At 72.2% G+C, this 111,138-nt stretch carries 105 protein-coding genes and 1 pseudogene (1 of these 106 cut by a window edge); 62 read left to right on the top strand and 44 right to left on the bottom strand.

Going from position 1 to position 111,138, the window contains the following annotated elements; all coding sequences use genetic code 11:
- Positions 1 to 1,003, bottom strand: the 5' portion of a protein-coding gene (locus ACFQQI_RS05275; protein ID WP_378558974.1) for an FAD-dependent oxidoreductase. The gene continues 653 nt to the left of window position 1, outside the view; only the first 1,003 of its 1,656 coding nucleotides appear in the window; the start codon lies at positions 1,001 to 1,003; its stop codon lies off the left edge, out of view.
- Between the two features lie 263 nt (positions 1,004 to 1,266).
- On the opposite strand from ACFQQI_RS05275, the gene ACFQQI_RS05270 reads away from it, so the two are divergent.
- The 4 genes from ACFQQI_RS05270 (at position 1,267) to ACFQQI_RS05255 (ending at position 5,342) form a co-directional block, all read left to right on the top strand.
- Entirely contained in the window at positions 1,267 to 1,677 is a 411-nt protein-coding gene (locus ACFQQI_RS05270; RefSeq protein WP_378558971.1) for a hypothetical protein, read from the top strand.
- A 368-nt stretch (positions 1,678 to 2,045) separates the two neighbouring features.
- Positions 2,046 to 2,750, top strand: coding sequence for a hypothetical protein (locus ACFQQI_RS05265; RefSeq protein WP_378558968.1), 705 nt, complete (start codon positions 2,046 to 2,048; stop codon positions 2,748 to 2,750).
- A gap of 4 nt (positions 2,751 to 2,754) precedes the next feature.
- Positions 2,755 to 4,737, top strand: coding sequence for a sensor histidine kinase (locus ACFQQI_RS05260; protein ID WP_378558966.1), 1,983 nt, complete (start codon positions 2,755 to 2,757; stop codon positions 4,735 to 4,737).
- Complete coding sequence (locus ACFQQI_RS05255; protein WP_378558963.1) at positions 4,734 to 5,342, top strand: response regulator; 609 nt, start codon at positions 4,734 to 4,736, stop codon at positions 5,340 to 5,342. Before ACFQQI_RS05260 ends, ACFQQI_RS05255 begins: the two co-directional genes overlap by 4 nt.
- Positions 5,343 to 5,516: 174 nt before the next feature.
- Here the strand turns inward: ACFQQI_RS05255 and ACFQQI_RS05250 are convergent, their stop codons facing one another.
- The 6 genes from ACFQQI_RS05250 to ACFQQI_RS05225 form a co-directional block, all read right to left on the bottom strand.
- The gene (locus ACFQQI_RS05250) at positions 5,517 to 5,879 is read right to left on the bottom strand and encodes a DUF4345 domain-containing protein (RefSeq protein WP_378558960.1); all 363 of its coding nucleotides are present in this window, start codon (positions 5,877 to 5,879) and stop codon (positions 5,517 to 5,519) included.
- 136 nt (positions 5,880 to 6,015) lie between these two features.
- The gene (locus ACFQQI_RS05245) at positions 6,016 to 6,399 is read right to left on the bottom strand and encodes a VOC family protein (RefSeq protein ID WP_378558957.1); all 384 of its coding nucleotides are present in this window, start codon (positions 6,397 to 6,399) and stop codon (positions 6,016 to 6,018) included.
- 145 nt (positions 6,400 to 6,544) lie between these two features.
- Positions 6,545 to 6,751: a helix-turn-helix domain-containing protein gene (locus ACFQQI_RS05240; protein WP_378558955.1), complete on the bottom strand. Its 207-nt coding sequence runs from the start codon at positions 6,749 to 6,751 to the stop codon at positions 6,545 to 6,547.
- An 81-nt stretch (positions 6,752 to 6,832) separates the two neighbouring features.
- On the bottom strand, positions 6,833 to 7,249 hold the full coding sequence (locus ACFQQI_RS05235) for a hypothetical protein (protein WP_378558952.1): 417 nt from the start codon (positions 7,247 to 7,249) through the stop codon (positions 6,833 to 6,835).
- Between the two features lie 101 nt (positions 7,250 to 7,350).
- Positions 7,351 to 7,833 (bottom strand): MaoC family dehydratase, encoded by a 483-nt coding sequence (locus ACFQQI_RS05230; RefSeq protein ID WP_378558949.1) that lies wholly within the window; start codon positions 7,831 to 7,833, stop codon positions 7,351 to 7,353.
- 184 nt (positions 7,834 to 8,017) lie between these two features.
- A complete protein-coding gene (locus ACFQQI_RS05225; protein ID WP_378558946.1) occupies positions 8,018 to 8,479 on the bottom strand; it encodes a MarR family winged helix-turn-helix transcriptional regulator in 462 nt (153 codons plus the stop codon).
- Positions 8,480 to 8,577: 98 nt separating this feature from the next.
- Between ACFQQI_RS05225 and ACFQQI_RS05220 the strand changes: the two genes are divergently transcribed.
- Positions 8,578 to 9,393 carry a maleylpyruvate isomerase N-terminal domain-containing protein gene (locus ACFQQI_RS05220; RefSeq protein ID WP_378558943.1) on the top strand — a complete coding sequence of 272 codons (816 nt, stop codon included), beginning with the start codon at positions 8,578 to 8,580 and terminating at the stop codon, positions 9,391 to 9,393.
- A 14-nt stretch (positions 9,394 to 9,407) separates the two neighbouring features.
- On the top strand, positions 9,408 to 9,902 hold the full coding sequence (locus tag ACFQQI_RS05215) for a VOC family protein (RefSeq protein WP_378558940.1): 495 nt from the start codon (positions 9,408 to 9,410) through the stop codon (positions 9,900 to 9,902).
- A gap of 8 nt (positions 9,903 to 9,910) precedes the next feature.
- Here ACFQQI_RS05215 and ACFQQI_RS05210 read toward each other — a convergent pair whose 3' ends face one another.
- Complete coding sequence (locus ACFQQI_RS05210; RefSeq protein ID WP_378558938.1) at positions 9,911 to 10,555, bottom strand: GntR family transcriptional regulator; 645 nt, start codon at positions 10,553 to 10,555, stop codon at positions 9,911 to 9,913.
- Positions 10,556 to 10,664: 109 nt separating this feature from the next.
- On the opposite strand from ACFQQI_RS05210, the gene ACFQQI_RS05205 reads away from it, so the two are divergent.
- The 7 genes from ACFQQI_RS05205 to ACFQQI_RS05175 all read left to right on the top strand — a co-directional run bounded on the left by ACFQQI_RS05205 (position 10,665) and on the right by ACFQQI_RS05175 (position 18,242).
- Positions 10,665 to 11,681 (top strand): ABC transporter substrate-binding protein, encoded by a 1,017-nt coding sequence (locus tag ACFQQI_RS05205; protein ID WP_378558935.1) that lies wholly within the window; start codon positions 10,665 to 10,667, stop codon positions 11,679 to 11,681.
- 3 nt (positions 11,682 to 11,684) lie between these two features.
- Positions 11,685 to 12,506: an ABC transporter permease gene (locus ACFQQI_RS05200; protein ID WP_378558932.1), complete on the top strand. Its 822-nt coding sequence runs from the start codon at positions 11,685 to 11,687 to the stop codon at positions 12,504 to 12,506.
- 26 nt (positions 12,507 to 12,532) lie between these two features.
- Positions 12,533 to 13,315: an ABC transporter ATP-binding protein gene (locus tag ACFQQI_RS05195; protein ID WP_378558930.1), complete on the top strand. Its 783-nt coding sequence runs from the start codon at positions 12,533 to 12,535 to the stop codon at positions 13,313 to 13,315.
- Position 13,316: 1 nt separating this feature from the next.
- Entirely contained in the window at positions 13,317 to 14,069 is a 753-nt protein-coding gene (locus ACFQQI_RS05190) for an ABC transporter permease (protein ID WP_378558927.1), read from the top strand.
- Complete coding sequence (locus ACFQQI_RS05185) at positions 14,053 to 14,775, top strand: fumarylacetoacetate hydrolase family protein (RefSeq protein ID WP_378558924.1); 723 nt, start codon at positions 14,053 to 14,055, stop codon at positions 14,773 to 14,775. The genes ACFQQI_RS05190 and ACFQQI_RS05185 overlap by 17 nt, the downstream gene beginning before the upstream one ends.
- 197 nt (positions 14,776 to 14,972) lie before the next feature.
- Positions 14,973 to 15,479: a hypothetical protein gene (locus ACFQQI_RS05180; protein WP_378558922.1), complete on the top strand. Its 507-nt coding sequence runs from the start codon at positions 14,973 to 14,975 to the stop codon at positions 15,477 to 15,479.
- Between the two features lie 174 nt (positions 15,480 to 15,653).
- The gene (locus ACFQQI_RS05175) at positions 15,654 to 18,242 is read left to right on the top strand and encodes a right-handed parallel beta-helix repeat-containing protein (protein ID WP_378558919.1); all 2,589 of its coding nucleotides are present in this window, start codon (positions 15,654 to 15,656) and stop codon (positions 18,240 to 18,242) included.
- Positions 18,243 to 18,270: 28 nt separating this feature from the next.
- Here ACFQQI_RS05175 and ACFQQI_RS05170 read toward each other — a convergent pair whose 3' ends face one another.
- The gene (locus ACFQQI_RS05170) at positions 18,271 to 19,032 is read right to left on the bottom strand and encodes a sugar phosphate isomerase/epimerase family protein (protein ID WP_378558916.1); all 762 of its coding nucleotides are present in this window, start codon (positions 19,030 to 19,032) and stop codon (positions 18,271 to 18,273) included.
- A gap of 74 nt (positions 19,033 to 19,106) precedes the next feature.
- On the opposite strand from ACFQQI_RS05170, the gene ACFQQI_RS05165 reads away from it, so the two are divergent.
- Genes ACFQQI_RS05165 through ACFQQI_RS05155 form a run of 3 tightly spaced genes read left to right on the top strand, consistent with a single transcriptional unit; the run spans position 19,107 to position 22,287 of the window.
- Positions 19,107 to 20,255, top strand: a complete 1,149-nt coding sequence (locus tag ACFQQI_RS05165; RefSeq protein ID WP_378558913.1) for a Gfo/Idh/MocA family protein — start codon at positions 19,107 to 19,109, stop codon at positions 20,253 to 20,255.
- Positions 20,252 to 21,448: a dihydrodipicolinate synthase family protein gene (locus tag ACFQQI_RS05160; RefSeq protein ID WP_378558910.1), complete on the top strand. Its 1,197-nt coding sequence runs from the start codon at positions 20,252 to 20,254 to the stop codon at positions 21,446 to 21,448. The genes ACFQQI_RS05165 and ACFQQI_RS05160 overlap by 4 nt, the downstream gene beginning before the upstream one ends.
- Positions 21,445 to 22,287 carry a sugar phosphate isomerase/epimerase family protein gene (locus tag ACFQQI_RS05155; protein ID WP_378558907.1) on the top strand — a complete coding sequence of 281 codons (843 nt, stop codon included), beginning with the start codon at positions 21,445 to 21,447 and terminating at the stop codon, positions 22,285 to 22,287. The genes ACFQQI_RS05160 and ACFQQI_RS05155 overlap by 4 nt, the downstream gene beginning before the upstream one ends.
- A 16-nt stretch (positions 22,288 to 22,303) precedes the next feature.
- On the opposite strand, the gene ACFQQI_RS05150 is transcribed toward ACFQQI_RS05155, so the two are convergent.
- Together ACFQQI_RS05150 and ACFQQI_RS05145 are read right to left on the bottom strand one after the other, a co-directional pair.
- Positions 22,304 to 23,743: a hypothetical protein gene (locus tag ACFQQI_RS05150; RefSeq protein WP_378558905.1), complete on the bottom strand. Its 1,440-nt coding sequence runs from the start codon at positions 23,741 to 23,743 to the stop codon at positions 22,304 to 22,306.
- A 36-nt stretch (positions 23,744 to 23,779) separates the two neighbouring features.
- Positions 23,780 to 24,766, bottom strand: a complete 987-nt coding sequence (locus tag ACFQQI_RS05145) for a hydroxyacid dehydrogenase (RefSeq protein WP_378558902.1) — start codon at positions 24,764 to 24,766, stop codon at positions 23,780 to 23,782.
- Positions 24,767 to 24,971: 205 nt separating this feature from the next.
- On the opposite strand from ACFQQI_RS05145, the gene ACFQQI_RS05140 reads away from it, so the two are divergent.
- Genes ACFQQI_RS05140 through ACFQQI_RS05120 form a run of 5 tightly spaced genes read left to right on the top strand, consistent with a single transcriptional unit; the run spans position 24,972 to position 30,285 of the window.
- Complete coding sequence (locus ACFQQI_RS05140; RefSeq protein WP_378558900.1) at positions 24,972 to 26,222, top strand: ABC transporter substrate-binding protein; 1,251 nt, start codon at positions 24,972 to 24,974, stop codon at positions 26,220 to 26,222.
- A 46-nt stretch (positions 26,223 to 26,268) separates the two neighbouring features.
- Positions 26,269 to 27,252, top strand: a complete 984-nt coding sequence (locus ACFQQI_RS05135; RefSeq protein WP_378558897.1) for a carbohydrate ABC transporter permease — start codon at positions 26,269 to 26,271, stop codon at positions 27,250 to 27,252.
- The gene (locus ACFQQI_RS05130; protein WP_378558894.1) at positions 27,249 to 28,127 is read left to right on the top strand and encodes a carbohydrate ABC transporter permease; all 879 of its coding nucleotides are present in this window, start codon (positions 27,249 to 27,251) and stop codon (positions 28,125 to 28,127) included. Before ACFQQI_RS05135 ends, ACFQQI_RS05130 begins: the two co-directional genes overlap by 4 nt.
- An 8-nt stretch (positions 28,128 to 28,135) precedes the next feature.
- On the top strand, positions 28,136 to 29,215 hold the full coding sequence (locus ACFQQI_RS05125) for a LacI family DNA-binding transcriptional regulator (RefSeq protein WP_378558891.1): 1,080 nt from the start codon (positions 28,136 to 28,138) through the stop codon (positions 29,213 to 29,215).
- The gene (locus ACFQQI_RS05120) at positions 29,212 to 30,285 is read left to right on the top strand and encodes a glycerate kinase (protein WP_378558888.1); all 1,074 of its coding nucleotides are present in this window, start codon (positions 29,212 to 29,214) and stop codon (positions 30,283 to 30,285) included. The genes ACFQQI_RS05125 and ACFQQI_RS05120 overlap by 4 nt, the downstream gene beginning before the upstream one ends.
- 6 nt (positions 30,286 to 30,291) lie before the next feature.
- Here the strand turns inward: ACFQQI_RS05120 and ACFQQI_RS05115 are convergent, their stop codons facing one another.
- A complete protein-coding gene (locus ACFQQI_RS05115; RefSeq protein WP_378558885.1) occupies positions 30,292 to 31,077 on the bottom strand; it encodes an enoyl-CoA hydratase/isomerase family protein in 786 nt (261 codons plus the stop codon).
- 88 nt (positions 31,078 to 31,165) lie between these two features.
- Between ACFQQI_RS05115 and ACFQQI_RS05110 the strand changes: the two genes are divergently transcribed.
- The 5 genes from ACFQQI_RS05110 to ACFQQI_RS05090 are packed head-to-tail and all read left to right on the top strand — an operon-like array spanning position 31,166 to position 36,435.
- Positions 31,166 to 32,050 (top strand): fumarylacetoacetate hydrolase family protein, encoded by an 885-nt coding sequence (locus tag ACFQQI_RS05110; protein ID WP_378558882.1) that lies wholly within the window; start codon positions 31,166 to 31,168, stop codon positions 32,048 to 32,050.
- Positions 32,047 to 33,456: an aldehyde dehydrogenase family protein gene (locus tag ACFQQI_RS05105; protein WP_378558879.1), complete on the top strand. Its 1,410-nt coding sequence runs from the start codon at positions 32,047 to 32,049 to the stop codon at positions 33,454 to 33,456. The genes ACFQQI_RS05110 and ACFQQI_RS05105 overlap by 4 nt, the downstream gene beginning before the upstream one ends.
- Before the next feature lie 5 nt (positions 33,457 to 33,461).
- Complete coding sequence (locus tag ACFQQI_RS05100) at positions 33,462 to 34,643, top strand: CaiB/BaiF CoA transferase family protein (protein ID WP_378558876.1); 1,182 nt, start codon at positions 33,462 to 33,464, stop codon at positions 34,641 to 34,643.
- Positions 34,640 to 35,389: an SDR family NAD(P)-dependent oxidoreductase gene (locus ACFQQI_RS05095; RefSeq protein ID WP_378558873.1), complete on the top strand. Its 750-nt coding sequence runs from the start codon at positions 34,640 to 34,642 to the stop codon at positions 35,387 to 35,389. The genes ACFQQI_RS05100 and ACFQQI_RS05095 overlap by 4 nt, the downstream gene beginning before the upstream one ends.
- A complete protein-coding gene (locus ACFQQI_RS05090; RefSeq protein WP_378558870.1) occupies positions 35,386 to 36,435 on the top strand; it encodes an aldose 1-epimerase family protein in 1,050 nt (349 codons plus the stop codon). Before ACFQQI_RS05095 ends, ACFQQI_RS05090 begins: the two co-directional genes overlap by 4 nt.
- A gap of 7 nt (positions 36,436 to 36,442) precedes the next feature.
- Here the strand turns inward: ACFQQI_RS05090 and ACFQQI_RS05085 are convergent, their stop codons facing one another.
- Complete coding sequence (locus ACFQQI_RS05085) at positions 36,443 to 37,204, bottom strand: FadR/GntR family transcriptional regulator (RefSeq protein WP_378558868.1); 762 nt, start codon at positions 37,202 to 37,204, stop codon at positions 36,443 to 36,445.
- A 117-nt stretch (positions 37,205 to 37,321) separates the two neighbouring features.
- Here ACFQQI_RS05085 and ACFQQI_RS05080 point away from each other — a divergent pair, with 117 nt between their 5' ends.
- The 5 genes from ACFQQI_RS05080 (at position 37,322) to ACFQQI_RS05060 (ending at position 45,018) form a co-directional block, all read left to right on the top strand.
- The gene (locus ACFQQI_RS05080; RefSeq protein WP_378558865.1) at positions 37,322 to 38,524 is read left to right on the top strand and encodes a mandelate racemase/muconate lactonizing enzyme family protein; all 1,203 of its coding nucleotides are present in this window, start codon (positions 37,322 to 37,324) and stop codon (positions 38,522 to 38,524) included.
- A gap of 12 nt (positions 38,525 to 38,536) precedes the next feature.
- On the top strand, positions 38,537 to 39,394 hold the full coding sequence (locus ACFQQI_RS05075) for an amidohydrolase family protein (protein WP_378558862.1): 858 nt from the start codon (positions 38,537 to 38,539) through the stop codon (positions 39,392 to 39,394).
- Positions 39,395 to 39,536: 142 nt separating this feature from the next.
- Positions 39,537 to 40,352: an aldo/keto reductase gene (locus tag ACFQQI_RS05070; RefSeq protein WP_378559875.1), complete on the top strand. Its 816-nt coding sequence runs from the start codon at positions 39,537 to 39,539 to the stop codon at positions 40,350 to 40,352.
- Between the two features lie 160 nt (positions 40,353 to 40,512).
- The gene (locus tag ACFQQI_RS05065) at positions 40,513 to 42,915 is read left to right on the top strand and encodes a glycoside hydrolase N-terminal domain-containing protein (RefSeq protein ID WP_378558859.1); all 2,403 of its coding nucleotides are present in this window, start codon (positions 40,513 to 40,515) and stop codon (positions 42,913 to 42,915) included.
- A gap of 210 nt (positions 42,916 to 43,125) precedes the next feature.
- Complete coding sequence (locus ACFQQI_RS05060; protein WP_378558857.1) at positions 43,126 to 45,018, top strand: right-handed parallel beta-helix repeat-containing protein; 1,893 nt, start codon at positions 43,126 to 43,128, stop codon at positions 45,016 to 45,018.
- Here ACFQQI_RS05060 and ACFQQI_RS05055 read toward each other — a convergent pair.
- From ACFQQI_RS05055 to ACFQQI_RS05045, 3 genes are all read right to left on the bottom strand, one after another.
- Positions 44,901 to 47,678, bottom strand: coding sequence for a cation-translocating P-type ATPase (locus tag ACFQQI_RS05055; protein WP_378558854.1), 2,778 nt, complete (start codon positions 47,676 to 47,678; stop codon positions 44,901 to 44,903). The genes ACFQQI_RS05060 and ACFQQI_RS05055 overlap by 118 nt on opposite strands.
- Complete coding sequence (locus tag ACFQQI_RS05050; protein ID WP_378558852.1) at positions 47,678 to 48,085, bottom strand: pyridoxamine 5'-phosphate oxidase family protein; 408 nt, start codon at positions 48,083 to 48,085, stop codon at positions 47,678 to 47,680. Before ACFQQI_RS05050 ends, ACFQQI_RS05055 begins: the two co-directional genes overlap by 1 nt.
- A gap of 91 nt (positions 48,086 to 48,176) precedes the next feature.
- The gene (locus tag ACFQQI_RS05045; RefSeq protein WP_378558849.1) at positions 48,177 to 48,650 is read right to left on the bottom strand and encodes a GyrI-like domain-containing protein; all 474 of its coding nucleotides are present in this window, start codon (positions 48,648 to 48,650) and stop codon (positions 48,177 to 48,179) included.
- Positions 48,651 to 48,778: 128 nt separating this feature from the next.
- Between ACFQQI_RS05045 and ACFQQI_RS05040 the strand changes: the two genes are divergently transcribed.
- The gene (locus ACFQQI_RS05040) at positions 48,779 to 50,443 is read left to right on the top strand and encodes a SulP family inorganic anion transporter (RefSeq protein ID WP_378558846.1); all 1,665 of its coding nucleotides are present in this window, start codon (positions 48,779 to 48,781) and stop codon (positions 50,441 to 50,443) included.
- Between the two features lie 90 nt (positions 50,444 to 50,533).
- The gene (locus tag ACFQQI_RS05035; protein ID WP_378558843.1) at positions 50,534 to 51,364 is read left to right on the top strand and encodes a universal stress protein; all 831 of its coding nucleotides are present in this window, start codon (positions 50,534 to 50,536) and stop codon (positions 51,362 to 51,364) included.
- Between the two features lie 9 nt (positions 51,365 to 51,373).
- Here the strand turns inward: ACFQQI_RS05035 and adhP are convergent, their stop codons facing one another.
- From adhP to ACFQQI_RS05020, 3 genes are all read right to left on the bottom strand, one after another.
- The gene (gene adhP / locus ACFQQI_RS05030; protein WP_378558841.1) at positions 51,374 to 52,390 is read right to left on the bottom strand and encodes an alcohol dehydrogenase AdhP; all 1,017 of its coding nucleotides are present in this window, start codon (positions 52,388 to 52,390) and stop codon (positions 51,374 to 51,376) included.
- Positions 52,391 to 52,392: 2 nt separating this feature from the next.
- Positions 52,393 to 53,139, bottom strand: a complete 747-nt coding sequence (locus ACFQQI_RS05025; RefSeq protein ID WP_378558838.1) for a hypothetical protein — start codon at positions 53,137 to 53,139, stop codon at positions 52,393 to 52,395.
- Between the two features lie 102 nt (positions 53,140 to 53,241).
- A complete protein-coding gene (locus ACFQQI_RS05020; RefSeq protein ID WP_378558835.1) occupies positions 53,242 to 54,240 on the bottom strand; it encodes an Acg family FMN-binding oxidoreductase in 999 nt (332 codons plus the stop codon).
- A 133-nt stretch (positions 54,241 to 54,373) separates the two neighbouring features.
- Between ACFQQI_RS05020 and ACFQQI_RS05015 the strand changes: the two genes are divergently transcribed.
- Genes ACFQQI_RS05015 through ACFQQI_RS05005 form a run of 3 tightly spaced genes read left to right on the top strand, consistent with a single transcriptional unit; the run spans position 54,374 to position 57,348 of the window.
- Positions 54,374 to 55,066, top strand: a complete 693-nt coding sequence (locus tag ACFQQI_RS05015; RefSeq protein WP_378558832.1) for a response regulator — start codon at positions 54,374 to 54,376, stop codon at positions 55,064 to 55,066.
- 15 nt (positions 55,067 to 55,081) lie between these two features.
- Complete coding sequence (locus tag ACFQQI_RS05010; RefSeq protein WP_378558829.1) at positions 55,082 to 55,957, top strand: universal stress protein; 876 nt, start codon at positions 55,082 to 55,084, stop codon at positions 55,955 to 55,957.
- Between the two features lie 2 nt (positions 55,958 to 55,959).
- On the top strand, positions 55,960 to 57,348 hold the full coding sequence (locus ACFQQI_RS05005; RefSeq protein WP_378558826.1) for an MBL fold metallo-hydrolase RNA specificity domain-containing protein: 1,389 nt from the start codon (positions 55,960 to 55,962) through the stop codon (positions 57,346 to 57,348).
- Positions 57,349 to 57,358: 10 nt separating this feature from the next.
- Here the strand turns inward: ACFQQI_RS05005 and ACFQQI_RS05000 are convergent, their stop codons facing one another.
- Together ACFQQI_RS05000 and ACFQQI_RS04995 are read right to left on the bottom strand one after the other, a co-directional pair.
- Positions 57,359 to 57,937 carry an HPP family protein gene (locus tag ACFQQI_RS05000; RefSeq protein ID WP_378558823.1) on the bottom strand — a complete coding sequence of 193 codons (579 nt, stop codon included), beginning with the start codon at positions 57,935 to 57,937 and terminating at the stop codon, positions 57,359 to 57,361.
- Between the two features lie 19 nt (positions 57,938 to 57,956).
- A complete protein-coding gene (locus ACFQQI_RS04995) occupies positions 57,957 to 58,400 on the bottom strand; it encodes a pyridoxamine 5'-phosphate oxidase family protein (protein ID WP_378558820.1) in 444 nt (147 codons plus the stop codon).
- A 206-nt stretch (positions 58,401 to 58,606) separates the two neighbouring features.
- Here ACFQQI_RS04995 and ACFQQI_RS04990 point away from each other — a divergent pair, with 206 nt between their 5' ends.
- Positions 58,607 to 59,527 (top strand): universal stress protein, encoded by a 921-nt coding sequence (locus ACFQQI_RS04990; protein ID WP_378558818.1) that lies wholly within the window; start codon positions 58,607 to 58,609, stop codon positions 59,525 to 59,527.
- A gap of 9 nt (positions 59,528 to 59,536) precedes the next feature.
- On the opposite strand, the gene ACFQQI_RS04985 is transcribed toward ACFQQI_RS04990, so the two are convergent.
- On the bottom strand, positions 59,537 to 60,409 hold the full coding sequence (locus ACFQQI_RS04985; RefSeq protein ID WP_378558815.1) for a universal stress protein: 873 nt from the start codon (positions 60,407 to 60,409) through the stop codon (positions 59,537 to 59,539).
- A gap of 211 nt (positions 60,410 to 60,620) precedes the next feature.
- Between ACFQQI_RS04985 and ACFQQI_RS04980 the strand changes: the two genes are divergently transcribed.
- Positions 60,621 to 61,331 (top strand): response regulator, encoded by a 711-nt coding sequence (locus ACFQQI_RS04980; RefSeq protein WP_378558813.1) that lies wholly within the window; start codon positions 60,621 to 60,623, stop codon positions 61,329 to 61,331.
- 74 nt (positions 61,332 to 61,405) lie between these two features.
- A complete protein-coding gene (locus tag ACFQQI_RS04975; RefSeq protein WP_378558810.1) occupies positions 61,406 to 63,031 on the top strand; it encodes a GAF domain-containing protein in 1,626 nt (541 codons plus the stop codon).
- Here the strand turns inward: ACFQQI_RS04975 and ACFQQI_RS04970 are convergent, their stop codons facing one another.
- Complete coding sequence (locus tag ACFQQI_RS04970; protein ID WP_378558808.1) at positions 63,032 to 64,063, bottom strand: zinc-dependent alcohol dehydrogenase family protein; 1,032 nt, start codon at positions 64,061 to 64,063, stop codon at positions 63,032 to 63,034.
- 107 nt (positions 64,064 to 64,170) lie between these two features.
- Between ACFQQI_RS04970 and ACFQQI_RS04965 the strand changes: the two genes are divergently transcribed.
- Genes ACFQQI_RS04965 through ACFQQI_RS04950 form a run of 4 tightly spaced genes read left to right on the top strand, consistent with a single transcriptional unit; the run spans position 64,171 to position 68,701 of the window.
- Positions 64,171 to 64,734 carry a hypothetical protein gene (locus ACFQQI_RS04965; protein ID WP_378558805.1) on the top strand — a complete coding sequence of 188 codons (564 nt, stop codon included), beginning with the start codon at positions 64,171 to 64,173 and terminating at the stop codon, positions 64,732 to 64,734.
- A 42-nt stretch (positions 64,735 to 64,776) separates the two neighbouring features.
- Positions 64,777 to 65,154, top strand: a complete 378-nt coding sequence (locus ACFQQI_RS04960; protein WP_378558802.1) for a DUF1918 domain-containing protein — start codon at positions 64,777 to 64,779, stop codon at positions 65,152 to 65,154.
- Positions 65,111 to 66,016, top strand: coding sequence for a universal stress protein (locus ACFQQI_RS04955; protein WP_378558799.1), 906 nt, complete (start codon positions 65,111 to 65,113; stop codon positions 66,014 to 66,016). The genes ACFQQI_RS04960 and ACFQQI_RS04955 overlap by 44 nt, the downstream gene beginning before the upstream one ends.
- Positions 66,017 to 66,025: 9 nt before the next feature.
- On the top strand, positions 66,026 to 68,701 hold the full coding sequence (locus ACFQQI_RS04950) for a GNAT family N-acetyltransferase (protein WP_378558796.1): 2,676 nt from the start codon (positions 66,026 to 66,028) through the stop codon (positions 68,699 to 68,701).
- On the opposite strand, the gene ACFQQI_RS04945 is transcribed toward ACFQQI_RS04950, so the two are convergent.
- From ACFQQI_RS04945 to ACFQQI_RS04910, 8 genes are all read right to left on the bottom strand, one after another.
- A complete protein-coding gene (locus ACFQQI_RS04945) occupies positions 68,702 to 70,339 on the bottom strand; it encodes an NAD(P)-binding protein (protein ID WP_378558794.1) in 1,638 nt (545 codons plus the stop codon).
- Positions 70,340 to 70,349: 10 nt separating this feature from the next.
- On the bottom strand, positions 70,350 to 71,339 hold the full coding sequence (locus ACFQQI_RS04940; protein WP_378558791.1) for a thiamine pyrophosphate-dependent enzyme: 990 nt from the start codon (positions 71,337 to 71,339) through the stop codon (positions 70,350 to 70,352).
- Between the two features lie 9 nt (positions 71,340 to 71,348).
- Positions 71,349 to 72,530: a pyruvate ferredoxin oxidoreductase gene (porA, locus tag ACFQQI_RS04935; protein ID WP_378558789.1), complete on the bottom strand. Its 1,182-nt coding sequence runs from the start codon at positions 72,528 to 72,530 to the stop codon at positions 71,349 to 71,351.
- A complete protein-coding gene (locus tag ACFQQI_RS04930; protein WP_378558786.1) occupies positions 72,523 to 73,113 on the bottom strand; it encodes a 2-oxoacid:acceptor oxidoreductase family protein in 591 nt (196 codons plus the stop codon). Before ACFQQI_RS04930 ends, porA begins: the two co-directional genes overlap by 8 nt.
- 15 nt (positions 73,114 to 73,128) lie before the next feature.
- Positions 73,129 to 74,133 carry a type I glyceraldehyde-3-phosphate dehydrogenase gene (gene gap, locus ACFQQI_RS04925; protein WP_378558783.1) on the bottom strand — a complete coding sequence of 335 codons (1,005 nt, stop codon included), beginning with the start codon at positions 74,131 to 74,133 and terminating at the stop codon, positions 73,129 to 73,131.
- 87 nt (positions 74,134 to 74,220) lie between these two features.
- Positions 74,221 to 75,285 (bottom strand): class I fructose-bisphosphate aldolase, encoded by a 1,065-nt coding sequence (locus ACFQQI_RS04920; protein ID WP_378558781.1) that lies wholly within the window; start codon positions 75,283 to 75,285, stop codon positions 74,221 to 74,223.
- On the bottom strand, positions 75,282 to 77,717 hold the full coding sequence (gene ppsA / locus ACFQQI_RS04915; protein WP_378558778.1) for a phosphoenolpyruvate synthase: 2,436 nt from the start codon (positions 77,715 to 77,717) through the stop codon (positions 75,282 to 75,284). The genes ACFQQI_RS04920 and ppsA overlap by 4 nt, the downstream gene beginning before the upstream one ends.
- A 7-nt stretch (positions 77,718 to 77,724) precedes the next feature.
- Positions 77,725 to 78,000: a DUF1876 domain-containing protein gene (locus tag ACFQQI_RS04910; RefSeq protein ID WP_378558777.1), complete on the bottom strand. Its 276-nt coding sequence runs from the start codon at positions 77,998 to 78,000 to the stop codon at positions 77,725 to 77,727.
- Positions 78,001 to 78,186: 186 nt separating this feature from the next.
- Here ACFQQI_RS04910 and ACFQQI_RS04905 point away from each other — a divergent pair, with 186 nt between their 5' ends.
- The 5 genes from ACFQQI_RS04905 (at position 78,187) to ACFQQI_RS04885 (ending at position 82,961) form a co-directional block, all read left to right on the top strand.
- Complete coding sequence (locus ACFQQI_RS04905; RefSeq protein WP_378558774.1) at positions 78,187 to 78,369, top strand: hypothetical protein; 183 nt, start codon at positions 78,187 to 78,189, stop codon at positions 78,367 to 78,369.
- 85 nt (positions 78,370 to 78,454) lie between these two features.
- On the top strand, positions 78,455 to 79,249 hold the full coding sequence (locus tag ACFQQI_RS04900; protein WP_378558771.1) for an ABC transporter ATP-binding protein: 795 nt from the start codon (positions 78,455 to 78,457) through the stop codon (positions 79,247 to 79,249).
- Between the two features lie 2 nt (positions 79,250 to 79,251).
- Positions 79,252 to 81,783 carry an ABC transporter permease gene (locus ACFQQI_RS04895; RefSeq protein ID WP_378558768.1) on the top strand — a complete coding sequence of 844 codons (2,532 nt, stop codon included), beginning with the start codon at positions 79,252 to 79,254 and terminating at the stop codon, positions 81,781 to 81,783.
- A 117-nt stretch (positions 81,784 to 81,900) separates the two neighbouring features.
- Entirely contained in the window at positions 81,901 to 82,134 is a 234-nt protein-coding gene (locus ACFQQI_RS04890) for a DUF1918 domain-containing protein (RefSeq protein ID WP_378558765.1), read from the top strand.
- Positions 82,131 to 82,961, top strand: coding sequence for an ATP-binding cassette domain-containing protein (locus ACFQQI_RS04885; RefSeq protein WP_378558763.1), 831 nt, complete (start codon positions 82,131 to 82,133; stop codon positions 82,959 to 82,961). The genes ACFQQI_RS04890 and ACFQQI_RS04885 overlap by 4 nt, the downstream gene beginning before the upstream one ends.
- 71 nt (positions 82,962 to 83,032) lie before the next feature.
- On the opposite strand, the gene ACFQQI_RS04880 is transcribed toward ACFQQI_RS04885, so the two are convergent.
- Positions 83,033 to 84,760 (bottom strand): sulfatase-like hydrolase/transferase, encoded by a 1,728-nt coding sequence (locus ACFQQI_RS04880; protein WP_378558760.1) that lies wholly within the window; start codon positions 84,758 to 84,760, stop codon positions 83,033 to 83,035.
- 141 nt (positions 84,761 to 84,901) lie between these two features.
- Between ACFQQI_RS04880 and ACFQQI_RS04875 the strand changes: the two genes are divergently transcribed.
- A complete protein-coding gene (locus ACFQQI_RS04875; protein ID WP_378558757.1) occupies positions 84,902 to 85,948 on the top strand; it encodes a formylglycine-generating enzyme family protein in 1,047 nt (348 codons plus the stop codon).
- Between the two features lie 9 nt (positions 85,949 to 85,957).
- Here ACFQQI_RS04875 and ACFQQI_RS04870 read toward each other — a convergent pair whose 3' ends face one another.
- A complete protein-coding gene (locus tag ACFQQI_RS04870) occupies positions 85,958 to 87,406 on the bottom strand; it encodes a sulfatase (RefSeq protein WP_378558755.1) in 1,449 nt (482 codons plus the stop codon).
- Positions 87,407 to 87,544: 138 nt separating this feature from the next.
- Here ACFQQI_RS04870 and ACFQQI_RS04865 point away from each other — a divergent pair, with 138 nt between their 5' ends.
- Both ACFQQI_RS04865 and ACFQQI_RS04860 read left to right on the top strand, forming a co-directional pair.
- Positions 87,545 to 88,417: an NAD(P)-dependent oxidoreductase gene (locus ACFQQI_RS04865; RefSeq protein WP_378559872.1), complete on the top strand. Its 873-nt coding sequence runs from the start codon at positions 87,545 to 87,547 to the stop codon at positions 88,415 to 88,417.
- Between the two features lie 84 nt (positions 88,418 to 88,501).
- Positions 88,502 to 89,542, top strand: a complete 1,041-nt coding sequence (locus tag ACFQQI_RS04860; protein ID WP_378558752.1) for an alpha/beta fold hydrolase — start codon at positions 88,502 to 88,504, stop codon at positions 89,540 to 89,542.
- A 9-nt stretch (positions 89,543 to 89,551) separates the two neighbouring features.
- Here ACFQQI_RS04860 and ACFQQI_RS04855 read toward each other — a convergent pair whose 3' ends face one another.
- Positions 89,552 to 89,911 (bottom strand): MerR family transcriptional regulator, encoded by a 360-nt coding sequence (locus tag ACFQQI_RS04855; protein WP_378558749.1) that lies wholly within the window; start codon positions 89,909 to 89,911, stop codon positions 89,552 to 89,554.
- 51 nt (positions 89,912 to 89,962) lie between these two features.
- Here ACFQQI_RS04855 and ACFQQI_RS04850 point away from each other — a divergent pair, with 51 nt between their 5' ends.
- Complete coding sequence (locus ACFQQI_RS04850; protein ID WP_378558747.1) at positions 89,963 to 91,174, top strand: MFS transporter; 1,212 nt, start codon at positions 89,963 to 89,965, stop codon at positions 91,172 to 91,174.
- 18 nt (positions 91,175 to 91,192) lie between these two features.
- Here the strand turns inward: ACFQQI_RS04850 and ACFQQI_RS04845 are convergent.
- A pseudogene (locus ACFQQI_RS04845) lies at positions 91,193 to 92,020 on the bottom strand (LysR family transcriptional regulator); the annotation flags it as partial.
- Positions 92,021 to 92,077: 57 nt separating this feature from the next.
- Between ACFQQI_RS04845 and ACFQQI_RS04840 the strand changes: the two are divergent.
- On the top strand, positions 92,078 to 93,199 hold the full coding sequence (locus tag ACFQQI_RS04840) for a nuclear transport factor 2 family protein (protein WP_378558744.1): 1,122 nt from the start codon (positions 92,078 to 92,080) through the stop codon (positions 93,197 to 93,199).
- Here ACFQQI_RS04840 and ACFQQI_RS04835 read toward each other — a convergent pair.
- Genes ACFQQI_RS04835 through ACFQQI_RS04825 form a run of 3 tightly spaced genes read right to left on the bottom strand, consistent with a single transcriptional unit; the run spans position 93,188 to position 94,734 of the window.
- Positions 93,188 to 93,955 carry a GNAT family N-acetyltransferase gene (locus ACFQQI_RS04835; protein ID WP_378558742.1) on the bottom strand — a complete coding sequence of 256 codons (768 nt, stop codon included), beginning with the start codon at positions 93,953 to 93,955 and terminating at the stop codon, positions 93,188 to 93,190. The two genes, ACFQQI_RS04840 and ACFQQI_RS04835, sit on opposite strands and share 12 nt — an antisense overlap.
- Positions 93,956 to 93,967: 12 nt before the next feature.
- Positions 93,968 to 94,228, bottom strand: a complete 261-nt coding sequence (locus tag ACFQQI_RS04830; protein WP_378558739.1) for a helix-turn-helix domain-containing protein — start codon at positions 94,226 to 94,228, stop codon at positions 93,968 to 93,970.
- A complete protein-coding gene (locus tag ACFQQI_RS04825) occupies positions 94,228 to 94,734 on the bottom strand; it encodes a DUF2975 domain-containing protein (protein ID WP_378558737.1) in 507 nt (168 codons plus the stop codon). The genes ACFQQI_RS04830 and ACFQQI_RS04825 overlap by 1 nt, the downstream gene beginning before the upstream one ends.
- Positions 94,735 to 94,858: 124 nt before the next feature.
- Here ACFQQI_RS04825 and ACFQQI_RS04820 point away from each other — a divergent pair, with 124 nt between their 5' ends.
- Both ACFQQI_RS04820 and ACFQQI_RS04815 read left to right on the top strand, forming a co-directional pair.
- On the top strand, positions 94,859 to 96,424 hold the full coding sequence (locus ACFQQI_RS04820) for a long-chain-fatty-acid--CoA ligase (RefSeq protein WP_378558734.1): 1,566 nt from the start codon (positions 94,859 to 94,861) through the stop codon (positions 96,422 to 96,424).
- Positions 96,425 to 96,433: 9 nt separating this feature from the next.
- The gene (locus ACFQQI_RS04815) at positions 96,434 to 98,578 is read left to right on the top strand and encodes a molybdopterin-dependent oxidoreductase (RefSeq protein WP_378558732.1); all 2,145 of its coding nucleotides are present in this window, start codon (positions 96,434 to 96,436) and stop codon (positions 98,576 to 98,578) included.
- Here ACFQQI_RS04815 and ACFQQI_RS04810 read toward each other — a convergent pair whose 3' ends face one another.
- Positions 98,579 to 99,166, bottom strand: a complete 588-nt coding sequence (locus tag ACFQQI_RS04810; protein ID WP_378558729.1) for a TetR/AcrR family transcriptional regulator — start codon at positions 99,164 to 99,166, stop codon at positions 98,579 to 98,581.
- Between the two features lie 79 nt (positions 99,167 to 99,245).
- Between ACFQQI_RS04810 and ACFQQI_RS04805 the strand changes: the two genes are divergently transcribed.
- Positions 99,246 to 99,890: a TetR/AcrR family transcriptional regulator gene (locus ACFQQI_RS04805; RefSeq protein ID WP_378558726.1), complete on the top strand. Its 645-nt coding sequence runs from the start codon at positions 99,246 to 99,248 to the stop codon at positions 99,888 to 99,890.
- Here ACFQQI_RS04805 and ACFQQI_RS04800 read toward each other — a convergent pair.
- Positions 99,841 to 100,491 carry an enoyl-CoA hydratase-related protein gene (locus ACFQQI_RS04800; protein ID WP_378558724.1) on the bottom strand — a complete coding sequence of 217 codons (651 nt, stop codon included), beginning with the start codon at positions 100,489 to 100,491 and terminating at the stop codon, positions 99,841 to 99,843. The genes ACFQQI_RS04805 and ACFQQI_RS04800 overlap by 50 nt on opposite strands.
- A 25-nt stretch (positions 100,492 to 100,516) precedes the next feature.
- The gene (locus ACFQQI_RS04795) at positions 100,517 to 101,137 is read right to left on the bottom strand and encodes a TetR/AcrR family transcriptional regulator (RefSeq protein WP_378558721.1); all 621 of its coding nucleotides are present in this window, start codon (positions 101,135 to 101,137) and stop codon (positions 100,517 to 100,519) included.
- A 128-nt stretch (positions 101,138 to 101,265) separates the two neighbouring features.
- On the opposite strand from ACFQQI_RS04795, the gene ACFQQI_RS04790 reads away from it, so the two are divergent.
- From ACFQQI_RS04790 to ACFQQI_RS04770, 5 genes are all read left to right on the top strand, one after another.
- The gene (locus ACFQQI_RS04790; RefSeq protein WP_378558719.1) at positions 101,266 to 101,685 is read left to right on the top strand and encodes a Fur family transcriptional regulator; all 420 of its coding nucleotides are present in this window, start codon (positions 101,266 to 101,268) and stop codon (positions 101,683 to 101,685) included.
- A 64-nt stretch (positions 101,686 to 101,749) separates the two neighbouring features.
- The gene (gene katG, locus ACFQQI_RS04785) at positions 101,750 to 104,011 is read left to right on the top strand and encodes a catalase/peroxidase HPI (RefSeq protein WP_378558716.1); all 2,262 of its coding nucleotides are present in this window, start codon (positions 101,750 to 101,752) and stop codon (positions 104,009 to 104,011) included.
- Between the two features lie 171 nt (positions 104,012 to 104,182).
- The gene (locus tag ACFQQI_RS04780; RefSeq protein ID WP_378559869.1) at positions 104,183 to 104,704 is read left to right on the top strand and encodes a Dps family protein; all 522 of its coding nucleotides are present in this window, start codon (positions 104,183 to 104,185) and stop codon (positions 104,702 to 104,704) included.
- An 87-nt stretch (positions 104,705 to 104,791) separates the two neighbouring features.
- Entirely contained in the window at positions 104,792 to 106,447 is a 1,656-nt protein-coding gene (locus tag ACFQQI_RS04775; RefSeq protein WP_378558713.1) for an acyl-CoA synthetase, read from the top strand.
- Between the two features lie 68 nt (positions 106,448 to 106,515).
- Complete coding sequence (locus tag ACFQQI_RS04770) at positions 106,516 to 106,941, top strand: VOC family protein (RefSeq protein WP_378558711.1); 426 nt, start codon at positions 106,516 to 106,518, stop codon at positions 106,939 to 106,941.
- On the opposite strand, the gene ACFQQI_RS04765 is transcribed toward ACFQQI_RS04770, so the two are convergent.
- Entirely contained in the window at positions 106,913 to 108,382 is a 1,470-nt protein-coding gene (locus tag ACFQQI_RS04765; protein ID WP_378558709.1) for a flavin-containing monooxygenase, read from the bottom strand. The genes ACFQQI_RS04770 and ACFQQI_RS04765 overlap by 29 nt on opposite strands.
- A 50-nt stretch (positions 108,383 to 108,432) precedes the next feature.
- On the opposite strand from ACFQQI_RS04765, the gene ACFQQI_RS04760 reads away from it, so the two are divergent.
- On the top strand, positions 108,433 to 109,392 hold the full coding sequence (locus ACFQQI_RS04760; RefSeq protein ID WP_378558706.1) for an AraC family transcriptional regulator ligand-binding domain-containing protein: 960 nt from the start codon (positions 108,433 to 108,435) through the stop codon (positions 109,390 to 109,392).
- Here ACFQQI_RS04760 and ACFQQI_RS04755 read toward each other — a convergent pair.
- Entirely contained in the window at positions 109,385 to 110,158 is a 774-nt protein-coding gene (locus ACFQQI_RS04755; protein WP_378558704.1) for an SDR family NAD(P)-dependent oxidoreductase, read from the bottom strand. The two genes, ACFQQI_RS04760 and ACFQQI_RS04755, sit on opposite strands and share 8 nt — an antisense overlap.
- Positions 110,155 to 111,138: AMP-binding protein (locus tag ACFQQI_RS04750; protein ID WP_378558701.1), on the bottom strand; the 984-nt coding region annotated here is incomplete at its 5' end. The genes ACFQQI_RS04755 and ACFQQI_RS04750, both read right to left, overlap by 4 nt.

Below are 111,138 nucleotides of genomic sequence, written 5' to 3'. Positions count from 1 at the left end.
TCGCGACGATCACCGACCGTGCCTCGATCTCGGCGCCGTCCATCAGGACCGCGTGGACCGGGCCGCGGGCCTCGAGCCCGGTCACGTCCCGGGCCAGCACCATCTCGGCCCCGAACCGGGACACCTGGGCGATCGCACGCTGGGTCAGGTCCGAGCCACTGAGTCCCCGGGGGAAGCCGAGGTAGTTCTCGATCGCGGCGCTCTGGCCGGCCTGCCCGCCGGGGGCCTCACGTTCGACCACGACCGTGCGCAGTCCTTCGGACGCGGCGTACACGGCCGCCGCGAGACCGGCAGGTCCGCCGCCGACGATGCACACGTCGTAGAGCGGCTGCTCGGCCTGGGTGCGCAACCCGAGCGCGCGGGCCAGGTCCAGGATCGCGGGGGAGCGCAGCGTGTCCCCGTCGGGGACCAGCACCAGCGGCAGGTCGGTCGCGCGAGCATCGGCGAGGTCTGCGAGCCGTCGACCCTCGTCGTCCTGCTCGACGTCGAACCAGTGGTAGGGCACGTGGTTGCGGGCAAGGAAGGTCTTGACCTCGTAGCTGCGGTCCGACCAGCGGTGCCCGACGACGCGCACGTCGTGGTCGTGGGAGGGGTTCTCGGCCACCCAGTCGGACAGGAGGTCGTCGACCACGGGATAGATCCGCTCCTCCGGCGGGTCCCACGGCTTGACGAGGTAGTGGTCCAGCCCTATCTCGTTGATCGCCGAGATCGCGACCGCGGTGTCGGCGTACGCCGTCAGCAGCAGGAACTTCGCAGTCGGAGCATGCATTCGGGCCAGACCGAGCAGCTCGATGCCGGTCATCTCCGGCATCCGCTGGTCGGTGACGATCATCGCGACCGGCTGGTCGCGCAGCGCCAGCTGGCTGAGCAGCTCCAGGGCCTCGTCGCCGGACGTGGCCCGCACGATCCGGTAGTCGGCGCCGTACCGGGCGCGCAGATCCCGGGCGACCGCTTGGGAGACCAGCGGGTCGTCGTCGACAGTGAGGATCGTCGGCCGGGACATGGTTCCTCGGAGAATAGACCGAACCGCGGCGTGATCCCGTCGGACAGGAATCCCAAAATTGGGGACGTCGAAGGTCACGATCGACGACGACATCCTGGGCATCTCCCCGCGTCCGCCAGGCGGCGACGAGACGCACGGCCTCAGCCCAGCGGGACGCCGCAGATTCGTGCGCTCCCGTCGTGGGGGCGAGACGTTTTGCGCCAGTGCCCGGTGGGCACCCCTCCAGGCGCGCGGTTTGCGCCGGTTGGAGGAAAGGACGCGCTGTGGCTCTGGTGACCGAGGTGCTCCTCGTGAGCGGGGTGGCGTTGGACCTGGTGGGTGCGGGTGTCCTCTCGCACGCCCACAACGCCGAGTCGATCGTCGAACTGCGCGAGGAGATCGGCGAGGAGGGCGCCGCGGTGGGGGAGCCCGACGCGATCTCCACCCACGCGAAGCTGTTGGCCGAGAAGCGGATCGGCTTCATGCTCCTGACCGTGGGGCTGATCGTCTACCTCAGCGGGGTCGTCATGAAGAGCCCTGAGGACTTGGCGGTGGTCGGCACCCTCGCAGGGGGTGTGGTGATGGCTGGCCTCGTGACCAGCGTGGTCTTCACCCGAGTGGTCGGCAACCGGATTCGCGAGCAGGCACGCGCGGCGCTGGAGCAGCAAGACCCTGACGCGCTGCCTGAACAGTAGCGACCCTGCACCTGGATTGACTCGCCGACGTTGGCCCCATTGCGGTTGTCGGCCCATCAACCACCGCTTCGCCGCGCCTTCCTCCTCGCATCAGACCTGCCAGGGTCACGACAGAGGCCGGCTGACCCCCTGGGTGACCAGCCGCCCGAGGAGATCGGCCCCTTGCCGGAAGACCGCGTCCATCAGGGCGCCGTGGCGGCGGACAGACGCAACATTCAAGATGCGGATCGCGCGCAGGCTGGGCGATCGCCAGGTGGCTGGTGCCCCCGGGAGATCTTCCCGGGTACGGCGGGAACCGACCTGAGGCGCGAGGCGGAACCGTTCCGCAGGATCTGGGGCATCCGATTCCCTCAGCCTTGGAGGCAACGATGAACCCCATTCCCCGACAGTTGTGGCGCGTGGCCGGCGTGCTCGCCATCGCCCATGTCGTGCTGATTCCGATCTCTCTCGCCTTGGAGATGCCGGCGCTGTTCAGCGACGGCGCCGACGGCATCGCCGACGCCTACGGCGACGGCAACATGGCACTCTCGTTCACCGGCGGGGTGATCGAGAGCGTCGCCTTTCTGATGCTGATCCCGGTGCTGGTGTTCCTCGGACGCGTGCTCGGGCGCGGCAGCGAGCTCGGAGGATGGGCTGCCCAGACCGGAGTCATCTGCGGCGCGGCGTACGTCGCCGTCACGTTCGCAGTCGGCTTCCCGGGAGGCGCCGCCGCGATGTACGGCGTGCAGCACGGTCTGGATCTCGAGGCCGCCCTGGCGATCAACAACCTGCGCAACTTCGCGTACTTCCTGAGCCTCCTCCTCCTCGGCGGCAGCACCCTCGGCTTCTCGGTCGCCGCCCTGGCTGAGGGCGTGCACCGACGGTGGTGGGGCCTGTTCGGATCGGTGACGTCGGTGGCGCTGTTGGCCTCGACGCCGCTGGCCGCACTGCAACTGCACGACTGGGGCGTCCTGGTCTGGATGGTCTGGTTCCTGGGGGCGGGCGTGCTCATGGTGAGGCATGTGGAAGACCGCGCCGACGCGGTCGTTCCGCAGCGCGAACGCGTGCGTTCGGGCACGCTTGAGCCGAGGTGATCGAATGCGCGTGCTCCGGGTGACCGTGGTGCTGCTGGTGGCCGGGCTGGCGGTTGCCGGTGCCGTCTCCGCGGTTGCCGTCACGGGATCACGCGCGGCGTTCGACGACCTGGTGATCGTGCTGGCGGTGGCGGCGTACGCCGCGGTCGGCACCGCTGTCGAGCTCGCCCGGCCGGGTCACCCGGTCGGGCGGCTCATGCTGTGTGGCGCAGCCGCGTGGGGCGTCGGCGAAGGTTTGCTCGCCTGGGGAGTCACCTGGCTGACCGACGCTCCTGACTCGACGGCGGCCGCCGTGCTCGTCGGCGTGCTGGGCACAGCTTGCCGTGGCTTCGGCTGGCTGGTCCTGGTGTTGGCACTGCCGCTCGTCTTCCCGGACGGTCGGTCGCCCAGCGTCCACGCCTCCCGAGTGGTGGCGGCGGCGGTCGTGTCGTTCAGCGTCGCCGCGCTGGTGGCACCTGTTCCTCTGGAGAACCGGATGTCGGACGTCGACAACCCGATCGGGCTGCCGGCGTCCTTGCAGACGATCGCCGACCTCCTGGCGGTCGGATCGCTGGCACTGGGCTTCGCAGCGCTCGTGATGGTGATCCGGGGGATGATCCGGCGATGGCGGACCGGGGACGCCATGGTCCGCCAGCAGGTCCTCACCTTCGGTATCGCGTTCGCCTTGCCGCTGCTGGTGCTGCCGCTGGCCGCGACGCCGGCATCGAGGCCGTGGATGTTCGCCCTGTCGGCCCTGCCAGTGCCGGTGGCCGTGGCCGTGGCGATGTTCCAGAAACGCCTCTACGACGTGCAGTCGGCCGCGAACCACACCCTGACCTACGTCGCGCTCTCCGCCGTACTGGCGGCGGTGTACGCCCTGGTCGTCGTCGGCGTGGGCGTGATGTTGCAGGACAGTGGCGCAGCCTGGCTCCCGCTGGCGGGAACGGCCGTGGTGGCCGTGGCGTTCGCCCCCATGCGGGACTGGCTCCAGGGTCTGGTCAATCAGCTGACCTACGGTCGGTGGGCTGCTCCAGCAACCGTGCTGGCCGACACCGGCCGGCGACTGGCAGACGCTGCCGACTCTCCAGCACTCCTCGACGAGCTCACCGACGAGATGGTCCAGGGCCTGGGCTTCTCGTCCGCTGAGATCCGGGACGCCGGCGGTCGGGTCCTCGCTGTCACCGGTAGCGCGACGCAGGTGACCGATCGCCTGCCCCTGACGGCGTACGGGCGGCAGGTGGGTGAGCTGCGCTGGTCGGGTCGGATCCTGCGTCCGGCCGACCGGTCGCTGCTCGCGGCGGTAGCGAACCAGATCGGCGCGGCAGTGCACGCCGCCGGCCTCGTCGACGAGCTCCGTGAGGCGCAGGGACGGCTCGTGGTCGCCCGGGAGCAGGAACGGCGTCGGCTGCGAGGAGACCTGCACGACGGGCTCGGCCCGGCACTCGCCGGGCTGGGGTTTCAGCTCGACGGCATCCAGAACCTCCTGGCGGACGGGCGGTCCGTCGAGGACCGTCTGGCTCGGTTGCGAGCGGGCATCACCGAGACAGTCGCGGAGGTGCGGCGCATCGTTGACGGTCTCCGCCCGCCGGCCGTCGACGACCTCGGGTTGTTCGGAGCGATCGCCGAGCTCGGGCGAGAGCTGGCGGACGGGTCGGGGCTGGCAGTCACTGTCGACCTGCCCGGCCCGGGGCCCGAGCTGCCCGCCGCCGTCGAGGTGGCGGCGTACCGCATCACGCAGGAGGCCCTGACCAACGTCGTCCGGCACGCGCGTGCGTCGCGGTGCCGGGTGACCGGGTCGTTGTCCGACGATGGGCTCGTCATCGTGGTCGTCGATGACGGGTGTGGGGGTGCTCAGGCCGGCACCGGGCTGGGGATTCCCGGCATGTGCGATCGCGCCGGCGAGATCGGAGGCTCCGTCGAGGTCGGAGGCTCCGGCGAGGTCGCGACCCCGGGTGCGGGCACGGCAGTGACGCTGCGTCTGCCGCTGAACGTGGAGGTCCGCACGTGATCCGGCTCCTCATCGTCGATGACCACCCGTTGTTCCGCGCCGGTCTGACCAGCCTGTTCGAGACCGTCCCCGACGTCGAAGTCGTCGGCGAGGCCGTCGACGGGGACGCCGCGGTCAGGACCACGCTCGAGCTACGCCCCGACGTGGTTCTCATGGACCTCAACCTGCCTCGTACGCCTGGCCTCGAGGCCACCCGCCGGATCGTCGCAGCAGCCCCTGACTGCTCCGTGCTGGTCTTGACCATGCAGGGCGACGACGCGTCGGTGGCCGCCGCCCTCAGGGTCGGCGCCCGGGGATACCTGCTCAAGGACTCCGGCCAGGAACAGGTGCTCGCAGCGATCCGCACCGTCGCGATGGGCGGGGCTGTGGTCGGACCCGGCGTGAACCGTCGTCGCTTGTCCGACGGACAGCCGACCGGTGCACCGCTCACCGGCCGCGAGTCCGAGGTGCTCGCACTGGTCGTGCGCGGAGCCAGCAATGTCGAGATCGCGCGCGAACTCGGCCTCACCCTCAAGACGGTGCAGAACCACGTGTCCAGCGTGCTGGCCAAGCTTCAGGTCCGTGACCGTACCCAAGCGGTGCTCAGGATGCGCGGGCTCGACTGACCGATGGAAGCCCGACCATCGGCATGAGCGGACGCCTCGATGACGCCGGCAAGCGGCGGAATGGGTCGCCCTGGGCGGTGCAGCAGGGTGGGACAGCAGACGGGCTGCGCCGGGTGGGGTCCATCGACTCGGAGGGGACGCGTCCCAGAGCTGACCCGGCGCCGGACGACGAGGCTACGAGCGCCGTGCGACGACCTCGACGATCACCGGCGCTGCGAGCTCGGTGGCCGTGAGCAGGTCGTGGAAGCGATGTGGGCGCCCGAGCGTCACGCGGGTGCCCAGTCGGGCAGCTCCACCGACCGCCAGGCAACCGGCAAGCAGTCGCATGCGGGTCAGGTCGGCCTCGTCGCCGGATGACGCCTGCAGCCACTGGTGGCCGTAGCCGGCAAAGATCGCGCCCATGAACCGCAGATGGGAGTCGACGGTCGCGTTGCCGTCGATCCCGGGTTCGAACCTGACCCCACTGACGATCTGCATGGCGCCGATGCCGATGCAGGTCCAACCCGTGATGCGTCCGAGGACGGTCAGTGTCGACATGGTCCATGGTCATCACGGGCTGTCAACGGAACGCAAGCGGTCAGACGGCGAGGCCTACCCAAAAGACCGCTGCGCCCGGCTCGCCGCGGAATGACCGACGTCGCGGCTCGCTGCCGGGTCGTGATGCGTAGCGGTCTCAGCCGCCGCTCCCATAGGGACGGGTGATGATCTCCAGCCAGTGCCCGTCGGGGCCTTCCCAGTAGAGCCCACGACCTCCGTCCTCGTGGTTCACCTCGTTCGGGTGTCTCTTGAACGGGTCGGCCCACCACGGCCGACCGTCGTCCTGCAAGCGACCGAGGATGAGGTCGAACTCTTCTTCCCCGACGAGGAAGGCGTAGTGCTGACCGTGGATCTCGCCGTCGGTGTCCATGAAGTCCAGGCTGACCGCGTTGTGGAGCTTGAGCTCGGCGAACGGTCCGTAGGCCGTTGCCTCCGGCAAGCCCAGTACCTGGCCGACGTCGCGGGCCGCGTCCCATCTGTTCCTCACGTGCACGATCGTGTGGTTCAGCTCGACACTCATCAGGTTCCTCCCGGGAGTGCTGGTCCTGGCTCGCGCGCCAGTCATGCCAGTCTGCACCCGAACTGCCCTCTCGACGCGTCAGTGGTGTGATTCAAGCGTCGGCAGAGAACAGGCGGGGCGATGACACACTCGCCGAACGCAGACGTCAGCCCACCTTGCGGTACTTGCGGTGCATGGTTTGCCGGGTGACACCGAGCAAGGTTCCGATCTCGGCCCAGCTCAGACCCTGGTGGCGGGCTCGTCGAACCGCGACCTCCTCACGCCGAGCCAGCTCCCGCTTGGTCTCCGCGACGGCCACCAACTCCGCCACGACCCCGCCGTCGCCGTCGTGCGCATCTGCCGATGTCTTCATGCCTGTCAGCATATGCTGACACGCAAATGTTGGATCGTCGCAGATCCATCGTCTCGCGTCTCGACCGTTCGACCTGACAACCTAGGGACTCAGTCGCAGACCGACTTCCTCCAGCTCGTGTTCCACGTGCAGCCGCTCGAGCTCGCGCGCTGGACCCGGGGCCATCCCGCTCAGGGTGTCCGGGACCTGCAGAGCCAGGCAAGCATCGACCAACAGGTCGTCATAGGCCATGGCCAGCCCGAGGCGGCGGGCCATCGGCGTCCCGGGGGGAAGCGCGGCCAACTCACCGTGGAGGCGGCGGGCGTTGCGAGCGATTCGCTCGATCGGTAGGCCCCTCGGCTGCTCAGGGGCGGCGACCAGGCCACGCCGCACCCGATTGATGAACTGTCCGATCTCTCGCTGGTAGAGCGCGCCGCCAACCAGCGCGCCCAACCACAAGGTGCACAGGGCGATGACGACCAATGCGTGCACCGGTACGGCGGCAAGCGCGTACCTCATCATTCGACGGTAGACCCGCCGTCGGGCCGCAACAAGGCGCAATCGCGCCGGCAAGAGCGTGCCCCGGCAGGCGACGGAAGGACGCGCCGCCAGGACGCGGGCTACTCGGGTGTGTCCACGTAGTAATGGCGCCAGACGGATTGGGCGACGCATCCCGGCCGCTCCTGGCCTTCGATCTCGATGCGTATGTCGAGGGTGAGCTGTTCGCCGAGCTCGATGGGCTCGACGGCCGCCACGACGACGTGCATCCGGATCCGGGCACCCACCGGCACCGGACTCGGAAATCGGACCCGGTTGTAGCCGTAGAACATGAGTTGGCCGTCGGTGACGCTCAGAAGCGACTCACGCAGGTGCGGGAGTGCTCCGAGAGTCATGTGGGCGTGCGCGATGGTGGTTCCGAACAGCCCACGCGCGGCACGCTCGGGATCGTTGTGCGCCCAGTGCCAGTCCTGGACGGACCTGCTGAACGAGTCGACGTTCTCCTGGGTGACTTCGACCCAGTCCGACGGCCCGAGCGCCCTGCCCACCAGGCGCAGCGCGTCCTCGGTCCCGTTGATCTGAACCCTGCCCTGCGGCTCGGCCACAGCTACCAACTCCCGGGAGAGGTCCCTCACGTCCTCAAAACTCTGGTGAATCGAGGGGCGATCGCTTCCGACGGAGAACCGAGATACCCGATTCTCGGCAGTGTGGTGCGTCCGGCAGGCGGCGCTTCGACCGTGTCCTTCTTGGCCCGCATCCCGCGCCGACGCCAGGCGCTGCCGGGGTCGGTCAGTCCTCGTCCAGGCGGCGCAGGACGGAGAGCGCCACCTTCGCGAGCGTGCGCACCTGGTTCGCCGACAGGCCGTCGAACACGAGCCGCCGGACCAGGTCGACGTGCGCGGGAGCCGCCTCCTCGATCGCTCGCCGGCCGGCCGGGGTGAGGACGACGTACGCCCCGCGGCCGTCCTCGGGGCTGGCCTCCTTGGCGACCAGTCCGCGGGCCGCCATCCGGGCGACCTGCCGGGAGACCCGGCTCTTCTCCCACTGCAGTCCCTCGCCCAGCTCGAAAGCGCGGAGCCGGGCCTTCGGGACGTCGGTGAGGTGCACGAGGACGTCGTAGTCGGAGAGCGAGAGGCCCGCGCTGGCCTGGAGCTCGCGGTTGAGCCGGGAGGAGAGGTGGGCGTGCGCATCGAGCCAGGCGCGCCAGGCTCGCTGCTCGTCGGCTCCCAGCCAGTGCTCGTCGCTGCTCACGTGCGCGAGTCTAGGAAGTCGGGCCGTCGCGACTGTTGACACCGGACTGGCCGAGGAATGTAGTTGTCACAACAACCAGTCGGGCTCCGGAGGACGACATGGGCGCCTGGAACTTCATGAGCTACGAGAGCAAGGCCAACCTGCTCGACGCGGTACGCCGGGAGTCGGCCGGGATGTTCGCGCTCGCCGAGGACCCGGAGACGTGGATGGCGCCGACCGGAGCGGGGCACTGGCAGGTGCGCGACGTGTTCGGCCACCTGATCGACACGACCGAGACCTACTTCGTCGGGTTCGACGCCGCTGCCGGCAAGGGCGACCCGCCGCCGTTGGTGCCATTGGTCGACATGGCCGTGCACGTGGACCGAGGTGCCCAGGAGCTCCGGTCGCTCGACCGCGAGGCCGCCCTGGAGCGGCTGCGGGCGGCGCTGGACAGGATGCTCGCGATCGAGGATGCGCTCACCGAGGAGGACTGGGGGAGCCTGGTCCCGCACAAGTACATGGGCCCGCTGCCGGCGTTCTTCTACCCGGTGTTCCAGCTGGTCGACTACGCGGTGCACAGCTGGGACATCCGCGAGGGGAGCGGACACCCGCACGCGCTGGAGGGTCGCTCGGCCGACCTGCTCGTGCCGCTCTGCTTCGTGCTCTGGACCGCGACCGCCAAGGTCGGGCCCGACACCGAGCCGATGGAGCTCGGCGTCCGGATCACCTCGGGGGAGAACGCCGGCGACACGCACGTCGCGGTCGGTCCCGACGGGCTCACCACGAGCGAGGACAGCATCGCCGACGTGCCGACGGTGATCGAGTTCGACCCGGCGAGCTTCGTGCTCACGGCGTACGGCCGGACGAACGCCGGCACCGTCCACGGGGACCGCGAGCTGGGGCACGCGTTCCTCAACGGCTTCTTCCGGATCTGAGCGAGGGATCGCCGATGTCCATGGACCTGGCCGCCCTCGCGGCGGAGCGCGACCAGATCAAGCGAGACCTCCTGGTCGACCGGGGCGTCCGACCGCCCAGCAGCGCGCGGGGGCTGCACCACTTCGCGCTGATCAGCTCCGACGTCCGACGGACGGTCGAGTTCTACCAGGGCCTCCTGGAGTTCCCGCTCACCGAGATGATCGAGAACCGGGACTACCCGGGCTCGACCCACTTCTTCTTCGACATCGGGAACGGGAACCTGCTGGCGTTCTTCGACCTGCCCGGCCTCGACCTCGGTCCGTACGCCGAGGTCCTCGGCGGGCTCCACCACCTGGCCATCTCGGTGACCCCCGAGAGGTGGGAGCACCTGCGCGGCAAGCTCGAGGCCGCCGGCGTCGAGCACCAGCTGGAGAGCGAGGTGTCGATCTACTTCCGCGACCCCGACGGCGCTCGGCTCGAGCTGCTCGCCGACCCGCTCGGCGAGATGTACGGCGCGACGGTGCTGTAGTCCGGTCGTCACTCCCCGGGTTCGACGAGGGTGCTCACGGCGTCGCGCACCGAGCGCTTGTGCAGGAGCGCGAGCCGGGCCGCCTCCTCGGTGTCGTGCCGACGCAGCGCGGCCATGATCCCGCGGTGCTCCTCCTGGGAGGTCGCCAGCCGCTCGGGCACCTTGCGGAACACCCGCTGGAAGCCGGAGTGGCGCTGCCAGATGTCCATGGTGAGGTCGCGGAGCATGTCGTTGCCGCAGCAGCCGATGATCGTGCGGTGGAAGGCCTGGTTGAGGTCGGAGAACCCCGGGCCGTCCTGCGCCGCCACCGCGTCATCCATCTTGGTCATCAGTGCCTCGAGCTCCTCGAGCTCGAGGTCGGTGATCCGCTCCGCGGCCAGGCCGGTGGCGATGCTCTCGAGGTGGGAGCGGATGAAGTAGGTCTCGTCGACCTCCTTGGCCGTCAACGACGTGACCCGGGCGCCCGCGTAGGGGATGGTCTCGACCAGCCCGTCGCGCTCGAGCATCCGCAGCGCCTCGCGCACGGGGATGTCGCTGGCCGAGTAGTGGTGGCCGATCTCGCGCAGGACCAGGCGGGCCCCGGGCTCGATGTCGTTGGCCAGGATGCGCTCGCGCAGCGCCTGGTAGATGGACCGCGACTTCAGGTCGGCCATGGGAGATCCCTTTCCAAAGGGTCTGGACAGGCAGATCATATCTGATATTGTTCTGTGACGCGCACCACACACAGCGGCGAGTCGTCGCGACCGGAGCGGAGGCCAGGACATGAGGACCAGGAGGCTTCGGGCGGCTGCGGCGGTCGCGGCCGGGATGACGGCGCTGGCCGTCAGCGGGTGTGGTGGCGACGGCGGTGGTGCCGCCGAGGGCGCCGGCGAGGGCACCCTCCGGGTCGCGCTCGGCGACATCGAGTCGGTCGAGACGCTCGCCCTGTTCGTGGCCCTCGAGCGGGTGAAGGAGGAGGGCATCGACGTCGAGCTCACCGAGCTCGCCGACGAGGACCTCGCCAACCAGGCGGTCGTCGGCGGCCAGGCGGACGTCGGGCTGGGTGCGCCGTACGCCCTGATCCAGGGGTCCGGGGCGCCGCTGCGGATCTTCTGCCAGCTCTCGGGCGCACGCTTCTTCCCGGTCGTCGACAAGGCGGCGTACCCCGACTGGCAGTCGCTCGACGGCGAGACCTTCACGGTCCACTCCCGCGGGTCGACCACCGAGGCGCTCGCGAAGATCGTCGAGGAGGAGGAGGGCATCGAGTTCGGCGAGATCAGCTTCGTGCCCGGCGCCGAGGTACGCGCCACCGCGCTGCTGCGCGGCAACGTCAAGGCCGCCGTCCTCGACATCCCCGCCACCAACTACGTGATGAGCGAGTCGCCCGACACCTTCCACGTGCTCGAGACTCCGGAGACCGATGCCAGCGACGAGGTGCTCTTCGCCAACACCGAGTGGCTCGAGGCCAACTCCGACACGGTGCAGGTGCTCCTGGAGCAGGTGCTCACGGTCTGGCAGTCGATGAGCGAGGACCCGCAGTTCATCGTCGACGAGCGCGAGCGGCTGGGCCTCCTGGAGGACCTGCCGGCCGAGCTCGAGGAGGAGCTGCTCCCGTACTACGAGCAGGGCGTCGAGGAGGGTCTCTTCACCCAGGACTGCGGCGGCGAGGCCGCGGCCCAGGACGACTTCGAGTTCTACGCCGCCGCGGGCCAGCTCACCGGCGACCCCGCGAGCCTGCAGGTCGAGGACTTCTGGACGCTCGAACCCATGCAGGCCGCGCTCGACGCGGTCGAGGAGTAGCCGGTGGCCGTCGACGCACCCGTGCGCCTGTCCAGCGCGCCCAGGGCGACGCCCACCCGCAGGGTCGCCAGCCGCGCGACCCAGCCGTGGGTGCTGCGGACCGCGTCGATCCTGTTCGTGCTCGGCCTGTGGGAGTGGGCCGGCCGCGTCCCGGTCAGCATCGCCTTCCCCACCTGCAGCGAGACCCTGAGCGCGTTCGTCTCGATGATCCGCGACGGTACCTTCGCGGAGGCGTACGCCGAGACGCTCGGACCCCTGCTCGTGGGTGTCGGGCTCGCCGCGGCCGGCGGCATCCTCGCCGGCCTGCTGATGGGGCTGTACCCACGTGCGGAGTGGTTCGGCCTGCCGCTGTTCATCGTGCTCCAGGCGTCGCCGTCCGCGGCGATCATCCCGCTGATCACCTTCGTCTACGGCATCGGGTTCACCGCCAAGGTCTTCGCCGTGGTCCTGCTCAGCGCCCCGGTGATCGTCCTCAACTCCTACCGGGGGATCGCCAACACCCCCGCCAACCTGATGGAGATGAGCAGCGCGTTCATGGCGAGCACGCACCAGCGGATCTGGAAGATCGTGATCCCGGCCGCGAGCGGCCTGATCTTCGCCGGGCTCCGCCTGGGCCTCGCCCAGGGCTTCACCGGCGCGATCCTCGCCGAGCTGATCATCACGCCGACCGGAGTCGGTGACCTGATCACCTACTACCGCTCGGTGGCCGACTACCCCCGGATGTTCGCGGCGATCCTCTCGATCATCATCTTCGCCAGCGTCAGCATCAGCCTGCTCCAACGCCTGGAGCTCCGCCTGTTCCGCCCCGAGATGAGGCCACAGTGACCAGACCACTGACGGAACGAGTGACCGTGACCGACCACCAGCCGACGTCGGCCGACCCCGCCGTCCGGGTCGTCGACCTGGTCAAGGACTTCGGGGAGAAGCGCGCCATCGGCGGGGTCTCCTTCGACATCCCGCGCGGCGAGCTGACCAGCATCATTGGCCCCAGCGGCTGCGGCAAGACCACGACCCTGAAGATCATCGCCGGGCTCGTCGAGCCCACGGCCGGCCACGTGGAGGTGGACGGGACACCGGTCACCGGGCCGGGTCCCGACCGGGCCGTGGTCTTCCAGGACTTCGCGCTGATGCCGTGGGCGACGGTGCTGCGCAACGCCGCCTTCGGCCTCGAGCTGCGCGGCGTACCCAAGGCCGAGCGCGAACGCACGGCCCGCGAGTACGTCGCCAAGGTCGGCCTGGCCGGCCAGGAGGACGCCTACCCCCACCAGCTCTCCGGTGGCATGCGGCAGCGGGTCGGGCTCGCCCGGGCGCTGGCCGTCGACGCCGACATCCTGCTGATGGACGAGCCGTTCGCATCCGTCGACGAGCAGATCCGCCGCAAGTTCCAGGAGGACCTGCTCGACCTCCTCGGCGAGGAGGACAAGACGGTCGTCTTCGTCACCCACTCGATCGAGGAGGCGGTCTACGTCTCCGACCAGATCGTGATCCTGACCCGCGGACCGTCCCGGCTCTCCAAGGTCATCCGCCCGGGTCTCGACCACTCGGCCGGGTCCGACTCGGTGCGCCGCAGCAGCGCCTACCTCGACGAGGTCGAGCGCATCTGGCGCGAGCTCGAGGGCTACCTGGAGGAGTGACATGACCTTCCGCGGACACCGCGTCCCCATGATCTTCTCGCTCCTGGTGTGGTGCGTCCTCTGGGAGATCGTCGGCCAGCTGGGGCTGATCTCCCTGCTCCCGCCCCTGAGTGAGGTCATCGGCGTGATGGGAGAGGTGATGGGCTCCGCCACCTTCGTGGAGGCCATCACGATCACGATGCAGGCCTTCCTCATCGGGATGGCCCTGTCGTTCGTCATCGGGATCTCGGTCGGCATCCTGATGGGCACGAGCAGGGTGGTCGGGTCGGTGATGGGCATGTGGGTCAACATCTTCGAGAGCTCCCCGCTCACGGCGGTCGTCCCGGCGCTGATGGCGCTGCTCGGCTTCGGGCTGCCGACCATGGTCGTGACCGTGTTCCTCTTCTCGGTGTGGGTGATCGCGCTCGACACCCAGGTCGGCGTCGAGCGGGTCAACCCGTCCCTGGTCGAGATGGGTCGCTCGTTCGGCGCGACCAAGCGCGTCATGTTCACCAAGATCGTCCTGCGCGCCGCCCTGCCCGAGCTGCTCGCCGGCATCCGCCTGGGCATCATCCGTGGGATCAAGGGTGTCGTCATCGGGCAGCTGCTGATCGCCGTGGTCGGCGTCGGCTACCTGTTCGAGCTGTACTCGCGGAACTTCCTGATGCCCGAGTTCTGGTCGTTGCTGATCGTGCTGTTCGGATTGGCGTTCGCCGCGTCCGAGGTCGTGGCCCACTTCGAGAGGAAGGTGTCCTTCTATGCCTCCAGTCGCTGACTCAGACCAGCAGGAGCGGTACGCCGTACGACCCGAGCCCCGCACGGTCCTCCGGGTGGACGGGAGCGACCAGGTGTTCCCGGTGGGGCGGGTCTTCTGCATCGGCCGCAACTACGCCGAGCACGCCGTCGAGATGGGCCACGACCCCGACCGCGAGCCGCCGTTCTTCTTCTCCAAGCCGCCCAACGCGGTCGTGCCCGACGGGAGCGAGCTCGACTTCCCGGTCGCCACGGAGGACCTCCACCACGAGATCGAGCTCGTCGTCGCGCTCGGCGCGGGTGGACGCGACGTGCCCGTCGACCGGGCCCTCGAGCTGGTGCACGGCTATGCGGTCGGCCTCGACATGACCCGCCGCGACATCCAGGCCGTCGCCAAGAAGGCCGGGCGCCCCTGGGACATGGCGAAGGGGTTCGACGAGTCCGCGCCCTGCAGCGCGCTGCGGCCGGCGGCCGAGATCGGCCACCCCGCCGCGGGTGCGATCTGGCTCGACGTCAACGGCGATCGACGGCAGCAGGGCGACCTCGCCCAGCAGATCTGGTCGGTGCCCGAGTCGCTCGCCTATCTCAGCACCCTGGTGGCGCTGCGGGCCGGTGACCTGCTGATGACCGGCACCCCGGCCGGCGTCGGCGCGGTGCAGCCCGGCGACCGGCTGCACGGCCACATCGACGGCATCGGCGACCTGACGGTGGACTACCGGCCGGCCTGAGCCCCCGTGCCGATGCTCGGGGCGATCCCGGGGACCTTCGCACCTACCGGCGTGCTCCGTCCCGGGCGTCACTGGTCCCGGGAGGTGGTGACCGTGCCGACCGACAGCAGGTCCCCGCGGCGTACGCCAGCGTCGAGCTCTACTGGCTGCCGCTCGGCGCCGGCGACAACACGCACTGCGTGCGCACGAACGGGCGCGTGTTCGAGTGGATCGCGGCGCGGGCCCAGCACCGGGAGCGTTGCGACCTCTACCACGCAGCGCTCGAGGTCGGCCTCGACGCGAAGCGGTACGCCATCGAGATGGCTCCCGTGTGGAGCACGAGTACGCCGGGCCGCGGAGTGGTGGGCGAGGGGCCGGTCGGTCTCCGGTGCCTCGGGCGCTCGAGGCTGTTCCGCTACGAGGTCCGGTGCTGGCCCGGCGGCGCCATCCCCGACATCGCCGAGGCCGTCGACAGTCCCCGGCGCATCGGCACCGATCCCGTCCAGGCAGCACGGATCCTGGGACTGGCCCCTGCCTTCCCGACAGCCACCTGGGGCCGCGACGAGCTCCGCACCGGGGACATGTGGAACTCCAACTCGCTGATCGCCTGGCTGCTCGCCCGGTCGGGCCACGACACCGATCCCATTCACCCACCCGCGCACGGCCGCGCACCCGGCTGGACGGCCGGCCTCGTCGCCGCGGGCAGGGAGCTCGGCGGCCGGTAGCCCGTCAGCCGGTTCTCCGGCCGAGGGTTGTGCCCCGGTGCGACGTACGCCACAATCGCGAACATCATACGTATCACTAATCGGGAGTTGCGGATGAACGTTCGACGTCCTCTGAGGGCGGTCGCCGCGGCAGTTGCCGCTGCGTCGCTGGTGACGATCGGTTCCGGCGGAGGTGTGGCGACCGCAGGGTCGCCCGCGGCGGCGGCGGCCGACGTCGTCGTCTTCGTCGCGCCCGACGGCGACGACGCCGCCGCCGGCACTCGAGCCGCGCCCCTGCGCACGATCGAGGCCGCGCGCGACGCGCTGGCCGGCCGTACGAGTGCGCAGCGGCCGGGCACGGTGTGGATCCGGGGCGGTGAGTACGTGCTCGACGACTCCATCGACCTGACCGGGTCAGAGCACTCCTGGGTCACCTACGCCGCCTACCGGGGCGAGGAGGTGCGCATCACCGGTGCGCACGAGCTCGCCGCCGAGGGCTGGAAGCGGCTCGGGGACCTGACTGCCGACGAGCTCGCCTCGCCCGCGTTCTCCTCCAGCACTCGACTGGACACGCCGGCTCTCAGGGAGGGCGTCTGGGTGTACGACCTCGGAGCCGCAGGCATCGACCCCGGGACGCTGTACAAGAACGGCTTCAACTGGCTGCCACAGCCCTTCGCCCCCGAGCTGGTCGTCGACGGATCCACCCAGACCCTGGCGGAGTTCCCCAACGGCACCGACTGCGCCGAGGAGACCCCGGGTTGCTACCTCTACGGCGACGGTGGCAAGTGGGACGTGCCGGCCCAGAACGACCTGATCATGCCCGACCTGCGGGACCGCTTCGGTCCGGAGCCCGCCTGGGCCGTCAGCGGCACCACGCCCCGCGCACAGTTCGAGGACAAGAAGCAGATGCTCCCGAGCCCCGAGGACCGCAACACCTGGTCCCAGGACGAGATGCGCAGGATGACTCCGCCGCGCTACGACGTCGGCGGCCGGCTGCTCGAGGGCAACCGCTACCAGAAGTGGGCGCCCGAGGCGGTGCCGACGATCAAGGACTGGGGCACCCGCGGATTCGGCGAGTACGGGAACATCGCCGTCCAGGCCGACCCGCAGTTCGTCGAGGACATCGACAACAGCCGCTACGAGACCGAGGCCTGGCTGTCCGGCTACCTCGGCAACAACTACGCCAACGACATGGTCCGCCTGCTGTCCTGGAGCGGTACGACGATGTGGGCGAAGTACCCGTCGATGTACTGGCCACGCAACGACTACACGAAGGTCAAGGCGATCAACATCCTCTCGGAGATGGACGCCGAGGGCGAGTACTACATCGATCGCTACGACGGGAACGACGTCGTCTACTTCAAGCCAGCGGGTGGCACCGTCGAGGGCAAGCAGGTCACGCTGCGGGCGTTCGACCAGAACCTCTTCGTGCTCGAGGGCACGAAGGGCGTGACGCTGCGCGGACTCTCGCTCTCGGACTCTCTCGTCAGCGGCGTCCAGCTGCGCGACGCCGAGGACACGCTGATCGACGGCCTGGAGATCTCCAACGTCAGCATGGACGCCGTCCGGATCGGTGAGACCACCGAGTCCATCACCGCGCTGCCCGACTACGAGACGGTCCGAGGCGGCCACGACAACGTCGTGCAGAACTCCTACCTCCACGACCTCGGTGGCGGTGGCGTGCTGCTCGGGGGAGGGGACCGCAAGACGCTGGAGCGCGGCAACAACGTGGCGCGGAACAACGAGATCACCCGGTTCTCGAAGCTCGCGACGTACACCCCGGCCGGCTACCTGTACGGCGTCGGCAACACCTTCGAGCGCAACTATGTCCACGATGCGCCGCACATGGCCGTGCAGATCATGGGCAACGACATGAAGGTCAACCAGAACCACTTCTACGACCTCGTGAAGAACGCCGGGGACCAGGGCGTCGTCTACACGGGACGTGACTACACCTACCTGGGCAACGAGGTGGCGTACAACCTGTTCGAGAAGATCGGCGGCAGCAACGACGCGTTCTACATGGACGACGGCGTCTCTGGGATGCGCTTCCACCACAACGTCGTGAAGGATGCGCACTCCGGGCTGTTCTTCCAGTCCGGTCACAGCAACAAGGCGACCGACAACGTCTTCATCGACGTGGACCAGACCGGGCACGACCAGCTCTACCACCGCAACGGCGAGGCCAAGCTCCCGGTCTCGAACGGCTGGGTGGTGCAGAGCCGGTACAACGAGTTCCTCGACGTCCGCGAGGGCGAGAAGTACAGCAGCACGCCCGAGAACGTCGCCCGGTGGCACCGCCACTACACCGACGGCAGGACCAGGTACTCCGACGGCACCAAGATGCTGTTCCCGGAGATCGACGACTGGTACGTCCCGCGGGTGACGAGCACGGGCGCGGACTGCCAGTCCGCGGACTACGCGACCGAAGCCACCAACGGGTGCAGCCGAGCGACGGTCTGGGAGGACCCCGACTCGCTCTACGTGCCTGCCCGCAACGTGCTCGATCGGTCGGTGATCATCGGTGGGGGCGAGTACCGCCCCAGCGAGAGCTCCTTCGCCAACCCCGCCGCGAGCTACCGCCTCGAGCGGTGGAGCGATCGGATCAACACGAACCTCAGCAAGCCGGCGTCTGTGGACGCCGCCGGGCTCGACCTGGCGACGCTGAAGTTCTCGTACCGGGGCGAGGTGGCCGAGGAGTTCGGCCAGGACTGGATCGCCACGTGGAACCGCCTGGTCACCCGCGACGGCATCGGCCTCCCGGGAGGCCCCGCCGCGGACTGATGCGCGAGACCACGCCCCGCGGACTCGGTCAGGGCGCCTGCGCGATCCACTCGCGCAGGCGCCCTGCCTCGTCCGCGAGCAGCTGCTCGTCGTCGTCGGGGAGGAACTCCAGCAGCAGGTCGACCGGTCGACCGGTCGACGCGAGCAGCTCGATGGCGCCGGTCCAGAGGTCCGCCCGCTCCGCGAGCCGCAGCCGCGTGATCCCGGGCCACCAGGAGAAGACGTGCACGGCCCGCACCTGGGGCAGCAGCTGGGCCAGGCCTGCCAGTGCGACGTCCGTCGCCTCCCCGACCCGTGGTTGCCAGTACGTGCCGACGTTGGGCCGGTCGACCGCGGCGAGCAGCTCGAGCGTGGCGGGGACGGTGTCCGCGAGGGTCCGGTCGTGGTGCTCGAACGCCAGCTCCAGACCGTGCGCGGCGGCGAGGTCGGCCAGGGCCTGCACCCGATGTACGACCGCGGCACGCTCCTCCGGGGCGGCTCCGGCAGACCCGGTGGTGCCGGCCCAGACGCGAAGCCGACGACACCCGAGCTCCCGGGCGGCCGGCAGCAGCGCCCGACCGTCCTGGTCCGCGGTCGCCCGCCAGTAGGTGCCGTAGGAGGCGACCGCCAGTCCCGCGCCTCGGGTGAGGGCGGCGACGTCCTCGAGGTCCGCTGCACCCCCTGGCGGGGCGTGCACGTCGGCGCCCCACTCGATGCAGGCGAGGTCGGCCTCGGCCGCGAGCGTCACGACCCGGCGGACGGATGCCGAGCGCAGCGTCACCGAGCAGAGGCCGGCGCGCAGGAGAGTCATCGCGGAAAGCCCTTTCCATTCTCGATCATGTCCCGATAGGGTCACGGTAAGCGCTTTCCCAGAGGAAGGGAACCATGACTTCTCGGCTCGGCATCATCATGAACGGCATCACGGGGCGGATGGGGTACCGACAGCACCTGGTCCGGTCGATCCTGGCGATCCGCGACCAAGGCGGCCTCGAGCTCGCCGACGGGCGGCGGGTCGAGATCGACCCCATCCTGGTCGGCCGCAACGCGGACCGCGTGTCCGCCATCGCGCGCCAGCACGACATCGACCGTTGGACGACCGACCTCGACGCGGCCCTCGCGAACGACGACGACGCGATCTACTTCGACGCCCAGCTCACCGCCGTCCGTGCCGCCGCCGTGCACAAGGCGATCGCGGCCGGGAAGCACGTCTACGTGGAGAAGCCGATCGCCGACGACGAGGCGCAGGCGCTCGGGCTCGCGGAGGCGGCCGATCGCGCCGGCGTCCGGCACGGCGTGGTCCACGACAAGCTGTACCTGCCCGGCCTGCGCAAGCTGAGCCGCCTGGTCGACGGGGGCTTCTTCGGCCGGATCCTCTCGGTGCGCGGAGAGTTCGGCTACTGGGTCTTCGAGGGCGACTGGCAGGTCGCCCAGCGGCCGAGCTGGAACTACCGCGCCGAGGACGGCGGCGGCATCGTCACCGACATGTTCCCCCACTGGAGCTATGTGCTGGACAACATCATCGCCCCGGTCGAGGCGGTGACTGCGCGGATGGTGACGCACATCGACGAGCGGTGGGACGAGCAAGGGAAGCCCTACCGGGCGACGGCGGACGACGCGGCGTACGCGATCTTCGAGCTGGCGGGCGGCGTCATCGCCCAGCTGAACTCCTCGTGGGTGACGCGGGTCCACCGCGACGAGCTGGTCGAGTTCCAGGTCGACGGGACCGAGGGCAGCGCGGTCGCGGGCCTCCACCAGTGCCGGGTGCAGCACCGCTCGCAGACACCGCGACCCGTGTGGAACCCCGACCTGGTGGAGGCGACGTCGTTCGCGGACCAGTGGTACCCGGTTCCCGACAACGACGACTTCGACAACGGCTTCAAGGTGCAGTGGGAGCTGTTCCTGCGCTCGGTCCTCGGTGACGCCGACCACCCGCACGACTTCTGGTCCGGTGTGCGCGGCGTCCGGATGGCCCGGGCCGGCGCGCAGTCGTCGGAGGAGGGCCGACGGGTCGCCCTCGCGGAGCTGGGCTCGTGACCACCACCCGCGAGACGACGGCCGAGGTGCTGCTCCCTGCCGAGGACGGCACGCTGTACCTGCACCGCCTCGGGGAGCCGCGGCACTGGCCGAGGCCGACCGCCCCGTTCGTCGCCCGCAAGGCGTACGCCGCTGCGCACGTGGTGCCCCGATCACTCGGCGACAACGTGCCGGGCGCACCGGCGGACCTCGACTGGGACGCGACACTGGCGGCACGGCACCGGATCTGGGCCTCGGGCCTCGGGGTCGCGGAGGTGATGGACACCGCGCAGCGTGGCATGGGCCTGGACTGGTCGACTGCCGCCGAGCTCGCCCGCCGTACGGCGGCAGAGGCGCGATCGGTCGGCGGAGCGGTCGCGAGCGGCGCCGGGACCGACCACCTCGACCTGGCTTCGGTGTCTCCGGGCGACCGCGGCCTGGCCACGGTGCTCGCGGCCTACCGCGCGCAGCTCGAGGTGGTCCTCGACACCGGTGCGACCCCGGTGCTGATGGCCTCCCGGGCCTTGGCGGCGGCAGCGCGCGGGCCCGAGGACTACGCCCAGGTCTACGGCAGCCTGCTCGCCGAGGTCGACCGACCCGTCATCCTGCACTGGCTGGGGGAGATGTTCGACTCTGCCCTGCGCGGCTACTGGGGTGCCGTCGACGTCGATGCCGCCACCGAGACGTTCGTCGGCGTCGTCAACGAGCACGCGGCGAAGATCGACGGCGTCAAGGTGTCGCTGCTGGACCAGGATCACGAGGTCCGGCTGCGCGGGCAGCTGCCCGAGGGCGTGCGCCTCTACACGGGCGACGACTTCCACTACCCCGACCTCGTCGTCGGTGACGAGCACGGCCACTCCGACGCCCTGCTCGGTGTGTTCGCCGCCATCCACCCTGCCGCGTCGGCCGCCCTCCAGGCGCTCGATCGGGGTGACCGAGCGGAGGCGCATGCCGTGCTGACCTCCACCGTCGAGCTCGGTCGACACATCTTCGCGGCGCCGACGAGCAGCTACAAGACGGGGATCGCCTTCCTGGCCTGGCTCGACGGTCACCAGGACGGCTTCGCCATGGTCGGCGGGCTGCAGTCCTACCGCTCGGTGCCGCACCTGGTCCGGTTGTTCCGGCTCGCCGACGAGGCCGGTCTGCTCGTCGACCCCGGGCTCGCTGCGCACCGCATGGGCCGTCTGCTCGAGGTCGCCGGGGTCAACGCGTGACGCCGCTGGAGCGGCTCTCACTCAACACCGCGACCACGAAGCGCTGGACCCTCGAACAGGCCGTGGAGGGGGCTATGCGCGCCGGCCTGCAGTCCGTCGGTGTGTGGCGCGACCGGGTCGCCGAGCACGGCCTCGAGGCCTCCGCCCGGCTGCTGCGCGACCACGGGCTGAGGGTGTCGTCGCTGTGCCGCGGCGGTTTCCTCACCGCGTCTGCCGACGACGAGATCGCGGCCGCGCTCGACGACAACCGTGCGGCCATCGAGGAGGCGGCGACCCTCGGCGCCGAGGCGCTCGTCATGGTCGTCGGCGGACTGCCGCCCGGTGACCGGGACCTCGCCGCCGCTCGACGGCGGATCGCCGACCGACTGGACGTGCTCGTCCCGGAGGCCGCTGCGAGCGGTGTGCGACTTGCGCTCGAACCGCTCCATCCCATGTACGTCGCCGACCGCGCCGTGCTCTCGACGCTCGGCCAGGCCCTCGACCTGGCGTCGCCGTACCCGGCGGCCTCGGTGGGCGTCGTGGTCGACACGTTCCACGTGTTCTGGGACCCCGACCTGCCCACGGCGCTCGAGCGTGCAGGGCGCGAGCAGCGGATCGCCAGCTACCAGGTCTGCGACTTCAACCTCCCGATCGCGGCGGACGCCCTGCTCTCGCGTGGGATCATGGGCGACGGCGTCGTCGACCTCCCCGCCATCACGCGGCTGGTCCATGCCACCGGCTACGCCGGTGACGTCGAGGTCGAGATCTTCAACCAGCAGGTCTGGGACACCGATCCCGACGCCGTCGTGGCGCGGGTGGCGGAGCGCTACGCCGAGCTGGTCGCGCCCGCCCTCTCGTGAGGGCGGGCGCGCCGCCTCACAGCTGACCGCGGTAGGTGGTGCCGAGCGTGGAGATGTCGGTCGAGCGCGACGAGCTGTCGACCCGGCGCATCCCGTCGTTGGCAGCGAGGAAGAGCGGCGCCTCCGGGTAGCGCAGATCGTCGGGCAGCGGCTCCTTGTCGGTCCAGGCGAAGAAGTCGCGGCCGAACACCGACCGGTCCTTGCGGCCGTGGATGTCCAGGTCGCCCGCCGTCAGCGGGCTCCGGATGCACCAGTGCACGCCGTACTCGGCCCAGACGGCGCGCTCGGTCATCAGCACGGACTGCCGGTCCTCCGCCGCGAAGACCGTCGTCCAGAAGTCCTCGCCAAGGTCCTCGACGTCGTCTGCCAGGAACACGAGGTCGTGGGCGTGCCACGCCGTGCTCGGCGCGACATCGGCCTCGTTGCCCCAGTGCGTCGCCGAGGCGAAGTAGCCGGCCGGCACCTGGTAGTGGGCGTAGGTCGCCCGGCACCGCGCCACGAAGTCCTCGAGCTCGGCGTCCGGTGCGACACGGCAGACCTCGCGCATGCCGTGCAGCGTCAGCCCCATGCCGGCGATGAGCATCGGGGTGTCGCTCTTGAGGGTCGAGCCCGGCGCGACGTACCAGTACCGATGGAAGCGCGTCTGGCCGTCGTTGTCGGTCCACGCCGACCGGGCGACGTGTCGGCACAGGCGCCGGGCCTCGTCGAGGTAGCGCTGATCGCCGAACCGTCGGTGGCCCAGCACGAGGGGCACGATCATCAGGCCGTAGTACTCCGCCGGCTCCAGGATGCCGCCGCGAGCCCGGTCCTCGGCCTGGCGCCAGGTCCCCGTCGAGTCGGCGTCGGGGACGCCCGCCTGGTGGTGCCGGTCGATGAGTACGTCGAGGTCCTCGCGAATCTCCTCCAGCCCGCTGTCGTCCCCGGTGACCTCCGCCAGGAGCAGCTTGACCCAGACCCTGGCGTACTCCTGGTTGCAGGTGCCGTCCTCGGCGGGGCGCCCGCCACCGAAGCCGTGCAGTGCGACCAGGTTGCGACGCACCACCTCGAGGACGTGGTCGGTCTCGGCCTGGTCCAGAAGGTGCCCGGCGTGCTTGAGGCCGAGGAGCAGCCCGAGGCTGCCGGTGGCGTTGTGGATCAGCCCGCTCGTCGCGGACTCGCCGACCTGGAAGCCGACGTGGCGGTACTGGTCATCCTCCTGGAGAGCGTGGCTCTGGTACCACATCATCCGACGCCAGATCTCGATCGCGCGCTCGTCGGGCCGAGCGGCGACAAGCTGCGCGATCGCGCCCGTGCCGGGCGCCGAGAACGCAGCGTGGCCGGAGGTCCAGTCGAGGAACGTCGCCGGGTTGGTGCCCCACACGCTGTGGTTGTGGAACCCGTTGATGGCGCCCTGGTCGGTGACCCAGCTCAGGAACCAGCGGGTCAGGTGGGCCAGGTCGGGACGGGGGTCGGTCACGGGCTTCCTCTCGGAGAGTCGATGGTGGCTTGGTGCTCAGGCGCTGGTCGCGAGCGCGCCCGGGTCGACGGGTCGCAGCGGCGGCCGGCCGTCGATCAGGGCCCGCACCTCGTCGACGACCGCTCGGCCGAGGCGGAGCAGCTCGCGTCCCTGCGAGCCCGCGATGTGCGGGGTGATGGTGACGTTGGGCAGCATCCACATCGGATCGTCGTGGGGGAGCGGCTCGGGCTCGGTGACGTCGAGCACCGCCTGCAGACGGCCGTCGAGGAGCTCGACCCGCAGGGCGTCGTGGTCGACGACGCCACCCCGGGCGGTGTTGATCAACGTCGCGCCGTCGGGCATCAGGGTGAGGAGTCGCGAGTCGACGAGGTGACGCGTCTCCGGCAGCAGCGGCGCATGCACGCTGAGCACCCGGGATCGCGCGAACAGCTGGTCGAGGGGGACCAGCTCCGCGCCGAGGGCGGACGCGTCGGCAGCGCTGAGCGTGGGGTCGGAGACCAGGACGTCGATGTCGAAGGGCGCCAGCAGCTCGATCAGTGAGCGTCCGGTCGCCGAGGCGCCGAGGATGCCTACGGTGGTGCGGTAGTTGCCGGCGATCGTGTCGTCCATGGTGAGGTCGGGGGCGGTGCGTTCCTGGCGGAACCGCTCGGTGAGGGGGAGGACGTTCTTCGTCGACCAGAGCACCGCGCCGAGCGCGAACTCCGCAACCGGTCGCGCGTTGATCGCGGCACCGCTCGTCACGCGCACGCCGCGCTCCCAGACCTCCGGGCACAGCAGGTGCTTGACGGACCCGGCGGCGTGCACGACTGCGCGCAGCCTCGGCATGGCTGCGAGTGCGGTGGTGTCGATGACGGGGGAGCCCCAGGACGTCACCAGGATCTCGACGTCGGCCGCCGGCGGAGAGCCGAGGTCCTGGAGCACGACGTCGCTGTCGAGACGGACGAGGTCCTGCAGCTCCGCCAGGAGAGCGACGTCGAAGAACCGGTGCTGCAGGCCCGGGGTCATGGCGAAGGCGGCCAGCATGGGCGTCCCGTCTGCGGTCGGAGGGGCGGAAATTCGGTCTTGCGGGACCAAACATAGGATGTGTTATCTTCATCACGCAGCGCTGGGATAGCGCTTTCCCACACCCTAGTCGGTGGCCGCGGAGAGCACCAGCGTCACCGAGGACCGACCCCGTCGACGAAGCCCGGCGGGCAACTGAACGGAGAACCCAGTGGTGGCACGAGTGATGAGGAAGGCGAGCGTCGCCGGGATGGCGGCGCTGTCCCTGCTGACGATCTCGGCGTGCGGCGGAGGCGCCGACGACGGCGGCAGCGAGAGCGGCGGGGAGGTCCGGATGCTGGTCAACCTGACCGACAACCTCACCACCGAGTACTGGAACGACCTGGTCAAGCCGTTCGAGAGCGAGACCGGCATCGACGTGAAGATCGAGGGCCCCACGGGCACGAACGTCAGCGAGACGTTCACCTCCCAGCTCGCCGCCGGCACCGCCCCGGACGTCATCCAGTCGATCTTCCCCGACGAGCAGATCGCCCCCGAGCTCCTCGACCTCACGGACGAGAGCTGGATCAGCGACACGCCGATGGTCGACACCTACGCGCTCGACGGCAAGAACTACGTGACCGGCGTCGGCTTGCAGGCGCAGTCGCTCGTCTTCTACAACAAGACGGCCTTCAAGAAGGCCGGCATCCAGGGGACGCCGCAGACGTGGGACGAGTTCACCGAGGCCCTGGGCAAGCTCGGCGACGCCGGCTACACGCCGCTGCAGACCGCGGGGCAGTGGCAGACCGGTCTCCAGCTCCAGCAGCTGTGGCACCCCACGCAGAACACCACGCAGCCTCAGTGGCAGACCTCCGTCAGTGACGGCGACCTGAGCCTCGGGGAGACGTTCGAGCCGATGTTCGAGCACTACTCCGACTGGCTCGACGACGGCTACATCGCGAAGAGCGATGTCGGCCTCGACCCGACCACGGCCGACGCCAACTTCATCGAGGGCAAGGTGGGCATGTACCCGCTCGGCAGCTGGCTGGTCGCCAGCATCGACAACGCAGGCAAGCTCCCGTTCGACGTCGGGGTGTTCTCGCCGCCGGTCGACGAAGGCATGGCCTACCCCGGTCCGCAGGGTGCGACCATGGCGGACCCCTACATGGTCTGGGCCGGCACGGAGCAGTCCGACGACGCGCTCTCGCTCGTCGAGTACCTGGTGACCGACGAGGCCGCGATCGACGCGCAGCTCAAGGCCGACGGGGTCTTCCGTGCCGGCTCGGACGCGCAGAGCTCGCCGGTCGGCAAGGAGATCCAGACCATCATCGACGAGGCTCCCGAGCTGGCAGCCGTCGGCGAGGGTGCAGGCGACATCCGGCTCCCCGTCGTGGGCCTCAACGACAAGTTCACCGAGATCGTCCAGAGCCTCTACACGGGCACGAGCCCGGAGGACGCCGCGAAGGCCCTCGACGCGTGGGCCGAGGAGAACAGCTGAGCCGGGTCCACGAGGCGCTTTGATGAGGAGGGAGACGATGGCTGTCATGACCACCACCGCCGCCGAACCGGAAGCCGGCGGGGCCGGCTCCGGGGCGGAGCCAGGGCGGAGTCCGCTGGACCCGCGCCGGCCGTTCCGCCGGGCACGACGCGCGCGGCCGCGAACGTCGCTGCTGGTCGAGCTGTCGATGGTGGTGCCGGCCATGGCCGTCTTCGTCGCCCTCCTCGTGGTGCCGGTGGGGTACGCCGTCTACTACTCCTTCACCGACTACAACGGCTTCCCGACGCAGACTCCGGAGATCGTCGGGTTCGACAACTACGTCCACCTGTTCCGCAGCTCCGACGTGACCGGCTCGATGGTGGTGACCGCCGTCGTCGCGGTCGGCGGGTCGCTGCTGGTCAACGCGCTCGCGCTCGGCCTGGCGCTCCTGTTGTGGCGGACGACGAGGTTCACGGCGTTCGCACGGGTCGTGATGTTCTACCCGCACGTGCTCAGCCTGATCGTGGTCGGGTTCCTCTGGGCGGCGATCCTCGGTCCCCAGGGCGCGGTCAACTCGGTCCTCGAGTCGCTCGGCCGCAGCCCGATGCCGTTCCTCAGCGACGAGACCTGGGCGCTCGGCACCCTCGTGTGCGTCATCGCGTGGGCACAGTTCGGCGTGCAGCTGCTGATCTACCTCGCGGGGCTCCAGGCGGTGCCGGACGAGCTGATGGAAGCGTCCCGCATCGACGGAGCCAACCGTTGGCACACGTTCCGGCACGTGACCTGGCCGGCGCTGGGGCCCTCCGTGACCGTCGCACTGGTGACCTCGATGATCTCGTTGCTCAAGACCTACGACGTCGTGGTCTCGCTGACGGGTGGCGGGCCGGCCGGGTCCACGAAGACCTTCGCCTACCAGATCCTGGCCGTGGAGTTCCCGAAGCGTCAGGTCGGGCTCGCCTCGGCCGAGGCGGTCGTGCTGATCCTCGTGGCGGCGATCCTCGCCTTCGGAGTGATCGCACTCCGCCGGCGCGCGGACGGGGCGGCGGCATGAGCGCCGTCACCGACGCTCCGCGCGGGTCGCGCACCCGCACCCGGGGCGAGCGGCGCTCACCCGGGTGGTACGCGGCCGTGACCGCGCTCTGCCTCCTGATGCTCGTGCCGATGTACCTGCTCGTGGTCAACGCCTTCAAGGACCAGCAGGACATCGTCAGCAGCCCCTTCTCCCTCGTTCCGGGTGACCTCACCGTCCAGCACCTCGCGGATGCGTGGAACAACCCCGACTTCAGCATCGCGTTCGGGTACGGCGTGACGTTCGCGCTGGTCGCCTGCGTCAACATCCTGGCCATCGGCGTCTGCGCTCCGGCGGCGTACGTCATCGCCCGGTCGCCTCGGCCGGTTTTCCGGGCGGCGCTGTTGTTCTTCGTCGCGGGTATGTTCATCCCGACGCAGGTGATCCTCGTGCCGGTGATCTTCGTGCTCCGGGCGCTCGGCCTGATGGCCACCTTCCCGGGCCTGGTGCTCTTCATGGCATCGACGACGGTGCCGTTCACGATCTTCGTCTTCACCGGTTTCATCCGGATGCTGCCGTCGTCGCTCGACGAGGCGGCCGCCATCGACGGGGCCGGTCCCTACCGGACGTTGTGGCGGGTGATCCTCCCGCTGATGAAGCCGATCGTCGCGACGGTGTTCATCCTCAACTCGCTCAGCGTGTGGAACGACTTCGCCAGTCCGCAGCTGATCCTCGGACCGGGTTCGGGGCTCTACACCGTGACCACGGGCGTCTACGCGTCCGTCGGCGAGTACTCCGCCGACTACACCCAGGTGTTCCCTACCCTGCTCCTCGCCGTCCTTCCGATCCTGGTGGTCTTCGTCCTGACCCAGCGCTGGGTCATGAGCGGCCTGGCCGCGGGATCCGTCAAGGGCTGACGGCCGGGATGGTCGATAGTCTGACGCCCGGGAACGCCCTCGAGCGGCGGGTCCCCGAGAGAGGGGAGTTCGTCATCGGCAACGCCACGCTCGCGGACGTCGCCAGGGAGGCCGGTGTCTCGACGGCGACCGCGTCGCGCGTCCTGAACGGCAGCGCCCGGAAGGTCGCCGAGGAGTACCGACAGCGCGTCATCGCGGCCGCTGAGCGTCTCTCCTACACCGCGAACCTCGCCGCCCAGGCGACGGCCCGGGGGATGTCCGCGACGGTGACGCTCCTCGTCCCCGACATCACGGACCCGTACTTCTCGATGCTGGCAGCCGGGGTAGGCCAGGGTGCGGAGGAGTCCGGGCTGATGACCACGATGGCACTGACCCGTCGCGATGCGGCGCGCGAGGTCGAGCTCGTGCGCACGCTGCGCGGTCAGCGGCCCCAGGCCATGGTGCTGGCCGGTTCGCGGGACGCCTCCGGCGCGCTGGCGGCCGACCTGGAGCGCGAGCTCGAGGCGTACGTCGGGCTGGGCGGACGGCCGGTGTTCCTCAGCCAGTCGACGTCGCCGTACCCCTCCATCGACTTCCGCAACGGGCAGGCCGCTGCGGAGCTGGCGCGCGAGCTGGTCGGCATCGGCTATCGCAGGTTCCTCGTGCTCGGCGGCCCGGTGGGGCTGATGACGACCCGGGAGCGCCTGGACGGGTTGCGCGAGGGAGCCGCTACGGCGGGCGTGCCGATCGCCGACGATCGCGTCGTCGAGTGCGACCTGTCGCGCGATGGCGGGCACGCTGCCGTGACCTCGCTCGCCGACGACGTGCTCGCGGACGCCGACGTCGTGGTGGCGATCAGCGATGTGATCGCTGTCGGCGCCATGACCGCGCTCCGCGGTCGGGGCGTGCGCATCCCGGAGGACGTCGGCATCGCGGGCTTCGACGACATCCCGGCGGCCCGTGACACCGTGCCTCCGCTGACGACGGTCCGACTTCCCCTGGTCGCAGCCGGCCGGGCGGCGGTCCGCGTGGCGCTCGGCCACGAGGAGCCGCCGGAGAGCCTCGCCGGAACCGTCGTGCTGCGGGACAGCACCCCGCCGCGACGATGACCGGCCCGCTGGTCGTCCTGGCGCCCGACAAGTTCAAAGGCTCTGCCACGGCCTGCGCGGTGGCCGATGCGCTCGCGCGCGGTCTCGCGCGCACGGCTCCCCGAGCCCAGGTCGTCCGGCGGCCCATCGCCGACGGCGGCGAGGGAACCGTCGACCTGCTGCTGGAGCACGGTTGGGAGGAGCGCCGCGCCACGGTCGAGGGCCCGTCCGGCGAGCCCGTGGTCGCACGTTGGGCGCGGAAGGGATCAACCGCCGCGGTCGAGGCTGCGGCGGCCTGCGGGCTCGCCCTGCTGTCCGCCCCGCCCTCACCGTGCACCGCGGTCGAGGCATCGACCCGCGGTGTCGGCCAGCTGCTCGATCGTGCCCTCGAGCCCGGAGTGACCCGTCTCGTCGTCGGGGTCGGGGGCACCGCCACCACCGACGGGGGCCGGGGAGCCGTCGAGCTCCTGCTCGGCGACCGTCTCGGTCGACCACCGGGCCGGTGGGAAGGAGTGCGGGTGGACGTCGCCTGTGACGTGCAGAACCCGCTTCTGGGTCCGTCGGGAGCGGCGGCCACGTACGCGCCCCAGAAGGGGGCGGACCCGGCCACGGTCCGCTCGTTGGAGGTGCGGCTGGCCGGGTGGGCCGCACGCGTGGCTGAGACGTGTGGTCGTGACGTCGCCGCGATGCCCGGCGCGGGCGCCGGGGGCGGTCTCGCCTTCGGTCTGGCAGCCGGGCTCGGCGCCGAGCTCGTCCCGGGGCTCCTGACGCTGATCGAGCTGACCGGCACCGCCGACGTGGTGCGCCGCGCCGACCTCCTCGTGGTCGGCGAGGGCTCGTTGGACCAGCAGAGCCTCTTCGGCAAGGGACCCGTCGCACTCGCTGGTGTCGCGGCCGCAGCCGGCGTACCGGTGGTGGCGGTCGTGGGGCGCAGCCTGGTCGACGCCGGCGCCGCTGCGGAGGCCGGGATCGGGCGGGTGCACACGCTGCTGGAGCTCGAACCTGATCCGACCGCCTGCATGGCGCGGGCAGTGGAGCTGCTGGAACAGGTGGGCGCCGAGCTGGGGCTCGGGTTGTCGACCCTCGTCTGAGCCCGCCTAGCGTCGACGGAACGTCGCCGCTCGTTTCTCCGTGAACGCTCGGCGGCCCTCGGCTGCGTCCTCGGTGGCGAAGCAGATCGTCTGGAGGTCGCGCTCGTAGCGCAGTGCGTCGTCCTCGGACATCGCCGCAGCCGCGCGAAGGTTCACCTTCGCGGTCTCGACGGCGATCGGCGCGCGGGACGCGATGGTGGTCGCGAGCTCACGCGCCCGGTCGAGCAGGAGGTCGGAAGGCAGTACCTCGGAGACGAGGTGCCAGTTCAGCGCCTGCTGCGCGTCGATCGCATCGCCGGTCATCAGCATCAGTGCCGCGTTGCCCGGCCCGGCCGCGCGGGAGAGGAAGGCCGCCATGCCGCCTCCGCCGATCCAGCCGAGCTTCACCTCGGGCGCGCCGAAGCGTGCGGTGTCGACGGCCAGCCGGATGTCGCAGCTCAGCGCGGTCTCCAGGCCGCCACCGAGGGCATACCCGTTGACCGCTGCGATGGACGGCTTCACGAGGCGGCGCAGCGCGTCGCAGTAGTCCACTCGATTCCGGAAGTCCCACGGAGTCGCGTAGCCGTCGAGGGCGGTGACGTCGGACCCGACGCTGAACGATCGGTCGCCGGCGCCCGTCAGCACGACCGCACGGATCCCGTCGTCGCGGTTGCACCGTTCCACGGTGGCGACCAGGTCGCGGGCCATGGCCGGGGTGACGGCGTTCAGCTTGGCCGGACGGTCGAGCGTCACGACGACGACGCCGGTGGTCGGGTCGTGGTCGACGCTCACGGTGCCATCGGTGGCGCTCATCGGAACCTCCTCGGTGGGAATGGGTTGACTGTACGGATATGACGTCATACGTTTCAACTGGTCCGGCCAACGTGATGAAGGAGCAGCCGTGCAGGTCGTGAGGGTCCGCCCCCGAGATGGCGAGGAGGCCCGGGCTGCGGTCCGGACCGAGCGAGGGGTGCACCCCCTCGGCATGGACGTGCACGAGCTGCTGCGCTTCGACTCCTCCGGGTTCCGGACGGCGGTCGAGGCGGCGGCTGCTGCTGACCCCGTGGGCGACGAGCTGGACCTGTGCGCACCGATCGCCGGCCGGACCGAGGTCTGGGCCGCGGGCGTCACGTACGAGCGATCCCGGGTCGCCCGGGTGCAGGAGAGCGAGCGCGACGCCGACGTCTACGACCGGGTGTACGACGCCGAGCGCCCCGAGCTGTTCTTCAAAGCGGCGGCGTGGCGGGTGTCGGGCGATGGTGCGCCGGTGAGCGTGCGCGAGGACTCCGAGGTGAATGTCCCGGAGCCGGAGCTCGCCGTGGTCGCCAACTGCCGCGGGGAGGTCGTCGGCTGGACGATCTGCAACGACGTCAGCTCCCGCAGCATCGAGGGGGAGAACCCGCTGTACCTGCCGCAGGCCAAGGCCTACCTCGGCGCGTGTTCGCTCGGCCCGGGCATCACACCGGTGTGGGAGGTGCCGGACCCGAGGGCGATCGGCATCCGCATGACGATCACGCGCGCCGGCGCGGTGGTCTGGGACGGCGAGTCCACCACCTCCGAGCTGCGGCGCGATCCGGAGGAGCTTCTCGCGTACCTGCACCGCGCCGACGAGTTCCCCGAGGGCGTCGTGCTGGCGACCGGGACGAGCCTGGTCCCGGAGCTGCCGTTCACGCTGCGCGCCGACGACGTCGTCTCGATCGAGCTCGCCGGGCTCGGCGTGCTCGCCAACCCGGTGGTCGTCGGCAAGGCCGCGGTCTCCACCCTTCAGCCGGCGGGCGCCCGGTGACGGCGACCCTGGGCGAGTCCACCGCCGGCGACGTCGCGGAGGCCTGCGCGCTCGCGGCGTCCGCCGCTGCCGGATGGGCGGCGCTGGGCCGCGCAGGGCGGGCCGGCGCACTGGGTGAAGCCGCCGAAGCGCTGGAGTCCCGGGCCGACGAGATCGTTGCGGTCGCTGACTCGGAGACGCACCTCGGACGCGGCCGGTTGACCGGCGAGCTCTCCCGGACGGCGTTCCAGCTGCGATTCTTCGGTGACGTCCTCCGCGAGGGCAGCTACCTCGAGGCGACCGTCGACCACGCGGACGAGTCCGCGATGGGGCCACGTCCCGACCTGCGCCGGATGCTGGTGCCGGTGGGTCCGGTGGCGGTCTTCGGCGCCAGCAACTTCCCGCTCGCGTTCTCCGTGCCCGGCGGCGACACGGCCTCCGCCCTGGCCGCCGGCTGCCCCGTGGTCGTCAAGGCGCACAGCGCTCACCCGGCGACGTCCGTGCTGTGCTTCGAGGCGCTCCGGTCGGTGCTGCCGGACGGCGTGGTCGAGCTGGTTGCGGGACGGCAGGCGGGCCGTGACCTCGTCACCGACGGACGGATCAAGGCCGTCGGCTTCACCGGGAGCGTCTCCGGCGGTCGCGCGCTGGCCGACCTCGCCGCGGGGCGCCCCGACCCGATCCCCTTCTACGGCGAGCTCGGCAGCGTGAACGCGGTGGTCGTCACGCCGGCCGCCGCCGCCGCACGCGGCACGGCGATCGGTGCGGGGCTGGCCGGCTCGTTCACCCTCGGGGCCGGACAGTTCTGCACGAAGCCCGGCCTCGCGCTGGTCCCCGCCGGTCCGGCCGGTGACGCACTCTGCGACGCGCTCGGCGAGGCGGCCGCCGGCCGGGAGCTCACCCTGCTCACCGAAGGCATCCGGACGTCGTACGCCGACGCGGTCGGTCGCGACGAGCCCCAGGGCTCGGTGACGCCGACCATCGTCGAACGCACTGCCGACGGCGTCTCCGCCGAGGACCTGGAGGAGGTGTTCGGTCCGTACCTCGTGGTCGTCCGCTACGCCGACGAGGCGCAGCTCCGGTCGGTCCTCGACCAGCTGCCGGGGGCGTTGACCGCCACCGTGCACGGAGAGGACTCCGACGACCTCGGGCTGAATCTCGCCCGGACGCTGGTCGACCGCGTCGGCAGGGTCGTCTGGAACGGCTACCCGACCGGCGTCTCCGTCGGCTGGGCGCAGCACCACGGCGGTCCGTGGCCGGGCACGAACACGCTGCACACCTCGGTCGGGGCGAGCGCCCTGCGCCGGTTCCTGCGGCCCGTCGCGTGGCAGTCCGCGCCCGCGTCGATCCTTCCGATCGAGCTCCGTGACGAGTGCCCGGGCATCCCGCGCCGCGTCGACGGCGTCCTGCACACCCCGACGAGAGGCTGAAGACCGTGCCCGTGCTCACCGGCTACCGGGTCCTGGACCTGTCCATCGCCATGGCCGGGCCGCTGGCCGCCATGAGGCTCGGCGACCTCGGCGCCGACGTGGTCAAGATCGAGCCCGTCACGGGCGAGTGGCAGCGCCACGCCTCGGCGGGCGGCGCGGTGGGACGCGAGGTGAACGCGTCGTTCCTCTCGCTCAACCGCAACAAGCGCAGCCTGGCCGTCGACCTGAAGACGGACGAGGGCAAGGCGCTCGTGCTGCGGCTCGCGTCCGAGGCGGACGTGGTGCTGCAGAACTACCGACCCGGCGTCGCGGCCCGTCTGGGCGTCGACTTCGAGTCCGTCCGGGCCGTGCGCCCCGACGTCGTCTACGTCTCCATCAGCGGGTACGGCGAGTCCGGTCCGTACGTCGACCGGCCCGGCCAGGATCTGCTGCTCCAGGCCCTGACGGGCGCGCTCTACAGCGCCGGCCGCGCGGAGGACCCGCCGCAGGCGGCGCCGTACTTCGTGGCCGACGCGGTCACCGCGTACTCGGCGTTCGAGGGAGTGCTCGCCGCGCTGCTCCACCGGGAGCGCACCGGCGAGGGGCAGAAGGTCGAGGTCAACATGCTCGACGCCGTGATCGCCATGCAGATCCAGGAGCTGTCCGTGCGCACCGTCGGCGGCATCCCTCAGGTCCGCGGGCAGGAGATCCATGCCCACTCCTACATCAGGGCGCCGTACGGCATCTATCCGACGGCGGACGGTCACGTCGCGCTCGCCTTCGCCGATCTCGCGGTGCTCGCCGACCTCTTCGGCGACTCGGACCTGGCGCGGTTCGACGCGGAGCGCGACGGCTTCCGGCATCGAGACGAGATCTCCGCCGCGGTCGCCGCCCATCTGCGCACCGGCACCACCGCCGGCTGGCTGGAACGGCTCGGCGGCGCCGGCGTGTGGGTCGGCCCGGTCAACTCCTACGACGAGGTGTTGTCCGACCCGCAGGTGCTCCACAACGGCAGCTTCGTCACCTACGAGCACTCGACCGAGGGCACCGTCACGACCCCGGGCTTCCCCTTCCGCCTGAGCGAGACGCCGGCCGCCGTCGTCCGCGGTGCCCCCACCGTCGGCGAGCACACTGCCGAGCTCCTCGCCGAGCTCGGGCTGTCCGAGGACGAGGTCGTTGCCCTCCTGCGCGACAAGGTCGTGGCTTGAGCCGGGGCACCGTCGCCGTCGTCACCGGCGCCGGCGGGTCTCTCGGCCGCGCGACGGCGCTCCGCCTCGCCCGGGACGGTCACGCGCTGGCAGTGAGCGACGTCGACCCGAGCTCGCTCGACGAGACGGCCGCCCTGCTGCGTGAGCTGACCGACCGGGTGCACGCCGAGATCGTCGACCTCCGCGACGAGGGCGCCGTCGCTGCCTGGTTCGACGAGGTACGACGGGCGCTCGGCCCGGTCACCATCCTGGTCAACAACGCGGCGGTCTACCCGACGGCCCCGTTCCTGGACATGGAGGTGTCGGACTACGAGGCCGTGCACGGGGTCAACCAGCGCGGCTACTGGCTGTGCGCCCAGCACGCCGCTCGGCAGATGCTCGACGCCGCCGCGCAGGGCTCGATCGTCAACGTCGCCTCGATCACCATGCACGGCGGGTGGGAGCACCTGGCCGCCTACGTGACCACCAAGGGTGGGGCGGTGGCGATGACCCGCGCGCTCGCGCGTGAGCTCGGTCCGCACGGGATCCGGGTCAATGCGGTGTCGCCGGGTGCCTTCAAGACGGCCGCCGAGGAGATCCACGACGACCCGGAGGCGTACTCCGCGATGGTCATCGAGCGCCAGGCACTCAAGCGCCGCGGCGCTCCCGCCGAGCTGGCGGCCGTCGTGTCCTTCCTGACCGGCCCGGACGCCGCCTTCGTCACCGGTCAGACCATCGAGGTCAACGGCGGCTGGGTGATGTCATGAGTGCTCCGTCCCGGTCCCACCTCGCGCGCCATGCCGGCGACCAGAAGGTCTACGGCGGCGTCCGCTCGGTCGTCCTCGACGACGGGGTCGAGCGCGGCATCCGCGTGCTCGAGTTCACCACCGGGGGCGGCCTCTACTTCGAGGTGCTGGTCGACCGCGCCATGGACATCGGCGTCGCCGAGCTCGACGGGCACTCCGTGGGTTGGCGCTCGCCGACCGGGTTCAGGCACCCTGGCCTGCACGAGCAGGCGGACGAGGACGGCCTCTCCTGGCTGCGCAGCATGTCGGGCCTCGTCGTCACGGCCGGGCTCGACCACACGTTGTTCGGCGGCGAGGTCGACGCGAGCCACTACGCCTACCCGCCCCGGCAGACGGTGCGACACGGGCTGCACGGCCGAGTCGCGAACATCCCTGCCCGGCTCACCGGGTACGGCGAGCGCTGGCTCGACGACGGACACTGCGTGCTGTGGGCCGAGGGCGAGGTCGTGCAGGCCACGAACTTCGGGGAGCACCTCGTGCTGCGCCGCCGGATCGAGGCGGACCTGGGCGGCACCGAGATCCGGCTGGTCGACACGGTGACCAATGCGGGCTTCGAGCGGACGCCACACATGTTCCTCTACCACGTGAACGTCGGCTGGCCGCTGCTCGACCGCGGGACCCGGTTCGTCGCCGATGTCGAGCGCACCCTGTGGCAGAGCGACAGCGTCGCCACCCAGGGGGCGGACCACCTGGTCTTCGACGAGCCGGTGCGCGGCTTCGTCGAGCAGGTCTACGAGCACCAGCTCGTCGCCGCTGACGGGAGGCACCGCGCCGCTCTCGTCAACGACGGGCTCGGCCTGTCCTTCGAGCTCGATGTCGACGCCACGGCGTTCCCGTGCTTCTTCCAGTGGCTCAACCTGCGCGAGGGCGGGTGGGCGGTGGGGCTGGAGCCTTCGACGCACCACGTCGCCGGTGACGCCGCCGCGCGCGAGGCCGGGTCGATGACCTGGCTCGAGCACGGCGAGCAGCGGCACTACGACACCGTGCTCCGCTTCGCCCGGGGCTGAGGCGGACTCAGGAGTCGGTGCTGCCCGCGTGGTCGGGCAGGCGCCGGCGCCGCCACGCCTCCAGGATGTGCACGTTCATCGCCTCCTGGGCGCGCACCGGATCCTGGTCGGTGATCGCGGCGTGGACCGCCTCGTGCTCGCGCAGCGTCAGCGCGAAGGCGTCCGAGAGGTCCACGCCGTGGTAGCGGGAGCTCTCCAGCGCCCGGTCCATCAGCGTGCGCGCGATGCTGCTCGCCAGGCGGTTGCCCGAGAGAGCCATGACGGTCTCGTGGAACTCCACGTCCGCCGCGCGGAAGGCCGCCTCGTCCTCCACCGTCTCCCGCATCCGTTCCAGCGCCCGGTCCAGCTCCGCCAGGTGCTCCGCATCGCGCCGCCGGGCGGCCTCCGCGGCCATCACCGACTCCAGCTGGGCCCGCACCGTGCTCAGCTCGTCCAGGATCCCGAGGGTCTGGTCGTGCTTGATGAGCGCCGTGAGCACGACCCGGTCGAGCGTGTTCCACGCCGTCACCGGGCGGACCTCGGTGCCGCGGCCGCGCTCGATGCTGACCAGGCCCTTCTCCTCCACCCGCTTCACCGACTCGCGGATCACGGTCCGGCTGACGCCGAACTGCTCGCTCAACGGTCCCTCCGGCGGGAGGGTCTCGCCGGGCGTCAACCGTCCGGAGACGATCGCGTCGACCAGCTCCTCGACCACGGCCACGCCGAGCATGGGGTTGGGTGGGCGCTTCTCGCCCAGGACCAGATGAGTGCTCTGCTGCTCACGGGACATGGCCGGAGTGTAGGACCTCATACGTCCGACCCGCTCACGACCTGACCGCACATACGACATCATATGTTTGCTAGGATTTGCCGAGTCCCGCCCCGACGTCCTGAGGAGGTGGCCGCCATGCGGATCACCGGCTATCGCACGCTGACGACCCTGCACCGCTGGGGCCGGCCGATCGGCGACGCCAACGGACACGTGGCGTCGGGCGTGACGAGCATCCCGATCGTGCTGCTCGACACCGACAGCGACCTGGTCGGCGTCGGCGTGGGCAGCAACGAGGACCTCGACCGTGTCTTCCCCGCGCTGCTCGGCGAGGATCCCCGCGCCGTGACCGCGCTCTACGACCGGATGCTGGCCTCGGTCTTCAAGACTGGTCACGCCGGTGCGACGTTCGGAGCCATCGGCGCGCTCGACATGGCGCTCTGGGACCTCAAGGCCAAGGCCGCCGGCGAGCCGCTGTGGCGCCTGCTCGGCGCCGCAGACCGGGTGGTGCCCGGGTACGCCTCCGCGCTCGACGGGCCCCTCGACGACGACGACCTCGTCCGGACCCACCGACGGTTCGCCGAGCGCGGCTTCACCGCGGTCAAGGTCAAGGGCGGGCTCGACGTCGCGACCGACGTACGCCGCCTCGGTCTCGTGCGCGACCTCTACGCCGACGCGCACCAGGTGGTGCCGCGGCTGATGCTGGACGCCAACGAGTCGTGGTCGCGCAAGGAGGCCATCGGGCACGTCCAGCGCATCGAGGAGCAGGTCGACCTCGCGTGGGTCGAGGAGCCGGTCCGCCGCTGGGACGTGGAGTCGCACGCGATGGTGACCCGTGCCGTCCGGGCGGCGGTCGCCACGGGGGAGAACCTCACCGGACTCGAGCAGTTCCGCCCACTCGTGCAGGCCGGCGCCGTCGACGTGGTGCAGACCGGCAGTGTCTGGGGCATCACCCACTTCCTGCGCGTGGCCGCGCTCGCCCACGCCTTCGACCTGCCGGTGAGCCCGGTCGGGTACAACGCCAACCCGCTCGCGCACGCCGCGGCCAGCGTGCCCAACCATCTCGCCCTGGAGGTCCAGGACCTCGACGCCCCGGTAGGTCTGCGCGTCGACCAGGAGATCGCCGACGGCTGCGTCGTGCTCGGCGACGCGCCCGGCCTGGGCCTCGAGGTCGACGAGCTCGAGATCGCGGAGCTGGCCGAGGCAGCCGACTGGGGTCGGGCGCGCGGCCCGCACGTGCGGCCCGAGCGCGCCGGCCGTCGACTGATCTCGCCGGAGCCGCACGTGTACGCCCCCAACCTGAGCGTCGTCGAGCCGATCGCCCGGGCGACCGGCGACTAGGGCGCGGCGTTCGTGTCCCGTCCGCCCCGCATCGACGCCCACCACCACGTCTGGGATCCCGTTCGGCGCCCCCAGCCCTGGACCGACGGGCTGCCGGTGCTGCAGCGGGAGTTCTCCATGGAGGAGCTCGTCCCGCAGCTGCATGCAGAAGGGGTGGACGGCACCGTTGTCGTCCACACCCTGGCCAGCCTCGCCGAGACCCACGAGCTGCTGGCGCTGGCTGCGCGCGAACCGCTGGTCGCCGGCGTCGTCGGCTGGTTCGACCTCACGGACCCGGCGCTCGACGACGTCCTCGCCACCGCGCGGGCCCACGCCGGTGGGCGTCGCCTCGTCGGGGCGCGCCACCAGCTGCAGGTGGAGCCGGATCCCCAGTGGTTGACCCGGCCCGAGGTCGCCCGCGGCCTGACCTGCCTCGCCCGGCACGGGCTCGCCTACGACGTCGTCGTCTCGCCGGGACAGCTGGCGATGGTCGCAACGGTCGCGTCCCGGCTCCCGGAGGTCCGGTTCGTGCTCGACCATGCCGGGAAGCCGCCGATTGCGGGCGGCGACCTCGCCGACTGGGTTCGCGACGTTCGGGCGCTCGCCGCGCACGACAACGTCGCCGTCAAGCTGTCCGGGCTCGTGACCGAGGCCTCCTGGTCCGGCTGGAACGCGGACGACCTCCGGCCGGTCGTCGAGACCGTTCTGGAGGCCTGGGGCCCCGACCGCACCATGCTGGGCTCCGACTGGCCGGTCTGTCTGCTCGCCGACGCCGACTACGCCCGCGTCACCGGGGCCCACGAGCTGCTCGTCGCCGGGCTCGGCCCGGACGAGCGGGACGCCGTCCGCGGAGGGACGGCCCAGCGCATCTACGGCCTGGAGGTCGCGTGAGGACTCGCGAGGTCGGGCGGACCGGGCTCGCCGTCAGCGAGCTCGGCTTCGGCGGCGCGTCGCTCGGCAACCTCTACCGGGCGACCGACGAGACGGGCGGCCGGGCAGCCGGGCAGCCGTCGAGGCGGCGTACGACGCGGGCATCCGCTACTTCGACACCGCTCCCCACTACGGACTCGGCCTCTCGGAGATCCGGCTCGGTCGCGCCCTTGCCGGCGTGCCGCGCGGCGAGCTCGTCCTCTCCACCAAGGTCGGGCGCGTCCTCGAGCGCAACCCGCACCCGACCGGGTCGGACCTCGAGACCGGCGGCTTCGACGTGCCCGACACCTTGCGGCGCCGCTGGGACTTCTCCGCCGACGGTGTGCGCGCGAGCCTCGAGCAGAGCCTCGAGCGGCTCCGTCTCGACCGGGTGGACATCGTCTACGTGCACGATCCCGACGACCACGTCGACCAGGCGATCGACGAGGCGATCCCGGCGCTGGTCGAGCTGCGGGAGCAGGGCGTCGTCGGCGCCGTGGGCGTCGGCATGAACCAGTGGGAGGCGCCGCTGCGCATGGTCGAAGAGACCGACCTCGACATCGTGATGCTCGCCGGGCGCTGGACGCTGCTCGACCGGAGCTCGCAGCCGCTCCTGGACGCGTGCACGGCCGGTGGCGTGGCGGTCGTCGCGGCGGCGCCGTACAACTCGGGACTGCTCGCCCACCACCGTCCGGCGCCGGGCGCACGGTTCGACTACCTGCCCGCCTCCGGGGACCTGCTCCGCCGCGTCCACGTGCTCGCCGACGTCTGCGAGCGCTGGGAGGTCAGCCTGCCGGACGCCGCTGTCCAGCACCCGCTTCGGCATCCCGCGGTCGCGTCGGTCGTCGCGGGCCTGCGCGATCCCGACCAGGCCCGTCAGCTGGTGGCGCGGTACGCCGCCACCGTGCCGGCGGAGGCGTGGGCCGAGCTCGACGGCTGAGCTCGTCGTGCGGCCGGGTGCTGCTGACTCTTGACACATCATACGTATGACGTAAGACTCACTGTGGCGCGCATCACGGCGGTCGCATGGCTCGCTCGGCGCCGGATCTGTTGGTTCGTACTCGGGAGCAACCATGGAGATCAGCCGTAGACAGATGTTGATGGGGACCATGGCTGCGGCCGTGGCCACCGGGCTCGCCGACTTCGCCAGACCGGCCTCGGCCGTGGTCGGCGAGGCGGCCGCCGGGCCGGCCCAGCTGTGGTACCTGGGACCGGCGGGCCGCTGGGCCGAGGCGCTGCCGATCGGCAACGGCCGACTCGGCGGCATGGTGTTCGGTGGGGTGGCCGAGGAGCGGATCCAGCTCAACGAGGACACCATCACCGCCGGAGGTCCGCACGATCCCGTCAACCCCGGCGCCCGCGAGGCCCTGCCGGAGGTGCGTCGACTGGTCTTCGAGGGCCGCTACGACGAGGCCCAGCAGCTGGCGCGCGCGCAGGTCGTCTCGCGCTACTACGAGATGTGCTACCAGCCGCTCGGAGACCTGCGCATCGCCTCCCCGGGCGCGGGCGAGGCGACGGACTACCGGCGCGAGCTGGACCTCGACCGGGCGGTCACGACGACGCGCTTCACCCGCGACGGTGCCACCTTCACCCGCGAGGCGTTCGTCTCGCCGGTCCACCAGGTGATGGTCGTCCGCTACTCCGCCGATCGGCCCGGCGCCCTCGATCTCGACATCAAGCTCGACGGTCCGCCACCGGTGGGCAAGCCGCCGTGGGCCGCGGCGCCGACCGAGTCCCCGGTGTGGTCGACGTCGGTCGACCCGGCGGGTGACCTGGTCCTCACCGGACGGCCGTCACCCCAGTTCGGCGTGGACGCGGCGATCCGGTTCGTCAGCCGCGCGCGCGTCGTCGCGGACGGCGGCAGGACCACCCGGGCCAGCGACTCGGTGTCGGTGCGCGGCGCCGACGAGGTGGTCGTGATCCTGGCGGCCGCCACCAACCATCCCGTCGACGCGCCCGCGGCGCCGCCCGAGGACGTCGTCGCGGCGCAGGTCCAGCGGGCGGCGCGGACCCCCTTCGGCCGTCTGCTCACCGACCATGTCCGGGCCCACCGCGAGCTGTACCGCCGGGTCTCGATCGACCTCGGCACGACGGCCGCGGCCGTCCTTCCCACGGACCAGCGGGTGCAGCAGTCCGCGGCGCTCGACGACCCGGCCTTCGCGGCGCTCTACTTCCAGTACGGCCGCTACCTGCTCATCTCCAGCTCGCGAGAGGGCACGCAGCCGGCGAACCTCCAGGGCATCTGGAACGAGCGCGTGGCCCCGCCGTGGCAGAGCAACTTCACGCTCAACATCAACACCGAGATGAACTACTGGCTGGCCGAGCCGACCGCCCTGCCCGAGTGCACCGAGCCGCTGGTGCGCCTCGTCCGCGGGCTGGCGGAGGCCGGGGCGGTCACCGCCGAGAGGATGTACGGCGCACGCGGGTGGGTCGCACACCACAACTCCGACCTGTGGCGGGGCACGGCCCCGTTCGACGGCCCGCAGGGCGTGTGGCCGGTCGGGGGCGCCTGGATGTGCCTGCACCTGTGGGACCGCTACGACTACGGTCGCGACGCGGCGTACCTCGCCGACGTCTACCCGCTCATGCGCGGCGCCTGCGAGTTCTTCCTCGACACCCTGGTCCCGCACCCCGAGCGCGGCTGGCTGGTGACCAACCCGTCCAACTCGCCCGAGAACAGCCACCACCCCGGCCAGATGCTCTGTGCGGGGCCGGCGATGGACATGCAGATCCTCCGCGACCTGTTCGCCAACACGGCGCGCGCCGCGGCGGTGCTCGGCGTCGACCCGCTGCTCCGGGACCAGCTGGCCGAGGCCGGGTCGAGGCTCGCGCCGCACCAGGTCGGTCGCGATGGACAGCTGCAGGAGTGGCTCGACGACTGGGACAGCACCGCACCGGAGCCGGCGCACCGGCACATCTCCCACCTGTACGCCGTCTACCCGAGCGGCCAGATCGACATCCACAAGACCCCGGCGCTGGCGGCCGCGGCCCGGCGATCGCTCGAGCTGCGAGGCGGTGGGACGGACGACGACGGCTGGGGCGTGGCACTGCGCTCGGTCCTCTGGGCGCGACTGGGGGACGCCGAGCGGGCACATGAGGCGCTTCGTGTGCTGTTCTGGCCCGAGCGGCACAATCCGAACGTCCTGAACGGCAGGACCTACTACCAGATCGACGCCAACCTGGGTGGTCCCGCCGCGATCGTGGAGATGCTCCTGCAGAGCGTCGACGACGAGATCCGAGTGCTCCCCGCGCTGCCGGATGCCTGGCCGCGCGGCGCCGTCAAGGGCCTCCGGGCTCGTGGCGGCTTCACCATCGACATCGCGTGGCGCGGCGGCGACCTCGGCACCGTCACGCTCAGGTCGAGCCTCGGCCACCGCGTGCGCCTCCGCACCCCGGGGCCGGTCTCGGTCGGCACCCGGACGCGAGGCGTCACGCGCCCGGAGCCGAACGTCGTCGAGTTCGACACGGACGCCGACGGCGTCTACCACGTCGAGCCGATGTGACCGGCCGGGCCGGGCTCGAGCCCGGCCCCGGTCGTCGTCCGCATCGTGACGCCCACGCGGTGGGCGTCCTGGCGCGGCGTGTCCCGACGGGCGCTCGGCCCGCCGGGCGGCACGTCGTGCCCGACCCACTGGAAATCACCGAAGAGAGCGGCAGCTCGTGTGCTCGCGGAGTTCCGCGGCCGACTCGGGCGCCATGGCGAGAGGATGATCATGTCACTTGTTCGGAACCGCGGCCGCGGGTTGCTCGTGGCCGCGGTCAGCGTAGTCACGATCGGAGGCGCAGCCGCCGTCGGCGGCGTCGGCGGAGCCGGCGTCAGCTCGGCGGCGGGTGGGCAGTGCCGCACGTTCTGGGTCTCGCCGGACGGCGACGACGGCGCGCGGGGGACCCAGGGGAGCCCGTGGCGCACGGTGGAGCACGCCCGGGACGAGATCCGGGCCCAGGGCATCACCGACGAGCGCCGGATGCGGTGCGACGTCACGGTGAACCTCGCGGCCGGGGAGTACCCCGTGACCGAGACGTTCGAGCTCACCGACCAGGACTCCGGGACCAACGGGCACCAGGTCGTCTACCGCTCGGCGGACGGCCCCGGCAAGGCGGTGCTCCTCGGCGCCGAGGAGGTCACCGGGTGGGAGCCGTACCAGGACGGCATCTACCGCACCCACGTCGACCCCGCCAAGCCGTTCTACACGCTGTTCGAGGACGGCGAGCGGGCGACGATGTCGCGCTACCCCAACCGGGGCACCGAGGACGAGTGGTCGCCGTACCTGACCTCCCGTCTCGGTGAGCCCGAGAAGGAGGCCGTGCACCAGTGGCTGTACTGGGAGGAGGGGGACTGGGACCCGGCCTGGGACGACACCCCGGAGAGCAACCCGCTGGCGAACGCCCAGCTGACCGTGTGGTCCGGCGGTTCGTGGAGCTGGTTCACCGACATCGTGCCGATCGGCGGTGCCGACTACCGCAAGGGCTTCACCACCCTGAACTACTGGACTCGCTACGCGCTCGTGAACAGCCGGGGCGGCTCCCGGTACTTCATCCAGAACGCGATGCCCTTCCTCGACCAGAAGGGCGAGTACTACTTCGACTACAAGGCCGGCGAGCTCTACTACAAGCCCCGCGGCGACATCGCCGACGTCAAGATCATGCGGCCCACCGTGACGCGCGTCGTCGACATCCAGGGTGCGTCGCCGGACCGGCGGGCGCACGACATCACCTTCGACGGCATCGGCCTCCAGTACTCCGACTTCGTGAACTGGTACCGGTCCGGCTGGATCAGCGCCGGTGACTCCGGAGAGGTGCACAAGTACCCCGAGTACGACCGTCAGATCGAGATGCCGCGCAACCGGTTCGGCGCCATCACGCTGCAGAACACCAGCAACATCACCCTGTCGAACCTGCGCATCTCCGACACCGGCTACATGGGGGTCTATGCGCTGTTCGCCAACGACCACCTGACCGTCGAGAACTCCCTGCTGGAGAACCTCGGCGCGGATGGCATCAAGGTCGAGGGCGGGTATCCCGGGGAGGGCGACGTGGCGCACAGCAACACGTTCCGCAACCTCTACATCGACCACGTCGGGGAGCTGGTGCCCGGCGACGCGGCCGGCATCGAGCTGATGGACACCGGCGACAACACGGTCGAGCACGTGAATGTGCGTCACTCGGCCAGGTACGGCATCAGCCTGGAGTCGCGTCCCGAGGTGAGGGACGGCGAGCAGTACACCGACGGGAACACCTTCCGCTTCATCGAGATCCAGGAGGCGGGCCTGGACTCCGGCGACATGGGTGCCTTCTACACGTACGGCGTGGACAACCAGGAGCCGCACCCGGTCCAGAACACCGTCGACCAGGTGGTCATCGGCGACGTCATCCCCGACGCCTCGATGCCCGACAGCGGCACCCGCGGCGTGCACATGGACGCCGGTGGCTGCGGATTCTCGTTCAGCAACATCGAGGTCGGCAGGACGACCGACCAGTCCTACCAGTCCTACAAGTGCAACGAGGTGTCCAACGGCAACTGGGAGGCCGGCTTCGACGCCTCGAAGATGCAGTACGACAAGATCGGCGTGACCGAGGACTTCCCGTACCCGGTCCCGCAGGACTGAGCCCGCAGTACCCGTGACAGCCGGGTCGTGCCGCGCGAGCGGCCGGCCCGGCTGTCCCGCGCCACCGCCGCCCGCTGAGGCAGGGGAGGAGACCGCCTCCCGCCGGACGGCGTGACCGTCCCGCGGGTGGGTGACCGCCGCTTCGCGAGTCCGTCGACCGCGAGGAGGACCGCTCCAGCGGCCAGCGCCATCGCCCACCCGCTCGGTTCGGGCCAGGCACCACCCAGGAGGTCGGCGACCGGAGGGACGCCGAGGAACACGACGAGCAGGAGGACCTCGGCGGCGATCGCGACGAGCACGGAGGGGTTGCCGCGCGGGTCGAGGCGCCACGCGGCGCGGGTCGTGCTCCGGCAGGCGATCGCGTTCGCCATCTGGCAGACGGCGATGACGGCGATCGCCGTACCTGACGCCTGCGCCAGCGTGGTGGCGGACGGCTCGGCGCCCCACGACCAGCCGTCGCCCCTGAGCACCCACGCGAAGGCCGTCAACGACAGGAGCGCCTCGGTCGCACCCAGGACCAGGAAGGCCCGCAGCAAGAGGGCGCGATCGAGCACGGTACGCCGCCGGCGCCCGCGCATGATGTCCTTGCGGGGCGGCTCGGTGCCGAGCGCGAGCGCCGGGAGCATGTCGGTGCCGATGTCGAGCGCGAGCACCTGCAGCACGCCGATCGCGAGCGGGAAGCTGCCTCCGGACAGTGCCCACAGGGCGAACGGCGCCAGCTCGGCGACGTTGTCCGTGAGGTGGAACGTGAGGAACCTGCGGACGTTCTGGAACGTCGCGCGCCCGAGCTCGACGGCGGAGACGATCGTCGCGAAGTGGTCGTCGAGGAGCACGAGGTCGGCAGCCTCGCGGGCGACGTCGCTCCCGCTGGCTCCCATGGCGACGCCGACGTCCGCCTCCCGCAGCGCCGGCGCGTCGTTCACCCCGTCACCCGTCATCGCGACGACGTGGCCGCGCCCGCGCAACGCCTTCGCGATCCGCAGTTTGTCGGCGGGCGTGGCGCGAGCGACCACGGCACCCACGCCCGTGTCGAGCAGCGCACCGAGCTCCCGGTCGTCGGCGGGCAGCGAGCTGCCCTCGCACACCAGCCCGCCCTTGCCGATGAGGCCGACGTCCTCGGCGATGGCGCGGGCGGTCCTGGGGTGGTCGCCGGTGATCATCACGATGCCGATGCCGGCGTCGCGGCAGGTCTGCAACGACTGCGCGACGTCGACGCGCGGCGGATCCTCGAGCGCGAGCAGGCCCAGGAACCGGAGGTCGGCTTCCATCTCCTCGCCGACGTCTCCCGCCCACTCCCGGCGCGCAACACCCAGGACGCGGAGGCCGCGGTCCGTCAGCCGGTGGAGCTCGTCGACCGCGTCGTCCGCGCCGGACGTGCACCGCGCCAGGATCGCCTCCGGAGCCCCGAGGACGTGGACCCGGCCGGCGCGCAGGCACGAGGTGAGCATCCGGTCGGCGGTGTACGGGCGGAGCCGGGACTCGACGGGACCGGCGCCGTCGGGGTGGGCGGAGCCGGTGCGGATCGCCAGGCAGTGGATCGCTGCCTCCATCGGGTCGCCGTCCACGACCCAGGCGGGTCCCCGGCGCGTCACCCTGCCGGTCACGCACGCGAGTGCGGACTCGGCGACGGGAGCCGCGAGCTCGGCCGCGTCGTCGGCGCCACTGAACGTCGCGACCGGCTCGTAGCCGCTGCCCGCCACGTGGATCCAAGCGGGCGGGGTGACGACCTCGACGACGCTCATCCTGTTCTCCGTCAGCGTGCCGGTCTTGTCCGTGCAGATGAACGTGGTCTCGCCGAGGGTCTCGACGGCGTCCAGACGCCGGACCAGCGCATTGCGGCTCGCCATGACCTGCGCGCCGCGGGCCAGGGACAGCGTCACCGTCGGCAGCAGGCCCTCCGGGACGAGCGCCACCGCGACACCCACGCCGAAGAGGAAGGACTCGGTGGTGGAGAGGCCCAACGCCAGCGACGCGGAGCCGAGCATGACCCCGGCGCCCGCGGCGACCGCGGCGATCACGCGTACGACGGTGTGCAGCTGGACCGTCAGGGGGCTGGGTGGCCGCTGCGCGGTCGCCGTCAACGCGGAGATCCGCGCCAGTGTCGTCGACGCCCCGGTCGCGGTCACCTCTGCCTCGGCCATGCCCTGGACCACGAACGTCCCGGCCATCAGCAGGTCGCCGACCCCGTGCCGGACCGCACCGCTCTCGCCCGTGGTCAGCGACTCGTCGACCGTCAGGTTGTCGACCTCCACGACCGTCATGTCTGCGCCGACCCGGTCGCCGGCCTCGAGCAGGACGACGTCGCCGACGACCAGCTCGCTGACGGCGACCCTTCGTCGGGCGCCGTCACGACGGACGCGGGTGCCCGACGGGAGCATCGAGCGCAGCTGCTGCGTGGACCGATCGGCGCGGTACTCCTGCCAGAACGCGAAGAGCGCGTTGAGGACGACGATCACGACGATGGCGATCGCGAGGGCCGGCATGCGAGCCAGCAGGGCGAGCCCAGCCGCGACCCAGAGCAGCACGGCGAGGAGGTGGGTCAGCTGGCCGGCCAGGAGCGCGAGCGGCCGCGGGCCGCGCGGCGCGGGCAGCTCGTTGGGTCCGTCGCGCCGGCGGCGCCGCTCGACCTCCGCCGTGCTCAGCCCGCGGTTGCGGTCCATCAGCCCGGGGTCGGCCCCAGGCGCCGGCCGGTGATCGCGTCGACGGCGATGGTGACGACCGCCGACCGGGGGCCGCTCGGCCAGGGGTTCGGACGGGAGCCGCCCGCGTCGTCGCCGTACCGGACCGCGGCACGGCCCCGGGCGAGCACGCTCCATCCCCGGTGCGTCGCCTCGTCGATCCGGTCGACCTCGAAGGCGACGCGCTCGAGGTCGACCTTCTGCACGAGGGCCGAGCCGCCTCGCGTGCGGATGCGGATGGACCGTCCGTCGACGACGTGGTTCACCGGGAGGACGACGGGCCCGTCGGCGGTCGTCCACGCGATGCGCCCGACCTGCGTCGACCTCAGCAGGTCCCAGCAGGCCTGGTCGGAGAGCTCGGTCAGGTGGTCGTCAGCCGTGGTGGCCATACTCCACCGTCGCGTCCCGAGCGGGGCCAGCGGGAGGTGCGTCGGTCACGCCGCACAGGGACCAATGTCTCGACGTTGCGGACGACCCTCGTCAACCCGTGGTGACGTGGGGTACGACGCGCCGGCAGGGCACGAACACCTCGGTGCGCGGCATGGGTACGTCGGGCCCGTCGAGGTAGCGCTCCCAGGCGCCGTCGAGGCACTCGAAGCCGTTCTCGATCGCGCAGGTGGACAGCGCCTCGTACGCCGAGCCGAGCCCTTCGTAGCGACCGGCGTGGGTCGTCCAGACGACATGGCCGCCGGGCAGTGAGGTGGGGCGTACCCGCCCCTCGGGTGTCACGGCACCGGCCACGGGGAAGCCGGCCTCGAAGAGCCACCGGTCGGCTCCCCGGTGATAGCGCGCGAAGGGTGGACCGACGAGTTGCACGCCCTGGGCCGCGGCGATCCGCGCGACCTCCTCGAACGCCGCGCCGAGGTGCGAACCGATGTCGTCGGGTGCGGCCTCGTCGGCCACGACGGCGGCTGCCTGGGCCTGCAGATCGGCGAAGGTGACGGAGTAGGTCATGCCGCGAGCATCTGCCCGGTGAACGGTCGTCGTGAGGGGAGAAGGTCCCCGGGTGGCCGCGCCCTTCGGCCCGACGGCAGCCGCCGAACCTCTCCTCGTGGTCGTCTTGGAAGCCCTACCCTTCGGGCATGCGGGCACGACTACCGCTGCCGACGTGGGTGCGCGGGTACCAGCGCGGCTGGTTGCGCGGTGACCTGCTGGCCGGTGTCACCATCACCGCCTACCTGATCCCGCAGGTGATGGCGTACGCCGAGCTCGCGGGCCTGCCCGCCGAGGCCGGCCTGTGGGCGTGTGTCGGCGCGCTCCTCGTCTACGGCCTCCTCGGGTCGTCGCGCACGCTGTCGGTCGGCCCGGAGTCGACGACCGCCCTGATGACCGCGGCGGCGATCGGCTCGGTGCCGGGCGCGACCGACGATCCGGAGTCGTTCGCGGCGGCGCTCGCCCTGGCCGTCGCGGCCGTCTGCCTCGTCGGGTGGTTCGCCCGCGCCTCGGTCCTGGCCGAGCTCTTCTCGCGGCCGGTCCTGGTCGGCTACATGGCCGGCATCGCCGCGATCATGGTGGTCTCGCAGCTGGGCAAGCTGACCGCGATCGACGTGGAGGCGGAGGGGTTCTTCCAGGAGCTGGTGTACGTCGTGCGGCACCTGGACGAGATCCACCTCCCCACGTTCGCGCTGGGGTGCACGACCGCGGCGGCGATGCTGCTCGCGTCGGCGTACTTCCCCCGCGCTCCGGTCGCGCTCCTCGGCATGCTGGGCGCGACCGCCGCTGCGGCCCTGCTGGGGCTCGAGTCGCACGGCGTGCAGCTGGTCGGCGACATCCCGGCCGGGGTGCCGACACCCGGCCTCCCCGACGTCGACGTCGGGACGGTGGCGGCGCTGCTCGCGCCGGCCCTCGGCGTCGCGTTCGTCGGCTACACCGACAACGTGCTCACCGCGCGTGCGTTCGCGAGCAAGCGCGGCGAGGTCGTCGACCCCAGGCGCGAGCTGCTCGCGCTCGGCGCCGCCAACGTGGGGTCGGGACTCATGCACGGGTTCCCGGTGAGCAGCAGCGGCAGCCGGACGGCCATCGGCCACGCGGTCGGCGGTCAGACCCAGCTGACCGCCTACACGACCGTGGTCGCCACGGTCGTCGCCGTGCTCGTCGCGCGGCCGCTGCTCGAGGCCTTTCCGGCCGCGGCGCTCGGCGCGGTGGTCGTGTACGCCGCCACCAAGCTGGTCGACGTCGCGGAGTTCCGCCGGCTCGCGGCGTTCCGTCGCAGCGAGCTGGTGCTGGCTCTCGCCACCACGGCCGCGGTGCTGACGGTCGGGGTGCTGTGGGGCGTGCTGGTGGCCGTCGCCCTGTCGGTGCTGAACCTGCTGCGGCGCGTGGCCCATCCCCACGACGCGGTCCTCGGCGAGGTGCCAGGGCTCGCCGGCATGCACGACGTCGACGACTACCCGTCGGCCGAGCTGGTGCCGGGGCTGCTGGTCTATCGCTATGACTCTCCGCTGTTCTTCGCCAACGCGGAGGACTTCCGCACCCGTGCCCTGTCGGCGGTCGCGGACTCGGCTGCGCCGGTCGAGTGGTTCGTGCTCAACACGGAGGCGATCATCGAGGTCGACATCACCGCTGTCGACGCGCTCGAGTCCCTCCGCGCGGAGCTCAGCGCCCGGGGCATCGTCTTCGCCATGGCGCGGGTCAAGCAGGACCTGCTCAGCGACCTGGAGCCGTCGGGGCTGCCGGACCGGATCGGCCGTGACCGGTTGTTCCCGACCCTGCCGACGGCGGTCGAGGCCTTCCTCGAGAGCCGGTGACGCGGCGCGGGCGAGGAAGGGTCGATGGACCCGGCCGGGACCGGCCTTCCGGCCGTGACGGTGCGGTCGGCGCCACCGGACCATGGGAGCATGGGCCAGCAGATCGAGTCCGGAAATGTCGTGGTCGCCGTCGACGGTTCGCCGCACGCCGACCGAGCCGTGGGCTGGGCCGCCCGCCAGGCACACCTGGAGCGACGCGGCCTCGTCGTGGCCGCTGCCGGCGACGGCGCCCCGGCCATCGCCGAGCATGCGATGGAGCTCGCCCTCGGGACCCACCCGGAGCTGGCCGTCCGACCGGTCTGCGCGAGCGCCGACCCACGGCGCATGCTCCTGGACATGTCGGCCGCCGCCCACCTGCTCGTCATGGGCTCGCGGGGCCGGGGCGCGATGCGCAGCATCCTGCTCGGCTCGGTGAGCGCGGCCGTCAGTGCGCACGCCGCCTGCCCCGTCGTGGTGTGCCGGCCACCCGTCTCGCGCCAGGCCGGGTACGGCGTGGTCGTCGGCGCCGACGGCTCCTCCCAGTCTCGCCCGGTCATCGAGTTCGCCTACCGGTTCGCAGCGCTCCACGGGCTGCCGCTGACCGTGCTGCACTGCTTCTGGGACGCCGTCGCAGCAGTCGCCGCCTACCGGGAGGCGAGGGGACGGACGGTCGATGCGCCCGATCTCGAGGAGCTGCGCGCGCTCCTCTCGGAGTCGGTGGCCGGCTTCGCGGAGCAGTTCCCGGACGTCGCGGTCAGCCTGGAGCTCACGCACGGCCTGGCCGACGAGTCGCTGGCCCCACGCAACCGCGCGTGGGACCTCGTCGTCGTCGGCCGGCACCCGATGACGCGGCTCGACCGGGTGATCACCGGGTCGATCGCCACCTCGGTCGTGGAGCGCTCGAGCGGCACGGTGGCGGTCGTGCCCGAGATCACGACCTGACCCGCCGCCCTACATCTCGAAGACGATGCGCGCGGTCGCACGCCCCGCGAGGACGTCGTCGACGGACTGGTTGACCTCGTCGAGCTTGCGGGTCTCGGCGACCACCCGGGTGCGTCCCCGCGCGTGGAGGTCGAAGACCTCGGCGAGGTCCTGACGGGTGCCGACGATCGAGCCGATCACCGAGATGCCCTTGAGGACGGTCGGGAAGATAGGCAGGCTCATCGGGCCGTCGGTCTCGGGCGGCAGCCCGACGCAGACGAGGCGGCCGCCCCGGCGCAGCGCCGCGAAGGCCTGCTCGAAGACCGAGGGCATGACGGCCAGCACGACCGCGACGTCGGCGCCACCCAGCGCCTCGATCGCCGCGACCGGGTCCGTCTCCGCCGCGTTGACGACGTGGTCGGCCCCGAGCTCGCGGGCGAGCTCGAGCTTCTCGGGCTCGACGTCGACCGCGATCACGGTGCCGCCGACCAGGCGGGCGTACTGGACGGCCAGGTGGCCGAGCCCGCCGACGCCGAAGATCGCGACGCGCTCACTCGGCCGGATGCTCGCGACCTTGATGGCCTTGTACGTCGTGACGCCGGCGCAGGTCAGCGGCGCGGCGTCGTGGGGGCTGACCCCGTCGGGCACCGGGACGACGTACGTCGCGTCCGCCACGGCGTACTCCGCGAAGCCACCGTCGATCGAGTAGCCGGTGTTCTGCTGCTCCTCGCACAGGGTCTCCCAGCCCGAGATGCAGTGGTCGCAGTGTCCGCACGCGTGACCGAGCCAGGGGAGCGCGACGCGGTCGCCCACGGCGCGCTGGGTGACCCCGGCGCCGAGGGCCTCCACGACGCCGACGCCCTCGTGGCCGGGCACGAACGGCGGGGTGGGCTTGACCGGCCAGTCACCGTGCGCCGCGTGGATGTCGGTGTGGCACAGGCCGCTGGCCTCGATGCGGACGAGCACCTGCCCGGGACCGGGTGTCGGGACCGGGCGCTCCTGGATCTCCAGCGGCTCGGTGAAGCTGGTGACGACTGCTGCCTTCATGACTACTCCTTGGTGGTGGGACGGGTTCGAGGTACGGCGAGCCAGAGGCCGACGCCGGAGAGGACGAGGAGGATCAGGCCGGAGACGATGAGCGTCACGCCGGCGACGTTGACGATGGGGAGCTCGGCGGCGAGGGTGACCTCGGCGGAGACGGGTGTCGTGCCGTCGGCGTTCATCACGACGAGGGTCCAGTCGCCGGAGCGGGGATCCCAGTCGATGCGCTCGGACCCGGAGCCCGAGGCGGAGGCGACCCAGATCGGGACTTCGTCGGGCGCGACGCGCGGCGACCCGCCGTCGGTGAAGTAGGCGCGGGGGCCGTCCTCGTCCCACGGGTCGACCATGGTCGAGGCGGCGACACCGCGGAGGTAGCGGTCGACGTCGGAGGACCGCGCGATGCCGACGAAGACGTCGTCCCCGGTCGTCGCCCGTGCGGTGACCTCGACCGTGCCGGTCATCCGGCCGGACAGGTTCGGCATCATCGGCCCGCGGTGGAGGCTGACGTTCTCGGAGCGTACGGCGTGGCCGGGGGACTCCCAGGTCGACGGGGTGCTCGTGAAGAAGCCGTCGTCGTCGCGGAGCACGGCCGAGGTCGCGGCCATGCCGGCGCCGGTGACGGCGAGGAGCGTGCCGAGCATCAGGACCAGCGCGGCCGTGACGACGGCGATGACCCGTCCGATCGTCCACGGGCCGCTCGACGGTGGCCGGGGAGCCGTGGGTGGGACTGGTGGGTGGGTGGGCGTGGTGGTCATGGCGACCTCCGTGGGTCGGGATCCCTCACTCCAGCGTCGGTCGCGGCGGCCCGGGGCAGCAGGGGACAAGGTCACGACCGACCGGGACCCGCGCACCGGTGGTCAGGCCATCAGGACGTCCTCGACGCCGCGACGAGGGGTGGACGGGAGCGGTGACCGGGCGAGCTCCTGCCAGCCGACGCGCAGCAGGAGCTGCGGCCAGGGGTCCACGTCGAGGACGTCGGCGCGCAGCGCCGCCCGGGTCTCGGCGACCTCGATCACCTGGCTGAGCGGGACGACCGAGAGGTCGTGGTCCAGCGCAGCGACCCACGCCCGGCACAGGGTGCGGCCGGCGTCGATCCAGCCGTGCGGGGAGTCGTCCTCGCTCAGGATGACGAGCAGCCCGTCCAGGGGAGCTGTGACGAGCTGGCTCTCGTCGTCGAGCGGCGGGGCGTCGTACCTCGAAGGCGAGCCGGGGCGCAGGTCGCCGTCGCTCGGCCGGGCGTTCTCGGGCGGTACGCCGTCGGGCCGTCCGGCGGCGACCCACCGGCTCTGCTCCTCCACCAGGAGGCGGTCGGCACGCTCGGTCGCCAGCGCCCTGCTGACCAGCAGCTCGACGCCGAGCCGGTCCGGCAGGGCGGCCAGGATCACCGTCGAGGCGATCCCCACCGAGGCCCGTCCCGCCACGGCCTCGAGCAGTCCGTGGGGCACCGGCCAGGGGATCAGCCGGCGCCGATCGGTGCGGCGCGCGCTCAGCAGGCTCGCGTCCGCGAGGGCGCGCCGGTTGACGGGGCCGGGGGAGAGTCGCAGCACCGCGAGGTGGTCGGGATCGTCCGGATCGGGCAGCAGGTCGACGACGCTCTGCCACTGGGCGGCGGCCGCCCCGACGACGGCGTACTCGAGGGCGGCGCCGCAGCTGATCGCGAGGTTGCGGCCGAGGGGGTCGGCGACGGACAGCTGGCGGTCGCGGTCGGCGTAGAGGTCGAGACGCCCATCGCCGATCCGCCAGCGCCACGGTTGCGTGTTGTGGACGCTGGGCGCACGCAGGGCGAACTCGACGATCTCCCGGGCGGCCGTACCCGAAGGTCGGCGATCGCTGTCGACGGTCCTGGCTCGTCGCATCGCAGCTCCCCTCGGGTGGGTGGATGGCTCGAGCGTCCGTTGCCGGACGTGCCGTGCACAGGGACAAAGGTCCCGCCCCCGAGGTGGCCATGGCCCGCGGCGGACCAGAGTCCCTCGTGCCTACCGTCGAGGCATGTGGGAGCAGGACGAGCAGCCGGGGCAGGCCCGCGGCCGTCGCATCACGGTCTACCTGCTCGACGACCACGAGCTGGTGCGTCGAGGCATCCGCGACCTCCTCGAGGCCGAGGGAGACATCGACGTCATCGGTGAGTCCGGATTCGCGCAGGAGGCCGCTCGCCGCATCCCCGCCCTGCGGCCGGACGTGGCGATCCTGGACGGCCGGCTGCCCGACGGGTCCGGGATCGAGGTGTGCCGCCAGGTCCGCTCGATCGACCCGACGATCGCGGGCCTCATCCTCACGTCGTACGACGAGGACGACGCGCTGTTCGCGGCCATCATGGCCGGTGCAGCCGGGTACGTCCTGAAGCAGGTCAAGGGGCCGGACTTCGTGGCGACGGTACGCCGGGTCGCCGCCGGCCAGTCCATGCTCGACCCGGCCGTGACCGCGCAGGTGCTGGCCCGCCTGCGCGACGGGCCGCCCGAGGACCCGGTCACCAAGCACCTGACGCCCAAGGAGCACCAGATCCTGGGGCTCATCGGCGAAGGGCTCACCAACCGCCAGATCGCCGAGCGGCTGTCGCTCGCCGAGAAGACGGTGAAGAACTACGTGTCGACGGTGCTCGGCAAGCTCGGCGTGGAGAGCCGGACGCAGGCCGCCATCATCGCGACGCGCCGCCACGAGCACGACAGGCAGCAACACCCCTGATCAAGGAGGACCGTCATGAACGCGGACGAGCACGGGGTGCTCCTGGCAGTTGGTCCCGACGGTGTGCGCGACGGGGTCCTGGACTTCGCAGCCGCGGAGGCGAGCCGGCTCGGCACCGGCGTCTGGCTGCTGCACGTGATCCACTCGCGGGTGGTCGCGCCGACGGACGTCGACCAGCGGCAGGCCATCGATCGCGCGCTCAGCAAGGTCGGGCGCGAGGTCCTGACGGACGCCGCCGGCCGGTTGCGGGACCGTCTCGCAGGACGGCACCCGGTGGAGACCGAGATCGCCACCGGGCCGGTCGCCGCCACGATCTGCGACCGTGCGTCGGGCGCCGGCGTCGTCATCCTCGAGCGCCGCGACCTCGGCACCGTGGGGCGCATGCTGACCATGTCGGTGTCGACCCGGGTGGCCGCCTACTCGCACGCTCCCGTCGTCATCGTTCCCCGGCACTGGGCCGCGGCGACCGACGAGCGGCCGGTGACCGTCGGCGTCGACCACGCGCCGGAGGCGTCGACACAGGTGGAGGCCGCGGCGGCGTACGCGAGGTCGGTCGCACGACCCCTCGTCGTGCTGCACGCGGTCTGGCTGGCCGAGCCGTACCAGGACACGGTCTTCGTCGATCACTCGCGCCGCGACTGGACCGAGGAGGCCGCCCGCGAGCTCCGGCTCAGCCTGGCCGCGATGGGCGAACGTGAGGACCTCCGCCTGACCTCCGACGTCCGGTGGGCGCGGCCCGTCGACGCCCTCGTGGCCGCGAGCCGGTCGTCCTCGGTCCTGGTGCTCAGCCGCCGCGACGACCGCCACGCGCCTCGTGCGCACCTCGGACCGGTCACGCGGGCCGTCCTCCAGCACGCGGAGTGCCCGGTGCTGATCGTCGACCGGACCTGAGGATGACGCGCCGTCCCGCGCTGACCTTCCTCGGCGCCGCCGGGACCGTGACCGGGAGCAGGTTCCTCGTCGAGTCCGACGGCAGCCGGTTCCTGGTCGACGCCGGCCTGTACCAGGGGCCGTCGGCGCTGCGCCGGTTGAACTGGGCTCCGTCGGACGTCCCCGTCGGCGACCTCGCCGCCGTCGTCGTCACCCACGCGCACCTCGACCACTGCGGGTACCTGCCCCGCCTGGTGCGCGAAGGGTTCCGCGGGCGGATCACCTGCACGCCCGAGACCGCCCAGCTCGTCGAGATCGTGCTGCGCGACAGCGCCCACCTGCAGGAGGAGGACGCCCGGTTCGCCAACGAGAGCGGGTTCTCCCGGCACCGGCCGGCGCTCCCGCTGTACGACGTCGACGACGTCGAGCGCACGCTGCGGCTGGTCGAGCCGGTCCCGTACGACGTGGAGGTCGCCCTCGGCGCGGACACCCGCGCGACACTGCGCCCGGCCGGTCACATCCTGGGCTCGTCGACCGTCCACGTCGACCTGGGCGGGACCGGGGTGGTCTTCAGCGGCGACCTCGGCCGTGCGCGCCACCCGCTCCTCCGTCCGCCCGCTCCACCTCCCGCCGCCCATGCCGTCGTCGTCGAGTCGACGTACGGCAACCGGGTCCACCACTCGGACGGTGGACCCGACGTGCTGGCCGCGGCGGTCCGACGGACGGTCGGGCGCGGTGGCTCGGTGCTGATCCCGGCCTTCGCCGTCGACCGCACGGAGCTGGTGCTCCTCGAGCTCTACCGCCTCATGAGTGCGGGCGAGATACCGCGCATCCCGGTGTTCGTCGACAGCCCGATGGCCCTGGCGGCGCTCGAGGTCTACCGGGCGGCGGTCGCGAACGGGTCCCCCCAGGTCTGCGCCGAGGCGACCGAGCTGGTGGCGGCGATCGACTTCCTGCGCGCCCGGGGCGTTCCGGGCGCCGCGGCGTCGATGGAGCTCAACCGGCCGAGCGTGCCCAGCATCGTCATCTCGGCCTCCGGCATGGCCACCGGTGGCCGGGTGATCCACCACCTCTCCCACCAGCTGCCCGACCACCGCAACTGCGTCGTGCTCACCGGCTACCAGGCCGTCGGCACGCGGGGGCGGCAGCTGCTGGACGGCGCCCGGCAGGTCAAGATCCACGGCCGCTACGTGCCGGTCCGGGCGGAGATCGTGGACGACCCGGCGTTCTCCGTGCACGCGGACGCCGACGAGCTCGTCGCCTGGGTCGCGTCCGCGAGCGCGCCGCCCCAGGTGGTCTACGTCGTCCACGGCGAGCTCGAGGCGTCGCGCGGGCTCGCGGACCGCATCGACCGCGAGCTCGGCATCACGGCCGTGGTCCCGAGGCTCGGCGAGCGCGTGAGCCTCGGGTAGCCGGCGACCCTCAGTCGGCCATGACCCGGACGTCGACGACGCCCGCAGCGGTCCTGGCGAGGACGCGAGCAAGCGACGCCTCGCCGGAGTCGGCGGGTCCGGTGATCGACACGACCCCGTCGTCGACCTCGACCAGCCAGTCGTCGTGCCCGACCGAGTTCAGGAGCAGGGCGACGTCGGACGCGATCGTCTCGTCCGTGCGCGCCAGCGCCCGGACGATGTCGCTGCGGCTGACGACGCCGACCAGGTGGCGACCGGGGCCGAGGACCGGAAGGCTCTTGGCGCCGGTCGCGGTCATCAGCTCCACCGCGGTGGCGATGTCGTCGTCCGGCGCGACCGTGACCGTGGCACGCGTGTACACGTCGTCGACCGTGACCGGGGGGTACAGCGGCTCGATGACGATCGGCCGCTCCAGCGCCCGCGGGTCACGCACGATGACGTCCTGGATCAGGTCCGCCTCGCTCACGATGCCGCGAAGCCGACGCTTGGCGTCGACCACCGGCATGGCGGTGATCGAGTGCTCGGACAGCCGGCGCAGGGCGTCCTTGATGCTCGTTCGCGCGGTCACCGTGATCGGTTCGCGCGCCATGGCCTCCTCCACCAACATCTCACTCACCTTCCTCGGCGTCGCGTGCTGCGGACCGGCCCCAGAGCCGCCGTCCGGTGACCTCGTGGGGCGTCACCCGGATGAAGAGGCTCGCCGGTCCGGCCGGCCAGATCTCCATGCCGACGAGGTGGTCGGGCACGTCCTGCACCGGCACCCGCTCGGCGGTTCCGGTGACGACGACGCTCCAGGCTGCTCGGGTACGCCGGTCGAGGTGGTCGACCTCGAGGGTGACCGTGCCGTGCGTGCACCGGCGGGCCAGCGTCGTGTAGGGCTGCGTCCGGAACCACAGCGCTCCATCGGAGACGGTGTAGTTCACGGGCACGATCGCCACGCCGTCCGGGCCGGCCCAGGCGATGCGCGCGATCTCCTCGTCCTCGAGCAGTCCCCAGCAGTCGTACGCCGTGAGCGCGACCGGTGGGGTCGGCGTCGATGTCGTCGTGTTCATCTCGACCTCCACGTCCCGATGTCCTTCGTCGTGCCTCCACGGTGCTGCGCGACTGCCGGGCGTGCCACGGCTGTCGGGCCCTGCCGGCCGTGACCTTTGTCAGTCGTCCCTCGGGCGTGTGCCCCTGACGCGGGCCCGGTCGCGCGGCGGATCCTGCAGCTGGGAGGCCGGCGAGACGCGGGCCCCACCGATCGGAGGAGGTCGCCATGAACGCCCAGCAGCAGCGCCACATCGTGGTCGGCGTGGACGGGACCGCCGACAACGTCGGCGCACTTCGGTACGCGACGGCCGAGGCCGCAGCGCGCAAGGCGACGCTGCGACTGGTGCACGTCGTCCCTGACTACGTGCCCGTCTCGCCGATGCTGCTCCGGACGCCGGTCGACCTGGCGCAGGTGGGAGCCGCCATCCTGGAGGAGGCTGCGGCGCGGGTGCGTGCGCTCGACCCCGACGCCGAGGTCGAGGGCTGGCTGCGGCACGGCACCCGGCCGGACCAGCTGGCGGAGGCCGGCGAGGGCGCCGAGGCCGTCGTCGTCGGCCGTGACGACCGGCCGCTCCTGGAGCGTCTCGTGCTCGGGGACACCGCCACCGGGGTCGCCGCACGCGCGACGGTGCCCGTCGTCGAGGTGCCCGCGGACTGGCAGCCGCGGGAGCACCGGCGGGTCGTCGTCGGCGTCAAGGGGCCGAAGCACGCCGGCGACCTGCTGGCCGCGGCGTTCGACGAGGCGCGCCGGCGCGGCGCCGACCTCGAGGTCCTGCACGCCTGGAAGCTGCCGAGCGTGTACGACGACATCATCGAGGTCCGGGTCGACCTCGACGAGTGGCGGCGCGAGGCGGCCGAGGAGATGGAGGCCCTCGTGCGTGACTGGCGCACGGCGTACCCGGACGTGACGGTCGAGCTCCGCGTGGTCCACGACCGTGCCGGGCACGCGCTCGTGGAGGCGTCGCGCCGAGCCGACCTGGTGATGGTCGTCCGGCGCCAGCACGGCGTGCCGGCCGCGGCACATCTCGGCGGGACCGCGCGTGCCGTGCTGCGCCTGGCTGACTGCCCGGTCGTGGTGGTCGCACCCGTCGACGTCACGCCGATCCCGCCGCTCGTGCTCGAGCGGCACGGTGAGCTCGCCCGCTGAGACCCGACGTCAGGTCTGCGGCACGACGGCGACCGCGCAGCGAGCCCTCTCGACGAGGGGCGCGACCACCGAGCCCTGCAGCACGTCGGACATGCGGCGGCCGTGGTGCGCGCCGACGACGACCAGGTTCATGGAGCGACCGGCGTCCAGGAGACAACCCGCCGGTTCGCCGTACGCGACGACGGAGCGCAGCGGGACGTCGGGGAAGTCCTCGGGGGTGCCGGAGAGCGCGTTGGCGAGGTGGAGCCGCTCCTCGGGGCGCTCGTCGGGCCGCTCGGTCAGCAGGATCTCGGGGGCGACGTGCATGACGGTCAGTGGCCAGCGGTGCAGCGACGCCTGGACGAAGGCGAATCGCAGCGCTGCCTGGGAGTGCCGGGTGTCGTCGACGCCCACGAGGACTCCGGAGTGGACCCGCGTCGGGTGGTCGGGCCGGACGACCACGACGGCGCACGGCGGACGCCGCGAGATCGCCGTCGTGGTCGAGCCGAAGAGCCGGACCCACGGGCCGCGGTGGTTGCGCGCCCCGATGACCAGCAGATGGGCGTCGTGCGCGGCGGTCGCGAGCACGTCTCGCGGTGTGCCGCTGTGCAGCACCTCGTCCACCGTGAGCCGGGGTGCCCGCTCGAGTGCGCGGGCGCGAGCCCGGTCCAGGAGCAGCTGTCCGGCGGACGGCGCCGGCAGCACGCCGATGCGGGTGTCCCGGCCCTGCGTGTCGTGCCACAGGTCCTCGGCGGCGTCGACCGCGTGCACCAGCGTGAGTGGGCGCTTCTCGACGAGCGCTTGGTCGACCGCCCAGTCCAGCGTCCGGGTCCAGGTGTCCCGCGCGTCCAGGCCGACGACGATGGCGCCCCGGCCGTCGTGGGTTCCGTGTGTGCAGCTCATGGCTTCCCCCTCCGAGAGTGCCGATGCAGCGACCGTGCATCGCGCCCGTGCTCCCGCGTACGGCCGGACGTCCCGTGCTGGCGATGACCAATGGCAGCGGCCGCCGCCCGTCGTTCTCCGACGGCGACGGAGCGGAGGAGGGTACAAAGTCCCGAGCCCGTGGGCCGCACGCCCGCAGCCGGGCCCGCCGAGCCGGCCTAGATTTGTCGACATGGCGGAGCTGTCCAGCACCACCGGGCACGACCAGCGGGAAGCGATCACCGTCTTCCTGCTGGACGACCACGAGCTCGTCCGCCGCGGGATCCGTGACGTGCTCGAGGCCGAGGGCGACATCCGGGTGGTGGGCGAGGCCGGGACCGCCGCCGAGGCCGTGCGGAGCATTCCCGTCCTGGTGCCGGACGTCGCGCTCCTCGACGGCCGGCTGCCGGACGGCTCGGGAGCCGAGGTGTGCCGCCGGATCGGGGAGTCCGCCCCCTCGGTCGCCGCGGTGATCCTGACGTCGTACGACGACGACGAGCCGCTGTTCGATGCGATCCTCGCCGGCGCCGTCGGCTACCTGCTCAAGCAGGTGCGCACCAGCGACCTGGTCGATGCGGTCCGCCGGGTCGCCGCCGGCCAGTCCCTGCTCGATCCCGAGCTCACCACCCAGGTGCTCGACAGGATCCGCAGCGGCGACGAGCCACCGCGACCCACCGCCGACCGGTTGACGGCGAAGGAGCGGGAGATCCTCCACCTGGTCGGCGAAGGCCTGAGCAACCGGCAGATCGCCGTCCGGCTCGGGCTGGCCGAGAAGACCGTCAAGAACTACGTCTCGACGATGCTCGGCAAGCTGGGCCTGGAGAGCCGCACGCAGGCGGCGATCCTCGCGATCAAGGGGACGTACGATCGCCGGCCGTCGGTGGGCGTCCACCACGTCGGGTAAGGCGCGGCCCGAGGCCCGGCCGGGCCGGCGCGGCGCTGCTACGTTCGGAGCAGGAGCGGCCCCCGGGGAGAGCAATGAGCGACGTCCCGAAGCAGGAGCGCTGGCACCTGCTCCTCGACGCGGTGGTCAGCATGGCCGCGGACCTCAGCCTCGATGACCTGCTGGCGCGGATCGTCGAGGTCGCTGCCGACCTGGTCGGGGCGAGGTACGCCGCGCTCGGCGTGATCGGGGACGACCACGACCGCCGGCTGCGGAGGTTCGTCTCGCACGGGATGTCCGAGGAGGACGTCGCCCGCATCGGCCACCTGCCCGAGGGGCACGGGCTCCTCGGCCTGCTGATCGACCAGCCCCAACCGCTGAGGCTGCAGGACATCGCCGCTCACCCGCAGTCCCACGGGTTCCCGCCCGGCCACCCGCCGATGCGGACGTTCCTGGGCGGGCCGGTGCGGATCCGGGACAAGGTCTTCGGCAACCTGTACCTGACGGAGAAGGTGGACGGCTCCGACTTCACCGCGCAGGACGAGGAGATCGTGACCGCCCTCGCCGCGGCGGCCGGGGTCGCCGTCGAGAACGCCCGCCTGCACGAGGAGGCGGCGCGGCGCGAGCGCTGGCTCTCCGCGGCGGCCGAGCTGACCGCGCTGCTGCTGCACCCCGGCGCGGACGCCACCGCGCTCCAGATCGTGGCCGACCGGGCACGGGAGCTCGCCGCCGCGGACGTGGCGTGGGTCGTGGCCGGGCCCGACGACGCCCACCTGACGCTCCGGGTGGTCTCCGGCATGCCCGTCGACCCCGACGCGATGGCGAGCCTGGACCTGACCGAGTCCCTGGCCCGCACGGTCGTCGCCAGTGGCAGGCCGATCACCGTCGAGGACCTCGCGAACGACTCCCGGGCGACGAACGTCGCCGAGCTGCTGGGCTGGGAGCCGCTCGGACCCGCGATCCTGGTGCCGCTGGGCAACGCGGCCGGCGTGGAGGGTGTCGTCGCCCTGGCCTGGCGCAGCGGGGAGGTCGCGGCCCCGGTGGTCGACGCGTCGCTGCCGAGCCTCTTCGCCGAGCAGGCCGGCCTGGCGATGCACGTGGCGCGGTCGCGGCGGGACCAGCAGCGGCTCGCCGTGCTCGAGGACCGCGACCGCATCGCCCGGGACCTGCACGACCTGGTCATCCAGCGCCTCTTCGCGGTCGGGCTCGCCCTGCAGAGCACGGCCCGCACCACCGACTCCATCCAGGTGACCGAGCGCCTGGACCAGGCCGTCGACGACCTCGATGTCACCATCCGCGACATCCGGCGCACCATCTTCGCGCTCGGCTCGATGGACTCCGCCGCGGACATCCGGGCCGCCGTGGCCGAGGTCGTGGACCGGGCGGCGCGCACCCTGAAGTTCCGGCCCGACCTGAAGTTCGAGGGGCCGGTCCGCTCCAGGATCGACGAGGCGCTCGCGCCCGACCTCCTGGCCGTCCTGACCGAGGCGTTGTCGAACGCGGCCCGGCACGCCCGGCCGTCCAGCTGCACCGTCGAGCTCAGCGTCGTCGACGGGGTCCGGCTGCGCGTCGCCGACAACGGCGCGGGCATGCCGTCCGGCGCCACCGAGAGCGGCCTCGCGAACATGCGCCGTCGCGCCGAGCAACGCGGTGGCCACCTCTCGATCGCCTCCGGCACCGGAGAGGGCACGGAGATCGTCTGGTGGGTGCCGGGCACCTGATCATCGGTCGACGACGAGCACGGCCGAGCCGCTGAGGCGGCCCGCTGCCAGGTCGGTCAGCGCGCGGTCCGCGGCGTCGAAGGGGTACGTCGTGACGGTGGGCTGGATCCCGAGCCGCTCGGCGAGGCGGAGGAGCTCCTCGCCGTCGCGACGTGTGTTCGCGGTGACCGAGCGGAGGTCGCGCTCGCCGAACAGGAGGTCGTCGTACTCCATCGCCGGGATCGTCGACATGTGGATGCCGGCCAGCACGACCGTGCCTCCCGGCCCCACGGCCTCCAGCGCGACCGGCACCAGCTCGCCCGCGGGCGCGAAGACGATGGCGCCGTCCAGGGCGACCGGTGGGCGCTCGGCCGCGGCGCCGGCCCAGGACGCCCCCAGCCGCAGGGCGAGGGCCCGGTCACCCTCGCCTCGTGACGCCACGAACAGCTCGGCGCCCCGGGCGAGAGCGATCTGGGCGACGAGGTGGGCGCTGGAGCCGAAGCCGTAGATCCCGAGCCGGCCGCCCGCGGGCAGGTTCGTCCGCGCGAGTGCGCGGTAGCCGATGATCCCGGCGCAGAGCAGCGGCGCCAGCGCCGTTGCCGGGAGGTCCTCGGGGAGCCGGTAGGCGAAGGGGGCCGGCACCAGGATGTACTCGGCGAACCCGCCGTCGGCGTCCCAGCCGGTGTACGTCGATGCCGGGCAGAGGTTCTCCCGTCCGCTGCGGCACCAGCGACACTCGCCGCACGTGCTGCGCAGCCACGCCGCCCCCACCCGGTCACCGACGGTGAAGCGCTCGGTGGCGGGTCCGACCGCAGCCACCCGTCCGACGACCTGGTGGCCGGGCGTGGTCCCCGGGCGGCGTGGAGCCAGGTCGCCCTCGGCGAGGTGGAGGTCGGTGCGGCAGATGCCGCACGCCTCGACGGCCACGAGCAGCTCGGCCCCGGACGGGTCGGAGACGCGCCTCTCGACCCGGGCCAGCGGCCGCGTCGGCATCGGGCCGGGTGTCTCGACCACCCAGGCGGCCATCGGCCGGCTCTGTCTCGTGGTGTCCATGGACTCAAGGATCGCCCTCCCGAGCTGCGTGCGTCGGTGGCCGGAGGTCCCGCGGCCGGGGTCCTTCGACCCTGCAGGCACGTCCGGAGGAGGAGCACGGTGGAGACGTGAGGGCATACCGGGGGACCTGGAACGCGCTGCTCGCCGCGTCGGCCGTGTTCGCCCTCTTCGTCGGCGGACCGCAGCTCGGCTGGCGGGGACTGCTCGGGGCGGTCCTGATGCTCGCCGGTCTGGGCCTCATGTTCGGGCTCTCCTTCGCCGAGGGCGGGCAGCGATGGCGCTTCGTCGGGCGCTGCACCGCGTGGTTCGCCGTCGGCGGGCTGCTGCTGGCCGGCCTGCCGCACGCCCTCGGCAATGCGGCGCTGCTCGTCCTGCCCCTGCTGGGGATCACGAGCCCGCCGGTCGTGGACCGCGGCCTGCGGTGGCTGCGCAAGCGCTCGCCCCCGCCGGCTGCCGGGGACGTGGTCCGGCTGAGCGACCGCGACCTGGAACGGCGCTGGCGACAGACCTCGGACCAGCTGCACGACCGACGTACGAGTCCCGCGGCGGCGCTCCAGCTCGTCCGCGAGCGGGAGCGACTCCTCGACGAGATGGAGCGGCGCGACCCGGACGGGTTCGCGACCCACCTGGTGCGGGCCGGCTGGCGCAGCGCCGGGTCCGTCGTGGAGTGATGTCGCGTCGAGCGACGACGGAAGAGATGGAAGGGACGGGGCATGTATGCGTTCAAGGGAGACCAGATCGTCCTGAGCGACGGATCGTCGCGCCGGGCGGAGGTGCTCGCCGGGGTCCACTCCGACGGGCACCCGCCGTTCTGGGTGCGCTGGGCGGACACGGGCGAGGAGGACCTCTGCTCCCGACGGCCGCCGCCGAGGTCGAGCACGCGGGTCCGACGTACCCGCCGGAGTACGACGCGGACCGGTGACGTCGCCGCAGGACGCCGGCTGCGCCGGATCCGGGCCGAGGATCGGGTCCCTGCGGTGGGGCCCAAGGACCCTGTCGGCCCGGGGCGCGCCAGGTCGACCATGGAAGGAGAGCAGGGAGGGCACCATGCTGCTGAACACCGCGGAGACCGTGGTCGTGGCCGTGGCTGACAAGGACGCGGAGGCCTGCCTCGCCTTTGCCGTCGCCGACGTGCGCAGGCGCGGGGGTCGCGTGCGACTCGTGCACGTCGTACCCGTCCTGGAGCTTCCGACGTCGTCGGAGCCGATGGTGGTGGACGGTGACACGCTTCGACGGGCCGGATCGGACGTGACCGACGAGCTCGCGGCGACGCTGGAGCACGAGCTTCCGGACACCGTCGTCGTGCCGACGCTGATGTCCGGGCCGACCGTCCCCGAGCTCGTCGGCGCCGCTCGCGGTGCCCGGGCGATCGTCCTGCAGCGCCGACGTCGCGGGTGGCGCCGGGTGGTGGCCCTGTCCACGGCGAACGGCGTGGCCGCACACGCCCCGGTCCCGGTGGTGGTCGTCCCGGGCGAGTGGAGCCCCGACGAGGCGAGCGACGCGGCCGTGGTCGTGGGTGTCGACGACGTCCTGACCGCGCCCCACCTCCTCGCCACCGCCCTCGACGAGGCACGCCAGCGCCGCGCGCGGCTCCGGATCGTGCACGCCTGGCACTACGACGACGCCTACGAGGACCTCCTCCTCGCGGGCGATGTGGTCCGCAGGATCGAGGACGAGCTGCGCCGCGACCTCGACCGGGAGCTGGCGCCGACCCTGCACAAGAACCCGGACGTCGCCGTCGAGCTGGTCGTGCAGCACGCGCGGGCGGCCGACGCGCTGACCCGGGAGTCCGAGTCGGCGGGGCTGCTCGTCCTCGGACGGCACCGGCCGCTGCTGTCGTGGGGCCCGCACCTCGGCTCGGTCGTGCGCGCCGTGATCCGGGAGTCCGCGTGCCCCGTCATGGTCGTCGACCCGGCCGCGACCCGACCCTCGCAGCACCAGACCACTGGTTGAGGCGCGGCCGTGCGTCCCGCCGGAGCACCCGGAGCTCGCGCCGACGTGCTGCTGTCGGACGGCAGCGTGGCGTCGCTCCGGCCCGCCGTCGAGGCCGACCGCGCGGCACTCGTGGCGCTCCACGAGCGGATCAGCATCGAGAACGTGCGTCTCCGGTTCTTCTCCGCCATGCGGGACGCCGGCGCCCGGTACGTGCAGCACGTCCTGGACACCCCGGAGACCATCGCCCTCGTCGTCGAGCGCCGCGGCGAGCTGGTCGCGCTGGGTACGGCGGAGATCGTCGGTCCCGCCACGGCCGAGGTCGCGTTCGTCGTCGCGGACGAGAGCCACGCCCTGGGGATCGGGAGCCTGTTGCTGGAGCACCTGGCCGCCGCCGGCCGCGACCGGGGCATCCGCCGGTTCACGGCCGAGGTCCTCGCCGACAACGGGGCCATGCTCCGGGTGCTGCACGACGCCGGCTTCGCCTCCTCGAGCCGCATCGAGGGCGGATGCGTCCAGGTCGAGATGGACACGGCGGCGTCGGCCGAGGCCGTGCGGGCCGCCGACGAGCGTGAGTCCCGCTCGGAGGCGCGGTCGTTGCGCCCGGTGCTGGCGCCGCGGTCGGTGGCCGTGGTGGGCGTGCGCCGCGACGGCTCCGGCGTCGGCGCCGCCGTGCTGCGCGCCCTCGTCGCGGGTGGGTTCACCGGCGACGTGCACGTCGTGCACCGGGACGGCGGGTCGATCGAGGGGATCGACGCCGTACCCAGCCTCTCGGCGATCGGGACGGGTGTCGATCTCGTGGTCGTCGCCGTACCGGCGGACGCCGTGCCGGCCGTGCTGGAGGACGCCGTACGGGCCGGGTGCCGCGGGGCGGTCGTGCTGTCCTCCGGCTTCGCCGAGCTCGGTGCGGAGGGCGAGGCGCTGCAACGCCGCATGCTCGACCTCGCGCGGGCCAGCAGCATGCGCCTGGTGGGTCCCAACTGCCTGGGCCTGATGAACACCGACCCGGTGGTGCGGCTCAACGCGACGTTCAGCGCCGCGATCCCGCCTCCGGGCGGGCTCGCCCTCGCGTCGCAGTCCGGCGGCGTCGCGATCGTGCTGGCCGACCTCGCCCGCGAGCACGGCGTCGGGGTCGGGCTGCTCGTCTCGCTCGGCAACAAGGTGGACATCTCCGGCAACGACCTGCTGGCCGCCTGGCGCGACGACCCCGGGGTCCGGGCCGCCGGCCTCTACCTGGAGTCCTTCGGCAACGCGGCGAAGTTCGCGCGGATCGCTCGGGGATTCAGCGAGCGCAAGCCCCTCCTCGCCGTCGTCGGCGGCCGGTCGCCGGGAGGACGACGCGGCGGCGCCTCCCACACGGCCGCAGCGGCGACGCCGGCGGTGGCGACCCGCGCCCTGTTCGCGCAGGCAGGCGTGCTGGCGTGCGAGACCGCCGAGCAGCTGGTCGAGTGCGCCCTGCTCCTCGAGCAGCAGCCTCGCCCCGGCGGCCGCCGCGTCGCGATCATCAGCAACGCCGGGGGCATGGGCGTGCTCGCCGCCGACACGGCCGAGGCGGCCGGCCTCCTCGTGTCCGAGCTCTCGGTTCGTCTGCAGGCCGACCTCGCCGGTCGGGCCCCGGGCACACCGGGCACCTCCAACCCCGTCGATGCCGGCGCGGGAGCCGCACCGGAGGCGGTGGCGGCCCTGGCCGACGAGCTGCTCGCCTCCGACGAGGTCGACGCTCTCCTTGTCGTCCTCGTCGCCACGGCCGTCACCGACGCGACCGGGACGGTGCGACTGCTGGCAGACGTACGTCGTGGGCGAGCCGACAAGCCGGTGCTCCTCGTGCCGCTCGGCGGGCTGGACGTCCCGGCGCTCGAGGGCATCACGACGTACCGCACGGCCGCCGCTGCGCTGGGAGCACTCGCCCGGGTCGCGGTGTACGAGGAGTGGCGGAGCGAGCCACACACGCCGGACCTGCCGGACGACCCGGATCGGGGTCACCGCGTGCGCGCCGCGCTCGACCGGCTGATCGGCGACCGACCGGACGGCGGCTGGCTCGACGCCGACGAGCGCGGACCGGTGCTGGGGGAGTACGCCCTGGTGCCGGAGGGCGTCGTGGTCACGGGCGCGGCCGAGGCAGAGGCAGCGGCGGCCCGCATCGGCTACCCGGTGGCGGTCAAGACCGCACACCATTCAGCGGTGCACCGGACCGAGCAGGGCCTCGTCAGGACCGGCCTCACGACGCCGGAGGAGGTGCGGGACGCGGTCCTGATGTTCGACCGGGCACTGGGTGGTCCGTCGCCGGTCCTCGTCCAGCCGATGGTGGCGGGCGTCGAGATGGCGATCGGGATCGTGCAGGACCCCCGCTTCGGGCCGCTCGTGATGATCGGTGCCGGGGGAGTCGCGACCGAGGTGCTCGACGACCGGACCTTCCTCGTCCCGCCCGTGACGGCGCGCGACGCGTCCCGTGCGGTCCGGTCGCTCCGCGTTTGGCCGGTCCTCGACGGCTACCGCGGCAGCGCGCGGGCCGACGTCGACGGCCTCGTCGACCTGCTGGTCCGGGTCGCGCGGATGGCGGAGGAGGCTCCCGCGGTGGCCGAGCTCGACCTCAACCCGGTCGTCGTCGACGCGACCGCGTGCCACCTGGTGGACGTCAAGGCGCGGCTCGACACCGGACCGGTGCCCGACGCGGGCATCCCGCGCCGGCTGCGGCGGCCCTCCTGATCAGATCTCCTCCGGGACCATCGTGATCGCGCCCGCCGGGCACTCCGCGGCGCAGATGCCGCAGCCCTTGCAGTAGTCGAGATCGATCACGTACGGCGTCGCGGGGTCGTCGGTCTTGATCACCGCGTCGTCCGGGCACATGCCGAAGCAGTTGTCGCACGCGAAGCAGGTGCCGCAGGACAGGCAGCGGCGGGCCTCGTAGAGGGCGGTCCCGGCGTCGAGGCCCTGCACCACCTCGTCGAAGGTCGACGCCCGTCGGGCGGCCTCGAGCACCGGACGGTGCGCACGTGGAGCGTCCGTGTAGTACCACGGGTGCAGGAGGTCGTACGTCGCCGCGTCGGCCGACCGCTCGGGCTCCGGCTGGTCGCCGCGCAGCCAGGCATCGATCGAGGCCGCCGCGCGCCGACCGTGCCCGACGGCGTACGTCGCGGACCGGACGTCGGGCACCATGTCGCCACCCGCGAACAGGCCCGGTCGTCCGGTCATCAGGTGCTCGTCGACGGACAGGACGCCGTCGACCGACTCGACCCCGGTGACGCTGTCGAGGAAGCCGAGGTCGGTGTCCTGTCCGAGGGCGAGGACCAGGGCGTCGGCGTCGAGGTGGTCCAGCTGCCCCGTCGGTCGCGGGAAGCCCGCCTCGTCGAGCTCCATGCGCTCGATCGTCAGGCCGCCGGCGTCCATGTCGGCGACGGTCGAGAGCCACGTGAACCGCACGCCCTCCGCCTCCGCCTCCGAGACCTCCGACGGGTGGGCGGGCATGCGGTCGCGGGTGCGGCGGTACACGACGACGGCGTCCTCGGCACCGAGCCTCCGCGCCGTGCGGGCGGCGTCCATGGCGGTGTTGCCGCCGCCGTAGACCGCCACGCGGCGCCCGAGCAGCGGACGATCTCCCTCCGACACGTCGTGCAGCAGCTGCACGGCGTCGAGCACGCGCGCGGCCGACCCGGCAGGCAGGTAGGTCCGCCGACCGAGCTGGGCGCCGACGGCGAGGAAGCAGGCGTCGAACCGGCCGTCCGTCAGGTCGGCGTCGAGGTCGGTGACGGGGGAGCCGAGGCGCAGGGTGACGCCGAGGTCGACGATCCGATCGACCTCGGCGTCGAGCACGTCACGCGGGAGGCGGTACGCCGGGATGCCGTAGCGCATCATGCCGCCGGGCTGCGCTGCCGCGTCGGCGACGGTGACGTCGTGCCCGAGGCGGACGAGGTGGTACGCCGCGCTCAGCCCGGCCGGCCCGGCGCCGACGACGAGCACACGTCGTCCGGACGGCGGCCGCAACGCCGCGACGGACCAGCCCTGGCGGATGGCCTCGTCGCCGAGGAAGCGCTCGACGGAGTTGATGCCGACCGCCTCGTCCAGGGTTCCGCGGTTGCAGGCGGTCTCGCACGGGTGGTAGCAGATCCGGCCCATGACGGCCGGGAAGGGGTTCACCTCCATGATCCGCCGCCACGCGCGCTCGTAGCCTGCGTCGCCGTCCTCGGCGTCGCGGAGCCACTCGCGCACGTCCTCGCCCCCCGGACATCCTTCGGCGCAGGGCGGTCGGAGGGAGACGTACACGGGGCGCTCGGTGCGCCAGGTGCCGGTGTGGTTGGCGCGGCTGGTGCCGACGCCCAGGGTGATCGCGAAGGGGTGGTGGTCCATGACGGCCTCCTCAGCTCGTGGCCTCGAGCAGCCCGAAGCGGGCGATGTTCCGGTCGGCCAGCTGCTGGATGCGGGCGACGAGGTCGGGTCGCGGGTGCTCCCCGAACAGGTGCGCGTAGCGCCCCTGCAGCCGCAGGTAGTCGTCGACGGGCACCAGCCGGCGGATGGGCGTGACCGCGGTGACCTCGCCGTGCTCCGCCTCGAAGAGCGGGAAGATGCCCGACTCGGTGGCCAGCCGCGCGATCCGGACGGTGTCCGCCGAGTCGGACGCCCAGCCGAGCGGGCAGGGCACGAGCACGTGCAGGTAGCGGGCCCCGTGGAGCTGCATCGCCCGGGTGACCTTGTGCTCGAGGTCGTGGAGGTCGGCGACCGACGCGGTCGCGACGTACGGGATCTCGTGCGCCATGGCGATCAAGGGCGCGAACTTGCCCTGCCCGAAGCGAGCGCCGGGCGGGTCGCCCAGGTCCGAGGTCGTCGCCGTGCGCGCCGCCGGCGGTGTGGCGCCGGAGCGCTGGACGCCGGTGTTCATGTAGCCCTGGTTGTCGTAGCAGACGAACAGGACGTCGTCGTCGCGCTCGAACATGCCGGACAGGCACGCGAAGCCGATGTCGACGGTGCCCCCGTCGCCGGCCTGCCCGACGACCCGGGTCTCTCGCCCCAGCGCCTTCAGGCCCGCCGCCACGCCGGAGGCGACCGCCGGCGCGTTCCCGAAGAGGGAGTGCAGCCAGGGGACCTGCCACGCGGACTCGGGGTACGGCGACGAGAAGACCTCCAGGCAGCCGGTCGCGTTGACGGTGACGAGATCGCCCGCGGCGGCGCGGACGGCGCTGTCGAGGACGAACCGCGCCCCCAGCGCCTCGCCGCAGCCCCGGCAGGCGCGGTGGCCGCGGGTGATGGACCGGGGCCGGTCGGATCCGGCCTGGACGGTCTGCTCCTCGGGCGGCAGCAGCCGGTTGCCGACCCCGAAGGTCCCGATCTGGTACAGCTTCGACTCACGCATGGCTCCTCCTCACGCGAGCGCCGCACGAGCGAGCAGCCCGTGGTCGAGGTCGAGGAAGTGCAGCCGGCCCGGGAGGATCCGCCTCGCCTGGACGTCCTCGACGAGCCGGAGCAGGCTGGCCCGGCGCACCGGCCGGCCGCCGAGGCCGGCGACGACCTCGACCACCTCGGTCGATCGGCCGTGGAGTGCGTCCCGGACGTCCCTACTCAGGATGCTGCCGCGTCCCGGGCTGAAGGCACGCTCGATCACGATCACCCGGCGTGCGCCGGCGAGTGCGGTCCGGACCGCGTCGGCCGGCCAGGGACGGAAGCACGTGACGGCGACGGAGCCGACGGGCATGCCCCGGTCGCGCAGCTGGTCGACGACCTCGTCGGCGGCACCCGTCGCCGAGCCCATGGTCACGAGCACGGTCTCGGCGTCCCGGGTGCGGTGGGCGCTGACCAGGCCACCGGCCCGGCGGCCGAAGCGGCGGTGGAAGTCGTACGCGACCTGTGGGGCGACGTGGAGCGCGCGCGACAGCCGCTGGTGCGACAGGTAGCGCACCTCCGTGAACGCCTCCGGCCCCACCATCGCGCCGATCGTCATCGGGTCGGCGGGATCGAGCACCTGGCGCGGGACGAAGGGCGGCACGAACGCGTCGACCGCCTCCTGGGTCGGGACGACGACCTCCTCGACCGCATGCGTGAGGACGAAGCCGTCCAGGCACACCATCACCGGGACCGACAGCCGCTCGGCCAGCGCGAACGCCTGCACGTGGAGGTCGACCGCCTCCTGCGCCGACGCGGCGTGCAGCTGGACCCAGCCGGCGTCCCGCAGCGCCATGGAGTCGGAGTGGTCGTTCCAGATGTTGATGGGCGCGCCGATCGCCCGGTTGGCCACGGTCATCACGATCGGGAGTCCGAGCCCGGCGGCGTTGTGGACGGCCTCGGCCATGTAGAGAAGGCCCTGGCTGGCGCTGGCCGTGTAGGCGCGAGCGCCGACGGCGGAGGCACCGATGCAGGCCGACATGGCGGCGAACTCGGACTCGACGGTCAGGTACTCGCACCGGTCGAGCTCGCCGGAGCGCACCAGGTCGGAGAGACCCTCGACGATGTGGGTCTGCGGGGAGATCGGGTACGCCGCGATGACGTTCGGGCGGCAGCGGGCGACCGTCCGGGCGACGGCTCTCGAGACCTCCAGCTGCTCACGCACGACCGCTCATCTCCCGGTAGCCGAGCTGGGTGGTCATCGCGGCGTGCGCCCTCGCGGCGACCTCGATGTTGTCCTCGGCGATCGTCGATGCGAACCGCTGGCGGATCGCCTCGGTCAGCGCCTCCAGGCTGACCACGCAGGTCAGCGCGCACAGGGCGCCCAGGAGCGCCGTGTTGGGCAGCGGCCGGCCGAGCACAGCGCGGGCCAGGTCGCCGCCCGCGAAGGTGACGACCCGGCCGCTCGCCGCGCCGTCGGCGACGGGGGACAGGTGGAGATCGTCGACGGCGCGGGAGGAGTTGATCAGCACGTACGTCGTGGGCCGCGCTCCGTCGAGCACGGGCACGACGTGGAGCAGCGTCGGGTCCTGCACGACGATCGCGTCGGGATGGTCCACGGGCTCGTGGAAGCGGATCGGCGTCTGCGAGATCCGGCAGAAGGACGTCACGGGGGCGCCGGTCCGCTCCGAGCCGAAGGTCGGGATGGCCTGGGCGTGCAGGCCGCTGTCGAAGGCGGCGACCGAGAGCATCTCGGCCGCCGTCACGACCCCCTGGCCGCCCCTCCCGTGGAATCGGACGTCGAACACGATGTCACCCCCTGGTCACCGTCCGGCTCCCACGAGCCTGGCCAGGTCGGCCAGGCGACACGTGTAGCCCCACTCGTTGTCGTACCAGCCGAAGACCTTCGCGAAGCGGCCCGAGGCCTGGGTGAGCTCGGCGTCGAAGACGCACGAGGCCGGATCGCCGACGATGTCGGACGACACGACCGGCTCCGGCTCGTAGCGCAGTCGTCCGGCCAGCGGGCCGAGTGCCGCTGCGGTCGCGAACGCGTCGTTGACCTCCGTCGGGGTGACCTCACGCTCCAGCAGCACGGCGAGGTCGACCAGCGAGCCGTCGACGACGGGGACGCGGAGCGCCACGCCGTCCAGCCTCCCGGCGAGCGCCGGGAGCACCTGTCCGACGGCGCGCGCCGCGCCGGTCGTGGTCGGCACGATGTTGACGGCCGCCGAGCGCGCCCGCCGCGGATCCTTGTGCGGGCCGTCGAGGAGGTTCTGGTCGCCGGTGTAGGCATGCACCGTCGTCATGAACCCGTGCTCCACCCCGAAGGCGTCGTGGAGGACCTTGACCATGGGTGCGACGCAGTTCGTGGTGCACGACGCGTTGGAGACGACCACATGGCGGGCGGGGTCGTAGACCTCGTCGTTCACGCCCATGACGATCGTGGCGTCCACCTGCTTGCCCGGAGCCGACAGCACGACCCTGGGCGCGCCGGCCGCCACGTGCGCCGCCAGCTCCGTACGGGTCCGGAACCTGCCCGTGGCGTCGACGACGAGATCGACGTTGTGATCTGCCCAGGGAAGTCGAGCGGGATCCCGCTCCTGGCTGATGGCCACCTTGCGGTCGTCGACGAGAAGCAGGCCCTGCTCGTGGCGCACCTCGGCAGCGAAGCGTCCGAACGTGCTGTCCCGCTGCAGCAGCCGGACGATCTGGGCCGGGTCCGCCACGTCGTTGACGGCGACGACCTCCAGCTCCTCGTCCTGCTCAGCGATGCGGACGAGCGCGCGGCCGATCCGCCCCATGCCGTTGATGCCGATCCTGATGGTCACGACGACCCCTTTCCTCCCGGTGTCGGTGCACCTCTCTGCGCTCTCCTGACGGTCCCCGGCGCGGCACGGCCTGCGCAGGGCCCAAGGTCATCTGCTGGTGGCGACGTTCTGCCCGGCGGCCGCGACGGCCGCGTCCCGGCCGCGCTCCATGTCCGGCAGGTACCGGCCGTGGCGGGCGGCGCCGTTCAGCCAGGCGCGCTCGAGCAGGGCGTCCTGGGCTGCCTCGACGTTCGTCTCGTCGCCGTCCCACGTGTCCAGGACCGGAGCCTGGAGGGCCCGGCCGTAGGAGAAGCTCAGCTCCCAGGGCTGGGGGCTGCGCCGGTTGAGCGCGTCGAGGCGGGCCGTCGCCTGCTCGGGGGTCTGTCCGCCGGAGAGGAAGACGATGCCGGGCACCGACGCCGGGACCGTGTCGCGCAGCACCGCGAGGGTCCGTGCGGCGATCTCGGTGTCGTGGACGTCCTCGCCGCACTGGGTGCCGGGCAGCACCATGTTGGGCTTGAGCAGGGTGCCGGCGAGGTCCACGCGCTGGCGGGCGAGCTGGTCGTAGACCGTGCGGAGCACGGTGGTCGTCACCGAGGCGCACGTGTGGATCGAGTGCGTCCCGTCCATGAGCACCTCGGGCTCCACGACCGGGACCAGGCCGGCCTCCTGCGCGAGCGCGGCGTACCGCGCCAGGGCATGGGCGTTGGCCTCGACGCAGCCCGGCGTCGGGAGGGCGGCGCCGATGCGGATGACGGCACGCCACTTCGCGAACCGCGCGCCCAGGGCGGCGTACTCGCGGAGTCGGTCGCGCAGGCCGTCGAGCCCGTCGGTGACCACCTCGTCGGGGAAGCCGGCGAGCGGCCTCGTGCCGGCGTCGACCTTGATGCCCGGGATGATGCCGGCGTCCGCGAGCGCCCGGGGGACGGGGGTGCCGTCGGTGGTGTGCTGGCGGATCGTCTCGTCGAAGAGGATGACGCCGCTGACGTGCTCACTCAGGCCGGGAGCCGTGAACAGCAGCTCCCGGTAGCGACGGCGCACCTGCTCGGTCGACTCGACGCCGATGCGGGCGAGGCGTTTCGCCATGGTGGGCAGGCTCTCGTCCGCGGCGAGGACTCCCTTGCCGGGTGCGACCAGTGCCTGGGCGGTGACGTGCAGGGAGATGGGGTTCATCGCGTGCCTCCTGGCATCTCATGAGTAGAAGAGCGCGACCTCGAGGGCGCCGTTGTCCCGTCGAGGCGCTGCTCGGCCTCGACGACGGTGCGCGTCGTGCGCAGGATGCTGTCGGGGTTGAGGCTCATCGAGTCGATGCCGATCTCGACGAGGAACTCCGCCATGTCGGGGTAGTCCGACGGCGCCTGGCCGCAGAGGCCGGAGTGGATGCCGTTGCGCCGGCAGCCCTCGACGGCGAGCCGGATCATCTGCTTCACGCCGGCGTCGCGCTCGTCGTAGTCGAACGCGACGATCGTGCTGTCGCGGTCGACGCCGAGCGTGAGCTGGGTGAGGTCGTTGGACCCGATCGAGAGCCCGTCGAACCGCTGAGCGAACTCGTCGACCAGGACCACGTTGTTCGGGATCTCGCACATCGCGAAGACCTGCAGCCCGTCGCGGCCGCGCTCCAGGCCGAGCTCGGCCATCCGCGCCAGGACGCGGTCGGCCTCGTCGATGCGCCGGACGAACGGGAGCATCAGCACGACGTTGGTCAGGCCCATCTCCTCGCGCACGCGCCGCATGGCCCGGCACTCGAGCTCGAAGCCCTCGGCGTACGCCGGGTGGGCGTAGCGCGACGCGCCCCGGAAGCCGAGCATCGGGTTCTCCTCGTCGGGCTCGAACCAGGAGCCACCGAGGAGGTTGGCGTACTCGTTGGTCTTGAAGTCCGACATGCGCACGACCACCGGCTTCGGGTGGAACGCCGCGGCGATGGTGCCGACGCCCTCCGAGAGCCGCTCGACGAAGTACGCCGCTCCGTCCGGGTGGCCCGTCACCAGGGCGCGGACCTGCGCGCGCTCGTCGTCGTCCTCGATCAGCTCGGGGTGCAGGAGGGCGAGCGGGTGGGCCTTGATGGCCTCGCTGATGATGAACTCCATGCGGGCCAGCCCGACGCCGTCGTTCGGCAGCATCGAGGTCCGGAACGCGAGGGCCGGGTTGCCGAGGTTGACCATGATGCGGGTGCTGGGACGAGGCAGGTCGGCGAGGTCGACGGCGTCGACGTGGAACGCGGCATCGCCGTCGTAGACCCGTCCGGTGTCGCCCTCGGCGCACGACACCGTGACCAGCGTTTCGTCGAGGAGCGTCGTCGTCGCGTCCTCGGTGCCGACCACGGCCGGCAGGCCGAGCTCGCGGGCGACGATGGCGGCGTGGCAGGTGCGTCCACCGCGGTCGGTGACCACGGCGGCCGCCGTCTTCATCACCGGCTCCCAGTCGGGGGTCGTGGTCTCGGCGACGAGCACCTCGCCAGGCCGGAAGTCCTGGAGGTGGTGGACGTCCTTGATGACCCGCACGCGTCCGGCCGCGAGCCGGTCGCCGACGGCGCGGCCGGTCACGAGCACGTCGCCGTGGGACTCCACGACGTACCTCTCGAGCGTGGTCGACGCGCGGGACGTGGCCGTCTCGGGGCGGGCCTGCACGACGTACGTCGCGCCGTCGGTCCCGTCCTTGGCCCACTCGATGTCCATGGGGTGCCCGTAGTGGTGCTCGATGGCGATCGCGGCGCCCGCGAGCTCGAGGACCTCGTCGTCGGTCAGGCAGTAGCGGTGCCGCTCGGCCGCGGGCGTCATCTCCGTGCGGGTGCCGGACGCCCCCGCCGTCACCATGCGGATCGCCTTCTCGCCGCGCCGGCGGCGCAGCACGGCCCGGAAGCCGGCCTCGTACGTCGGCTTGTGCACGTAGAACTCGTCGGGGTCGACCGCGCCCTGCACGACGGTCTCGCCCAGTCCCCAGGACGCGGTCAGGAACACCGCGTCGCGGTAGCCGGACTCCGTGTCGAGCGTGAAGATCACGCCCGAGCTCGCGAGGTCCGAGCGCACCATCTTCATCACGCCGACCGACAGGGCGACGCTCAGCTGGTCGTAGCCCTGGCGGTGCCGGTAATGGACGCCACGGTCGGTGAAGATGCTGGCGAAGCAGCGCCGGACCGCCTCGAGCAGTCCTTCCTCGTCGGCGACGTCGAGGAAGCTGTCGTGCTGACCCGCGAAGCTGGCCTCGGGCAGGTCCTCCGCCGTCGCGCTGCTGCGCACCGCGACCCGCAGGTCGGGTCCGTAGCGGTCGCGGAGGGCGCGGTACGCCGACAGCACCTGATCGCGCAGGTCGTCGGGCAGGCCGGCGTCGTACACGATCCGGCGGGCGCGCTCGGCGCGGTCCGCGAGGTCGACGACGTCGTCGGGGTCGAGGCCTGCGAACGTCGCCGTCAGCTCGGGCCACGCGCCGGCTTCGTCGAGCACGTGCCGGTAGGCCGCGGCGGTGATGGCGAAGCCGCCGGGGACGCGGACCCCGGCCGCCGACAGGTGCTGGTGCATCTCCCCGAGGGAGGCGTTCTTGCCGCCGACGAGGGCGATGTCGTCGCGGCCGATCCGGGCGAGGTCGAGCACGAGCTCGGGTGCGGGCATGACGGCCTCACTCCACCCGCACGGCCGGCCCGCGGCCGGTCGGGTCGTTGGCCTGGATGTCGGCGATGGTCGCGTCGAGCAGCTCGTGGACCAGTGCGGACAGGGCGCGGCAGACGGCGAGCTCGTCGCCGATCTCCGGGACGTCGCGGTCGCCGGGCCGGCGACGGGCCGTGCCGACGTGCCGGAGCTCGGTGCCGGCGTCGGTGCGCAGCACGACTTCGGCGCGGGTGGTGTCCTCCTGCTCGAAGAGGTCGACGTGCAGGTGCCAGGTCTTCGTGTGCATGGGGTCCTCCGTCTCGGATGGCGTGCCGGTGTCTCGAGCATCCGTCGGTCGCCGTGTGCCGGGCACGGGCGCTGGACCCGGCCGGCCCGGGACGTTGTCCCCTCCCGGAGCGCCGGTCGTCCCGCCGACCGTGGACGGTGGCGGGCCCGGAGCACGGGCCCAGCGCGGTGCCGCGAGGAGGACGAGATGAGCGACAAGGGATCCGGGGCCGCCGCCGGCGGTGGTGCCCTCTACGGACTGGGGATCCTCGGCGCGTGGGTCTACTTCTGGCAGCAGGCCGACGGGTTCTGGTGGCACGTCCTCGCGGTCCTCGAGGGCCTGGTCTGGCCGGCGTTCATGGTCTACGAGGCGTTCTCGGCCCTCGATTAGTCAGGATGACCCGGGACCCGAGTCCGTGGCAGGTCGGGTCGATCGCCTCTCCGCACCGCCCGCCGATCGCGTGACGCTGGGGAGCATGAGAGGACTGCGACTTCCCGTTCGTGCCCAGCCGACGCCGACAGACGCGACCGCCCCGGTCGGCGCCGCGGTCGCAGCCCGAGCCGTGCACGCGACGAAGGTCTACGGGTCCGGCGCCACCGCCGTGACGGCGCTCGACGACGTGACGATCGACATCCCCGGTGCGGAGTTCACGGCGGTCATGGGGCCGTCGGGATCGGGGAAGTCCACCCTGATGCACTGCCTCGCCGGCCTCGACACCGTGACCTCCGGCCGGATCTTCCTCGGGGGGACGGAGCTCGCCTCCCTGAGCGACCGCGAGCGGACGCTGCTGCGGCGGGACCGGCTGGGGTTCGTCTTCCAGTCGTTCAACCTCCTGCCCACGCTGAGCGCGGAGGAGAACATCCTGCTGCCCTGCGACCTGGCAGGACGCCGCCCCGACGCCGCCTGGTTCTCGACCGTCGTCGACGAGCTCGGTCTTCGGGACCGGCTGACCCACCGGCCCTCGGAGCTCTCCGGCGGGCAGCAGCAGCGCGTCGCCATCGGGCGCGCGCTCATCTCGCGGCCGGAGGTCCTGTTCGCCGACGAGCCGACCGGGGCGCTGGACTCCCGGGCCGGCGCCGACCTGCTGCGGTTCCTGCGTTCCGCGGTCGACGAGCTCGGCCAGACCATCGTCATGGTCACGCACGACCCCGGGGCCGCGGCGTACGCCGACCGCGTGGTCTTCCTGGCCGACGGGTCGATCGTCGCCCAGATGCGGGAGCCCACTCGTGACCTCGTCCTCGCGACGATGGGGCGACTGGCGGGGAGCTGACCGTGATCCGCTTCTCGCTGCGCTCCCTGGTGGTGAACAAGCTCCGCCTGCTGCTGACCGTCGCCTCCGTGACCGTCGGCGTCGCCTTCGTCGCCGGCACGTTCGTCCTGTCGGACACGATGGTGAAGGCGTTCGACGAGCTCTATGCCGGGCTGACGTCGGGGACCGACGTCGTCGTGCGGTCGGAGAGCGCCTACGACGCCGACGTGACGACGACCGGGGGACAGGTGCGTCCGCTCGACGAGGGGACGGTCGCGACCGTGCGCGCCGTGCCCGGTGTCGAGGTCGCCGAGGGCTCGGTCTTCGGCTTCGCCCTGATCATCGACAAGGCGGGTGAGCCGATCCAGCCCGGCGGCGCCCCGACGTTCGGCACGAGCATCCCGGTCGACCGCGATCTCTCCGGGGCCGGCACGATCCGCGAGGGACGGGCGCCGGTGGGTCCCGGCGAGGTGGTCATCGACGCGCGGACTGCGGCCAAGGCCGGGTTCGGGGTCGGTGACGACGTCGACGTCGTGTTCCAGGAGGGCCGGCGGACCTTCGACCTCGTCGGCATCGTCGGCTTCGGCGAGACCGACAGCCTCCTCGGCGCCACCATGACGGGCTTCGACCTGCCCACGGCGCAGCGCGTGCTCGGCAAGGTCGGCACGGTCGACGAGATCGACGTCCGCGCGGAGCCGGGAGTCGACGCGGAGGCACTGCGCGACCGGGTGACCGCGGTGCTACCGGACGGCGTCGAGGCCGTGACGGGCGATCAGGCCGCGGACGAGGGCACCGCCGCCGTCGAGGACGCCCTCGGGGTGTTCACGACCGTGCTGCTCGTCTTCGCCGGGGTGTCGCTGTTCGTGGGCACGTTCGTCATCTGGAACACCTTCACCGTGCTCGTCGCCCAGCGTCGACGCGAGGTCGCCCTGCTCCGCGCCGTCGGCGGCACCCGCCGCCAGGTGCTGGGCGGTGTGCTGCTCGAAGCGGCCGTGGTCGGTGTTCTCGCCGGGGCGCTCGGGCTCGGCGCCGGCGTCGGACTGGCGACCGGGATCCGGGCGCTGCTCGGCGTCATCGGCGTCGACGTCCCCAGCACGAGTGCGGCCGTCGAGCCGCGCACGGTGGTGGCGGCGTTCGCGGTCGGGCTCGGCGTCACGGCCGTCGCCGCGCTGCTCCCCGCCTGGTCCTCCGCCCGCGTCGCGCCGATGGAGGCGCTCCGCGATGCGGAGCCCACGGCCGGCAAGCTGGGGCTGGTCCGGCACGCCACGGGCTGGGCGCTGGTGGGCGTCGGCGCCGGCACCCTGGCGCTCGTCTCGGTCGTCGGCGACCAGCGCTGGTGGGCGGTGGTGGGAACGCTCACGACGTTCGCCGGCCTGGTCGTCGTCGGCCCGATGCTGGCGCGCGGCATGGCGCGGGTCGTCGGCCACAGCCGGCGCACCGCATGGCGGATGGCCGCGCGCAACGTCGTCCGCAGCTCGCGACGTGCGGCAGCGACCGCGCTCGCCCTCACCATCGGGCTCGCGGTCGTCACCGCGGTCGCCGTGGCCGCGGCGTCGCTCGAGGACTCCGTGTCCGAGGCGGTCCGGGCCGGCAACCGGTCCGACCTCGTCCTCGAGCCGGCCGGTGCGGGCCTGGGCATCAGCTCGTCCGTGGCGACGCTCCTGCGGTCGCGCGACGACATCGAGGCCGTGGTCGAGCAGCGCGAGTGGGGTGCCCAGATCGACGGCATGGAGCACCAGATCAGCGCCCTGAGCACGGACGGCCTCGAGCGGGTCGTCGACCTCGGGCTGGAGAGCGGCAGTCTCGATGACCTCCGACCGGGCAGCATGCTCGTGAGCTCCACCGAGGCCGAGCAGCTCGGGGTCGGGCCCGGGGACCCGGTCGTCGTCACGTTCCCCGAGACGGGCGACCGCGTGATGCGGGTGGCCGGCACGTTCAGCAAGGGGAGCTTCCTGAACGCGTCGTACGTGATCACGATCGACGACTTCGACGCGAACGTCACCTCGCGGCTCGACGCCGCGATCCTGCTGACGACGTCGCCCGGCGTCGGCGCCGACGATGCCAAGGAGCGCATCGAGGCCGCGCTCGCCGACTATCCGAACGTCACCGTGAACACGCCGGCAGACATCACCCGCAAGGCGCAGCAGTCGGTCGACCAGCTGCTGGGGATCGTGACCGCGCTGCTCCTGCTCGCCGTCGTGATCGCGGTCCTCGGGATCGTGAACACCCTGGTGCTCTCCGTCCTGGAGCGCACCCGTGAGCTGGGGCTCCTGAGAGCCGTCGGCGGGACCCGGGGCCAGGTGCGCGCGGTCGTACGCCGGGAGTCGGTCCTGATGTCCGTGCTCGGCGCACTCACCGGAGTCGCGCTCGGGGTCGCCGCGGGGGTCGCCCTGGCGAGGGCGCTGACCGCGGAGGGCATCACCACCGTGACGGTGCCACTGACGACCCTGGCCGTCTACGTCGCCGTGGCCATCGCCGTCGGGCTCCTCGCGGCGATCGGTCCCGCTCGCCGGGCGAGCCGCGTCGACGTGCTCTCGGCGGTCTCGGCGGAGTGACAGGACCGGGCGACGAGGCACTTGGTCCCGGCGCCGGCGGGCCTTCGGCCGTGGCGACGGCGGGGGCGGCGCGGAAGCGTGGAGGGAGAGGCAGAGCGTTGCCGGGGAGGTGGACAGATGTTCGCGGCAGTGGGTGACCGGTTGATCGTCCGGAGCAGTCACGTCGGTGGTGCGATCCGGGACGGCGAGGTGCTCGCGGTGCGTCGCGCGGACGGCTCGCCGCCGTACGTCGTGCGCTGGTCGGACACCGGACGGGAGGCCCTGGTCTACCCGGGTCCGGACGCCGAGGTCCACCACTACGAGCGGGTGGAGCGTGCTCGCGACCACGTCGGCGACGCGGACGTCTCATGAGTGCGCAGGAGATCGGCGTTCGACAGGTTGTCGCGCTGGAGCCCGACACGCCCGAGCCGACCGGCGAGGCGCCGCCCCTGCTGCGCCTCGAGCACGTCGACAAGTCGTTCGGGAACGTCCAGGCGCTGACGGACGTCTCGCTGGACGTGCCGGCCGGCCTCGTCACCGCGCTCGCCGGCGACAACGGCGCGGGGAAGTCCGTGCTGGTCAAGTGCATCTCCGGCATCCACCGCCCCGACCGGGGGGCCATCCGGTGGGAGGGCCGGGAGGTCCACCTGCGCGGACCCAAGGACGCCGCCGCCCTCGGCATCGAGACCGTCTACCAGGACCTCGCGCTCTGCGACAACCTCGACGTCGTCTCCAACATGTTCCTGGGCCGGGAGCGAGGTGCCCACGGCGTCCTCGACCAACCGAGCATGGAGGTGGCCGCGGGCCAGGCCCTGCGCGAGCTCGCCGTCACCACCATCCACTCGATCAGGCAGCCGGTCGCGTCGCTGTCGGGCGGCCAGCGCCAGTCGGTCGCGATCGCCAGGTCGGCGCTCTGGCACTCCCGTCTCGTGATCATGGACGAGCCGACCGCGGCGCTCGGTGTCGCCCAGACGGCCGTGGTGCTGGACCTGATCCGGCGCCTCGCCGCGCGCGGGGTCGCGGTCATCGTGATCTCCCACAACATGAACGACGTCTTCCAGGTCGCCGACCGCATCGCCGTGCTCTACCTGGGCCGGATGGTCGCCGTCCGGACGGTCGACGAGCTCGACCGGCGGACCGTCGTCGAGCTGATGACGGCGGGGGAGTCCGAACGACTGATGCCCACACGGCCTCGGTAGACGAGAGATCCGCAGGGCGGCCCCCGACAGCCGCCGCCCTGCGGATCCTGTTCGAGCGGGTCGTGGATCCGCTACGGCCTCGGCAGGACGAACGGGACCTGGTCGCCGGCAGCGACCGTGATCGTGTCGCCGTGGTGCCGGGTCACCTCGCCGTCGGCATAGGTCGCACCGGTGAAGTCCTCGAGCACGCGGGTGGGCTGGCCGGCCCGGAGCGTCGCCAGCGGCGCGTCCGTCTCGTCGAGCCATGCGATCAGCTGCCGGCCGAGCCGGTGCGCGAGGCCCGGCTTCGCGGCTGCCAGGTCGGTGGTCTCCCCGATGTCACTGGTCAGGTCGTAGAGCTCGAAGGAGCCGTCCGTGTACTCGTAGTACAGCTTCCATCGGCCGTCGCGGATGCTCGAAGCCGGGCCCTGCACGCCGACGTACCCCGGCAGGTGGTGGAAGTGGTCCCGGTTGATCTTCGTGCCCCTGCTGAACGCCGGCTTCAGGTCGATGCCGTCCAGCGGCACTCCGGCCGGCAGCTTCGCCTTCGCGTACGACGAGAGCGTCGAGTAGAGGTCCGTGCTGTTCACGAGCGTGTCGTTGGCACGGCCGCCGCCGCGGACGAGGTCCGGGTTCTTGCTCCACACGATCCACGGGACGCGCACGCCGCCTTCGTACATCTGGCCCTTGTCGGCGCGGAGCGGACCGTTGAACGCGCCGGAGTTGACCGGGTCCTCCTCGCCGCCGTTGTCCGACGTGAAGATCACGAGCGTGTTGTCGGCGAGGGGCTTGCCGCCGTTGCGCGGGTCCGGGGTCGACTCGAGATGGTCGATGATCCGGGCCACCGACTGGTCCACGCCCTCGGTCAGGGCGGCGTACGACGGCTTGGCGGGGTCCTCGCCGGGTGCCTTGGCGCGGTACTTCGCCAGCAGGTCCGGGCGGGCCTGGGCATCGTTGACCGGGAAGTGGGGCGCGTACTCGCTCACCCAGGCGAAGAACGGCTCGCCCTTGCTGCGGTCGATGAAGTCGAGCGTCGCGTCGGTCTGCGCGTCGGTCACGTGCTTGTCGGTGCCGACGAGGGCGTCGAGCTGGGCGTCCGTGACGCCGTCGCTGTACGGCGCGATGTTCTCGTCGACGTACTCCTGGGTGTAGTCGCCGGCGAACTGGTCGAGGGCGGGTGCGACCGAGTCGTTGAACTGGTCGTCGGTGGCGAAGTAGTAGGTGGCGTGCGAGTTCTGGCTCCCGCCCCAGCTCTCGTCGTACCCGTGGCTGGTCACGATCTCGTCGATCGAGCCGGTGACGTGGAACTTGCCCGTGTAGCCGGTTGTGTATCCGGCGTCCTGGAGCGTCTCGCCGATCGTCGTGTAGCCGACCGGGACGGCGGTCCTGCCGTCCTCGGCCAGGCGGCCCTGGGTGATCCCGCGCAACGGGGTGGTCGCTCCGCCCGTGATGCCGCCCACCGCGTAGACGTTGTTGGTCGGGCGCGTGGCGTACTGCCCGGTGTGCAGCGCCGTCCGCGTCGGGCTGCACTGGACCGAGGCGTAGGCCTCGGTGAACACCTGGCCCTCCTCGGCGAGCTGGTCGATCCGGGGGGTCTCGTTGAAGTCGTTGCCGTAGCCGCCGTTGGTCAGCCCGGTGCTCAGGTCGGCCCAGCCGAGGTCGTCGGCCATGACGAAGACGAGGTTCGGACGTGGTGCTCCGCCCGAGCCGGGCGCCGCACCCGCGGTGCTGGCCGGCGCAGGGCTGAGCACCGGAGCGACGCTCGCGAGTGTGAGCACGGCGGGCGCGGCGATCGCCGTGAGGAGATTCCGAGATGGCATCGAGGGGTTCCTCTCGTGGAGTAGGTTGCCCGGAATCTACAGTTAATAGATTGAATTAAGTAAGTAGTCCGCGATGCGATCATCGGAAGGTGCTCCGGCGTACCTGATCTAACTCGATCGGCCTACTGTAGTTTGGGGTCCATGACGACGCCTTCCGGGCTCGGGCGGCCGCTCCTGCCGATCGTCGAGCCGGGCCACGACGCACCCCCTCACGACGGTGGGCTCGTCGGCTCCTGCTGCGCCCCGACCGCCGCCCGGGCCGACATGGAGGCCGTCCCCCCGGTTCCGCTGGGGGAGCGGAGCACCCGCGGCCAGGTCCGGGTCCCCGGTGGCCTGTTCTGGATGGGCGACAGCCACGGCGACGGGTACGCCGCGGACGGCGAGCAGCCGGCGCACCGGGTCCGGCTCGCGCCGTACCTCATCGACACGAAAGCGGTGACGAACGCGCAGTTCGCCTCCTTCGTCAAGGCGACCGGCTACGTCACGGATGCCGAGCGCGACGGGGTGTCGGCGGTGTTCCACCTTGCGGTCGACGCCGCGCCGGCGGACATCCTGCGCCGCGCGGCGGGCGTCCCCTGGTGGCTGGCGGTGCGCGGTGCCGACTGGCGCCATCCGGCCGGCCCGCGGTCGACCATCGGCGACCTGCAGAACCACCCGGTCGTCCACGTGTCGTGGCGCGACGCCCGGGCCTACTGCCGCTGGGCCGGCAAGCGCCTGCCGACCGAGGCCGAGTGGGAGCACGCCGCCCGTGGCGGCCTCGACCGCGCGCGGTACCCCTGGGGCGACCAGCTCGCCCCGGACGGTCGGTGGCGCTGCAACATCTGGCAGGGCGAGTTCCCGCGGCGCAACACCCTCGACGACGGCTACCTCACCACGGCGCCGGTGACGGCCTTCCGGCCCAACGGCTACGGCCTGCACAACATGGTCGGCAACGTGTGGGAGTGGTGCCGCGACGCGTTCCGCGCGACCGAGTACGCCGACCGTGTGGCTGCAGATCCCGTCGTCGACCCGGTCGCGACGGAGCCCGCCGGGGTGGACGAGTCCCAGGTGCCGCGGGTCATGCGGGGCGGCTCGTATCTGTGTCACGACAGCTACTGCAACCGCTACCGCGTCGCTGCCCGCTCGTCCAACACCGCCGAGTCCTCCTCGGGAAACATCGGCTTCCGGTGCGCCAACGACGCGGCGTGAACGAGCTGCCTAGGTGCTCTTCAACGCCGTGAGCTGACGGGCGAGGTCGACGCGCACCTCGGCGTACCTCGGGTCGTCGTGGCGGCTCCCGAGCTGATCGGGATCGAGCCGCACGTCGTACAGCTCGACCTCGGGCGTGCCGCCGTCGACCGGGAACACCTCGGTGTACTGGTACCTCGGGGTGCGGATCGCGTACGACAGGTTCTCGCCGGTGCGCGGATGCCCCTCGAGCAGGACCGGACGGCCGTGCGCGACCCTGGGGTCGCGGGCGAGCGGGAGCAGCGAGATGCCGTCGACCGCGAGCTCTGGCGTCGCGCGGCCGGCCTGGGCGAACGTCGGCGCGAGGTCGACGTTGGAGACCAGCTGGGTGCGGGTCTCGCCCGCCGGGATGCCCGGTCCGCGCAGGATCAACGGCACCCGGGAGGCCGGGTCGTAGAGGAAGAACTTCTCCGACGGGATCCGGTGCTCCCCGTGGAAGTGCCCGTTGTCGGAGGTGAAGACGACCAGCGTGTTGTCCGCCTGACCGGTGGCGTCGAGCGCGTCGAGGAGCTGTCCCACCGCCTCGTCGACGGCGAGCAGCGATTCCAGCTGTTGCTGGTAGCGCTCCCGGCTGGCCGCCTGCACCGCGTCCGAGAGCAGCGGCCGGTTCCTGATGTGGCGGGGCTTGTCGGAGACGTCCGCCTCGTTGAACGACGGGGGTCGGGGCAACGGCTCCGAGGCGAAGGCGTCGCGGTGGCGGTCGGCGACCGCCGGCCCGAGCCCGTCTCCACCGGTGCCCGGATCGTCGGGCTCGCGCGGCGTGCCGAAGTGCGGTGCGAAGAAGTTGATCCAGGCGAAGAACGGCTTCCCGGTCGTGGCGGCGCGCTGCACGATGTCGACGGCCTTCTCGGCGTACACGTCGGTCTGGTACTGACCCTGGTAGCTCACCAGGGTGCCGTTCTCGTTGAGGACGGTGTTGCGGAACCCGTCGCCCGAGACCCGCACCTGCCAGTCGCTCCAGCCGGGCGGGATCTGGCTCGGGTCCGCCCGGCCGACCTCGTCGTAGTGGTTGATGTACTTGCCGAGCATCGCGGTGTGGTAGCCCGCCTGCTGGAGCCAGACGGCGACGGTGTTGCTCTGGTCGAGCTTCTCGACGCCGCCGTACGGCGGCTCGTTGCCGAACACGCCGTGGTGGTGGGCGTACTGCCCGGTCAGCAGGGTCGCGCGGGAGGGCGAGCACACCGGCCAGTTCGCGAAGCTGTTCGTGAAGGTCGTGCCCTGGTCGGCGATCAGGCGCTGCACGTTGGTCATCACGCGCATCGACTCGAGCGGTTGGTCGTCGGTCATGATGACCAGGATGTTCGGCCGTGGCCGGGACCCCGCCGTCGAGGAGGCGCCGGGCCATGGCGCCAGGGCCGCCGCCCCGGTCGCGATCCCGCCGGCCAGAGCGGTCCGTCTGGTCACTCCGCGATCGGCCATGCATCACTCCCGAGAGTCGTTGAACTGACAGCCCGCGGAACGCTAGCCACAAGAGTGCAGTAAGTAAAGAGATTCACTCAATTATTGGTCGGGCGAGTGCTTGCCGACGGATAGAACACGTTCTACTCTGGCCGCGTGATGACGTCCGCGACGAGGGTGGGGTTCGTCGGGCTCGGTGACATCGGCAAGCCGATGGCCCTCTGCCTGGCGCGCAGGCAGGAGTCGGCGGGCATCGAGCTGGCGGTGTTCGACCTCGCCGCACCTCCCGTCGAGGAGCTCGTGGCCGCCGGCGCGAAGGCGGCCGACGGGGTGGCGGCGCTGGCGGCCGAGTGCCATTTGCTCTGCGTCATGGTCAACAACGACGCCCAGGTCCGCTCGGTGGTCGCGGAGGCGCTCGACGCGGTCGGCGGACGCGAGGGCAGGCTGGTGATCCTGGTGCACTCGACCGTCGCGCCCGGCACGCCCGCCGAGCTCGCGTCGGTGGCGGAGCAGTCCGGCGTCGGCCTGCTCGACGCCCCGGTGTCGGGCGGGGCGATGGGCGCGGCCGACGGCGAGCTGGCGGTGCTGGTCGGCGGCGCGGACGACGACTTCGGATCGGCTCGGCCGGTCCTCGACGCGATGGCGAGCAAGGTCGTGCACGCGGGTCCGATCGGCGCGGGCACCCGGTTCAAGCTGGCGCGCAACCTCATGCACTACTCGGCGTTCGCCGCCGCCACCGAGGCCCAGCGGCTCGCCGAGGCGGCCGGCCTCGACATCGTGGCGCTCGGCGACGTCGTGCGCCACACCGACGCCCTGACGGGCGGGCCGGGCGCGATCATGCACCGCGAGACCACGGCTCCGCTGGAGCCGGGGTCCTTCTGGTGGGGCGTCTTCAGCCACGTGCGGCAGCTCGCGGACAAGGACCTCGAGGCGGCCATCGAGCTCGCGGACGAGCTCGGCGTGGACACGCCCTTCGCCCGCCTCGCGCGCGAGCGGCTCGCGCCGGGGCTGGGCTTCCCGGACGCGGACTGACGGCGTACGCCGGGTCGGCGTCGGCCACCGAATGGCCCGATCGGGTCATGCGGTGAGCGTCCGCGACCGGTTTCGATGGCGTGCATGCGCGGAGTCGAGGAGCAGGTCGTGCGCACCACGAGGCTGGCAGCCGGCACCGTCGCGTACTCGGTGGTCGGAGACGGGCCGCCGGTCGTCATGGGCGGGTGGTGGTGCAGCCACCTGACGCTGAACTGGCAGGACCCGACGTTCCGTGACTACGTCAGCCGGCTGGCCGCCGACCACGCCGTCGTCCGCTACGACCCGCCGGGCACCGGCGCGTCAGGTCCGGACGGCCGGGTCCCGCGGACGCTAGAGGACGCCGTCGAGGTGATGGCCGGCGTCGTCGACGCGCTCGGGCTCGACCGGTTCTCGATCGCCGCGGGCTCGTCCGGGGCCGGCGCCGCCGCGGCGTACACCGCGATGCATCCGGGGCAGGTCCGTCGCCTGGTCCTGTACGGCGCGTTCGCGCGGGGCCGCGACATCGCCCCCGACGACGCCCGCGACGCGGTGGTCGAGGTCATCAGGAGCCACTGGGGCCTCGGCTCGCGGGTGCTGGCGGACGTCTTCGTCCCGGGTGCCACCAGCGCCGAGCGGGAGAGGTTCGCGAGGCTCCAGCGCGAGTCCGCGACCCGGGAGCAGGCCGCGGCCTCGATGGAGGCGACCTACCAGCTCGACGTGACCGATCGGCTCGGCGAGATCCGCACTCCCACGACCGTGATCCATCGCCGGGGCGACCGGGCCGTGCCGTTCGCGCTGGGCGCCGACGTCGCCCGGCGGATCAAGGGCTCGACGTTCGTCGCGCTCGAGGGTGTCGACCACTTCCCGTGGCGTGGCGACGCGACGCTCGTGGCCGAGGCGGTCCTGCGCGGGCTCGGCCGGCACGTGCCGGAGAAGCCGGACCTCCCGGGCCCCGAGTCGATCACGCCGCGGGAGCGAGAGGTCCTGGAGCTCGTCGCCCAGGGGCTCACCGACGCCCAGATCGCGGAGCGGCTGGTCGTGAGCGCCCACACCGTCCACCGCCACATCGCCAACGCACGCACCAAGCTCGGCGTGCGGTCGCGGAGCGCGGCGGCGGTGACCATGGCCCGGCGCCCTCGGGAGTAGGCCGGAGGCTCAGGCGTCGGCGGCCACGCGCGCGTTGGCGAGGAAGTCGCGCAGGGTCTCCCGGCTGGCCGACAGGCACGCGATCCTCTCGTCGAGGGAGGCGACCTCCTCGGTCAGCATGTCCGCGAAGTCGCGGCTGCAGGCCTGGGTCCAGGTCGGCTTCTCCATCTCGAAGACGACGCGGATCAACCGGGTCGGCAGGCCGGCCGCGACGTGGTTGCGGATGCGGCGTACCCGCGCGACGTCGTCGTCGGAGTAGAGACGGTAGCCGTTGTCCCCGCGCTCGGGCGTGAGCAGGCCCTGGCTCTCGTAGTAGCGGATCATCCGCGTCGGCACACCGGTCCGCTCGGCGAGGTCTCCGATCTTCATGTGCTCACAGTCCTTGACATTGACATCAATGTCAATCTTTACCGTCGTCGCATGACGACGAACGACACCCGATTCCCGTGGCTCCCCATCCTCGCCCTCGCCGCGGGGACCCTGTGGACGGTGACCGCCGAGCTGCTGCCGGCAGGACTGCTCCTCGACATCAGCGACGACACCGGCGTCGCGCCCGGCAGCGTCGGCTACCTGGTGACCGCCTGGGGCCTTGCGATCGCGGTGCTGAGCCTGCCGTTGACGCGCCTGACCCGCCGGATCGACCGGCGCACGCTGCTCGTGTCGTCGCTGGTGGTGACCGGCGGCGCGACGGTGCTGACCGCACTGGCCCCCACCTATCCGCTCCTCACCGCCGCGCGCACGCTCGCCGCCGCCGCGCACGGTCTCTTCTGGGCGCTCGTCGTGGTCACCGCCGGATCCCTCGTGGCCGAGAGGTACGCCGCCCGGGCGATCGCCGTCGTCGTCGCCGGTCCGACGGTCGGCACCGTCCTCGCCATCCCGGCAGCAACAGCGCTGGGCGAGGCGAGCGGCTGGCGGTCGGCGTTCGGCGTCGTCGGGCTGCTGACGGTGGCGACCGGGCTCCTCGTGCGCGTGGCGCTGCCGCAGGTGCCGCCGGCTCCGGCGGGGGAGCAGGGACGGCGTGACCCGAGCGTCCCCGTCGTCGTCCGGGTCGCGGTCCTGGGCGCGGTCCTCCTCGTCGCCCATTTCGCGGCGTACACGTTCATCGCCCCGATCCTGACCGGTCCCGGCGGGCTGTCGCGATCGAGCGTCAGCATGGCGCTGCTGGTCTTCGGTGCGGCCGGCGTCGTCGGCCTGTTCGTCGCACCCACCCTGGTCGGCCGGCTGCCGCACTGGTCGCTCCCGATCACCGGCGTCCTGCTGGCGGGCTCGCTCGTCGCCGTCCGTGCGGCCGGCCGCAGCGAGCTGCTCGAGCTCGGGGCCGTCGCGTTGTGGGGAGTCGTCATCGGCGCAGTGCCGGTGGTGTTCCAGACCCGCCTGCTGGCGCTCGCCTCTCCGGCGTTCCGCCCGACCGCGGGCGCGGTGCTGGTCGTGGCCTTCAACCTCGGCGTCGCCTCCGGCGCCGCGCTCGGCGGCACCGTGAACGAACGCCTCGGTGCCGGTGCCCTACCCGTGGTCGGCGCGGCCCTCGCGCTGATCGCCGCGCTCGGGCTCGCTCGCGTCGGTCGGTCGAGCGTCCGGCCCGCCGAGACCCCGGAGATGATCGAGCAGCGCCTCGGCGAGCGGGTGGGGTGAGCGCCGGAGCGTGACGGCGTACAGGCCACGGGTCGGCGCGTCGACCAGGCGTACCGGCACGACGTCGGGACGAAGCGCCGCGGTCAGGGACCCCGGCACCAGCGCCAGCGCGTGGCCGGTCGCGACCATCGCGAGCTTGCCCGGCAGGTCGGCGGCGACCAGGTCGATGCGCAGGGCGACGCCGGCGCGGTCCGCGTGTCGGCGGAGCAAGGCCTCGGATCCTTCGTTGTCCTCGACCCAGACGTCGTCGGCGAGGTCCTCGATCCGCACCGCCTTCGTGTCCGCCGCAGCGTGGCCGACGGGTACGACGACGACCATCTCGTCGACCCCGATCGGCTCTCTCGCCAGCCGCGCGTCGTCGGGCAGGCCCGGCGGCGCGTCCGTGACGACGGCGACGTCGACCTCGCCCGCCAGCAGCCGCTCGGACAGCGCCGCGCTGAGGCCCGGCACCAGGCGCCAGGCGACGGGACCGCGCTCGTCGAGCAGGCGGCGTACGGCGGCCGGGACGAGCCCGGCCGCCAGCGAGGGCGTGGCCCCCACGGCGAGGGGCGGTGACGCCGGAGCCCGCGCGTCGAGCGCTGCCCGCGCGGCCCGGTCCGCCTCGTGCACGACCACGAGCGCGTGCCGGCGGAAGGCCTCGCCGGCCGGGGTCGGGGCGACCCCGCGCGCGGTGCGCGTCAGCAGCGGTACGCCGACCTCGCGCTCGAGCGCGGCGACCTGGCGGGAGATCGCGGACTGCGTGTAGCCGAGCTCGGTCGCGGCCGCCGACAGCGACCCGAGACGGCAGACCTCGACGAAGCTCTTCCAGGCGGTCAGGGACACGGGTTGATTATGCGCTTCCGGCATGGGAGCTGCGCGACATCTGCGCTTGTCGCAGTGTCGGCCGTGACCCACGCTGGGGACATGACTGCACCGGACAACCGCGTGGCCGTGCTCGGCCTGGGACGCATGGGGTCGGCGATGGCCGACCGGCTGAGGGAGCGGGACTGGGAGGTCGCCGGCTGGACGCGCAGCGCCGGCGGTGACCCGGCCGGCGCGGTCGAGAAGGCCGGCATCGTGCTGCTCTGCCTCTTCGACGGCGCGGCCTGCGAGGAGGTGCTCGCCGCCGCCGACCTGCCGCCGGACGCGGTGGTGGTGAACACCAGCACGATCGGTCCCGACGAGGCGGCGGCGCTGGCCGATCGGCTCGGGACGGCGTACGTCCACGCGCCGGTGCTCGGATCCGTGCCGGCCGCGACCACCGGTGGCCTCACGATCGTCGCGGCGGGTACGGCGCTGGACCGCGTGCGCCCCCTGCTCGACGACCTCGGTGACGTCGTCGCCGTCGCGGACGCCCGCACCGCCGCCGCCCTCAAGCTGGTGGCGAACAGCAGCCTGGCCGGGGCGGTGCTCGGCCTGCGCGGCTCGCTGCAGCAGGCCGACGCCCTCGGGCTCGGTCGCGACGAGGCCCTCGACGTGCTGGCCCGCGGACAGCTCGGCCGACTGGTCGCCGCGAAGCGCGACCTGCTCCTGGGAGCGGACGGCGTCGCGCACTTCACCGTCGGCGCGCTGGCGAAGGACCTCGCCCTCCTGGCGGAGGCCACCGGCCTGCCGCTGCGAGCCGCGGACGAGCTGGCCGGCAGCCCGGCCGGTGCCGACGCCGACATCGCTCTGGCCGCGACCGTCCCGCCCGTGGCCGACGCGGTGCTCGCGCCGCTGCGGGACTACGTGCGCGGCCACGCGACCGGCCGCCCGGCGTACTTCCTGCGGGCGTTCCTGCCCACCGCACACGTGGAGGGCCTGCGTGAGGGCGAGTTCGTGTCGTGGTCGCTCGAGGAGTACGTCCAGCTCTTCGACGGCACGCCCGCACCCGACGAGGAGAGCCGCCGGCGGCGGATCGACAGCGTCGACGTCCACGGCACGGTGGCGACCGCGTCGATGACGCTCTGGCACGGGGACACCACGTTCACCGACGTGTTCCTGCTGGCGCTCGTCGACGGGGCCTGGCGCATCGCCAACAAGGCCTACCACCGGTCAGGTGGATGACCGCCAGGTCGACATGCAGGCCGTGGCGTAGCCGAGCGACTCGTAGAGCGGTCGGCCCAGGCGCGACGCGGTGAGGGTGAGCGGCAGGTGGCCGACCCGCGCGAGCGAGGCGGCCATGACGGCCCGCCCGACCCCGCGCGAGCGGAAGGCGTCGAGGGTGCCGACCCAGTAGTGGCTCCCGTAGCCGTTGTCGACCATGCTCACGCAGGCGCCGGCCGGGCGTCCGTCGACGACGGCGAGCACGACCTCGAGGTCGTCGCGCCGCAGCAGCGAGGCGGGCAGGGACTCCCCAGGACGGTGCGGCTCGAACCGGCCCAGGCCGAAGCTCTCGATGATGACCAGCTCGGCGTCGTACAGGTCCTGCGCCTGCTCCACGACCACGGTGGGCAGCGCCGGGTCGGCGGCCGGGCCCGGGGGCCGGACCATCACGGGCATCTGCCACGACCGCAGGCCGAGGTGGTCGAGGTCGGTCGCGGAGAACGGGTCCTCGACGTCGAACGGCCCGGTCGCGTCGGCGGCCAGCCGCCCGATCGAGTCGACCTCGCCGGGGGAGAGGTCGGGCTCCTGGACCAGCACGCGGGTGCCGGCGCGCTCGTCGCCGACGACGGCGAGGTAGCCGCGCTCCCGGAGGATCCCGTGGCCGCGGGCGACGCCCTTCGCCGCCCAGAAGGCGGCGGAGTTGCGCGCCTGGAGGGTGGCAGCGTCGTCGTCGAGGAGCGCGTCCGACGGCGAAGGTCCCGTGTGCAGGTCGGCCATGGCGGGAGTCTGTCAGCGATCGGGGCCGATGCGGGACGATTCCAGGGACGCGCCGGGCTCGTCGAGCTCGTCCGGCTCCCAGCGCAGCAGGTCGCCGGGCTGGCACTCGAGCACCTCGCAGAGGGCGGCCAGGGTGGTGAAGCGGACGGCCTTGGCACGCCCGTTCTTGAGTACAGCGAGGTTCGCGGGCGTGATGCCGACACGCTCCGCGAGCGTCCCGACGGCCATCTTGCGGCGCGCCAGCATGACGTCGACGTCGACGATGATCGGCATCAGATCACCTCGTCGAGCTCGGACTGCAGGTGCTTCGCCTCGGTGTCGAGGGCGACGGCCTGGGCGAGCAGCGTCCGCAGCACCAGGACGATCAGCGCTACCCCGCCGACGACCAGCGCGACGCCGCAGATCATGGCCACGACGCCCGGCGCCACCTCGTCGCCGGGGTTGGTCCGGTTGCTGTAGGCGCCGATCACCGCGATGCCGAAGGTCAGCACGGAGGCGGCCGCGATGGAGCCGATGACGACGTCGACGTAGCGGAAGGCGGCGTGGGAGAAGACCGACCCGCGCCGGACCATGGTGAGCAGTCTCCAGATGCACACGGCGGTGATCTCCATGGTGAGGATGCCGAGCACGAAGATGCCGACGAGACCGACGCGCACGACCGCGTCGGCGTCGTCCATGTCCAGCCACATCAGCGGGGCGATCACCGTCTGGGCGGCCAGTGCGCCGACGAACGCGACCACGATGACGACTCGCAGCGCGAGGATGGCCAGTTGTCCCATCTCGACTCCTTTTGATCGTTTGTCGCGGGGAATCTATCGAAAAACGACAGGTACCGCAACCAGTGACCGGATCGTCCGCGGCGACCCCCTTGCCAGCGAAGTGAATCTGGATTAAAAACGCGGGATGACGGACACCCCCGAGATCCCTGCCTGGACGTTCCGCAGCCACTGGATGAGCCAGACCGCCGGCCATGCGGAGATGCGCCCCGGCGAGACGGCGCTGCGGTTCCAGGGCGTCGACACCACCTGGCGGCAGCTGCACGACCGGTCGCAGTCGTTCGCCGGCGCGCTCCGGGAGCGCGGGGTCGGCGCCGGCGACCGGGTCGCGCTGCTCACTCTCAATCGCCCCGAGTTCGTCGAGGCGGTGCTGGGCATCAACGCGCTGGGCGCGATCGCCGTACCGCTCAACGCCCGCCTCGCCCCGCCGGAGATGGCGCTGCTCGTCGAGGACTGCGGGGCCACCGTGATCGTCACCGAGGAGCTCCTCGCGCCGCTCGCCGCCGCCGTGGCGGCCGCCGCCCCGGGCCTCGCCACCCGCATCGTGATGGGCGAGGCGGACGGCATGGAGTCCTTCGAGCAGCTGGTGGAGGCGACCGCCCCGATCGAGCTGGGCGACATGCCGGAGGAGTCCGTCGCGCTGATCATGTACACCTCGGGCACGACCGGGCGGGCCAAGGGCGCGATGCTCACGCACCAGAACCTGCAGCTCCAGGCGCTGACCTGCATCCGCGCCAACGACGTCTTCGACGAGTCCGACGTCGCCTTCCTGACCGCGCCGTTCTTCCACATCGCCGGGCTCGGCTCGATGGTGGCGAACTTCGCCCTCGGCATCCCGACCGTCATCCACCCGCTCGGGGCCTTCGACCCGGCCGCGGTCGTCGACGCGTGGGAGCGCGAGCGGGCGACCGTGGTGTTCAACGTGCCCCAGCAGTGGCAGGCGATCTGCGCGCTGCCCGGCATCGCGGAGCGCGACCTGGTGCTCCGCATCATCAGCTGGGGCGCGGCCCCGGCCTCGGAGACCCTGCTCCGCGAGATGTCCGAGGCCTTCCCGAACGCGACGAACGTCGCGGTGTTCGGGCAGACCGAGACCTCGCCGATCACCTGCGTGCTGCGTGGCGAGGACTCGCTGCGCAAGCTCGGCTCGGTGGGGCGTCCGATCCCGACGATCCAGTACCGCGTCGTCGACGACGAGATGAACGACGTACCCGCCGGCCAGGTCGGCGAGATCGTCTACCGCGGCCCGTCCGTCACCCGCGGCTACTGGGACAATCCGGAGGCCACGGCCCAGGCGTTCGCGGGCGGCTGGTTCCACTCCGGCGACCTGGTCCGTCAGGACGAGGAGGGGTTCGTCTGGGTCGTCGACCGCAAGAAGGACATGATCATCTCGGGCGGGGAGAACATCTACTCCGCCGAGGTCGAGAACGCCGTGCACGCCCACCCGAAGGTCGTCGAGGTCGCCGTCGTCGGGCGGTCCGACGAGCAGTGGGGCGAGGTGCCGGTGGCGTACGTTGGCCTCGTGCCCGGGGAGAGCCTCGACCTCGAGGAGCTGCACGAGTTCCTCACGACCAGGATCGCCCGCTTCAAGCTGCCCAAGGACCTCGTCGTGATGGACGCGCTGCCCCGCAACGCCGGGGGCAAGGTGCTCAAGAACGACCTGCGCGCCGGGCAGGCCGAGACGGTCGGCGCCTGAGGACCGGCCGTGGCCTCCGCCGTCGTCATCTGCCCGCTCTGCGAGGCGACGTGTGGGCTGCGGGTCACCGGCGACCTGGACGGCGCGGCGACGGACCTCCGCATCGAGGGCAACCGCGACGATGTCTTCAGCCGCGGCTACCTGTGCGCGAAGGGCACCGCCCTCGGCGCCCTCCACGCCGACCCCGACCGGCTGCGGCAGCCGCTGGTACGGCGGGGCGGTGACCTGGTCGCCGTCGGCTGGGACGACGCGTTCGCCGAGATCGAGCGGGGGCTGCTGCCGATCATCGAGCGCGGCGGCCGCGACGCGGTCGGCGTCTACTTCGGCAACCCGACCGCCCACAACCTGGCGGCCGCGCTCTACCTGCGCCCCCTGGTCAAGGCGCTCGGCACCCGCAACGTCTTCAGCGCCGGTTCGGTCGACCAGATCCCGCGCGTCTTCGTCGCCGGCTACGTGTACGGCGATCCGGCGTCCGTCCCGGTCCCCGACATCGACCGCACCGACCACCTGCTCGTGCTCGGCGGCAACCCGCTCGTCTCGAACGGCAGCCTGATGACGGCGCCGGACCTGCGCGGCCGGATCCGGAGCATCGTGCAGCGCGGCAAGGTCGTCGTGGTCGATCCGCGCCGGACCCGGACCGCCGCGGTCGCGTCGGAGCACGTCGCCATCCGTCCGGGGGGCGACCCCTTCCTGCTCCTGGGCATGCTGCACGCGATCTTCGAGGACGGCCTGGTCGACCTCGGAGCCGCCGCGGGCCATGCCGCGGGTGTCGACGAGGTGGCGCGGCTGGTCGCGGCGTACCCGCCCGAGTCGGTGGCGGCCAGGGCCTCGATCGACGCGCCCACCATCCGCCGGCTCGCGACCGAGTTCGCGACCGCCCCGAGCGCTGTCGCCTACGGGCGGATGGGCACGACCACGCAGCCCTTCGGCACGCTGACCAGCTGGCTGATCGACGTGCTCAACGTGGTGACCGGCAACCTGGACCGGCCCGGTGGGGTGATGTTCCCGCTGGCGGCTGCCGGCCAGCCCAACACCCGGCCGGGCCCGAGGAGGCCGTTCCGGCACGGCCGCTGGCACAGCCGGGTCCGCGGCCTGCCCGAGGTCATGGGCGAGCTGCCGGCGGCCGCGCTGGCCGAGGAGATCCTGACTCCCGGGGAGGGTCGGATCCGCGGCCTGGTCACGATGAGCGGCAACCCCGCCCTGAGCGTGCCGGGGTCGACCGCGATGGCGGCGGCGCTCGCCGACCTGGACTTCATGGTCAGCCTCGACGTGCACCTCAACGAGACGACGCGGCACGCCGACGTGGTGCTGCCCGGCCCGTCGGCCCTCGAGCGACCCCACTACGACGTGCTGCTCAACCAGTACGCCGTACGCAACGTCGCCCGCTGGTCGGACCCGGTCCTCGGCACCGAGACCCCGCAGGAGTGGGAGACGATGCTGCGCCTCGCGGCGGTGGTGTCGGGTGCTGGGATGGGTGCGAGCGTCGCCGACCTCGACGACGCGTACGCCGCGGCGCTCGGGCAGCTCAACGGCGTGGAGCCGGCGGCGGACCTGCGCGGTCCTGAGCGGGCGCTCGACGTCCTGCTGCGCGCGGGTCCCTACGACCTGACGCTCACGGACCTCCGTGCGGCACCAGATGGGCTCGACCTCGGTCCGCTGGAGCCCCGGCTGCCGTCGGTGCTCTCGACCGCGAGCGGACTGGTGGAGCTCGCGCCCGACGCGATCACCCGCGACCTCGCCCGCCTCGAGGAGGTGGGGGAGCCGGGGCCGCTGCTGCTGATCGGCCGCCGGCAGGTCCGCTCCAACAACTCGTGGATGCACAACGTGCCGGCCCTCACGGGCGGCTCCAATGTCTGCACGCTGCAGGTGAGCCCCGACGACGCGCGCAAGCTCGACCTCGTCGACGGCGGTACGGCGCGGGTGCGCAGCCGCACCGGCGAGCTGGTCGCCATGGTGGAGGTCTCCACCGACCTGCGCGCCGGGGTCGTGTGCCTGCCGCGCGGATGGGGGCACGACCTGGCCGAGACCCGGCTCGGCGTCGCCGCCCGGCAGCCCGGGGTGAACTCCAACCTGCTGGGCGATCCCGACCTGCTCGACGGACCGACCGGCACCGCCGTCGTCAACGGCATCCCCGTCGAGGTGACTGCGGTCTGATCAGGGGACGATCGCGCGGCGCACCATGTCCTGGGCGACACCGATCACCTCGTCGAGCGGCCGGATCTCCGGGCGCCACCACTCCACCACCCAGTTGAGCGACCCGAGCAGCAGCATCCGGAACGTCCCGGCGTCCAGCTCCTCCCGGATCTCGCCCGCGGCCTTGGCGGCGGCGAAGAGGTCGCGCCAGTAGTGGCTGTACCGGGCCTCCTCGGCTGCGGGGCGCTCGCGCAGCGCCTCGGGAACGTGGCGTGCGTTGCGGATCGAGGCCGTGGCGTAGTCCGAGATGTCCAGCTCGTAGCGCAGGTGGGCGTCGACCGCGGCGAGGATCCGGTCGACGTACGACGTGCTCGCCGGCAGTGCCGAGATGGCCTTATCGACGTGGATGCGGACGTCGTGGGCACCCGCCCACATGACCTCCTCGACGAGCTCGTCGCGCGAGGCGAAGTAGTAGTAGATGGCCGGGGGCTGGACGCCGGCGACCTTCGCCACCTCGCCGAGCCGCATGCCCGCATAGCCCCGGTGCGACAGGACCGACGCAGCAGCGTCGAGGATGCGCGTGCGGGTTCGCTCGGACTTCGACGCCACGAATCGAACTCTAGTGTCGCGCGTCGGCGTTTCGTCGTCGATCCCCGTCCCGGGCGGTCGCTACGGCAGGATGGCGCGCATGACGTCGTCCCGCGTGCGCATGCAGGCCGAGGAGCGGCGCGACCTCATCGTCGCCGCGGCCGGCCGGGTCTTCGCCACCCGCCGGTACGACGACGTGTCGACCGTCGAGCTCGCCCGCGAGTGCGGGGTCAGCCGAGGGCTGCTCAGCCACTACTTCCCGACCAAGCGCGACCTCTACATCGCAGTGATCGGCCGGTTCCTCGAGGCGCCGCGACTCCCGATGCCGAAGTACGTCGAGGGCGCCACCGTCGAGGAGCGCATCACCCACAGCGTCCACGAGTGGGTCGGGATGGTCGCGCACAGCAAGGACGCCTGGCTGGCCGCCTCGGGCTTCCTGGGGGAGTCCCGCGACGAGGAGATCAGCGCGCTGCTCGAGGACTACGTCGAGCGGACCGCCGACCAGATCTGCGAGATCGCCGGGCTCCACGACGTACGCGACGAGCCGTCCGTCCGGGTGGCGCTCAACGGCTACTCGGCCTTCGCGACGGCCGTGACCCGGCGCTGGCTGCTCGGGGCGGGCCTGACCCGCGACCAGCTGGAGCAGCTGCTCACGGGCACCCTGACCACGCTGGTGCGGCAGACGCTGCCCGCGCTCACTCCGTCGTCAGCCGCGCGACGACCTCGGCGAACATCGTCGACTTGATGGCCCCGAGGGTCTCGGTGTGCTTGCCCGCGAGCCCGGCGACGCGGGCGGACGCCCGGTCGAGGAGGTCGGCCTCGGCCGCGGTCTCATCCGCGATCCCCGCCCCGGCCGCATCGGGGCCGGCGTACCGGCGACCGGTCGTCATCGAGTCGACGGCGGCGCGCGGGGTGAGCTTGGCCTGGATGAGCGCCGCCATGCCGGGCGTGAACGGGATCCGGATGTCCACCTCGGGGAAGCAGAGGTAGCCGCGGTCCTCCCGCATGACGCGCCAGTCGTGCGCCATCGCCAGCATCGCGCCGGCCCCGAATGCATGGCCGTTGACGGCCGCGACCGTCGGCACGGGCAGCGTGAGCACGCGGGCGAGCAGTGCCTGCACGCGGGCGACGTACGCCGGCAGGTCGTCGGGGTGCTCCATCACCCAGGCGAGGTCCAGGCCGTTGGAGTAGTGCTTGCCCGAGGCGGTCGTGACGAGGGGAGTGGCGGCCGCGACGGCCTTGTCGAGCGCGTCCTCGACGGCGGTCAGCCAGTCGAGGGTGAAGGCGTTGTCGTCGTCGCCGAGGTGCAGCACCTGGACGCCGTCGTGCTCAGTCAGCGTGGGCATGGGGATCCTTTCGGGCAGGTGTCCGTCACCGCGGGCTCCGGGTCCGCGGCGGGTCCAGGGGTACGGCGAGGATGGCGCGGACCGCGGCCTCGATCCGGCGCTCGGTCGCGGGGTCGGGTCGGCGCCCATCGATGAGCGCGCGCCGCAGGATCCCGCCGGGCACGTCGACCACGCAGGTCGCGACGGCCTCGACGGCGGGCCGGTCCTTGCGGTCCCAGATGCCGACGGCCAGGTCGGCCAGCAGCCGGCGGAAGCGCCGCTGCTCCCGGGCCAGGGTGTCGCCGAGCTCGGCAGGGAGGTCGGCGGAGAAGAGCTGGTCGCTGCGCTGGGCGAAGAAGAGCTGCGCGCTGGCCTGATGGCGGCGGGCGAAGGTGACCGGCGCGACCGAGGCCGCGACCACGGCCTCCTCGCCGTGCGCGGAGCCGACGGCCTCCTCGAGGATCGCGCCGAGGCGCTCGGAGGCGCGCAGCCACAGCCGCGCGAGCAGGTCCTCCTTGGACCGGAACGCGTGGTAGATCGTGCCGTTCGACGCCCCCGAGCCGGTCGCGAGCGAGCGGAGGGTGAGTCCCGCCGGATCGCCACTGGTGACGAGCTGCTCCGCGATGTCGAGCAGCTCGTCGAGCGAGTGGAGCCGGGGTCGTGCCATGTCGCCACTATAATAGAGCGGATGATCCAGAACCTCGATCCACCGGCGTGGCTCGGGTCACGCGCCGGACACGCCGATGTCTCCGGCTGTTTCTTGACTCGTTCAAGAAAGCGGGCAAGACTGCATCCATGACCACCGCCGACGCCGAGCAGCTGTTGCGGAGCGCGGGCCTGCGAGTGACGCGGCCGCGGCTCGCAGTCCTCGACGCGGTGCAGACGCACCCGCACGCCGACACCGAGTCGATCATCGGCGCCGTACGCCGCGGGCTGCCCGACGTCTCCCACCAGGCCGTCTACGACTCGCTGCACACGCTCACCGCGGCAGGGCTGGTACGCCGTATCCAGCCGTCCGGCTCGGTGGCCCGCTACGAGTCGCGGATCGGCGACAACCACCACCACGTGGTCTGCCGCTCCTGCGGCGCGATCGCCGACGTCGACTGCGCCGTCGGCCACGCGCCGTGCCTGGTCGCGTCCGACGACTCCGGCTTCCGGATCGACGAGGCCGAGGTCATCTACTGGGGCATGTGCCCCGCCTGCTCCACCTCTTGAACCACTGCTCGATCGACCGCACGAACACCGAAGTGAACCCCCGTTGGAAGGAAGCGCGAGACCAATGACCGACAACCAGAGCGACCCGCAGGGCGTGGACCGCAAGGCCGAGGGTGGGTGCCCGGTGATGCACGACTCGGCAGCCTCGCAGGGGAGCGAGAGCGAGAACCCGGCCCTCGACTCGCCGACGCCGAAGACCGGTGGCCGTCCGCGCAGCAACAAGGACTGGTGGCCCAACAGCCTCGACATCTCGGTGCTGCACGCGCACTCGTCGAAGGGCAACCCGCTCGCACCGGACTTCGACTACTCCGAGGAGTTCAAGAAGCTCGACCTCGCCGAGCTGCGCCGCGACGTCGTCCAGGTGCTCAACACCTCGCAGGACTGGTGGCCGGCCGACTTCGGCCACTACGGCGGCCTGATGATCCGGCTGAGCTGGCACGCGGCCGGCACCTACCGGATCCACGACGGCCGCGGCGGCGCCGGCGACGGCAGCCAGCGGTTCGCGCCGCTGAACAGCTGGCCGGACAACGGCAACCTCGACAAGGCGCGCCGCCTGCTCTGGCCGGTCAAGCAGAAGCACGGCCAGAAGATCTCGTGGGCCGACCTGCTCGTCTACGCCGGCAACGTCGCGCTCGAGGACATGGGCTTCTCGACGTTCGGCTTCGGCTTCGGTCGCGAGGACGTCTGGGAGCCGGAGGAGATCTTCTGGGGTCCCGAGGACACCTGGCTGGGCGACGAGCGCTACAGCGGCGAGCGCGACCTGGCGAACCCGCTCGGCGCGGTCCAGATGGGCCTGATCTACGTCAATCCCGAGGGCCCCAACGGCAACCCGGACCCGCTGGCCTCGGCCCGCGACATCCGCGACACCTTCGCCCGGATGGCGATGAACGACGAGGAGACCGTCGCCCTCATCGCGGGTGGCCACACCTTCGGCAAGACCCACGGTGCCGGCGACGCCGACCTGGTCGGCCCGGAGCCGGAGGGCGCGCCGCTGGAGGAGCAGGGCCTCGGCTGGCGGAGCGCGTTCGGCTCCGGAAAGGGCGCCGACGCGATCACCTCCGGCCTCGAGGTCACCTGGACCACCACCCCGACCCGGTGGAGCAACGACTTCTTCAAGATCCTGTTCGGCTACGAGTGGGAGCTCACCAAGAGCCCGGCCGGTGCCTACCAGTGGGTCGCGAAGGACGCCGAGGAGATCATCCCGGGCCCGGCGGCGGACTCGCCGAAGCGCAAGCCCACGATGCTGACCAGCGACCTCGCGCTGCGCATGGACCCGACGTACGAGAAGATCTCGCGCCGCTTCCTGGAGAACCCGAACGAGTTCGCGCTGGCCTTCGCCAAGGCCTGGTACAAGCTGCTGCACCGCGACATGGGCCCGGTGGACCGCTACCTCGGTCCGTGGGTCGCCGAGCCGCAGCTGTGGCAGGACCCGGTGCCGGCCGTCGATCACGAGCTGGTCGGCGACGCGGACGTCGCGGCGCTCAAGGTGAAGGTCCTCGACTCCGGCCTGTCGGTCTCCGAGCTGGTCTCCACCGCGTGGGCGTCGGCCGCGAGCTTCCGCTCCACCGACAAGCGCGGTGGCGCCAACGGTGCCCGCATCCGGCTCGAGCCGCAGCGCGGCTGGGCGGTCAACCAGCCCGAGCAGCTCGCGGGCGTGCTGGAGAGGCTCGAGGCGATCCGGTCCGAGTTCAACGGCGCCGGCGGCGCCCAGATCTCGCTGGCCGACCTGATCGTGCTCGCCGGCTCCGCCGCGGTCGAGAAGGCCGCCAAGGACGCCGGTGTCGAGACGACCGTGCCGTTCCACGCGGGTCGCACCGACGCCACGCAGGAGCAGACCGACGTCGACTCGTTCGCGGTGCTCGAGCCGCGGGCCGACGGCTTCCGCAACTACCTGCGTCCCGGCGAGAAGCTCCAGCCGGAGGTGCTCCTGGTCGACCGCGCCTACCTGCTCGACCTCAGTGCGCCGGAGATGACGGTGCTGGTCGGCGGCCTGCGTGCGCTCGGCAACAACGTCGGCGGTGCCCAGCACGGCGTCCTCACCGACCGCCCGGGCGTGCTCACCAACGACTTCTTCGCCAACCTGCTCGCCCCCGGCACGCAGTGGAAGGCCTCGGAGTCGGAGGAGAACGTCTACGAGATCCGCGACCTCGCGACCGACGAGGTCAAGTGGACCGCGACGCCGGTCGACCTGATCTTCGGCTCGAACTCGCAGCTGCGGGCGCTCGCCGAGGTCTACGCCAGCGACGACGCGCGCGAGAAGCTCGTCCGCGACTTCGTGGCGGCGTGGGTCAAGGTCATGGACGGCGACCGGTTCGACCTGGCCTGACCGGCCGACGCGTTGCGGAGGGGCTCACGTCGTACGACGTGGGCCCCTCTCGCGCGTCCGGGCGGCCTGAGTTGCCCGGGCGGTGAGGCTAGCCTCACCTTTCTGGAACCGTTCAAGAAAAGATGGTTGGGTTGCAGTCATCCCGACCGAAGGAGCAACTCTGTGACCGACATGCTGCACTCCGATCAGACCACCCACGTCGCGAAGCCGCCGTTCACCGCGTCCGAGCAGCTGGCCACCCACCTCCAGCAGCTCTCGGTGGACCTCGTCGACCTGCACCTCGTCGGCAAGCAGGCGCACTGGAACGTCGTCGGCCTCAACTTCCGCGACCTCCACCTGGCGCTCGACGAGGTCGTCGACGCCGCTCGTGAGTTCTCCGACCAGGTGGCCGAGCGCATGCGTGCGATCTACGTGACCCCCGACGGGCGTGCCGCGACGGTCGCCGCGCAGTCCAGCCTCCCCGACTTCCCGACCGGCGAGGTCAACACCGCCCAGACCGTCGACCTGGTCGCCGCGAGCCTGTACGCCGTGGCCGGGACCGCTCGCCGCATCCACGACGACGTGGACGCCGAGGATCCGACGACGGCCGACATCCTGCACGCGATCATCGAGCGCCTCGAGCAGCTCGCCTGGATGATCGACAGCGAGAACCGGGTCGCCAACGCGAGCCTGCCGCGCCCGATCCTGCGCTGACGGGTGCCGTCGGGGCCGGTGGTCGGGACCCTGTCCAACCGCTAGCATCGCGCGGAACAAGAACCCGTTCTAGCGAGGCGGTCGACGATGTCCGATCCCGGTCCCGGCGGTTTCAACCTCGCGACGGTGTTCGCCACCGTCGCTCGCGCGGTCCCCGACCAGGAGGTCGTGATCTGGCGCGACCGGCGCGTGACGTACGCCGAGATGGACGCGCGGGTCGACGGCATCGCGCGGTTCCTCGTCGGCCGGGGCCTGGGGGCGCGCGCGGAGCGCTCCGAGCTGGCCAACCACGAGTCCGGGCAGGACCACGTCGGCATCTACCTGCGCAACGGCAACGAGTACCTCGAGGCCATGCTCGGCGCGTTCCGCGCCCGGGTTGCAGCGTTCAACGTCAACTACCGCTACGTCGCGGAGGAGCTCGTCTACCTCCTGAAGGACGCCGACACCCGGGGCCTGGTCTTCCACTCGGAGTTCGCGCCCGTGGTCGCCGAGGTGCGCGAGCAGCTGCCCGAGCTGACCGTGCTGGTGCAGGTGTCGGACGAGTCCGGCCACGACCTCCTGCCCGGCGCCGTCTGGTACGACGATGCGCTCGCCGCCCCGGAGCCCGCGGGCGGCATGCCGACGCCCAGCGGCGAGGACCTCTACCTGCTCTACACCGGTGGCACCACGGGCATGCCGAAGGGCGTGCTGTGGAAGCACCACGACATCTACGTCTCCACGATGGGCGGCACCCCCTTCGGCGAGACCGAGCCCTACCCGTCGTACGACGCGATCGCCGAGTTCGCCCGCAACGCCAACGGCGGCCTGGCGATGCTCATGATTCCGCCGTTCATGCACGGCGCGGCGCAGTGGTCGACGTTCCACGGCATCACGTCGGGCGGCAGGGTCGTGATCCCGGACGACGTGCACCGGCTCGACCCGGCCAACGCGCTGGAGGTCGCCGCGCGCGAGCGCGTGCTGAACGTCGTCTGCGTCGGCGACGCCATCGCGAAGCCGATCATCGAGGAGGTGGAGCGGGGCTCCTATGACCTCTCGGGTCTCGTCAGCTTCGGCAACGGCGGCGCCGCGCTCACCCCGTCGGTGCGCGAGCGCATCTTCGCGGCCCTTCCGCACGTGATGGTGCTCGACTCCGCGGGCTCCTCGGAGTCGGGGCTGCAGATGAGCCAGATGACGATGAAGGGCGTCGAGGAGGAGGCGATGGTCTTCACGCCGCGGCCCGACACGTGGGTGCTCGACGACCTGCTCACCCGTCAGCTCGAGCCGGGGGAGTCCGGCGGCTGGCTGGCCAGGAGGGGCTTCGTGCCGCTGGGCTACCTCGGTGACCCGGAGAAGTCGGCACGCACCTTCCCGGTCGTCGACGGCGAGCGGTGGGCGGTGCCGGGAGACCGGGCCAGCGTGCTGGACGACGGCCGGATCCGGCTCCTCGGCCGCGACAGCGTCACCATCAACTCCGGCGGCGAGAAGATCTTCGCCGAGGAGGTCGAGCGCGCCGTCGCCGCCCACCCGGCGGTGCGCGACGTGGTCGTCGCGGGCCGGCCGTCGGAGCGGTGGGGCAACGAGGTCGTCGCGGTCGTCGAGCTCGAGGCGGGCGTCGACGTGTCCGACGACGAGCTGCTCGCCGAGGCAGGACGCCACGTCGCGCGCTACAAGCTGCCCAAGGCGATCGTGCGGGTGCCGCAGGTGCAGCGCTCCCCGTCGGGCAAGGCCGACTACCGCTGGGCCAGGGCGCAGGCGAGTGGCTGAGCAGCTCCGATGAGTTCGGAGCATGATCGGGGTCGACCGGTGCACAGACCCTGATCGAGGAGAGCGACATGAGCACCCAGCTGAACCCCTACCTGAGCTTCCGTGGCCAGGCCCGCGAGGCGATGACGTTCTACCAGTCCGTGCTCGGCGGCGAGCTCGACGTGATGACGTTCGGCGACATGGGCGGCGAGGCCATGGGCGTCCAGGCGTCCGAGGTCGACAACGTCATGCACTCCGCGCTGAGCGTCTCCGACGCGGTGCAGCTCATGGGCTCCGACGTGCCGAGCCACATGGAGGGCGACTTCGTCAACGGGCGGATCTCCCTGAGTGGTGACGACGAGGCCACCCTGCGCGGGTGGTTCGACGGGCTCGCCGCGGGCGGCACCGTCAACGTGCCGCTGGAGAAGGCGCCCTGGGGCGACTCCTTCGGCGACCTCACCGACAAGTACGGCGTGAGCTGGATGGTCAACATCGCGGGATCGGCCGGCGGCTGACCTCCTCCAGCTCCGACCAGTCGACGGTGGCGGTGCGCCGCTGGTACTCGGCGACCAGGCCGGGCCAGTTCGTGGTGACCCGCTTGCCGTCGCGGTACCAGCTGTCGCAGCCGGACCAGACGGTCCCGCCGATCCGACTGCGCATCTCGGCGTCGTACGCCTCCCAGACGTCGGGGCGCACCGAGACCCGGTGCGCCCCGCCGTCCTGGACCCGGCGCGCGACCTGCGCGATCCAGCGGGCCTGGGCCTCCAGCATCCCGATGATCGAGCTGCCGCCGAGGTTGGTGTTGGGGCCGTAGACCCGGAACAGGTTCGGGAAGCCCGGCACGCTGAGACCCAGGTGCGCCCGCGCCCCGTCGGCCCACACGTCGGCGAGGGAGACGCCGCCGGCGCCGCGCACGTCGATGCCGCCGAGGAAGTCGGTCGCCGCGAACCCGGTGCCCCAGATCAGCACGTCGGCCTCGCGCCGGCGGCCGTCTGCCGTGCGGACGCCGTCGGACTCGATCGCGGCGATCCGATCGGTGACCAGCTCGACGTGGTCGCGGGCCAGCGCGGGGTACCAGTCGTTCGAGAAGAGGATCCGCTTGCAGCCGATCGGGTAGTCGGGAACCAGCCGGCGGCGCAGGTCGGGGTCGCGCACCTGGCGCCGCATCTGGAGCCGCCAGCGGCCGCGGGCGTAGGCCATCAGCGGGCGCGCGAACCGGGAGGAGCCCACGAGGGCGCCGTTGAACTGCTCGGTGAACCAGAACCAGAACCGCCGCTCGCCGGCCGGGACCTCCGGCCGGGCCCGGAAGAGCCGGTGGTGGGCGTCGGTGAAGGCGCGGTCGGGCTTCGGCACGACGTACGGCGCTGACCGCTGGTAGACGGTCATCGAGCCGACCCGGTCCACGATGCCGGGCACGAACTGGATCGCGCTCGCGCCGGTGCCGACCACGGCGACGCGCTTGCCGCGCAGGTCGAGGTCGTGGCGCCACTGCGCCGAGTGGAAGGCCGGTCCGGCGAAGCCGTCCGCGCCGGGGACCTGCGGCACCACCGGGTTGGACAGCTGCCCGGTCGCGACGACGACCAGGTCGGCCTCGAGGACCTCGCTGTCGGTGGTCACCTGCCACCGGTCGCCGGCGTACTCGAGCCCGGTGACCTCGACGCCGGTGCGCACCAGGTCGAGCAGGCCGCGGTCGTCGGCCGTGCGGCGGATGTAGTCGAGGATCTCCGGCTGCGGCGAGTAGCGGCGCGACCAGGTCGGGTTGGTCGCCCACGACCAGGAGTAGAGCGGCGAGGGGACGTCGCAGGCCGCGCCGGGATAGGTGTTCTCGCGCCAGACGCCGCCGACGTCGGCGGCGCGCTCGAGGACCGTCACGTCGCTGACCCCGGCCTCGCGCAGCGCATGTGCGACGCCGAGCCCGCCGAAGCCGGCTCCGATCACGATCACTCGAGCACCCATGGGAGGAACGCTAGGGCCGCTCGAGGAGCCGATGATCCATAATTCCGGCCATGTCGGTCGAGCCCGGGGGTTTCGAGGGCGCCGCGGTGCGGACGTGGGACTTCCCGCGCGCCGTCGCCGGGGTGCGCCTCCTCCTCGAGCTCGCTGTCGAACGAGGCGTCCCGGAGGGCGTTGCGCTGGCCGGGACGGGTCTCGGCGTCGTCGACTTGGCGACGGCCTCGGAGGTCACGGCCGACCAGGAGCTGCGGGTGGTGCGCAACCTGCACGCCCGCCTGGGAGAGGTGGGTGCCGAGGTCGGGCGGCGCTACCGGACCGCGACGTTCGGCGTGCTCGGCTACGCACTGCTCTCGAGCCGCACCCTGCTGGACGCGATGAACGTCGCGCTGCGCTTCCTCGACCTCAGCCACACGTTCGCGATCCCGTCGGCGGCGCTCGTCGGTGACCGGGTGCGGATCGTGGTCGACGGATCCCGGTTGCCGGCCGACGTACGGCGGTTCCTCGTCGAGCGCGACACCGCCGCGATCCTGGCGGTGCTGAACGAGCTGGTGTCCGGCGGCCTCGCGACCCGGACGACGGTGGCGGGCGATGCGCGCGTGGTGACCCTGCCCGCCGCCGACCTGGGCCGCCGCGTCTCGCACGCCGACGCCGCGGCGCGGGCGGTGTCGGAGACGGTGTGCCGCGACGTGGTGGCGCGGCGCCGCGAGCGGTCCGGGCTGGCCGGGGAGGTGCGGGTGCTGGCGACCCAGCAGCTCGCGGCCGGCGCCCCCGCTGCCTCGGTGGCGGCCGCGCTCGGCGTCAGCGAGCGGACCCTGCGCCGCCGGCTCGCGGCGGACGGCACGTCGTACCAGCGGCTGCTCGACGAGGTCCGCGAGTCGCTGGCCGTCGAGCTGCTCGGCACGCTGTCGGTGCAGGACGTCGCCGTGCGGCTCGGGTACGCCGAGGCGTCCAGCTTCATCCTCGCCTTCCGGCGCTGGACGGGCCGGACCCCCGGTCGGGTGCGGATCAGGTGATGGTCATGCCGCCGTCGACCGCGAGCGTCTGCCCGGTGACGTAGCCGCCCGCGTCGGAGGCCAGGAACACCACGGCCGCGGCGAGCTCGGCGGGGTCGCCCTTGCGACCGGCGGGGATGCGCTGCTGCTGGCCCTCGAGGTAGCCGGGCGGGTACTGGTCGGTCATCTCGGAGGCGAAGAACCCCGGCGCGATCGCGTTGACGCGGATGCCCTTGCGGCCGGTCCACTGCTGCGCCAGGTCGCGGGTCAGGCCGATCAGGCCCGCCTTCGAGGAGGCGTACGCCGCCTGGGGGAGCCCCGCGGTCGTGATGCCCAGCACCGAGCTGATGTTGACGATGCTCGAGCCCGGCTGCATCACGCGGCCGCAGGCCTGCGCCATCCAGTAGCAGCCGTTGAGGTTCACGTCGATCACCTGCCGGAACTCCTCCGGCGCCTCCCGGGTCGCCGGCACCGCCGTACCGATCCCGGCGTTGTTGACCAGCACGTCGACCCGGCCGAACTCCTCCATCGCGAGCGCGACGAGGTTGGTGCACGAGTCGGGGTCGGCGACGTCGGTCTCGACGGTCAACGCGCGGCGTCCGGCGGCCTCCACCAGCTTCGCGGTGTCGGCGAGCCGGTCGACGCGCCGAGCGCCGAGCACCAGGTCGGCGCCGGCCTCCGCGAGGCCCTGCGCGAACGCGACGCCGAGGCCGCTCGAGGCACCGGTGACGATCGCCACCCTGCCGTCGAGTCGGAAGAGGTCGGGGACGGTGCGCGCGTCGGTCATGCCGGCGACTGTAGCGATGCCCGGATGTCGGCCTTCAGGACCTTCCCGACCTTCGAGCGGGGGAGGTCGGGCCAGACCTCCACCTGCTTGGGTGCCTTGACGCTCCCGATGCGCTCCTTGACGAACGCCGTGATCTCGTCCGCGTCGCCACGGGCGCCGGGCCGCAGCTGCAGGACGGCAGTGACCCGTTCGCCCCACTTCTCGTCCGGCAGCCCGACGACGGCGCAGTCCTGCACGTCGGGGTGTGCCATCAGCGCCTGCTCGACCTCGGTGGAGTACACGTTGAAGCCGCCGGTGATGACCATGTCCTTGGCCCGGTCGACGATGTAGAGGACGTTGTCGTCGTCGAGGTAGCCGATGTCGCCCGTGTGGTGCCACCCGTACGCCGAGGCCTCGGCCGTCGCCTCCGGGTTGCGGTGGTAGCCCGCCATCACGAGCGAGCTCCGCACGACGATCTCGCCGCGCTCGCCCCGGGGGAGCAGCGTCCCGTCGGCACCCATGACGGAGACCGTCACCAGCGGAGCCGGTCGCCCCGCTGATGACAGCCGTTCGTGGGCGATGCCTCCGTCGGGCCGGAAGTGGTCGCGGGGCGCCAGCGTCGAGATCATCATCGGCGCCTCGGTCTGCCCGAAGAGCTGGCCCATGACGGGGCCGATCCGCACCAGGGCCTCCTCGAGCCGCGTCGGTGACATCGGCGCCGCGCCGTACCAGAAGCACTGCAGCGAGGAGAGGTCCGTCCGGTCCAGTGCGGGGTGTGCGAGCACCATGTAGATCAGCGTCGGTGGCAGGAACGTGTGCGTGACGCGGTGCCGCTCGACGAGCTCGAGGAACCGGCCGACGTCCGGGGAGCGCATGACGACGATCTCGCCGCCGAGTGCGAGCACCGGGAAGCAGAGCACCCCGGCGGCGTGCGTCAGCGGCGCGAGCGCCAGGTAGACCGGCCGGCCCTCGAACGGGTAGCTCATCAAGGTGATGGCGGT

Source organism: Nocardioides sp. GCM10030259, assembly GCF_042666375.1.
Taxonomy (GTDB): domain Bacteria; phylum Actinomycetota; class Actinomycetes; order Propionibacteriales; family Nocardioidaceae; genus Nocardioides.
Note: the sequence above shows the minus strand (reverse complement) of the source record. Positions and strands in the feature narration are given on the sequence as shown.

Bases quoted from the DNA above. Each gene is read 5' to 3' on its own strand.
- ACFQQI_RS05265 (WP_378558968.1), top strand. From the start codon at position 2,046: ATGAACCCCATTCCCCGACAGTTGTGGCGCGTGGCCGGCGTGCTCGCC.
- ACFQQI_RS05260 (WP_378558966.1), top strand. From the start codon at position 2,755: ATGCGCGTGCTCCGGGTGACCGTGGTGCTGCTGGTGGCCGGGCTGGCG.
- ACFQQI_RS05250 (WP_378558960.1), bottom strand. From the start codon at position 5,879: ATGTCGACACTGACCGTCCTCGGACGCATCACGGGTTGGACCTGCATC.
- ACFQQI_RS05245 (WP_378558957.1), bottom strand. From the start codon at position 6,399: ATGAGTGTCGAGCTGAACCACACGATCGTGCACGTGAGGAACAGATGG.
- ACFQQI_RS05240 (WP_378558955.1), bottom strand. From the start codon at position 6,751: ATGAAGACATCGGCAGATGCGCACGACGGCGACGGCGGGGTCGTGGCG.
- ACFQQI_RS05235 (WP_378558952.1), bottom strand. From the start codon at position 7,249: ATGAGGTACGCGCTTGCCGCCGTACCGGTGCACGCATTGGTCGTCATC.
- ACFQQI_RS05220 (WP_378558943.1), top strand. From the start codon at position 8,578: ATGGGCGCCTGGAACTTCATGAGCTACGAGAGCAAGGCCAACCTGCTC.
- ACFQQI_RS05215 (WP_378558940.1), top strand. From the start codon at position 9,408: ATGTCCATGGACCTGGCCGCCCTCGCGGCGGAGCGCGACCAGATCAAG.
- ACFQQI_RS05210 (WP_378558938.1), bottom strand. From the start codon at position 10,555: ATGGCCGACCTGAAGTCGCGGTCCATCTACCAGGCGCTGCGCGAGCGC.
- ACFQQI_RS05205 (WP_378558935.1), top strand. From the start codon at position 10,665: ATGAGGACCAGGAGGCTTCGGGCGGCTGCGGCGGTCGCGGCCGGGATG.
- ACFQQI_RS05190 (WP_378558927.1), top strand. From the start codon at position 13,317: ATGACCTTCCGCGGACACCGCGTCCCCATGATCTTCTCGCTCCTGGTG.
- ACFQQI_RS05185 (WP_378558924.1), top strand. From the start codon at position 14,053: ATGCCTCCAGTCGCTGACTCAGACCAGCAGGAGCGGTACGCCGTACGA.
- ACFQQI_RS05170 (WP_378558916.1), bottom strand. From the start codon at position 19,032: ATGACTCTCCTGCGCGCCGGCCTCTGCTCGGTGACGCTGCGCTCGGCA.
- ACFQQI_RS05165 (WP_378558913.1), top strand. From the start codon at position 19,107: ATGACTTCTCGGCTCGGCATCATCATGAACGGCATCACGGGGCGGATG.
- ACFQQI_RS05145 (WP_378558902.1), bottom strand. From the start codon at position 24,766: ATGCTGGCCGCCTTCGCCATGACCCCGGGCCTGCAGCACCGGTTCTTC.
- ACFQQI_RS05140 (WP_378558900.1), top strand. From the start codon at position 24,972: ATGAGGAAGGCGAGCGTCGCCGGGATGGCGGCGCTGTCCCTGCTGACG.
- ACFQQI_RS05135 (WP_378558897.1), top strand. From the start codon at position 26,269: ATGACCACCACCGCCGCCGAACCGGAAGCCGGCGGGGCCGGCTCCGGG.
- ACFQQI_RS05130 (WP_378558894.1), top strand. From the start codon at position 27,249: ATGAGCGCCGTCACCGACGCTCCGCGCGGGTCGCGCACCCGCACCCGG.
- ACFQQI_RS05125 (WP_378558891.1), top strand. From the start codon at position 28,136: ATGGTCGATAGTCTGACGCCCGGGAACGCCCTCGAGCGGCGGGTCCCC.
- ACFQQI_RS05120 (WP_378558888.1), top strand. From the start codon at position 29,212: ATGACCGGCCCGCTGGTCGTCCTGGCGCCCGACAAGTTCAAAGGCTCT.
- ACFQQI_RS05115 (WP_378558885.1), bottom strand. From the start codon at position 31,077: ATGAGCGCCACCGATGGCACCGTGAGCGTCGACCACGACCCGACCACC.
- ACFQQI_RS05090 (WP_378558870.1), top strand. From the start codon at position 35,386: ATGAGTGCTCCGTCCCGGTCCCACCTCGCGCGCCATGCCGGCGACCAG.
- ACFQQI_RS05085 (WP_378558868.1), bottom strand. From the start codon at position 37,204: ATGTCCCGTGAGCAGCAGAGCACTCATCTGGTCCTGGGCGAGAAGCGC.
- ACFQQI_RS05080 (WP_378558865.1), top strand. From the start codon at position 37,322: ATGCGGATCACCGGCTATCGCACGCTGACGACCCTGCACCGCTGGGGC.
- ACFQQI_RS05065 (WP_378558859.1), top strand. From the start codon at position 40,513: ATGGGGACCATGGCTGCGGCCGTGGCCACCGGGCTCGCCGACTTCGCC.
- ACFQQI_RS05060 (WP_378558857.1), top strand. From the start codon at position 43,126: ATGTCACTTGTTCGGAACCGCGGCCGCGGGTTGCTCGTGGCCGCGGTC.
- ACFQQI_RS05055 (WP_378558854.1), bottom strand. From the start codon at position 47,678: ATGGACCGCAACCGCGGGCTGAGCACGGCGGAGGTCGAGCGGCGCCGC.
- ACFQQI_RS05050 (WP_378558852.1), bottom strand. From the start codon at position 48,085: ATGGCCACCACGGCTGACGACCACCTGACCGAGCTCTCCGACCAGGCC.
- ACFQQI_RS05045 (WP_378558849.1), bottom strand. From the start codon at position 48,650: ATGACCTACTCCGTCACCTTCGCCGATCTGCAGGCCCAGGCAGCCGCC.
- ACFQQI_RS05040 (WP_378558846.1), top strand. From the start codon at position 48,779: ATGCGGGCACGACTACCGCTGCCGACGTGGGTGCGCGGGTACCAGCGC.
- ACFQQI_RS05035 (WP_378558843.1), top strand. From the start codon at position 50,534: ATGGGCCAGCAGATCGAGTCCGGAAATGTCGTGGTCGCCGTCGACGGT.
- adhP (WP_378558841.1), bottom strand. From the start codon at position 52,390: ATGAAGGCAGCAGTCGTCACCAGCTTCACCGAGCCGCTGGAGATCCAG.
- ACFQQI_RS05025 (WP_378558838.1), bottom strand. From the start codon at position 53,139: ATGACCACCACGCCCACCCACCCACCAGTCCCACCCACGGCTCCCCGG.
- ACFQQI_RS05020 (WP_378558835.1), bottom strand. From the start codon at position 54,240: ATGCGACGAGCCAGGACCGTCGACAGCGATCGCCGACCTTCGGGTACG.
- ACFQQI_RS05015 (WP_378558832.1), top strand. From the start codon at position 54,374: ATGTGGGAGCAGGACGAGCAGCCGGGGCAGGCCCGCGGCCGTCGCATC.
- ACFQQI_RS05010 (WP_378558829.1), top strand. From the start codon at position 55,082: ATGAACGCGGACGAGCACGGGGTGCTCCTGGCAGTTGGTCCCGACGGT.
- ACFQQI_RS05005 (WP_378558826.1), top strand. From the start codon at position 55,960: ATGACGCGCCGTCCCGCGCTGACCTTCCTCGGCGCCGCCGGGACCGTG.
- ACFQQI_RS05000 (WP_378558823.1), bottom strand. From the start codon at position 57,937: ATGGCGCGCGAACCGATCACGGTGACCGCGCGAACGAGCATCAAGGAC.
- ACFQQI_RS04995 (WP_378558820.1), bottom strand. From the start codon at position 58,400: ATGAACACGACGACATCGACGCCGACCCCACCGGTCGCGCTCACGGCG.
- ACFQQI_RS04990 (WP_378558818.1), top strand. From the start codon at position 58,607: ATGAACGCCCAGCAGCAGCGCCACATCGTGGTCGGCGTGGACGGGACC.
- ACFQQI_RS04985 (WP_378558815.1), bottom strand. From the start codon at position 60,409: ATGAGCTGCACACACGGAACCCACGACGGCCGGGGCGCCATCGTCGTC.
- ACFQQI_RS04980 (WP_378558813.1), top strand. From the start codon at position 60,621: ATGGCGGAGCTGTCCAGCACCACCGGGCACGACCAGCGGGAAGCGATC.
- ACFQQI_RS04975 (WP_378558810.1), top strand. From the start codon at position 61,406: ATGAGCGACGTCCCGAAGCAGGAGCGCTGGCACCTGCTCCTCGACGCG.
- ACFQQI_RS04970 (WP_378558808.1), bottom strand. From the start codon at position 64,063: ATGGACACCACGAGACAGAGCCGGCCGATGGCCGCCTGGGTGGTCGAG.
- ACFQQI_RS04960 (WP_378558802.1), top strand. From the start codon at position 64,777: ATGTATGCGTTCAAGGGAGACCAGATCGTCCTGAGCGACGGATCGTCG.
- ACFQQI_RS04955 (WP_378558799.1), top strand. From the start codon at position 65,111: ATGCTGCTGAACACCGCGGAGACCGTGGTCGTGGCCGTGGCTGACAAG.
- ACFQQI_RS04945 (WP_378558794.1), bottom strand. From the start codon at position 70,339: ATGGACCACCACCCCTTCGCGATCACCCTGGGCGTCGGCACCAGCCGC.
- ACFQQI_RS04940 (WP_378558791.1), bottom strand. From the start codon at position 71,339: ATGCGTGAGTCGAAGCTGTACCAGATCGGGACCTTCGGGGTCGGCAAC.
- ACFQQI_RS04920 (WP_378558781.1), bottom strand. From the start codon at position 75,285: ATGAACCCCATCTCCCTGCACGTCACCGCCCAGGCACTGGTCGCACCC.
- ppsA (WP_378558778.1), bottom strand. From the start codon at position 77,717: ATGCCCGCACCCGAGCTCGTGCTCGACCTCGCCCGGATCGGCCGCGAC.
- ACFQQI_RS04910 (WP_378558777.1), bottom strand. From the start codon at position 78,000: ATGCACACGAAGACCTGGCACCTGCACGTCGACCTCTTCGAGCAGGAG.
- ACFQQI_RS04905 (WP_378558774.1), top strand. From the start codon at position 78,187: ATGAGCGACAAGGGATCCGGGGCCGCCGCCGGCGGTGGTGCCCTCTAC.
- ACFQQI_RS04900 (WP_378558771.1), top strand. From the start codon at position 78,455: ATGAGAGGACTGCGACTTCCCGTTCGTGCCCAGCCGACGCCGACAGAC.
- ACFQQI_RS04890 (WP_378558765.1), top strand. From the start codon at position 81,901: ATGTTCGCGGCAGTGGGTGACCGGTTGATCGTCCGGAGCAGTCACGTC.
- ACFQQI_RS04885 (WP_378558763.1), top strand. From the start codon at position 82,131: ATGAGTGCGCAGGAGATCGGCGTTCGACAGGTTGTCGCGCTGGAGCCC.
- ACFQQI_RS04880 (WP_378558760.1), bottom strand. From the start codon at position 84,760: ATGCCATCTCGGAATCTCCTCACGGCGATCGCCGCGCCCGCCGTGCTC.
- ACFQQI_RS04875 (WP_378558757.1), top strand. From the start codon at position 84,902: ATGACGACGCCTTCCGGGCTCGGGCGGCCGCTCCTGCCGATCGTCGAG.
- ACFQQI_RS04870 (WP_378558755.1), bottom strand. From the start codon at position 87,406: ATGGCCGATCGCGGAGTGACCAGACGGACCGCTCTGGCCGGCGGGATC.
- ACFQQI_RS04865 (WP_378559872.1), top strand. From the start codon at position 87,545: ATGACGTCCGCGACGAGGGTGGGGTTCGTCGGGCTCGGTGACATCGGC.
- ACFQQI_RS04860 (WP_378558752.1), top strand. From the start codon at position 88,502: ATGCGCGGAGTCGAGGAGCAGGTCGTGCGCACCACGAGGCTGGCAGCC.
- ACFQQI_RS04855 (WP_378558749.1), bottom strand. From the start codon at position 89,911: ATGAAGATCGGAGACCTCGCCGAGCGGACCGGTGTGCCGACGCGGATG.
- ACFQQI_RS04850 (WP_378558747.1), top strand. From the start codon at position 89,963: ATGACGACGAACGACACCCGATTCCCGTGGCTCCCCATCCTCGCCCTC.
- ACFQQI_RS04840 (WP_378558744.1), top strand. From the start codon at position 92,078: ATGACTGCACCGGACAACCGCGTGGCCGTGCTCGGCCTGGGACGCATG.
- ACFQQI_RS04835 (WP_378558742.1), bottom strand. From the start codon at position 93,955: ATGGCCGACCTGCACACGGGACCTTCGCCGTCGGACGCGCTCCTCGAC.
- ACFQQI_RS04830 (WP_378558739.1), bottom strand. From the start codon at position 94,228: ATGCCGATCATCGTCGACGTCGACGTCATGCTGGCGCGCCGCAAGATG.
- ACFQQI_RS04825 (WP_378558737.1), bottom strand. From the start codon at position 94,734: ATGGGACAACTGGCCATCCTCGCGCTGCGAGTCGTCATCGTGGTCGCG.
- ACFQQI_RS04820 (WP_378558734.1), top strand. From the start codon at position 94,859: ATGACGGACACCCCCGAGATCCCTGCCTGGACGTTCCGCAGCCACTGG.
- ACFQQI_RS04805 (WP_378558726.1), top strand. From the start codon at position 99,246: ATGACGTCGTCCCGCGTGCGCATGCAGGCCGAGGAGCGGCGCGACCTC.
- ACFQQI_RS04800 (WP_378558724.1), bottom strand. From the start codon at position 100,491: ATGCCCACGCTGACTGAGCACGACGGCGTCCAGGTGCTGCACCTCGGC.
- ACFQQI_RS04795 (WP_378558721.1), bottom strand. From the start codon at position 101,137: ATGGCACGACCCCGGCTCCACTCGCTCGACGAGCTGCTCGACATCGCG.
- ACFQQI_RS04790 (WP_378558719.1), top strand. From the start codon at position 101,266: ATGACCACCGCCGACGCCGAGCAGCTGTTGCGGAGCGCGGGCCTGCGA.
- katG (WP_378558716.1), top strand. From the start codon at position 101,750: ATGACCGACAACCAGAGCGACCCGCAGGGCGTGGACCGCAAGGCCGAG.
- ACFQQI_RS04780 (WP_378559869.1), top strand. From the start codon at position 104,183: ATGCTGCACTCCGATCAGACCACCCACGTCGCGAAGCCGCCGTTCACC.
- ACFQQI_RS04775 (WP_378558713.1), top strand. From the start codon at position 104,792: ATGTCCGATCCCGGTCCCGGCGGTTTCAACCTCGCGACGGTGTTCGCC.
- ACFQQI_RS04770 (WP_378558711.1), top strand. From the start codon at position 106,516: ATGAGCACCCAGCTGAACCCCTACCTGAGCTTCCGTGGCCAGGCCCGC.
- ACFQQI_RS04765 (WP_378558709.1), bottom strand. From the start codon at position 108,382: ATGGGTGCTCGAGTGATCGTGATCGGAGCCGGCTTCGGCGGGCTCGGC.
- ACFQQI_RS04760 (WP_378558706.1), top strand. From the start codon at position 108,433: ATGTCGGTCGAGCCCGGGGGTTTCGAGGGCGCCGCGGTGCGGACGTGG.
- ACFQQI_RS04755 (WP_378558704.1), bottom strand. From the start codon at position 110,158: ATGACCGACGCGCGCACCGTCCCCGACCTCTTCCGACTCGACGGCAGG.